Origin of the sequence: Roseicyclus sediminis (genome assembly GCF_025515305.1) — a bacterium.
GTDB lineage: Bacteria > Pseudomonadota > Alphaproteobacteria > Rhodobacterales > Rhodobacteraceae > Roseibacterium > Roseibacterium sediminis.
The window spans coordinates 55,754-144,480 of the sequence record NZ_JAOPHT010000010.1 but is presented as its reverse complement, the minus strand read 5'-3'; the positions used below and the strand labels follow the sequence as shown (position 1 = coordinate 144,480).

Below are 88,727 nucleotides of genomic sequence, written 5' to 3'. Positions count from 1 at the left end.
CAAGTCGCGCCCAACCTACGCCGCCAAGCAAGAAACCGGACGTTTTCGAGCGATTTCGACATGAGCGAGACCACTAGGACGCGCGAAGCGCCCTATTCAATATAAAGCATGCTCGGCTATCATGAGCGGATCACATCTGCAGCTCTCCGGGGATTTTCCGGGGCGCCCAGCACCGCCCGGAAGGCGGAAAGGACGGCATTTGGACCTTTGCGGCACCCCGGCAATCGCGACCCTGGCCGCGCGCCTTCCGTCCACGGAACGGAACGGCACGTTCGTGCGCGCGGGAGGACGCGGCGCTCCGATGGCGGCGGTTCGGCGACGCGGGCGACACGCCGGTCGGCAAGACGCGGTGTCGTCGCGCGGGGGTGCCTCAGGGCCGGCGGCCTCCTGACCGGGTGGACGGATTTGGAGACCGGGACAGAGCGATTGAGCGTGGGCGATCTTCGGGCGGGAGACATCCTGCTCCACCGCCCGACCAACCCCCGGTGGTACGAGAAGGGAATAGCCTGGTATACCGCAAGCCCCTACACCCACGCGTCGATCGTCCTGCGCGAGAACACGATCGCGGAGGCGCGGTTCCCCAGGATCAGGACCTGGAGCGTCGAGGCAACACTGGAGAGAGAGAGGGCGCTTTGCGTCCTTCGTCAGAAACCGGAATTGACGACGCAGCAGATAGGATCCCTCCACGACTTCGTCGAGAAAACGCTGACGCAGGGCGTTCGCTTCGATTTCGCGTTTCCCTATACCTTTATCAGGCAGAGCCTTGTTCCATTGCGCCTTGACGAGTTTCCGGCCGCGTCCGGAATGGACCGGAGCGTGGCCAACCAAACGGATCGGTATTTCTGCTCCTCTTTCGTCGTGGCCTGTCTTTGCGAGATGGGGGTAATTACCAGCGCCGAATATTGCAAATATCCCCTTGGCCGGCATTCGCCCGCCGACCTGTTGAAGGACGAGAAGTTCGGAAATGTCGTGGGACATATCCCGGGAACGGAACCGAACTGAGGCCGAATGGACGGGGCAAATGAATGGGGCATGACGGGGCGACGTCGATGATTTCACCACGGCGTTGGCTGTTGATCGTTGTCCGCGATCCCGGCGGGCGGGCCCGGCTCAGGACCTCGGCAGTTTGAGAAGCATCGCGGCTCCGGCCGTTTGCACGGCGATACACAGGAGAATGACGGGAAGATAACCGCCCGCATCGGCCAGAACGGCCGCCACGAATGGTGCCGCCGCGAACGCCAGGAAGGCCGGGCGCATGACAGCGCCCTGCGAGGCCCCGAAGTCACGGACGCCCAGCGTCTCGCGGATGATGACCGGCCTGAGGATGCTCGTCAGTCCGTAGCACATGCCATGCAGCACCGCGAAGGCGAAGACGAGGGACGGCAAGAACCCCGCCGACAGCAGGATCGCCGCCGCAACCGCCATTCCCGACACCCCCCAGATCGCGAGGCGGCGCCCCTCGACGCCGTCGCCCGCAACGGTCATCGCAAGCCTTCCGGCCACCTGCGACGGCCCCAGAAGCGATGCCGCCAGAACCGCCGTGCCGGACGCGACCCCCAGCGACGCGAGGAGCGGAAGGAGGTGACTGACGACGATGCCGATCCCCAGTGCGGACAAGCTGATGCCAAGCGCGAGGGGCCAGAAACCCGGACGGTCCCGGGGGGCCACGTCAAGCGCCGGCGGCGACGGCAGCCTTCTGCGATCTCGCTCGAGCCTTCGCGTGGCGAACCAGACGAGAGGCACGTTCACCACGAGGACGAGACCCGCCATGAGCAACATCGCCGAACGCCAACCCCAGGCTTCGGACACGGAGGCCGTGACGAGATAGGCGATGCTCGACGCGAACCCCGCGACAAGGGTCATGGCCGTGATGCTGCTCCGCGCCGTATCATCCCGGCTTCTGATGATGAGCGCGAAGACCGACTCGTACAGCGTGAGCCCCATGGCCAACCCCATGACGCACCAGATCGCATAAAACTGCCAGATTTCGGCGACTTGCGTGACAAGCGCCAGGCATGTGGCGCCCAGAACGGCGCCGAACGACATCGCCTGCGTCGCAAACCCCCGATCGATCAGGCGCCCGACGAATGCGGCCACGAGCCCCTGAACCACCAGCGAGAGCGAGAAGGCGCCCATGAGTTGTCCCGAGCTCCAGCCGAACTCGGCGTGCCATTCCAGCACCATGGCTGGAAACAGGTAGTAGAGCGCCGCCGAAACGAGAAGCTGGCCGATCGTCAGGGCGAGGATGGGCGGATCGGTGAGGGCCGCACGCATTCAGTGGGCCGACGCCGGCAACGACCCGGTAAAACGGCGCCGTCCCGACATGGGCGGCGGAGGGTCGGCTATGGCGCTCAAGGGGCGGCTTCCGAATTTGCGTCGTCGGTCGGGGCGAGGGTCACGACGGAAAACTCGCTCACCTTCCCCAACCGGATCGGCAGCCCGCCGAATCCGACACCAGCCGTGATGACGAGGTTTCGGCAGCCGTCGCGCTTCAGGCCGTAGTCCAGTCGCCGCCCGTATCGTGATGGGCCGGTTGCCCAGATCCCGAACGCTCCGACCTGTCCGCCATGGGTATGACCGCTGACCTGCAAGGCGACCCGGCGGCGTTCGTCGAGGAAGAAGTCCGGCTCGTGGGCCATCAGGATGGTGGACGCGCCCTCCGGAACCCCGTCGAACGCAGCGGCCGGATCGTGGCGCGCGTCCGGACGGCGGGTCGTTCCCGTGCCGATGGCGCTATCGAGGCCCACGAGATACGTGTCTTGCTTCAACTCCGTGTTGCGATTGTTCAGAACGGGAATGCCGACCCCTTCGAACGCGTCCTCAACGCTCGACCTCGTGTGTCCGTTCCGGCTGGCTTCGGGGCAATCGGACCAGTCGTGGTTTCCAAGACTGGCAAAGACACCCAGCGGCGCGGACAATTCCTGAAGGACCTCGGCAATGGCCCGGGCGGGAATCGGGCGTTTGCCGACCAGGTGACCCACCAGAAAGTCGCCCGGCATGACGATCAGATCGGGACACTCGGCGTTGGCCTGCTCCACCAGCCCGGCTATTTTCGACAGCGGCATCCACCGCGAACACACATGCAGATCCGACAGGACCGCAATTCGCATCGGAGGTTCGAACCAGAGGGGCGAAGTAATTTCATAGCGCGCAACATGAAATTTCGTTCCATATCTTGGTCGTGAAGTTATCTGCCTGTCCCCTCGGGAATCCAAATTGGTCCGTGGGACCGTATTGCAACGCCGCACGGGATTGAAGCCGCGATGTCGAAATTCGATCCGCATCGCGGAGTCGCGCGGGACATGCCCATGAATTCAGCAATCCCGCCGGCCGGAAACGGGATCGGCGTCGAAATACCAAGCGTTCCGCCCCCCGATCCGGGAACGCCCGGGATCGCGCGATGCACGGCGTCCGGCGGGCCCGCGTCATGAGAGACCCAAGGCCGAGGACAGCGCCACGGATATTCCCCTGAGACCGGTCCACCAACGCTCCGGTTCGGCGGAGGCTTTCGCTTGCGGCGGCCCCCTCGCCCGCCCCCGGCCAGTCCCCCATGGCCCCTTCCGCAACGGCACCCTGCCCTGGCGCAACCGGCCCGAATCCGGCCGCCGTTCATTCCGCGCGGATCGAGCACGGGACAGAACACGGTGCCGCTCGGGCGAAGATTCGCGGGCGACTCGCCCCGCGATGCCGCAGCGCAGCACCCTGTCCCTCTCGAAACCGCGTAAGAAACCGCACGGGCCCGCGGAAGGAGCGCACAAGAATGCGGCATCGGCGGAACACGCCGCCGCGACGGACGACATTCCATTTCCACGGGCGACAGGCTGGGGCACGGTGAAGATGTCAGAAGTTCCGGGGTCAGTCTCCTCCCTTCCTTCAACGACCCCGGGGCCTGACGCGAAAAACCTGCTGGCGACCCGCCTCCTCGTCTCTCTTCCAACCGGCCGGGTCGCCAGCTCTTTTTCGGAGTAGAAGCTGGCAAGGCTCCAACCGTTTCAACAGGTTGCGCCCGGGTCATTGCTCCAGAACCGGCCGGAACATCCGGCGGAACGGGAGCGGACATGAGCCAGGATACCGGCGATTACCTCTATGACGAACTGAACCGTGAGGCCCGCATCGGGGGCCTCGGCAGGACCGGCGCCCACGGCGTCGCGCTGATCGACCTGTCGGACTACGAGAGCGACAAGCCGGCCATCGCCGACGCGCTCTGGAACGCGGCGACCACGCTCGGCCTGTTCCAGCTCACGGGCCATGGTATCCCCATGGACCAGATCGAGGAGGCCTTCGCCCTTTCGGAAACCTTCTTCGCGCTGCCCGACGAGGCGAAGGCGCGGATGCCGCTCCGGCCCGGCACCAATGCCGGCTGGGAGTTCAAGGCGCAGGTCCGGCCCTCGACCGGCACGCCGGACCAGAAGGAAAGCTACCAGATCACGCGGCCGCGGATGGAGGGGCTGTGGCCCGACCCGGACGCGATCCCCGGTTTCCGCGAGAAGATGCTCGCCTTCGAGGCGGCGAACCTCGCCGTCGCGATGAAGGTCCTGTCGTGCTTCGCGCTGAAGCTCGGCTTCGAGGAGGATCTGTTCACCCGCGCCCACGATCCCGCCTCGCCCGAATACCAGTCGACGCTGCGCCTGATCCACTACCTGCCGATGGTGAACGGCAAGCCGGAGGATTTCGAGGGCTGGCGCGCGGGCGCGCATACCGACTTCGACTGCCTGACGCTGCTGCACCAGAAGACCGGACAGGGCGGCCTCCAGGTCTGTCCCGGCCATGTCGCCGAGGAAGGCGCCTGGACGGACGTGGAGCCCGTGACGGGCGTCATCACCTGCAACATCGGCGACATGCTGATGCGCTGGTCCGATGACAGGCTGCTGTCCAACCCCCACAGGGTGCGGATGCCGCGCGCGGACGAATACCTCGGCCCGCGCTATTCGATTCCCTTCTTCGCGCAGGCGAACAAGGATTTCGTGCTGCAGGGACCGGAACGGAAATACCCCGCCATCACCGCAGGCGATTACATCCTCGAACGGATCAAGGCGAATTACGACGCTTTGAAGGCGCGCGGCTAAGAGACTGCCAACAAAGGGAAAACGGGTGTTGCATCGCGGCCACGTCGCCGCGGATGACACAATTGCGCCATATTGTTTCCACTTTTCCGGTCGATTTTCCGCGCGACCTGGGGCCCACTGATCGCGTTTTCATGACGCACTGGAGCAATTCTATGCCCGTATCGCCCCAACCTGTCCCGCCCAAGGGCGCAAAGCCCGAAAAGCCGCGTCCACGCCCGGTGCGCTTCACCGACTGGGCCAGCATCTGATACTCTCGCGGGCCGGAGGTGCCCGCGCGTGACGGAACAGGACATTCCCGCCGAGCCATCGGAAGATCCGGTGACCGGCATCCGCAATATCGGGCCCGCCATGGCGCGGGCATTGGCCGAGGCGGGGATCACCACGGCCGAGGCGCTGAGGCGGGTCGGTGCCGACGATGCCTATGCACGCATGATCGCCACCGGCATGAAACCGCATTTCATCGGTTATTACGCCCTCGTGATGGGGCTTCAGCGGCGCCCGTGGAACGATTGCCGGGGCGAGGAGAAGACCGCGCTGCGCCGGCGTTTCGATGCTTTGTCTGCGGGCGCGGCAGGCAGCGCGCCGGGGATCGAGCGTTTACTGGACGAGATCGGCACAGGACGGCGACGCTGACCGATCCCGCCGCCCCCTTCCCGAGCCGCGGCGGCCCCGCTTCCCGACGGCCGGGACCGGGCCGCGTGTTGATCGAGGTCAAGCACATCGCGCCTTACAGATGCGACCCTTCGCATCGTTCCAGGTATCTGGACGGGCGGGCGCGCATTCACCCCGGAGTAGCCGACATGAGACACCTGATCCTGACAGCAACCACGGCCCTCGCCGTGGCCCTGGCCGGCCCTGTCCTCGCGGACGAGGACCTGAGGGCGCTTGCCAACGACATCTTCGATCCGATCCCGCTGTCGATACCGGAGCTTGACGGCAACATCGTCAGCCGCCCGCGCGTCGACCTTGGGGCGATGCTGTTCTTCGACCCACGGATGTCGCGCTCCGGTCTCTTCTCGTGCCAGTCCTGTCACAATGTCGGCCTCGGCGGCGTCGACGGGCTGGAAACCTCGATCGGCCATGGCTGGCAGCGGGGGCCGCGCAATGCGCCCACCGTCTACAACGCCGTCTTCAACATCGCCCAGTTCTGGGACGGCCGCGCCGAGGACCTCGCCGCGCAGGCCACCGGACCCGTGCAGGCCGGCGTCGAGATGAACAACACCCCCGACCGGGTGATCGAAACGCTGACCTCGATGCAGGCCTATGTCGACGCCTTCGCCGAGGCCTTCCCCGGCGAGGAGGATCCCGTCACCTTCGACAACTTCGCCCTGGCGATCGAGGCCTTCGAGGCGACGCTGACAACGCCCAATTCGCGCTTCGACCAGTTCCTGAACGGCGCCGACACGTTGGACGAAGAGGAGACGCGCGGCCTGCGGGCCTTCATCGACCAGGGCTGCGCCTCGTGCCACGCCGGGGTGAACATCGGCGGCGAGGGATACTATCCTTTCGGACTCGTGCTCAGGCCCGGCGCCGATGTGCTGCCCGAAGGCGATCGCGGCCGGTTCTCCGTCACGCAGACCGCCTCCGACGACTACGTGTTCCGCGCGGCCCCCTTGCGCAACATCGAGCTGACGGCCCCCTACTTCCACTCAGGCGTCGTCTGGTCGCTGGAGGAGGCGGTCGCCGTCATGGGTGTGTCGCAGCTGGGCGCCGAGCTTGCCGATGCCCAGATCGGCGATATCGCGGCCTTCCTGCGCACGCTCACGGGAGAGATCCCGGAGGTCGTGCACCCGGTCCTGCCGCCCTCGACCGACGCGACGCCGCGACCCGAGCCGATGTAGGCCGCAAGGGTCGGCAACCGCCTGTCCGATGGATCGCCCCCGGGGCGCAGGAGGCCCCGTCCTTCAGGCGGATTCCGGCCTATCGGAGAGTTGCCCTGAAAACCCCATGGATTCGCCGGTCTTTCCCGCTTGACCCTTCGCGCGGCCTGATCCAAAGCCGCGCCGTCACCGCGAACACATGCGGGACGTGGCAGACCAGACCATGCAAGGCAGGCAGATGACCTCGACACCGAACACCCCGCAGCTGGGTGCGCAGACCACGCCCTCTCAGGGCCAGCAACAGCAGCAGGGGCAGCAGACCCCTCCCGGCCAGATGCAGCAGGGCGGCGGCAAGGCCCCCGGCACCAGCTTCACCGACTGGGCCAGCATCTGAACGGACCCGGCAGGCGACGGGACGAATGAAAAGGGCCACCCCGGCGGGGCGGCCCTTTTTTTGCGTTCGCCGTGATCGGCCTCAGCCGACCAGTTCGAGCCCGGAGAAGAAATACGCGATTTCCTCGGCGGCCGTCTCGGGGGCGTCGGACCCGTGGACCGAGTTCTCGCCCTTCGACAGGGCGAAGTCCTTGCGGATCGTGCCGGGGGCGGCCTCTGCCGGATCGGTGGCGCCCATCACTTCGCGGTATTTCGCAATGGCGTTCTCGCCTTCCAGCACCTGAACGACGACCGGCTCGGAGGCCATGAATTCGCAGAGCTCGCCGTAGAAGGGACGCTCCTTGTGGACGGCGTAGAAGACGCCCGCCTGCGCGGGGGTCAGGTGGATGCGCTTCTGCGCGATGATGCGCAGGCCCGCGGCCTCGATCTTGGCGTTGATGGCGCCGGTGAGGTTGCGCTTGGTGGCGTCGGGCTTGATGATCGAAAAGGTGCGTTGAACGGCCATGGTCTGCTCCATCGGGAAGGATTTGGCGGGCGCTTAGCATGGGGGTATGCGGAAGAAAACCCGCCCCGTGGGTTCGTCGCGCGCCCGTGCCGAAAGCCGCGTTGACAGCGCCCGCGCCGCCCGTCACACCGCGCCCATGCTGAGGATCGAGGACATTTCCTACTCCGTCGCGGGAAAGCCGCTCCTTGAAGGGGCGAGCGCGACGATTCCCGCGGGCCACAAGGTGGGCATCGTGGGCCGGAACGGGGCCGGCAAGACGACGCTCTTCCGGCTGATCCGGGGCGAGCTGACGCTGGACGGCGGGCGGATCGAACTGCCCTCGCGCGCCCGCATCGGCGGCGTCGCGCAGGAGGCGCCGGGAACGGAGGTCTCGCTTCTGGACACGGTGCTTCAGGCCGATACCGAACGCGCCGCGCTTCTGGCCGAGCACAGCGACGACCCCGCCCGGATCGCCGAGATCCAGACGCGGCTTGCCGATATCGACGCCTGGTCGGCGGAGGCGCGGGCCTCGGCGATCCTGAAGGGCCTCGGCTTCACGTCCGAAGAACAGCAGATGCCCTGCTCCGCCTTCTCGGGCGGCTGGAGGATGCGCGTGGCGCTTGCGGGCGTCCTCTTCGCGCAGCCCGATCTGTTGCTGCTGGACGAACCCACGAACTACCTCGATCTCGAAGGCGCGCTCTGGCTCGAAAGCTACCTCGCCCGATACCCGCACACCGTCCTGATCATCAGCCACGACCGCGGCCTTCTGAACCGGGCGGTGGGCCATATCCTGCATCTCGAGGGCCGCAAGCTGACGCTTTATGCCGGGGGCTACGACGCCTTCGCCCGCGCCCGCGCCGAGGCGCGCGCCGTGCAGGCGGCAGCCGCCAAGAAACAGGAGGCGCAGCGCGCCCATCTGCAGGCCTTCGTCGACCGCTTCAAGGCCAAGGCTTCGAAGGCGAAACAGGCGCAGAGCCGGGTGAAGATGCTGGAGAAGATGGAAACCATCCGCATGCCCGAGGACGCGGCGCGGACCGTCTTCAACTTCCCCGAGCCCGAGGAACTGTCGCCGCCCATCGTCAACCTCGACGGGGCGGCGGTCGGCTATGGCGGAAAGCCGGTGCTGAGCCGGCTGTCGCTCCGGATCGACCAGGACGACCGCATCGCGCTCCTCGGTCGGAACGGCGAGGGAAAATCGACGCTCTCCAAGCTGTTGGCGGGCAAGCTTCAACCGCTGGAAGGGCGCGTCACGACCTCGGGCAAGCTGCGCGTCGGGTATTTCGCGCAGCACCAGGTCGATGAGCTGCACGTGGACGAGACGCCGCTTCAGCATGTCCGGCGCGAGCGGCCCGAGGAGGCACCGCCCAAGCTTCGCGCAAGGCTCGCGGGGTTCGGCCTCGGCGCGGACCAGGCGGAAACGGAAGTCGCGCGCCTGTCGGGCGGACAGAAGGCGCGGCTGTCGCTGTTGCTGGCCACCCTCGACGCGCCGCACATGCTGATCCTCGACGAGCCGACCAACCACCTCGACATCGAAAGCCGCGAGGCGCTGGTCGAGGCGCTGACCGCCTATTCCGGCGCCGTCGTCCTCGTCAGCCACGACATGCACCTCCTGAGCCTCGTGGCCGACCGGCTGTGGCTGGTGAAGGATGGGCGCGTGGCGCCCTACGAGGGCGACCTGGAAAGCTACCGGACGCTTCTGCTCAAGGGTGAGGAAAAGCCTGCAAAGGCAGAGAAAGCCGAGAAAAAGCGCGTCTCGCAGGACCGGCTGAAGGAACTCCGCTCCGAGGTCCGGCAGGCGGAGGCACGTGTCGCGAAGATCGAGGAGATGCGGGAGAAACTGGCGAAGAAGCTGGCCGACCCGGAACTCTACGAACCCGAGCGCGCGGGCGACCTCGGCGTCTGGCAGCGCAAGTATGCCGAAGTCATGGACGGCCTCGACCGGGCCGAGGCGCTGTGGGTCGCCGCCGCCGAACGACTGGAACAGGCCGAGGCGGGCTAGCCTTCAGGACAGCGCCGGCGGAATACAGGGCACCGGCAGCGGAAGGCGGGCATAGCCGTTCGCGTCGAAAGTTGCGGTCGCAGGCAGGCCATCCCCCGCGTTCTGCGGCGCGAAGATCGCACGGCTTCCGGCGATATCCCACGGGCGGGCCACGATCCGGTCGGCAGCTGTCGCGCCCTGTTCGGTGTCGAGGTCCAGCGTCACCACGGCCTGGTCGCCCCCCTCCAGCCCCGCGACCGCGATCTCCAGAGCGGTGGCCCCGTCCGGAACCTGCCCGAGCGCGATGGGGCCGAACAGCACGCCGACGGACATGGGATCTTGCGAACCCCGCCCGCCATATTCGGTATCGATGACGACACCGCCCGCCGAAGGGCCGAAATCGATGGCCAGAACGCCGGTCACGGGCCCACACTCTCCCACGAGGCGCAGGGCGATCCAGTCGATGCTGTCGGTGTCGTGAACCATGATCTCGAGTTCGGCCGTCTGCGCCGAGAGGGGCGCCGCGATGGGCGCCGCGCTCAACAACGACAGGACCAGCGCGCGGCCGGGTCGGGAAGGAAGGACCAATCGCATTCCGCGAAGATAGCGGCGCACGGCGCGCGGTCCATGGCACGCTGCCTCTGGCGCACTGCCCGTCTGTTCCGTATAGGCGCCGCCCATGGACCTCGCCCTCTACATCCCGGCCTTCGTCACGCTGTTCGTGATCATCGACCCCATCGGGCTCGCGCCGCTCTTCGTGGCCCTCACGCAGGGCATGACCGCGCCGCAGCGGCGCAAGGTGGCGGTCCGCGCCTGTCTCGTGGCGCTGGGGCTGCTGACCCTGTTCGGGCTGGCGGGCGAGGCGGTCCTGGGCTTCCTCGGCATCTCCATGCCCGCGTTCCGCATCGCCGGCGGCGTGCTCCTGTTCCTGACGGCGCTCGACATGCTGTTCGAGCGGCGGGCGCAGCGGCGGCAGGGTCAGGCCGATACCGCGCATCCCGAGGACCCTTCGGTCTTCCCGCTCGCCATCCCGCTCATCGCGGGACCGGGCGCCATCGCCACGATGATCCTTCTGACCGGGCAGGAAGACGGCGGCGCGCTTCACGTCCTCGCGGTGCACGGCGTGATGGGGCTGGTCCTGCTGGTGGTCCTGTCCCTTTTCCTGCTCGCCGCCCCGCTCGAGCGACTACTGGGCCCGACGGGGATCAACGTCGTGACCCGGCTTCTGGGCATGCTGCTGGCCGCGCTCTCGGTGCAGTTCGTCATCGACGGGATGCGCGATCTGCAGGTGATCTGAGAAATCGCCACCCTATATTGAGCGGCATGGATGCCTTGCCCACCCTCGATGGCGACCAGATCGCCAGCCTCGTCTACCTCGCGCTCCTTGTGACCGCGATCGGTGGATGGCTGGTGACATCGAACCGCCGCAGCCTGGGAAAGCTCGCGCAATACGCCGCCGTCTGGGGGTTTCTCTTCCTCGGCGCGATCGTCGCCGTGGGATTGTGGGGCGATATCCGCAACACCGTCACGCCGCGCCAGTCCGTGATGATGGAGGGCGCGCGCATCGAGGTGCCGCAGCACATCGACGGCCACTACTACGTGACGCTTGACGTGAACGGCGCGCCCGTCCGCTTCGTCGTGGACACCGGCGCCACCGACATGGTGCTGAGCCGGGCTGATGCGGTCAAAGCGGGGATCGACCTTGACCGGCTGGTCTTCTCGGGGCGGGCCAATACGGCGAACGGCATGGTCGAGACGGCACCCGTGACGCTGTCGAGCGTGCAACTGGGCCCGGTGGCCGAGCAGGACGTGCGCGCCGTGGTCAACGGCACCGACATGGAGGACAGCCTGCTGGGCATGTCGTACCTGCAACGCTTCGAGCGGCTGGAAATCTCGGGCGGGCGCCTGGTGCTGGAGCGCTGAGGCTCAGCCGCTCTGCCGCTCCATCGACCAGCGTCCCGACGCCTCAGACCAGTATTTCGCCGCAACGCCCGCGCCGGTCAGCGTCCGCCATTGCGCGCGTGCCGTCTCCATCGCGCCCGCGTCATGACCGTCGAAGAGGATCATCACGCGGGTCAGGCGCGTGGCCTCCTCCGTCGCGATCTCGGCCCCTTCGACGGACACGAGGCAATCGGGCGCGTTCGACGGGAGTCCGGTCGTCAGAAGGACCGGCTGCTCCGCGTCGTGGGCCCCGCCCGCGCGACCGTGCGGCAGGAACCCGTCGCCGAGCCAGAGCTGCCCATCGAGGCGGTCGAGGGTCGCGTCGGTCCTCCCCCGCACCGCGACGCGCCAGGGCTGGGCCAGCGATTTCTCCAGCAGGGCACGCAGCGTCGCCTCCAGCGTCGACTGCGTCAGGTGGTAGAAAAACGCCTCGCCCATCGGGGCATCACCCCTCGTAGCGGTCGCGGATCAGCCGATCGAGCGCGAGCACGCCCCACCCCGTCGCACCCTTGGGCGCAAGCGCGGTATCCGACTTCACGCTCGCCACGCCGGCGATGTCGAGGTGGATCCACGGCGTCCCGTCCTTCACGAACCGCCCGAGGAACTGCGCGGCGGTGATCGAGCCCGCATCGCGGCCGCCCACGTTCTTCATGTCGGCGATCCGGCTTTTCAGCTTCTCGTCATAGGCCTTGCCGAGCGGCATCCGCCAGGCGCCCTCGCCTTCCGCCTTCGCGGCCTTCAGGAAAGCCCCGCAGAAGTCGTCGTCGTTGGAGAAGACGCCCGCGTTTTCATGCCCGAGCGAAATGATGATGGCCCCCGTCAGAGTGGCGAGGTCGATCATGCCCGAAGGGCTGAAACGGTCCTGCGCGTACCACATCACGTCACACAGCACGAGGCGCCCCTCGGCGTCGGTGTTGATGACCTCGACCGTGTCGCCCTTCATCGAGCGCACCACGTCGCCCGGGCGCTGTGCGCGGCCGTCGGGCATGTTCTCGACCAGCCCCACGAGGGCCACGATATTGGCCTTCGCCTTGCGGCCCGCAATGGCCTTCATGACACCCGCGACGGTTCCCGCGCCGCCCATGTCCATCGTCATGTCCTCCATGCCGGCCGCGGGCTTGATGCTGATGCCGCCGGTGTCGAACACGACGCCCTTGCCGATCAGCGCGAGCGGCGCCTCGTCGCCGCCGCCCTTCCACTGCATGACGACAACCTTGGACGGGCTTTCGGAGCCCTGCCCCACGGCCAGGAGCGTCCGCATCCCGAGCTTCTCCAGCTCGTCCTCCTCCAGCACCTCGATGTCGACGCCGAGCTCGGCAAGCGCCTTGAGACGCTCGGCGAATTCGACTGTCGTCAGGACGTTGGAGGGTTCGTTGACGAGATCGCGGGTGAAGAACACGCCCTCCGCGAGCGGCTTCAGCCCGTCCCACTCGGCCTGGGCCTCGTCGGGTTTCGAAACCATGAAGGCCGCATCCTCGGCCGGGGTCTTGTCGCCGGTCTTGTGGGCGTCGAAATCGTAGGCGCGCAGCGCGAGGCCGAGGCCGATCTCGGCGACCCGCGCGGTGGCGCCGGCACATACCGTGAGGGCGCCCTTGCCCCGCTGTTTCGCCAGCGCCGCGCCGGCCTTGCGCGCCTCCTCGACCGAGGGGCGGCGGGCCAGCTTGAGGACCAGAACCGCCTCGGCGGCGAGGCCCGCGGGGAACGCCATCTGCAGCACGTCGCCATCCTTGGCCTTGGCGAAGCCTTCGGCCTCGACCAGCCGCGCAAGCGCCCCCTTTGTCAGGCGGTTCAGACGACGGCCCACCGGGTCGAGCTTGCCCTCCGGCGGCACGATGACCGCGATCTTGCCCGCAAGCGCGGCGAGCGCCTCGATATCGGTTTCGGTGAAGCTGAGGGAAATCGGCGTAGTCATCGGCGCGTCCTGTCGTCTGGTCCCGGGGGGTGCCTTGCGTGTCTTTCAGGCCGCGACATTAGGGCGGGCGGACGCGCTTGGCCAGATGGCCCTGTCCCCTGCCCCGGGATTGATCTAGAAACGACATACGGGCGTCCCTGCTGCCACGGGGCGCATCATCTGGGGTGGCGGGCCGCGCGCCCGGCCGTCCCTTTTCACGTTGGGGGAAGCCCCGCGTCCGACCGCCCGCAACAGGGCCGAACGGGCGCCACGGGAGACAGGCTTGGGACGGTTCGACAGGTATATCCTGACCCAGCTGATCGTTCTTTTCGGCTTCTTCAGCCTCGTCCTGATCTCGGTCTACTGGATCGAGGCGGCGGTGGACCTGTTCGACTCGCTGATCGCGGATGGTCAGAACCTCGGCGTCTTCCTCGAGTTCACGGCGCTGGCGCTGCCGCAGATCATGATGCTGGTGCTGCCGATCGCGGCCTTCGTGGCCACCCTCTACATATTCAACCGGATGATCGGCGAAAGCGAACTGGTCGTGCTTCAGACCGCGGGGCTTTCGGCCTGGCGGCTGCTGCGGCCGGTCCTTGTCTTCGGCCTCTTCCTCGCCGCCCTTGTCGGCATCCTCGCCAACATTCTCGCCCCCGCCGCGCGCAGCCAGTTCATCGACCGCTCGGCCGAGGTTCAGGAGGACCTGACCGGACGCTTCCTGCGCGCGGGCGAGTTCATCCACCCCACCGCCGGCCTGACGGTCTACATCCGCGAGATCACCGAACTGGGAGAGTTTCGCGACCTGTTCCTGCAGGACAGCTCGCAACCAGGCGTCGAGATCACCTATACCGCGACCACCGCGCTTCTGGTGCGCTCCGAGGCGGGGCCGCGACTTGTCATGTTCGACGGCATGGCCCAGTCGCTCGACCGGGAAACGGGGCGGCTTTCGACCGTGACCTTCGCCGATTTCACCTATGACGTCGCCGCGCTGATCGCCGAGGGGCGCGCGCGCAACTACGACGTGCGCGAATTGCCGACCGCGATGCTCGTGCGGGCCGATGCGCAGACGGCCGAAGAGTTCGGCCTTCCGCTCGCCCGGATGCTCTTCGAGGGGCATGACCGCATCGCGCGGGCGATCTTCTCGATCTTCCCGCCGCTGATCGGCGCGGCCTGCCTGATGCTCGGCCACTTCTCCCGGTTCGGCGTGTGGCGGCAGATCCTGCTGGCCGTGGTGCTCGTGGTGCCGCTGCAGGTGATCTGGAACGCCTCCGAGGCCGTGGCGCGGGCCGACGCCGAGCGTTGGTATCTCGCCTATGCGCAGCCCGTAGCCGCACTTCTCGTGACGCTCGTGCTCGTGGTCTTCGCGGGGTCGCGGCGCAAGATGTTCACCGGTTATCGCCGGCGCGCGCGCGCGGAACACGGGGGGCTGCCGGCATGATCCTGCACCTCTACCTCGCCCGGCGTTTCCTGCGGTCTCTCGGCATCGTGGTCGCGGTCTTCGTCGGCATCCTTCTGCCCATCGACATCGCCGAGCAGATGCGGCGGATCGGCGGGGATTACGGGCTCGGCGCGGTCGTGGAACTGTCGCTCCTGAACCTGCCGCGCGCGCTTTACCAGTGGCTTCCGCTCTTCGTGATGCTCGCCACGCTGGTTCTGTTTCTCGGGCTTGCGCGCACATCGGAACTGGTCGTCGTGCGCGCGGCGGGACGTTCGGCGATCCGCTCGGCCATCTCGCCGGTCCTGGTGGCCTTCGGGATCGGGGTTCTCGCCCTCCTGATCCTGAACCCGATCGTGGCCGCCACGTCGCGCGAGTACCAGATGACCGTCGCGCGCTATCAGGGCGCCGAGCAGCGGACCGTCTCGGTCTCGGCCGAAGGGCTCTGGCTGAGGCAGGGGACGTTGTCGGAGCAGACGGTGATCCATGCCGAGGGCACCAATTCGGACGGCACACATCTTTTCGACGCGAATTTCTTCACGTTCGACCGCGACGGTCTGCTGACCGGGAGGCTGAGCGCCGAGGAGGCGCTTCTGCAGAACGGCGCGTGGCAATTGCTTGGGGTGAAGTCCTGGCCGCTGGCCGGCGCGGCCAACCCCGAGGCCTCCGCCAGCCTCCACGAGACGCTGGTGCTGCCCTCGACGCTGACGGCCGAGCAGATCCGCGACAGTTTCGGACGGCCCTACACGGTGCCGATCTACGAGCTTCCCGGCTTCATCGCGCAGCTGAACGCCGCCGGGTTCGCGGCGCTCCAGCACCGGATCTGGCTGCAGATGCAGCTGTCGAATCCCCTGATGCTGTCGGCCATGGTCCTGATCGGCGCGGGCTTCACGATGCGCCATACGCGGTTCGGAAAGACCGGTATCATGGTCCTTGCGGCGATTTTGCTCGGATTCGGGGTGTATTTCGTCCGCGATTTCGCGGAAGTTCTAGGGGAAAGCGGGCAGTTGCCCGCGGCCCTCGTCGCGTGGGCGCCGCCGGTGGCGGCGATCCTGCTCGCCGTGGGCGTGTTGCTGCATACGGAAGATGGGTAGAGGCAACGGATCATCGGGACGCGCGCTGCGGCTATCGGCGGCGCTGATCGCGGGACTGGCATGGCTGGTCCCCGCGCCGGCAGGTTTTGCCCAGGGCGCACCCGCCACGCTCATCGCCGACGACATCCGCTTCGTGCAGGGCAGCGAGACGATCACCGCCACGGGCGGCGTCGAGATCTTCTACGAGGGCGCCCGGCTGAGGGCGCAGTCGATCACCTACACGGGCGCGGGCGACCGGGTGACGGTCGAAGGGCCCCTGACCCTGATCGACCCGTCGGGCAATGCCGTCATCGTCGCCGACTTCGCCGATCTTTCCGCCGACCTGCAGGACGGGGTGCTGCAATCGGCCCGCCTCGTGCTCGACCGCCAGCTCCAGATCGCCGCGACCCAGATCGACCGGGTGGAGGGGCGCTATAGCCAGGCCTACCAGGCGGTGGCCTCCTCCTGCGAGGTGTGCTTCGACAACCCCACGCCGCTGTGGGAAATCCGGGCGCGCCGGATCATCCATGACGAACAGGAACAGCAGCTCTATTTCGAGGGCGCGCAGTTCCGCGTCATGGGCGTGCCGGTGATCTGGCTGCCGCAGATGCGCCTGCCCGACCCCACGCTGGAGCGGGCGACGGGCTTCCTCGCGCCGTCGATCCGCGCCACCGACACGACCGGCACGCAGATCCGGGTGCCCTATTTCGTGACCCTGGGCGATCATGCCGACCTGACCGTGACGCCCTGGATCGGGCTCGGCGCCAGCCAGACGATCGAATTGCGCTACCGCCAGGCGTTCCGGAACGGCCGGATCGAGGCCAACGGCTCGCTGACCTGGGACGATCTGACGGATGACGACATTCGTGGCCACGTCTTCGCCGAGGGCGAGTTCGAGCTTCCGCAGGACATCGACCTGTCTTTCCAGATCGAGGCGGTGACGGATGACGGGTACCTCACCACCTACAGCTTCCCCGACCCCGACCTCCTCGAAAGCAACATCCGCATCGGCCGGACCGCGACCGACCTGCATTTCGACTTCGGCCTAACGAATTACGTCTCGCTCCGCGATGGCGACAACGATGCGGAACTGCCGACGCGGGTCGCGGACGGACGGCTGATCCACCGCTTCGAGCCCGGGCTTCTCGGCGGCATCGCGGAACTGCGCTTCGACGCGCTGGGGTATGTCCGGCCGAATTCCACGCCGGGCAACGACGCGGCGGGCAATCCGCTCGCTACCGATGCCGCGCGGCTTTCGGCCGAGATCGACTGGCGCCGGACCGAGGTGCTGCCGGGGGGCTTTCTGCTGACGTTCGAGACCGCGCTGGCCGCCGACCTTCACGCCGCGCGCCAGGACGTGAACGGCGCCTTTAACGACACCGAAACCCGCGTCACGCCCTATGCGGCCATCGAGCTGCGCTATCCGCTCCAGCGTACGGGACCGACGGGCGTGCAACACCTGCTCGAGCCCGTTGTGCAGGTGGCATGGTCCGAAACCTCCGGCGGCGCCGTGCCGGTGGAGGACAGCGCCATCGTCGAATTCGACGAGGCGAATCTCTTCGCGCTCGACCGCTTCCCCGGATCGGACCGGCGCGAACAGGGGCAGCGCGCGGCCTTCGGCATCGGCTATACGCGGGTCGATCCGCTGGGCTGGTCGGCCGGCATCGCCGCGGGCCTCGTTGTCCGGGCCGACGACCTGATGCAGTTCACCCCGGGCTCCGGCCTCGACGGCGAGACCTCGGACTGGCTCTTGGCGACGCATTTCTCGCTGGGCGACGAGTGGCGCGTCATCAACCGGGCGCTCTTCGACCAGCAGCTGGATTTCACGTCGAACGAATTGGCGCTGAACTGGCACGGCACCGACCACCACGTGGTCACGACCTATACCTGGCTGGAGGCCGATGCCGCGGAGGGACGTCCCGACGACCTTGCCGAATGGGCCTTCGACGCGGGCTACCGCTTTGACAGCGACTGGAACGCGGGCCTGAGCTGGCGCTACGACTTCGCCGAGGCCGAGCCGACGCGGGCGGGCCTGCGGATCGGCTACGAGAACGAGTGCATCGACATGGAGTTCTCCGTATCCCGCCGCTACACGACATCCACCACGCTGGAGCCGTCCACGGAATTCGGCCTGACCGTCGCGCTGAACGGGTTCGGCGCCGGCCGCGAGGGACGGTCGCGGGCGCGGACCTGCCGCTACTGAGGGCGCGCCTCCGCGACGCTTGCACCCCGACCGAGAGATGAGGATAAGGGCACCATGACGAACCGTGCCAATCGATTTCCGACCCTCACCCTGGCGCTTGTCGCCGGCCTTTTCTGTGCGCTCCTGGCGGGCACGGCCCCACCGGCCGCCGCACAGAGCCCCTTTGCCGTTGCCGTGCGGGTCAACGACGACATCGTGACCAATTACGAGATCCAGCAGCGCCGGCAGTTCCTGTCGCTGCTGAATGCCCCGCCCGAAGTCCTGCAGGGCGTGCGCGACACGCTGGTCAACGAGCGGCTTCAGAACCAGGCCGCCGAACGCTTCGGCGTTTCCGCCGAGCCCGAGGACATCGAGAACGGCGTCGCCGAGTTCGCGGCGCGGGTCAACATGGGCCCCGAGCAGTTCGTCAACGCGCTCGGCCGTGCCGGTGTCGCGCCCGAGACGCTGCGCGATTTCGTGCGCGCGGGCGTCAACTGGCGCAACGTCGTGCGCGCCCGGTTCGGACCCAGCGCGCAGGTCACCGACGCCGAAATCGACCGGGCCCTGTCGGCCGATGGCGGCGGGAGTGACGGCGTGACCGCCATCGATTTCGCCACGATCCCGATCACCGGCGGACGCGGCGACCCCAGGGCCCAGGCCCAGGCGCTGCGCGACCAGGTCGACACCTGCGACGACCTTTACGGCGTTCGTCCGGAGGGCCTGGAGCGGCAGACCTTGCCGCCCTCCGAGATCCCCGCCGACATTGCCGCGGCGCTCTCCCGGCTCGACGCCGACGAGATGTCCTTCGACGTCACACGGGGCGGCACGCTTCTGGTCACGATGCTCTGCGGGCGGTCGAGCGGGATCCCCGAAGGCGCCCGCGACCAGGTCCGCGAGCAGCTCTTCCAGCAGCGCATTGGGTCCTATGCCTCGGGCTTTCTCGAGGAACTGCGGGCCGACGCCATCATCACCTATCCCGGCGGCTGAGGCCGTGGCGGCGCCCGTCGCGCTGACGCTGGGGGAGCCGGCCGGGGTCGGCCCCGAACTGGCCGCGAAGGCCTGGGCGCGGCTCGAGGGGCGCGTGCCCTTCTTCGTGATCGGCGACCCCGGGCACCTCGCGGGGCATGGCGTGCCGATCCGCAAGATCGCGAAACCCTCCGAGACGGGCCATGCCCTTCATGCCGGACTGCCCGTCCTGTCCCATCCCTTCCCCGCCCCGGCCGTGCCCGGCCGCCCTGCGCCCGAGAACGCGCAAGCCGTGATCTCGGCCATCGCGCGGGCCGTCGACCTGACGATGCGGGGCGAGGCCGGCGCGATGACGACGGGGCCGATCCACAAGAAGGCTCTGATCGACGGCGCGGGCTTCGCCTATCCGGGCCATACCGAGTATCTCGCCCATCTCGCTGGCGTGGACCGCGTGGTCATGATGCTGGCGGGTCCCGGCCTGCGCGTGGTTCCGACCACGATCCACATCGCGCTGAAGGAGGTGCCGGGCACTCTGACCCGGTCGCTCCTGTCCGACACGATCCGGATCACCGACGCCGCGCTCCGCCGCGATTTCGGGATCGAAAGCCCGCGTATCGCCGTCTCGGGGCTGAACCCGCATGCCGGCGAAGGCGGTGCGATGGGGCGGGAAGAGATCGAGACCATCTCCCCGGTGATCGAGGCGCTGAGGGCCGAGGGCCTCGCGCTGACCGGTCCGCATTCGGCCGACACCATGTTCCACGCCGCCGCCCGCGCCCGCTACGACGCGGCAATCTGCATGTATCACGACCAGGCGTTGATCCCGATCAAGACGCTCGCCTTCGACGAGGGCGTGAACGTGACGCTCGGCCTGCCCTTCGTGCGGACCTCGCCCGATCACGGAACGGCCTTCGACATCGCGGGAACCGGCCGCGCCGATCCCTCGAGCCTGATCGCGGCGCTGGAACTGGCCGCCGAGATGGCCGCGATGCGGAACGTGGCCGCGCGCGGCTGATCAGCGTCGCGCCTCAGCGCATGCCGAGCGCTTCCTTGTACATCTCCAGCACCGCCTCTTCCTCGGCGATGTCGTCGGGCTCGCGCTTTCTCAGCGCGATGACCTTGCGCATCACCTTGGTGTCGTAGCCGCGCGACTTCGCCTCGGCCATCACCTCTTTCTGCTGGTCGGCGATGTCCTTCTTTTCCGCCTCCAGCCGTTCGTAGCGCTCGATGAACTGGCGCAACTCGTCGGCGGTGACGCGGTAGCTGTCGGGGCGGGCGTCGGTCTCGGTCAGATCGTCCATCGGGCGGCGTCCTTCGGCGGTTCGAATGGGAAGTCGAGGCCCCCGATTAGCGGGACGGGAAAAGGCCCGCAAGACGTGGCGGACGCCCATGGCGGGTCGCTCGGCGCTTGCCTGTGCGGCACCGATCCGCTAGCCCCTTGGCATCGCAAGGTGAATACGGGATGCGCGGCGGATGGCATGGCTGGTATGGACCGGAACGGGACTGGCCGTCACAGGGCTTCTGCTGCTGGCCTATTGCATCGTTGCGGCAATCTCGGCCAAGCGCGCGAACATGCCGGACGCGGAACTGCGCGCCCGGCTGGCGCGGATCGTGTCGATCAACATGGGCGCGCTGCTGCTTTCGGTGCTGGGACTGATGAGCGTCGTGGTCGGCGTCTTCATGTCCTGAGGGCCATGCCCTTTCGCATGCCCGCCCGGTCTAGACCGGCATGTCGTTGAACAGATCGTCGTCACCCTCGTCCTTGGGCAGCACCTTGGCACGCGGCCGGGGCTGAGGCTGTTCTGCCTCGTCGCCGGACCGTCCCGCCTTCACGGGACGCAGCTCGGTATGTGCGCGCCCCTCGACCTTGGCATCGGTTTCCTCGCCAGATGTCTGGCGGACTTTTCTCGTGTCGGTCATGGCAGCAGCATCCTTTCTGTCCGTGTCGGTGCCGGTCCGGCCCGTCTCAGTGCGCCCGCTCCTTGCGGCGTGGGCTCGGGGTCTCGCTTTCGAGCAGCATGCGCTCGGCCAAATCGTCGAGGCGGCGGGCCCGAAGCTCCGCGACGGAGGCGCGATGCGCCCAGGCCTGGGCCTCTCCGCAGAGATGCCGGGCGACGGCGCGTCCCGCGCATCGTGTCATCAGGAGCGCGGCGATTCGGCGTTGCATCTCGGTGTCGGTCGGGCGCCCGGCCATGGTCTTGATCCCCCGGTTCGTTGTCCCCTCACCTGTTCCCTCAGGTTGCGCAGGACCGGCAAAACGGCGTCCATGGCAACAGGTCCAGCCGCTCTTCCGAGATCTTGGTTCCGCACTTCGTGCAGTAGCCGTATTCGCCATCGTCCATCCGCGCCAGCGCGGCCTTGATGCGTGCGATCTCGGCCTGGCCCGAGACGCCGAGGCTCTCCAGCACCTCGTCGCTCTCGCGTTCGGTGGCCAGTTCCTCCCAGTCCTTGGACTGGTGGCTGTCGAGTTCCTCCTCGATCTCGTGCAGGCGTTCGTCGAGAACGGCTAGGCGAGCCTCGAGCTGCGCGCGTCTTTCGGCCAGGTCGGCCATGGTATCCTCCGTTTCCGCCGCGTGGTCGTTCCGCCCGAAGCATGGGGCTCATGGCAAGGGGCGAGCGGCTGTTTGAAGCGTGCGCCGGGTATCGGCCGGTCGCCTTGACCTCGATCAACACGCCAGCGCGGCAAGACGTCCCTGCCGCCCTTTCCCTTCGTCACGCGATCCGGCAATGTACGGATCAAGCGGGCTCAGACCGACACTCACCTCCGGCCGCCCGCACGACGACAAAGGACAGGCGTGCCATGCAAATCAGACCCATCGCCGAGGGGTATTCCGTCGCACCGCAGCTTGAACCCGCCGATATGGCAGCTCTGGCCGCCGAGGGGGTGACGACGGTCATCTGCAACCGTCCCGACATGGAGAACCCGCCCGCATTCCAGGCCGCCGCGATGCAGCAGGCCGCCGAAGCCGCGGGTCTCGCCTTCGTGTTCAACCCGGTCACGGGCGGGATGCTGACGGAGGCGAACGTCGAGGAACAGGCCGAGGCCATCGCCGGCTCGGATGGGCCGGTCGTGGCCTATTGCGCCTCGGGAAACCGCTCGACCATCGTCTGGGCACTGGGCGTTGCCGGCGAGATGCCGGTCGATGACATCCTCGCCCGCGCCGCCGCGGGCGGCTACGACCTCGCCTGGCTCCGGCCGCAGCTGGAAGCGATGGCCGCGAGGCAGGGCGCCTGAGACCGGGATACCGCCAGCCAGGGCATCGGGCTTGAACCGCCTCTCGCCAACGGCGCAGGGCATCGTGACGATGCTCTGTGCGATCTTCCTGTTCTCGGCCATGGATGCGCAGGCCAAGGCGCTGACGGCGCGGCACGACGTGCTGATGGTGCTCTGGGCGCGGTACGCGGGGATGATGGCGGTCGTGCTCATCTTGCTTGCGCCGCGGATCGGGCCGCTCCTGCGCACCCGTCACCTCGGCCTGCAGCTTCTGCGGTCGGCCTTCCTGTTCTCGGCCACCTGGTGCTTCTTCAACGCGCTCGGGCTCATGCCGATCGCGGCTGCGACCGCGGTGATGAACGTGCACCCGATGCTGCTGACGCTCGGGGCGGCACTCATCCTGCGCGAGGCGCTGGGACCGCGGCGGCTGATCGGGATCGGCGTGGCGCTGCTCGGCGCGCTCATCATCCTGCGGCCGGGCTCGGAGGTCTTCTCGCTGGCCGCGCTGCTGCCGCTCGGGGCCGGGACCTTCTATGCGGCCTATGCGCTGACAACGCGGTTTCTCGGCCGCGACGAGCCGATCCTGACCTCGTTTCTCTACACCGCGGTGATCGGCACGATCGCGGCGAGCCTGCTCGTCCTGCCCGTATGGCAGACGCCGTCGCCCGCCGACGCAGCGCTGTTCCTTCTCCTGGGCGCCACGGGGGCGGCGGGACAGTTCCTGCTGATCCGGGCACTCACGCTGGCCGAGGCCGGCGCCGTCGCGCCCTTCGGATACGCAGGGGTCCTCTTCGCCACGATGAACGGATTCCTGTTCTTCGGCGAGGTTCCGGCGGCCGCGACCGCGCTCGGTGCGCTTGTGATCGTCGGGGCCGGCGTCTATGTGTGGCACCGCGAAACCCGGGCCGGAGCGCCCAGCCCGGTGCCGCCCGCGCGCTGACGGCCGGATGTCTCCGCCGGCCCGGCGCCCGCCCAACCGCCAATGCAGCCCGACGTGGCGCCCGAACCGGAGCCCCGACCCATGCCGCGAAAGTCCCGGACAGATTGGCTGGACCGTCTGGCCGATACCGGTTTCCGGGTGCTGATCGGCGGGCTGAGGCGCCTGCCGTGGAAGACGCGCATCCGCACCATGGGCTGGATCTGCGTCCATCTTCTCGGCCCGGTCGCGGGCTTTCGCCGCCGCGCCGAGGAAAACCTCGCCTTCGTCTTCCCAGACATGGACCGCGCCACGCGCCGGGCCGTCGCGAGGGAGTGCCTCGACAACATGGGGCGCACGATCATCGAGAACTATTCGCCGCTGGAGCAGATCCGCGAAGTGGCGACGCTGCAGCCCTTCGGGCCCGGCTGGCCGGCGATCGAGGCCGCACGCAAGACGCGCCGCCCGATCATCTTCGTGTCGGCCCATTACGGGAACTGGCAGGCGGCGCGCGCCGCGCTGAACCAGCGGGGCTATGACATCGGCGGGCTCTACCGGCCGTTCAACAACCCCTATGCCAACGCCCACTACGTCGAATCGATCGAGGCGGTGGGCGGGCGCGCCTATGCCCGGTCGCGGCGCGGCCTCGCGGCCTTCCTGCGCACACTGAAGGACGGCGGACAGGCGGCGATGATGCTCGACCAGTACGTCGCCGACGGCGCAATCCTCGACTTCATGGGGCAGCCGGCGCCGACATCGCTGTCGGCCGCCGACATGGCGCTGAGGCACGACGCGCTTCTCGTGCCGATCTACGGACGGCGGCTGGAAGACGGGTTTTCGTTCGAGATGCTGATCGAGACGCCGATCCCGCACACCACGCCCGAGGAGATGACGCAGGCGCTCAACGACAGCCTTGCGCACCGCATCCGGGAAACGCCCGGTCAATGGTTCTGGATGCATCGCCGCTGGAAACCGGGGCGGCTTGCCCGGCGGATGGCCCGCGAGGCGCAGGAGGCCGGCACGGCCGATGGGCCCCGGGCGGGGGCGTGACGAAGCAGGCTTGCCTCAGTCCCGGACCGCAAGCCGTGCGGCGCCCAGAACCGTGCCGTGGCCCGCGCCCTGAACGATGACCGCTTGTGCGAGGTTGTCAGCGGGCGTGATCTGCGCCGAGAAGGGCTGCCGCCCGTCCCATTCCGCCAGCACCCGCCAGTCGCGCACGACGTTGTAGTAATCGGCCACCCGCCCCGCGTTCTCGCCGCGGGAGATGTCGACGCGTTCGTGGCCGGAATAGGCCACGAGCTGCACGATCATGGCCGGGGCCGCGGCGTCGCCGTTCCAGCGCGCTTCGACCGCGTAGGCACCGCCGCCCGGCGCCTCGCGCACCACGATGGAGACCGGATCTGGCGTGGCCCGGTGCGCGGCAATGAGGTCCGCAAGTTCCATCGCGCGCGCGCCCATCACGCGGTCCTGCCCGCCGACGATGATCTGCGGCGTGTAGACCACGGTGGACCCCGCCGCACGGCCATAGGCGTATTGCCGGTCCGTGAAGGCGGCCTGCGAGAACGTGTCCTCCCAGCCGAGGTAGTTCCAGTAATCCACGTGCAGCGACAGGGCGAGCACGTCGGCCCGCGCGGCCAGCTCGGCCATCATCTCGTCGGCCGGGGGACAGGCCGCACAGCCCTGGCTGGTGAAGAGTTCGATCACCACGGGGCCGGTCGCGGCCTCCTGCGCCGCCGCCGGCACGCCGAAGCCGAGGGCCATCCCGAGCGCGGCGATTGCGAGAAACCGGGTCATTGCCTGCATTCCATTGCCATCCATGACGCCCCATTTAGGGCGAAGGGTGCTCCCGCGCCAATCAAGCATTTGCGAGACGGAGTGACATCGCGCAGGCGTGACTTCCCGGCCACCGCCTAAAGCCAGCGCCGCGTGCGGGAAAGATAGGCGTGGGCCTCCGCCCCGAAGAGCCGCCGGAGCCCCTCCTCCTCGGGTTCGATGAAGCGCGCCGTGAGGACGCGGAAGAAGGCGAAGGGCAGGATCGCGGGCGAAAGCGAGCCGAGCCAGAGGACGTATCCCGCCAGGAGAGCCAGAAGCCCGAGATAGATGGGATTGCGGCTGAGCCTGTAGGGGCCTTCCACGATCAGGGCGCTCGGCGTGTGGTGGGGTTCGATCGTCGTCTTCTTGCGCCAGAACCACAGGGCGGACCATCCGATCAGGCCGAGCGCGGCCAGGATCAGGACCACGCCCAGGACCCGGAAAAGCGGGCCGAAGGCCTCCACCAGCGGCAGGCCCCGGTCGAGAAGCCAGGCCATCGCCAGGAAGCCCGCAAGCCAGACGGGCGGGAGATCGGGAAAGCCCTTGAGCGGGCCATCGAGAAGCCAGCGGATCATCACACGCCTCCGAGGCTGTAGCGCAGCGACATGCAGCTGAGCCCGCCATCGACCAGCGCGGCCTGCCTGGTGGCAAGCTCCACGACCGCGAAGCCCGCCTTGCGCAGCCGCTCCGCCGTCGCCGGGTGCCCGGCGCTCAGGAAGATCCGGCCGTTCACCGCGATGGCGTTCGCCGCCGCCTCTTCGCCCGGCACGGTCTCGATCACGCGCATGTCCCCGAAGCATCCCGTCGCGGCGAGACGGGGCGTCGCCAGAACGGTATCGGGCTCCAGAAGCCCGCACTCGGTCTTGAAATGCAGGATCTCGGGCGGGGTATCGACGATCTGCAGAGCGTAGCCGAAGCGCGCGACAAGGGGGGCCAGGGCCGCCACGCCCTCGCGGTCGGTGCGGGCCGAGAGGCCGACCATCACGCGGTCGTCGGTGCACAGGATGTCGCCGCCATCGACAAACCCCGCGCCGAGGTCGAGGACGCCCGCGCAATGACGTTCCAGCGCCGGGCGAAGGGCCGCCGCCTCCCCCGCCCGGCTGGGCGCGCCGGGGCGCAGCACGATCGCCACGCCGTCGAGGACCAGCGCGGGGTCCTCGACGAAGACGCTGTCGGGGAAGTCTTCCATCGGGTCGAGAACGGTGACGGAGACGCCCGCCGCTTCCAGCGCCGCGACATAGGCCGCATGCTCGCCACGGAAGGCATCCGCGTCGGGGGCGCCCCGGTCCTCGGCGCGCAGGCCGTCGACGACGGAGGACGCAGGCACCCGGCAAATGGCGTGCGTGAAGCTGACCGAGCGTCCCGCCCCGCCCGCGCTCACAGCCGGTATCCCCCGCTGACCGTCAGCACCTGCCCCGTCACGAAGGCGGCGTCGTCGGACAGAAGGAACGCGACGGCGCCCGCGATGTCCCCGGGCCGCCCGATCCGGCCGAGCGGGGTCTCCGCGATGACCATGTCGACGATCTCCTTCGGACGCGGCGCTTCGTCCTTCTCGATCAGCCCGGGCGCGACGGCGTTCACCCGGATGCCGAGCGGCCCGAGTTCCCGCGCGAAGGCCGAAGTCGCGCCGTCGAGCCCCGCTTTCGTGGCGGTGTACGCGGCCGCGCCCATCGGCGGGCGAATGGCGTTGAGCGAGGACACGTTCACGATGGCGCCCCCGTCCGGCATCGCGCGCCGCATCGCGTCCATCAGGACGATGGGCGCTGTCAGGTTCACTTCGACCATGGCGCGATGCGCCTCGGTCACCGCGCCGTCGGGGCCTACCTCGAGCCCGGCAGCGTTGTTGACCAGCGCGTCGATCCGGCCTTCGGTCGCGAGCACGTCCGCGACAAGCGCCTCGGCGGCCCCTGGCCGCGAGAGGTCGCATTCCATGGACCGGCCGCCGATTTCGCTGGCCAGGGCCGTGGCCTCCTCCAGCCTGCGATGCGCGGTCAGCACCACGCGCCAGCCGTCACGGGCAAGCCGCCGCGCGATGGCCGCGCCGATGCCGCCCGCCGCTCCCGTGACCAGTGCCGTACGCATTGTGCCCCCGATGCCGAATTCCTGCTCCACGCAACATGGAAAAGGGCCGGTCTGCAACCGGCCCTTTCCTGATGGTTCCGATGTGCCCTGGCCGCGCGGGCCCCGGCGGTGGCGGATCACTCCGCCGCGACAGGCGCCTTTGCGAGGTTGCGCAGCACGTAGTGAAGCACGCCGCCATGTTCGATGTACTCGATCTCGACGGCCGTATCGATCCGGCACTTCAGCGTGATCTCCTTGGTCGAGCCATCGCCGTAAGTGATCGTGCAGGGCACTTCCTGCAGCGGCTGGATCGTGTCGAGCCCATGGATCGAGACCGTCTCGTCCCCCTTGAGGCCCAGCGACTTGCGCGTGTCGCCGCCGGTGAACTCGAACGGGATCACACCCATGCCGACGAGGTTCGAGCGGTGGATACGCTCGAAGCTTTCCGCGATCACGGCCTTGACGCCCAGAAGCGCCGTCCCCTTCGCCGCCCAGTCGCGCGAGGAGCCCGCGCCGTACTGCTCGCCCGCGAAGATGACGAGCGGCGTGCCCGCCTCCTGGTAGGCCATCGCGGCGTCGTAGATCGAGGTCTGCTGCCCGTCGGGCCCGAGCGTGTAGCCGCCCTCGACGCCGTCCAGCATCTCGTTGCGGATGCGGATGTTGGCGAAGGTGCCGCGCATCATGACCTGGTGGTTGCCGCGGCGCGCACCGTAGGAGTTGAACTCGCGCTGGGGCACCTGCCGCTCGGTCAGGAAGCGGCCGGCGGGCGTGGTGTCCTTGAACGACCCCGCCGGGCTGATGTGGTCGGTCGTGATCATGTCGCCCAGAAGCGCCAGGACACGCGCGCCCTCGATGTTGGAGATCGTGCCGGGCTCCGCCCCCATGCCCTGGAAGTAGGGCGGGTTCTGGATGTAGGTCGAGGTCGCCGGCCAGTCGTAGGTCTCCTGTTTCGGAACCTCGACGCCCTGCCACTTCTCGTCGCCCTTGAAGACGTCGGCGTATTTCGCCTGGAACGCCTCGCGCGTGACGGTCTGCTCCACCAGTTCGGCCACTTCGCGCGAGGTCGGCCAGATGTCGCGGAGGTAGACATCCTTGCCGTCCGGCGTCTGCGCGAGCGGCTCGTTGGCGATGTCGATGTTCATGTCGCCCGCGATGGCATAGGCCACGACCAGCGGCGGCGAGGCGAGGTAGTTGGCGCGCACGTCGGGACTGATCCGGCCCTCGAAGTTGCGGTTGCCCGACAGGACGCTCGTCGCGATCAGGTCGTTCTCGTTGATCGCCTTCGAGATCTCCGGCTGCAGCGGCCCGGAATTCCCGATGCAGGTGGTGCAGCCGTAGCCCACGAGGTTGAAGCCGACGGCGTCGAGATCCTCCTGCAGGTTCGCGGCCTCGAGATAGGCCGAGACGACCTGGCTTCCCGGCGCGAGCGAGGTCTTGACCCAGGGCTTCCGGGTCAGGCCCAGCGCGCGGGCCTTCCGCGCCACGAGGCCCGCCCCGATCATCACGTAGGGGTTCGACGTGTTGGTGCAGGAGGTGATCGAGGCGATCACCACCGAGCCGTCGCGCAGCGTGTAGTCCTCACCCTCGACCGAGGCCGACTTGCGGGGATCGATCAGCGTGTCGGGCGCGGGGCCTTCGGCGGCCATGTCGGTGGCACGCGCCGATTCGTCCTCGCCGCGATACTCCGAGACGACCTCGAAGAAGGCCTTCGCGGCCTGGTCGAGGGGCGTGTAGTCCTGGGGACGCTTCGGACCCGAGATCGCGGGCACGATGGTGGACATGTCGAGCGACAGCGTGTCGGTGTAGACCGGCGCGTAGTCGGCGTCCCGCCAGAACCCGTTCTCCTTGGCATAGGCCTCGACCAGCGCCAGGACCTCCTCGGGGCGGCCGGAATTGCGCAGGTAGCGCAGGGTCTCGCCGTCGATCGGGAAGAAGCCGCAGGTCGCGCCGTATTCGGGCGCCATGTTGGCGATCGTCGCGCGGTCGGCCAGCGGCAGGTTGTCGAGGCCGGCGCCGTAGAATTCTACGAACTTGCCCACCACGCCCTTCTTGCGCAGCATCTCCACGACCTTGAGGACGAGGTCGGTCCCCGTGGTCCCCTCCATCATCTCGCCCGTCAGCTCGAAGCCCACGACCTCGGGGATCAGCATCGAGATCGGCTGGCCCAGCATCGCTGCCTCGGCCTCGATGCCGCCCACGCCCCAACCCAGGACGGCCGCGCCGTTGACCATCGTCGTGTGGCTGTCGGTGCCCACCAGAGTGTCCGGATAGGCCACCGTCTCGCCCGACTGGTCGGCGTCGAACCAGACCGTCTTGGCGAGGTATTCGAGGTTCACCTGGTGACAGATGCCGGTGCCGGGGGGCACCACGCGGAAATTGTCGAAGGCCGACTGGCCCCACTTGAGGAACGTGTAGCGCTCCATGTTCCGCTCGTATTCGCGGTCCACGTTCATCTGGAAGGCGCGCGGATTGCCGAACTCGTCGATCATCACCGAATGGTCGATCACGAGGTCGACGGGGTTCAGCGGGTTGATCATCTGCGGATCGCCGCCCAGCGCCTTGATCCCGTCGCGCATGGCGGCGAGGTCGACGACCGCCGGCACCCCGGTGAAGTCCTGCATCAGGACGCGCGCGGGCCGGTAGGCGATCTCGCGCGGGTTCCGGCCGCCCTGCTCGGCCCAGGTCGAGAAGGCCTTGATGTCGTCGACATGCACCGTCTTGCCGTCCTCGAAGCGGAGCATGTTCTCCAGCACGACCTTCAGGCTCGCGGGCAGTTTCGAGAAATCCCCCAGCCCCGCGGCTTCGGCGGCGGCGATGGAGTAATAGGCATAGGTCTTGTCACCGACCTTCAGCGTCTTGCGGGTCTTGGCGGTGTCGTGGCCGACGGTAATGGGCATGGAAGCCTCCCTTCATGCGATCGTCGCAGCTTCGTCTCGGGGCCGACGGGGGACCGGCCTGCACAGGGGGCGTGCGACCGGCCGGGACGTCTTGGACCGCCTTATGGTATGCAATGGCATACAAGTGCAAGATGCGACGCGCGGGATGCGCTAACTTGTCACCTACTCCCATGTGGCGGGCGATCGGCGCCGATGCGGGAGTCCTGCCATCTTCCCCTCGACCTGTCGATGGGCTACCGCTGGCCGGCGATGCTACTGAGCGTGACCGATCTCTCCTGCGCCCGCGGCTCGGCGCAAGTTCTCGCCGGGGTGGGGTTTTCCGTCGCGGAAGGCGAGGCCCTGATCCTGCGGGGGCCGAACGGCGCGGGCAAGACGACGCTCCTGCGGACGCTGGCGGGCCTGACCCCGCCGCTGGCGGGCCGGATCGACTGCGCCCCCGACGCCATCGCCTATGCCGGCCACGCCGACGGGCTGAAGGCGCAGCTGACGGTCGAGGAGAACCTCCGCTTCTGGGCCGGCGCCTTCGCCGCCCGCGACATCGCCCCCGCGCTCGACGCCTTCGACCTCCACCCCCTCGCCGACCGGCGCGCGGGGGAAATGTCCGCCGGCCAGAAGCGGCGCCTGTCGCTCGCCCGCCTTCTCGTCACCGGCCGCCCCGTCTGGTGCCTCGACGAGCCCACGGTCTCGCTCGACGTGGAGAACGTCGGCCGGTTCGCCCGTGCCGTGGAAGGCCACATCGCCGCGGGCGGCGCGGCCGTGATCGCCACCCATATCGACCTGGGCCTGCCGAACGCCCGCACCCTCGACGTGACACCGTTCATGGCCAAGCGCCTGCGCTCGGACGATCCCTTCGGCGGCGATCCCTTCGCGGAAAGGGTCGGCTGATGCTGGGCTTGCTCCGCCGCGACCTGACCCTCGCCTTCCGCGCCGGCGGAGGCTTCGGCCTCTCGCTCGCCTTCTTCCTGATCTTCGCGACCCTCGTGCCCTTTGGCGTCGGTCCCGAGACCATGGTGCTCGAGACCATCGCCCCCGGAATCCTCTGGCTCGGCGCACTGCTGGCCTGCCTGCTCTCGCTCGACCGGATCTTCCAGCTCGACTGGGAAGACGGGACGCTCGACCTCCTGGCGACGGCGCCCGTGCCGCTGGAGGGCGTCGCCGCGATGAAGGCGCTCGGCCACTGGATCACGACGGGCCTGCCGCTGGTGCTCGCCGCGCCGGTGCTCGGCCTGCTTCTCAACCTGCCGCTGCCCGCCTATCCCTGGCTCCTCGCCTCGCTCGCTGCCGGAACCCCCGCACTCAGCGCCATCGGCACCTTCGGCGCGGCGCTCACCGTCGGCATCAAGCGCGGCGGTCTCCTACTGTCGCTGCTCGTCCTTCCGCTCTACGTGCCGACGCTCATTTTCGGGGCGCTGGCCGTCATCCGCGGCGCCGAAGGCCAGGACGCGACGACGCCGCTGATCCTCTTGGCAGGCATCACGCTCGGCTCGCTCGCCACCCTGCCCTTCGCCGCGGCCGCCGCGCTGCGCGTCAACCTGCGTTGAGCCTCCTCCGGGCGCTTCGCCCTTCATCTTTCCCCAAATACGCAATCTCGGCGCCCGACACCCGCGCAGCCGCCGACCGCCCGGCACCTGTCCCGCGTCAATCTGCGCTAGGCCGCCGCATTGAGAGCGCAAACAACCACCCCTAATAAGACGGCATGGCATCGCTCTGGGAATACGCGAACCCGCGCAAGTTCATGACCGTCTCCGGCGCCCTCCTGCCTTGGGTCTGGGGCATCGCGGCCGTGTGCCTTGTCGGCGGACTGGTCTGGGGCTTCTTCTTCACGCCGAACGACTTCCGACAGGGCTCGACGGTGAAGATCATCTATGTCCACGTGCCGTCGGCCATCATGGCGGTGAACGCCTGGTTCATGATGCTCATCACCTCGCTGATCTGGCTCATCCGCCGCCACCACGTCTCGGCGCTGGCGGCGAAGGCCGCCGCCCCCGTGGGCATGGTCTTCACGCTGATCGCGCTCCTGACCGGCGCGATCTGGGGGCAGCCGATGTGGGGCACGTGGTGGGAATGGGACCCGCGGCTCACGTCCTTCCTGATCCTCTTCCTGTTCTACCTGGGGTACATGGCGCTCTGGGAGGCGGTCGATAACCCGGATGCCGCGGCCGACCTCACGGCCGTTCTCTGCCTCGTCGGCACCGTCTTCGCCGTCATCTCGCGCTATGCGCTGGTGTTCTGGAACCAGGGACTTCACCAGGGCGCGACGCTCAGCCTCGACGCCGAACAGAACATCGCGGACGTCTTCTGGTACCCGCTGATCACCGCGCTGGCGGGCTTCGGGTTCCTGTTTCTCGCGCTGGTGCTCTACCGCACGCGCACCGAAATCCGCGCGCGCCGCCTCAAGGCGCTGATCGCGCAGGAGAGGATGGCCTGATGCCAGATCTCGGCCAGTACGCCATCGAGGTCCTTTCGGCCTACGCGGCGTCGATCCTGCTTCTTCTCGTGATCGTGATCGCCTCGGTCTGGAAGGCGCGCCGCGTTCTGCGCAGGCTGTCCGACGTGGAAGAGCGGCGCGGTAAGACCCCATGAAGTTCAACTGGCTGATGGTTCTGCCCCTGATCCTGTTCCTCGGGATCGCGGGCATCTGGCTGTGGCAGCTGCAGAACAACCAGTTCGCGCAGCAGCAGGGCGTGGACACGACCGCGCTTCCCTCCGCGCAGCAGGGGCGCCCCGCGCCGCCGCTGAACCTCGATCCGCTGGCCGACAACACGCTGCTCACCCGCGACATGCTGGAAGGCAACGGCCTTGTCGCTGTCAACTTCTTCGCCTCCTGGTGCCCGCCCTGCCGGGCCGAGCATCCCGTCCTGACCGCGCTCGCGGAGGCCGGGCTGCCGCTTTATGGCGTGAACTACAACGACCGGGTGGACCAGGCGCTGGGGTTCCTCGACGAGCTTGGCAATCCCTACGACGCCATCGGGCGCGACGACCGGGCCGGCAACGGCATCGACTGGGGCGTCGTCGCCATGCCCGAGACCTTCTTCATCGACGACACCGGCACCGTCGTTCTGCACTTCCGCGGCCCCGTGACCCGGAGGTCGATCGAGAACCAGATCGCGCCCCGGCTCGCCGAGGCGGGCCACGCGCTTCCCGAGCTTCCGACCGCTTCGGAATGACCCTTTTCCGCGACATGCCGGCAGGCTAGGTCCGGACCAGGGAAAGGGACGACCGATGGACAATCTCAAGGGCATGGGCTGGATGACGCTGGCCATGCTGGCCTTCGCGCTCACCGACATGTTCATCAAGCTGACGGTCGACCGCCTGCCCGTGGGCGAGGTCCTGATGGTCTTCGGCATCGGCGGCGCGCTGGTCTTCGGCATCGCGGCCCGCGCGCAGGGCGCACGGCTCCTGTCGCCCATGCTCTGGAGCGGGCCGGTCATGGCCCGGAACGCCTCCGAGATCGTCGGCACGGTCTGCTTCACCCTCGCGCTCTCGCAGATCGAGTTGAGCCTTCTGTCCGCCGTGATCCAGGCCAATCCCCTGCTCGTGACGCTGGGCGCCGCGCTGTTCTTCGGCGAGAAGGTGGGCTGGCGGCGCTGGCTCGCCATCGGGATCGGTCTTCTGGGCGTCCTCGTCATCATCCGGCCCGGGGTCTCGGGGTTCGAACCCGCGACGCTCTGGGCGCTCGGAGCGGTGATCGGGCTTGCCGGGCGCGACCTCGCCACGCGGCCGATCCCGCGCGAGGTCTCGACGCTCCTGCTCGGCGCCTGGGGCTTCGGGGCCGTGACGCTCTCGGGGGCGGTCCTGCTCGCGATCTCGGGCGGCGCGGCGATGCCCGACCGGACCGAGGGGTTTCAGCTTCTCGGCGCGCTCCTCTGCGCGCTGGTGGCGTACTACTCGATCACGGCGGCCATGCGGGTGGGCGAGGTCGCGGCGGTCACGCCGTTCCGCTACACCCGCCTCGTCTTCGCCTTCACGATCGCCGCCCTCGTCTTCGGCGAGCGGCCCGATCACTGGACGCTGGTCGGTGCGGCCATCGTCATCGCCACGGGCCTCTATACCTTCTGGCGCGAGGCACAGGTGCGGCGGGCGGCGCGGTCCTGACCCCTTTTCACGGCGGGCACACCCCGTTAGGAACGGGCCGAAGCCGCAAGCCACAGGGACGGACCCCCATGAGCACCATCATCGACATCCACGCCCGCGAGATCCTCGACAGCCGTGGCAACCCGACCGTCGAGGTCGACGTCACGCTGGAGGACGGCACGATGGGCCGCGCCGCGGTGCCCTCGGGCGCGTCGACGGGCGTCCACGAGGCGGTCGAGAAGCGCGACGGGGACAAGTCCCGCTACATGGGCAAGGGCGTGCTGGAAGCCGTGGCCTCCGTGAACGGCGAACTGGCAGAGGAACTGGTCGGCTTCGAGGCGACCGAGCAGGAAGCCATCGACGCCCTGATGATCGAGATCGACGGCACCGAGAACAAGGGCCGGCTGGGCGCGAACGCGATCCTCGGGGTCAGCCTCGCCGTCGCCAAGGCCGCCGCCGAATTCACCGCGCAGCCGCTCTTCCGCTATGTCGGCGGGACCGCGGCGCATGTCCTGCCGGTGCCGATGATGAACATCATCAACGGCGGCGAGCACGCGGACAACCCGATCGACATCCAGGAATTCATGATCATGCCGGTCGGCGCGGAGAGCATCGCGGACGCGGTGCGCATCGGGTCGGAGGTGTTCCACACGCTGAAGAAGGAACTCTCCGCCGCCGGGCTTTCCACCGGCATCGGCGACGAGGGCGGCTTCGCGCCGAACCTCTCGTCCACCCGGGACGCGCTCGACTTCATCCTGAGGGCTGTCGAGAAGGCCGGCTACACGCCCGGCGACGACGTGATGCTCGCGCTGGATTGCGCCTCGACGGAATACTTCAAGGACGGCGCCTATGTGCTTGCCGGAGAGGGGAAAACCCTGACCCCGGATGAGAACGTGGCATATCTGGAAGCGCTGGTCTCCGACTATCCGATCCTGTCGATCGAGGATGGCTGCGCCGAGGATGACTGGGACGGATGGGCGACCCTGACCGAGGTGCTTGGCCACCGCGTGCAGCTTGTCGGCGACGACCTCTTTGTGACCAACCCCGCGCGGCTTGCGGAAGGGATCGAGAAGGGCTGCGGCAACTCGCTTCTCGTCAAGGTGAACCAGATCGGCACGCTGTCCGAGACGCTGGCGGCCGTGAACATGGCCCACCGCAACCGCATGACCTGCGTGATGTCGCACCGGTCGGGCGAGACCGAGGACGCGACCATCGCCGATCTCGCCGTGGCCACGAATTGCGGTCAGATCAAGACCGGCTCGCTCGCCCGCTCCGACCGGCTGGCGAAGTACAACCAGCTGATCCGCATCGAGGAAATGCTCGACGCGACGGCGGTCTACGCGGGCCGCTCGATCCTGCGGGGCTGAGCCGATCCGGCGTCTCCTGCGGCTCCTCGGGCTCTTTGCCGGGCTTGTCCTCCTCGCGGTCGCGGGCCTCTGGGTCTCGACCGCGGGCGAGTATGCGGTCCCTGCCACGGTGACGGACGACCCCGCCCTGCCCCGGCTGGAGGTCGGCGGCGTCACGCTCCACGCGCAGGTCTTCGGGGACGAGGCGGCGCCCGCCATCGTCGTCCTGCACGGCGGCCCGGGCGGCGATTTCCGCTCGCTTCTGCCGCTGGCGGAGCTTGCCGAAACCTACCGCGTCACGTTCTACGACCAGCGCGGCGCGGGTCTGTCGGAACGCGTGCCGCCCGAGGCCCTGACCCTTCGGGCCCATATCGAGGAGCTTGCGGGCGTGATCGACGCCGTCAGCCCCGAGGCCCCCGTTGTCCTGATCGGCCATTCCTGGGGTGCGATGCTGGCCAGCGCCTTTCTCGGCGCCCATCCCGAGCGCGTGGCGAAGGCCGTCCTGATCGAGCCCGGCTTCCTCTCCGCCGACGAGTTCGCCGCGTGGAATGCCCGCGCGCAGGACATCATCCGCCGGCCCTCGATGCTGTGGATGGGCCTGCGCACCGGGTTCGAGGCGGCGCGCATCGACGGCCCGGACGCGGCGGCGGCGGAGGATTACCTGATCGGGCGGATGATGCATGCCTTCGCCGCGGACCCGGCCACGGGCTACGCCTGCCCGGGCGCGGACTACGACAGCCCCGCATGGCGCGCGGGCGCCGCTGCAGGCCGCGAGGTGGCGGCGCGGGCCACGGCGGCGGAGTTCGACGCGCTGGGCGGTCAGGCGCACCGCTTCGCCGGCCCCGTCCTGATCCTCGCGGGCGCCTGCAGCACGTGGATCGGCGCCGGCCTTCAGGCGGACCACCTCGCGCTCTACGCCGATGCCCGGCTGGAGGTCATCCCGGATGCGGGCCATGATGCCGTGGACGACGCGCCCGTGGCGACGCTGGCGGCGATCCGGGCCTTCCTGTCGGAGCCCTGAGCCGCCCTTGCAGGTTCCGGCCGCGCGATGTCTGCTGCTCCGATGACGCCACGTCTCACCTTCATCGAACCTCGGACCGATGCCGAGATGGCCGCCTTCCGGGCGCTCAACTGGGACTACCGCGACTTCCTTCTCGCGCTGCCCCCGCCGGACGGAGCAATCGTCCGCGCGGCCTACCCGGAGGAGAGGTTCCGCGCAATCCTGGACGCGGCGGAGAGGGAAAACCGCCCGCCGAGGGGCACGATGCGGCTCGTACTGAAGAACGGCGTGCCCGTGGGCTGCGGCACCATCCAGACGCTCGCTCCCGGCGATTGCGAGATCAAGCGGGTCTGGATCGCCCCCGAGGTGCAGGGGCTCGGCGCGGGCCGCGCGCTGATGGAGCGGCTGATCGCGGATTGCCGGGAGTTGGGGTTCACCCGCATCCTGATGGACACCGGAAGGCCGCTCTCGCAGGCCACGAAGCTTTACGACAGCATGGGGTTCTCCCGGCGCGGGCCCTATCAGCCGATGCCGCCCGAGGCAGAGGGTATCATGATCTATTTCGAGTTACCGCTCCGCTGACTTGCCCAGATGGCGCGCGCGTGCCAGCATCCACGCATGATCCGGGCCCTGATCTTCGACGTCTTCGGTACCTGCGTGGATTGGCGGACCTCGGTCGCGCGCGAGGTGGAGAAGGTACTGCCGGGTGTGGACGCCCGGGCCTTCGCGACAGCGTGGCGCGCGGAATACGACCCCGCAATGGCGCGCATCCGTGACGGCGGGCGGGGCTATGTCCCCCTCGACGAGTTGCACCTCGAGAACCTGCACCGCGTGGCCGACGCCTTCGGCGTCACCGCCCCGGACAGCCTCAACACGGCGTGGGAAAAACTCGACCCCTGGGCCGACGTGGTGCCCGGCCTGACGGCGCTGAAGGCGCACCGCATCATCGCACCCTGCTCCAACGGGTCCATCGCGCTGATGGCGCGGCTTGCCCGATGGGGCGGTCTGCCCTGGGACTGCATCCTCGGCGCCGAGATCGCGCGGGACTACAAGCCGAAACCGGCCGTCTACCTCGCCTCCTGCGCCGCGCTCCGCCTCGCGCCCGCCGAGGTGATGATGGTCGCGGCCCACAACGACGACCTCGCGGCAGCGCGGGACGCGGGCCTTGCCACCGGCTTCGTCCCACGCCCGACGGAGCATGGGCCGGGCCAGACCACGGACCTTGCCCCGACCGCCGACTGGGACGTGGTGGCGGACGACTTCCGCGACCTCGCCCAGCGCCTCGACAGGTAACGCCGGGGCGGGTGTGACGGAGAGGGTTTGACGGGGCGCGGGGCCGCCTTGGAAAACCCCGTTTCGGGATGAACCGGCAAATGCCGCTCGAAGCGGTGCCGATCCTTCTCGCAGGCGGCATCGCGGGACCGGAGAACGCCCGGGGGCTCCGCGTATTGGCCGCCGCGCGCGCCCGCACGGTGACCTAGGGCGCGAAGCGGAGCGGGTCGTAAGGCGACACGAGCGCCGCGAAACGATCCCCGCCCGTCACCATGTCGGCCACCGCCTCGCCCGTGATCGCCGCGAGCGTCACGCCCGAGTGCATCACCGCAAGATGGAGGCCCTCCGGTCCCGCGCGCCCGATCACGGGCCGCCCGTCGCCCGGCATCGGACGGTTCGCGATGGCGATCCGCTGCCAGTCGAGAGAGAGGCCGGGAAACAGCGCCTCGACCGCGCCCTTCGCCCGGTCCGCCATCCGTTCGGGCGGCAGGTCGAGCGCCTCGGCCGCATCGCCCTGGTGCGAGACGGCGCCCGGGGCCAGGATGCGGCCCGTCGCGTCCTGACGGATTTCGCGCGACGGGGCGACGAGGATCGTGTCCGTAACCCGCGGGACGGGACGGCTCACCATCATCGCGCCGGGACGGGTCAGCATGGGCAAGGCGACGCCCAGCGGCTCGACCAGCGCGGGAGCGCCGCACCCCGCCGCGACGATCACCGCGTCGGCGGCGACGTCTCCCCATGTGGTGCGCACCCCGATGACGCGGCCCGCCCGCTCCGTCACCGCCTCGACCCGCGCCCCGATCATCAGCCGCGCGCCCGCGTCCTCCGCCCGTGAAAGCAGCGCCGCCGCGGCCTGCGAAGGCTCCACTGACCCCTCATCGGGGAAGGCCAGCGCCATCTCGGGCGCGACCGACAGCGCCGGTACCCGGTCACGGAGCGCATTGGCCCCCAGCCGTTCGACCCGGTAGCCATAGCCCTGAAGCTCCGCCGCCTGCGCCTCCAGCCCGCCCGCGTCGTGTTCCCAGCTGACCGCGCCCTGCCAGTCGAGCCCCGGAACATCCCCGAGCCTCCGCCACGCCTCCATCCCCTCGGCCCTGAGCCGGAAGTGGTCGGCGTCGAGAAAGAAGCTCGCGTTGATCCAGCCGAAGGAGCAGTCCGTCGCGCCCCCCGCGCCGCCAATGGCCAGCACATCCGCCCCCGCCCGGGCCAGGCGGAAGGCGATGGAGGCGCCGAGGATGCCGGTGCCGACGACGACGGTTTTCATGGGGACCTCCGGGCGTTACGATCCGAGCCTAACCGCTCCGCCATGATGGAACAGCTTGAAATGACCGCCGACGAGATCATCGCGACGCTGGACCTTTCGCCCCATCCCGAGGGCGGACACTACCGCCAGACCTGGATCGCGGAGAACGCCGGACGGCCCACGGGCACCTGCATCTACTTTCTTCTGAAAGCGGGCGAGGCGAGCCACTGGCACAAGGTCGACGCGACCGAGATCTGGCTCTACCACGCGGGCGCGCCCCTGATCCTGTCGATGGCCGAGACGGAGGCAGGGCCCGCCCGCGACCACCTCCTTACGCCGGATCTGCGCGAGGGGCGGCCGCAGATCGTCGTGCCGGAAAACCACTGGCAGGCGGCGCGGACGACGGGGGACTACACCCTCGTCTCCTGCACCGTCTCGCCCGGCTTCTCGTTCGAGGGATTCACCCTGGCGCCGCCCGGTTTCGACATCCCGCGCGATCACAGCGCGTGATCCCGGCCATTCCGTTTTTCGTCTCGCCCGTGCCCCCGCGTTCGGCTAGGCGAGCGGCATGGACGCCGAGACCGCACAGACCGGAGACACGCCCGCGGGCTTCGCCTTCGCCGTCTCCGCGTATCTTCTTTGGGGCGCGCTGCCGATCTATCTCAAGGCGCTGCAGCATATCCCGCCGGTCGAGGTCCTCGCGCATCGCGTCATCTGGTCGGTTCCGGTCGCCGGTCTCGTCCTGATCGTTCTCGGGAGGACGTCGGACATCGTGCGGGCATTGAAGACCCCACGCATGCTGGGGATGGCGACGCTGACCGCTGCGATGATCTCGCTCAACTGGGGGGTCTATGTCTGGTCGATCGCCAACGACCACGCACTGGACGCGGCGCTCGGCTACTACATCAACCCGCTCTTCTCGGTGCTGCTCGGCGCGGCCGTCCTGCGCGAAAGGCTGTCGCCCGCGCAATGGGCCGCGGTCGGCCTCGCCGTCGCTGCGGTGGCGGTTCTGACGGTGGCGACGGGAAAGCTGCCCTGGGTGGCGCTCGTCCTCATGACGTCCTTCGGCATCTACGGCTACCTGCGCAAGACGCTGCCCATCGGCCCGAACCAGGGGTTCCTGCTGGAGGTTCTGCTGCTTTCGCCCTTCGCGCTGGTCTACATGCTGTGGCTCGGGCCGGAGGGGCATTTCCTGACCACGGGCCTGCGCGACACCGCGCTTCTCATCGGGTGCGGCGTGGTGACGGCGGTGCCGCTCATGCTCTATGCCAACGGGGCGAAGCGGCTGAAGCTCTCGACCACCGGGATGCTGCAATACATTGCGCCGACGCTGATTTTCCTCGTGGCCGTCTTCGTCTTCGGCGAGCCCTTCGGCCCGGCCCGCGCCGTGGCCTTCCCGCTGATCTGGCTGGCGCTGGTGATCTACACGACCTCGATGATCCGCGATGCCCGCGCGGCAAGGCGCGCCTAGGGGACCGAGCGCCTTCCCCCGCCGACCGGGGCCGCGACACCGGTCGTGCCCGGCGCGCTCGTCGGCAGGCCATTCATCACGCGGGCGGCAAGAAACGCAAATGCCTGCGCCTCGAGGAAATCGCCGTCGAGGCCCACGTCCTCCACCGGCATCACCGGACATCTCAGCGCCGCCTTCAGCCCGGCCATCAGCGCCCCGTTCCGCCGTCCGCCGCCGGTGACGAGGACCTGCGCGGGCGGCTCGGGCAGATGCTGCATGCCACGCGCCACGGCGGCCACGGCCACGGCGGCGAGCGTGGCGGCGGCATCGGCGTCCGGGAGGTCGGCGACCACGTCCAGAAGGTCCGCGAAATCGTCCCGGTCGAGCGATTTCGGCGGCATCTTCGAGAAGTAGCGCGCGCCGAGCGCGGCCTTGACGATATCGCGCTCCACCCGGCCCTTGCGGGCCAGCGCACCACCCTCGTCGAAGTCGCCAAGTCCGCGCGCGCGCATCATGTCGTCGATCGGCGCGTTCGCAGGCCCCGTGTCGAAGGCGAGGCAGGCCCCCGGCATCTCGGGCGCCTCCGCGCCGGGATCGGTCCAGGTGAGGTTGCCGACGCCGCCGAGGTTGAGGAAGGCCAGCGGCCCGCCCGCGGCGATGAACCGGGCGCAGGCCCAATGGTAGAAGGGCGCGAGCGGCGCCCCCTGCCCGCCCATGCCGACATCGGCCGAGCGGAAATCCCAGATCACCTGTTGTCCGGTGGCGCGTGCCAGACGCTCCCCGTCACCGGCCTGATGCGTGCGCCCGGCCTCGGGGTCATGGGCCAGCGTCTGGCCGTGAAAGCCCAGCGCGTCGATCCCGTCGAGCCCATCGCAGACCTCGGCGTGGGCGGCCTCCACCACCCGCGCGGCCGCCTCGGCGCGGGGATCGCCCGGCCATGTCCCGAGGCCCGCGCGGAGCGTCGCCCGCTCCTCCACCGAATAGGGCCGGTAGCGCGTCTCTCCGAAACCGAGGATCGCGCGGCCGTCGGTGTCCACCACAGCGAGGTCGATCCCGTCGAGCGAGGTGCCCGACATCAGGCCCGCGATGCGGAAGGTCCGCGTCCTGTCCCCCTTCCCCTTCATCACCCCGCCCGCTATAGCCGCCTGCACCGGCAGAATGGACGCGACCGAGATGACCTACCAGCCCAAATCCGACTTCCTCCGCGTGATGATCGAGCGCGGCTTCATGGCCGACTGCACCGATCTGCAGGGCTTTGACGAAGCCCTCATCGCCGGTGTCGTGCCGGGCTATATCGGGTTCGACGCCACGGCGAAGTCGCTCCACGTCGGCAGCCTGATGCAGATCATGACGCTGCGCTGGCTCCAGAAGACGGGGCACAAGCCGATCACCCTGATGGGCGGGGGCACGACGAAGGTCGGCGATCCCTCGTTCAGGGCGGAGGAGCGCCCGCTTCTGACGGCCGCCGACATCGACGCCAACATCGCGGGCATCAAGACCGTCTTCGCCAAGTACCTCGACTACGGCGAGGCACCCACGGGCGCGCTGATGCTGAACAACGCCGAGTGGCTCGACGACCTGAACTACCTCGAGTTCCTGCGCGATATCGGGCGGCATTTCTCGGTCAACCGTATGCTGTCCTTCGAAAGCGTGAAGTCGCGGCTGGACCGGGAGCAGAGCCTCAGCTTCCTCGAATTCAATTACATGATCCTGCAGGCCTACGATTTCCTCGAGCTGAACCGCCGCTACGGCTGCCGGGTGCAGTTCGGCGGCTCGGACCAGTGGGGCAACATCGTCAACGGGATCGACCTGACCCGGCGCGTGATCGACGCCGAGGTCTTTGGGCTGACCACGCCGCTTCTGACGACGTCCGATGGCAAGAAGATGGGCAAGACGGCGAACGGCGCGGTCTGGCTCAATGCCGACATGCTGAGCCCCTACGAGTTCTGGCAGTTCTGGCGCAACACGACGGATGCCGATGTCGGCCGGTTCCTGAAGCTCTACACCGAGCTGCCGGTCGAGGAATGCGACCGGCTCGGCGCGCTCGGCGGGTCGGAGATCAACGCCGCGAAGATCGTGCTGGCGAACGAGGTCACGGCGCTCTGCCACGGGCGCGAGGCGGCGGAGGGCGCGGAGGCCACCGCGCGCGAGGTCTTCGAGAAGGGCGGCACCGGCGAGGACCTCCCGACGCTGACGCTGACGGCGGCGGAGGTCGCGGACGGGATCTCGGTCGCCCAGCTCATCACCCGCTCGGGACTGGCCAAGTCCGGCAAGGAAGCCAAGCGGCTGATCGCCGAGGGTGGCGCGCGGATGAACGACGAGGCGCTGACCGATGCCGGGCTCATGATCGGGGCTGCCGACCTCGGCCAGCCGATCAAGCTTTCCGCCGGCAAGAAGCGTCACGCGCTGGTCGTCCTGTCCGAGTGAACGCCGGCCCGGATTAACCGGGATTTCAGGGAAAGGCGCGAGGATCGGCGACATGTCCGATCTGAGCCCCATCGCCAGCACCCTGCCCCGTGCAGTGGCCGACCTGATGCAGGGTCTTGGGCCGCTTCAGCAATCGGCGCCCTGGGTCCGGGCGCTTCGCCTTCTGGGCACGGACATGCGCCCGCTCGCGCCCCTTGGCCTCAACGGTCATGCGATGGTGCGGACCCTGCCGCTCTTGGGACGAACGGCGATGATCTCCCGCGGGCCCGCATGCCTCTCGATCGAGCAGGCGGCGGGGCTGCGCCGCGCGCTCGGGGTGCGCCACCTCGTGGTCCATGCCGAGACGGAGGCGGACGCCCTGACCCTCGGGGCGGTGGCCTTCCGCAAGATCGTGGCCGCGCGCCATATCGCCGAACTGCGGATCGACCTTCCGCCCGACGCGCTGTTGTCGGCCATGTCGTGCAAATGGCGCAATCGCCTGCGTCATGCCTTGGGACAGGGGCTGAGCGTCACGCGCCGTCCGATGCCGGCCGATCCGCGCCACTGGCTCTTCGTGGCGGAGGCCGGGGCGGCACGGCGGCTGCGCTATGCGCCCCTCCCACCCGCCCTGATCGCCGCGATCTGCGCCGCCGATCCGGGGGCGGGACAACTCTTCACGGTGAGTCGCGGGCGCGAACAACTGGCCGCGATGCTGTTCCTGCGCCACGGAAACGCGGCCACCTACCAGATCGGCTGGTCCACGGCCGGTGGGCGGGCGCGTTCGGCGGGCAATCTCTGCCTGTGGCGGGCGATGCTGGAACTGGGAGCGCTGGGTGTCCGTCGGATCGACCTCGGGGCGGCCGAGACCGTCCTTGCCCCCGGACTGGCGCGGTTCAAGACCGGCGCCGGCGGTGTGATACGCCCCCTCGGGGGAAGCTGGCTCGACACCGGATGGCTGCCGGGCAGACGCACCGGCGCCGTGATCCCTCAGGTGCCATTGCCGGATGTGACCCTGGCCCTGCGCCAGACCATGGCGGTCGCGGTCAGCCCCGAACCTGCTCCTGCCCGGCACTCAACGCCCTGAGGAGGCGCGCGCGCGCCGGCGGGACGGCCCCGACCTCCAGTCCCGTGAAGACATGCAGCGTCCCGAGGTCGCGGTCGATCACCGCGTGATCCGACACCCACCCCCCCATCAGGAGGTAGGTGCGCAGAAGCGGCGGCATCTTCGCCATGGCGCGCTTGAGGTCCGGCTTGCGCCTCAGCAGGCTGCCGAAACGGAAGACCGCAGGCGCCTTGACGCGTGGCAGCCAGCGGGACGGCGCGAGGTGGCGCTGCCGAAGCAGCGCAAAGGCGTCGTCGTAGTCCCGTGCCTCGACGCCCTGGAAGGACGAGCACCCGAACAGCATACCGACCCCGGCCGCATCGACATGGGCCGTCATCGCCGCCCAGGCGACGCGCAGGATATCGGGGTCCCGCCAGCCGGGCCGGATGCAGAACCGTCCCATCTCGGTCATGGGCAGGGAATAGGCCTCGAGCGCGGAAAGCCCGTAGAACTGCGCCGAATAGCTCCGCCCGATCTCGGCCCCGGAGGGCAGATGCAGCAGCCGGAAGCAGCAAACAAGCGTGCCGCTGCGCAAATCCTCGACCAGCACGTGGCCGCAGAGCGGGTCGAAGTCGTCGGTGTCTTGCTTGCGCCCGTCCGCGTCACCGGGACGGAAGGTCAGCATGCGAAGCGCCTGCGCGGCCTGAAGGTCGGCGGCGGTTTCGGCCAGCCGCGCGCCGTAGCGGCCGAGGTTCAGAGGCGCAGCGCCCATCGGCACGGCCAGCGCTGCGCCCGCCCCGGGCGGTCGGCGATCGCCGGAGGTCTCCGGCTCAGTTCCCGAGAGCGCCGAGATCGACACGGCCGAGGTTGCGCATCAGCTGCCGGAAGAAGCCGAGGTCGCGCACCGAGCTTTCGGTGACGCGCCGCGACAGCTGGACGAGCTGCCCGTCCTCCAGCCCGAAGCGCTCGACGTTGGAGACGACCCCGTCCGCGTCGAAGGAAATGGCCACGACATCGCGCTCGATCACCTGGGGCGCCTGGTAGGTGTAGTTGCGCACCCGGTAGGCGGTGTAGATCCACGCCTCGTCCCGCAGGACACCGGAGGCCGCGGGCCGGCCGATCGTCTCCTCGATGGTGCCACGCGTGTCGACGCCCACGAGGATCTGCTCCAGTTCCTCGGGAGGCGGCACGAAGCCGTGGTTGTCATAGGTCGCCGCGCAGGCCGTCAGCACGGCGGCAAGAAGCAGCGGCGCGGCAAGGCGCGCCAGCGTGCGCGGCAGGGAAAGGGGGCTGTGACGTCGCGTGCTCATCTGGCCTCTGACCATCGCTTGGCCAGGGTTACGCAGTGACCGGGGCGGGCCCGGCTTGCGCACCCTCGCGCGGGTTTGTATCCGCTTAGCCCATGGGACCCGCCGGGGCAAGTTCGCCCCGCGCCGGTGCGGTTCACGAACGCAGGAGAGGACAGGCGGACATGACCACGCAGGGCCCCGAACAGACGGCGGGACGCATCGTCGACCTCGGGCGCAGGACGCGCGCCGCGACGCCGTTCCGGCTCGAACCCGATGCCGGGACATGCCGCGAGATGGCCGCGACACTGGGGATCGAGGGGCTCCGAAAGGTCCGCTTCGAGGGCGAGGTACGGCCCGACGGCCCCACCGACTGGCGGCTGGAGGCACGGCTCGGCGCTACCGTGGTGCAGCCCTGCGTGGTGACGCTCGCGCCCGTGACGACCCGGATCGACCGTGACGTGATCCGCCGCTACCTCGCCGATTTCGTGGAGCCCGAGGCCGACGAGGCCGAGATGCCGGAGGACGACACCGCCGAACCGCTTCCCGCCCGGCTCGATCTGGGGCAGGTGATGATCGAGGCACTGGCGCTGGCCCTGCCCGACTACCCGCGCGCCGATGGCGCAGAGCTTGGCGAGGCGGTCTATGCCGCGCCCGGCGTGGCGCCGATGCGCGACGAGGATGCCAAGCCGCTCGCCGGCCTCGCGGCTCTCCGCGACCGCCTGCGCAGCGAGGATGACGACGGCGACACGTAGGCCGCGAAGGTGCGGGAAGGTCGTGATTTAAGCCCCCGACCCGGTCTTTCGAGGGGGGAGGAATAGGGCTTGCATGGCGGGGGAATCGGAGTATGTTCCCGGCCTCATTCGCCCCCCGGACGTGGCCCTTTTTTCCTTGCGCCTCAGGCGGCGCGGGCGGGACGCTACCGGACGCATCGTCACCCTTCACGGGCGGCAGCGGCGGATCGAGGCGAAACGAGACACGGACGAGACACATCGGGACGGCGGTCGCAGGATGCGCGGTCGGACCCGGAAATTCGAGGTTGAGACATGGCTGTCCCCCAGAACCGAGTGACGCGGTCCCGCCGCAACATGCGCCGCGCCCACGATGCGCTCGAGGGTGCGAACCCCAACGAGTGCCCCTCCTGCGGCGAGCTGAAGCGCCCGCATCACGTCTGCCCGTCCTGCGGCTTCTACAACGACCGTGAGGTCGTGGCGCAGGCCGACGAGGTCGATCTCGACGAAGACGCGGCCTGACCGGTCGCGGCGAGAGCGACGGGGCGCGGGAATGACCGACGGAACGGCGCTCACGGGCGGCAGGATTCCGGGAACGGTCCTCTCGATTGACGCTATGGGCGGAGACCAGGGCCCCGCCGCGGTGATCGGCGGGATGGCGAAGGCCGTCGAAAAGAACCCCGATCTGCGCTTCATCGTGCATGGAAACCGCCCCGAGCTGGAGCGGCTTCTCGAAAAGCGCGGCGCGCTCGCCAAGCGGTGCGAGCTACGCCACACCGATGATGTCGTTCGCATGGACGACAAGCCCTCGAACGTGCTTCGCCACGGCAAGGGCACGTCGATGTGGTCCGCGATCGAGGCCGTCCGCGCCGGCGAGGCGCCGGTCGCAATTTCCTGCGGGAACACCGGCGCGCTCATGCTCATGTCGATGACGCGGCTGCGGAAGATCGAGGGCGTGAACCGTCCCGCGATCGCCTGCCTCTGGCCCTCGCGCAATCCCTCCGGCTTCAACGTGATGCTGGATGCGGGCGCCGATATCCGCGCCGACGCCGAGGACCTTCTGCAATACGCGCTGATGGGGGCGAGTTATGCGCGCAACGGTCTCGACCTCGAGCGTCCGCGTGTGGGCGTGCTGAACGTCGGCACCGAGGAATACAAGGGCCGGGCCGAGATCAAGGTCGCCGCCGACCTCATCGCTCGGGTCGCGCCGGCGGCGGATTTCGATTTCGTGGGCTTCGTCGAGGGCGTCGACCTGCCATCCGACAAGGTCGACGTGGTGGTGACCGACGGCTTCACCGGAAACGTCGCCCTGAAGACCGGCGAGGGCACCGCGCGGATGATCCGCGACCTGATGGGCGAGGCCTTCCGCTACTCGCCGCTCAGCCGGATCGCGGCACTTCTCGCCTATACCTCGCTCCGCCGGCTGTCCAAGCGCATCGACCCGCGCAACGTGAATGGCGGCGTGTTCCTCGGCCTCAACGGCACGGTGGTGAAATCGCACGGCTCCTCCGACGCGACCGGTTTCGCGGCGGCGATCAAGCTCGGCGCGCGGCTCGCGGCGTCCGGTTTCAACCAGCGTCTGGCCACCCGGATCGCGCAGGCCGAACATGCCGCAGCGCTCGCGATGCAGACCCGCGAGGAGCAGGCATGACGCTGCGTGCCGTTCCCCTTGGCGTCGGCCACTACCTTCCCGAACGCGTGGTGGAGAACAGCGAATTCGAGGCCTCGCTCGACACGACGGACGAATGGATCCGCAGCCGCTCGGGCATCGAACGGCGACATTTCGCGGCCGAGGGCGAGACGACGAGCGCGATGGCCATCGCCGCCGCAAGAGGCGCGCTGGAGATGGCGGGATTGACCGCTGCCGACATCGACGCCGTCGTCGTTGCCACCTCGACGCCGGACCTCACCTTCCCGTCGGTCGCCACGATGGTGCAGGCGGGCCTGGGGATGGAGAGGGGATTCGCATTCGACGTCCAGGCGGTCTGCGCCGGATTCGTCTACGCCCTTGCCAATGCCAACGCGCTGATCCTGTCGGGCCAGGCGCGGCGCGTCATCGTCATCGGCGCCGAGACCTTCAGTCGGATCATGGACTGGACCGACCGGTCGACCTGCGTCCTCTTCGGCGACGGGGCGGGTGCGATCGTGCTGGAGGCGCAGGAAGGCACCGGCGGTCCCGAGGATCGCGGCATCCTCGCCACCGACCTCCATTCCGACGGACGCTATCGCGAACTTCTCTACGTGGACGGCGGCGTGTCGAGCAACGGCGCGGCCGGCGTCCTGCGCATGGAGGGCCGCGAGGTTTTCCGCCATGCGGTTGAAAAACTTGCTGAAACGGCCGAGACGGCGATGGAGCGGGCGGGTGTGAACCCGGCCGATATCGACTGGATCGTACCGCACCAGGCCAACCTCCGGATCATCACGCGCACCGCGCAGAAGATGGGCGTGGACATGGAACGGGTCGTCGTGACCGTGCAGGATCACGGCAATACATCGGCCGCCTCGATCCCGCTGGCGCTGTCGGTGGCGGTCCAGGACGGCCGCATCCGCCGGGGCGATCTGCTGGTCGCCGAGGCGATTGGCGGCGGCCTTGCCTGGGGTTCCGTGGTGATCCGCTGGTAGCGATGATCCGCCACTCGAATACCGGCGTTCAAACCCCTGCATTGACTTGAGAAATCGCTTCCCGCATCCTGCGCAGCAGAAAAATGCGGGGGACGTGAGACGATGGCCGGAAAGACTCTGACGCGGATGGACCTCTCCGAAGCGGTATTCCGCGAGGTTGGCCTCAGCCGCAACGAGAGCGCGCAACTGGTGGAGCGCGTGCTGGAACTGATGTCGGACGCGCTCGTGGACGGCGAACAGGTCAAGGTGTCGTCGTTCGGTACCTTCTCGGTCCGCTCCAAGAGCGCGCGGGTCGGGCGCAACCCCAAGACCGGCGAGGAGGTTCCGATCAGCCCCCGCCGGGTTCTCACCTTCCGGCCCTCCCACCTCATGAAGGACAGGGTCGCGGCCGGTAACCGTAGCTGACATCGAGGCGCCGCGAACCGGAGGCGGCCAGAACGCGGGAGTGGCGATGAGCAAGTCTCCGGACGCATTCCGGACGATCCGCGAGGTGGCCGACTGGCTTGGTGTCGCCGCCCATGTGCTGCGTTTCTGGGAGTCGAAGTTTCCGCAGGTCCGCCCCGTGAAGCGCGCGGGAGGGCGGCGTTACTACCGTCCTTCGGACATGGAACTTCTGGGCGGCATCAAGGTTCTGCTGCACGACCGGGGCATGACGGTGCGCGGGGTCCAGCGGCTCCTGCGCGAGGAAGGCGCGGCCGCCGTCGCCGCGCTGTCACCCTCGCTCGACAGCCTGCGCGTTGCGCCCGAACTGGTCGAGGGCATCGGCGAGGACGAGGAGGCCTGGCGCGCGGATGCCGAGGCGGAGGCGGAGGCAACGCCCCCCGCCGTCGATGACACGATGACCGAGGCGCTGCCCTCGCTGCCGGGCTTCGAGGGGGCGGAGGACGTGCTTGGAGAGCTCGAGGCGGGCTCTGAGCCTGAGCCTGAGCCTGAGCCTGAGCCTGAGCCTGAGCCTGAGTCTGAACTTGAGACCGAGCCCGAGCCCGAAGCCGCAGTGGCCGAGACGGCGACGCCGGAACCGGTCGTCCCCGTCTCCGACGTATTGGAACCGGTCGGCGCGGCGGAGATGGACGCAGCGCCCGATCCCGTGCTTCTGGACGCCGGGATGCCGGAGGCCGCGACACCCGACGCCCCCGCCAACGGCGAACCCCCTGCCCCTTGGCCCAATGGCGGGCTCGACCGCCTTGCCCTGTTCGTCGCCCGTACCCGCGATGCGACCCCGGAGGGTCGCGCCCGGATACGGCCCGCGGTCTCGCGGCTGCGGCGCCTGAAGGAACGCATGGAAACCCCGGTCGACGGCACCGGAGGCTGACCCGGGCCGGTCCGGCACGGCGCTTTGTCGGCCCTCGGACCGATCCCTGCCCTCGCCCCCTTGCGCGTGGCGGCAAAATCGCTAGAACCGCCCCAAGTCGGGCTATGGCGCAGCCTGGTAGCGCGTCCGTCTGGGGGACGGAAGGTCGCAGGTTCAAGTCCTGCTAGCCCGACCAATACCGACCAAAGTGCCGCCGCGAGGCGGAAAACCGGCCTTGCCCTCGGGCGCAGGCCGGTCTTTTCTGTGCCCCGCCCCTGCTGCGGACCCGTTGCTCCAGAAAGACCGCCGACCATGACCGAGACCCAAGCCGGCGTCCTGCCCGACCACGCGATCCGTGACATGATCGCGCGCGGCGCCATCCATGCCGAGCCTGCCGTCGATCCCGCGCAGATCCAGCCCGCAAGCCTCGATCTCCGGCTCGGCCATGTCGCCTACCGGGTGCGCGCCTCGTTCCTGACCGGCAAGGGCCGGACGCTGGCCGAGCGGCTGCCAGAATTCGAGATGCACCGCATGGACCTGTCGCACGGCGCGGTGCTGGAAAAGGGCTGCGTCTACGTGGTGCCTCTGATGGAGGCGCTCGCGCTTCCCGTCGGGGTCTCGGCGGTGGCGAACGCAAAAAGCTCGACCGGGCGCGTCGATTGCCTGACGCGCGTGGTGACGGATGACGGAACCGAGTTCGACCGCATCGCACCGGGCTACACGGGCCCGCTCTACGCCGAGATCTGCCCAAGGTCCTTCTCGGTGCTGGTCAAGCCGGGTCTGAGGCTGAACCAGATCCGTTTCCGGATCGGCGAGGCGGTTCTGTCCGACGAGGAACTGGCCGCGCGCCATGCCGAAAGCCCCCTGGTGACGGGCGGCAACGGTGCACTGATCGATGATGGTCTGGGCTTTTCCGTCGACCTGACGCCGGGACCGGGCGGCATCGTCGGTTACCGCGCAAAACCCCATGCAGGCGTGATCGACCTCACGCAGGTCGGTGTCCACGCCGTCGCCGATTTCTGGGAGGAGCTCCGCCCCGAGGCCGGGCACCTGATCCTCGATCCCGGCGCCTTCTACATCCTCGTCAGTCAGGAGGCGGTGAGCATTCCGCCCGACTGCGCCGCCGAGATGGCCCCCTACATCGCCATGGTCGGCGAGTTCCGAGTGCACTACGCGGGCTTCTTCGACCCCGGCTTCGGTCATGGGGTGCCCGCACGCGGCGTGCTCGAGGTGCGCTGCCACGAGGCGCCCTTCGTCCTTGAACACGGGCAGGTGGTGGGGCGGCTCGTGTACGAACGGATGGCCAGCGCGCCCGAGCGCCTCTACGGCGCGGACCTTTCGTCCAACTACCAGGGCCAGGGCCTGAAGCTGTCAAAGCACTTCCGGGGCTGAATCCGCGGTCAGATGCCCGTTTTCAAGGCATTCACAAAGCCGTGCGCGGGCGGCGCGCGCGATCGTTTTGCCTTTCGCGCCACCCGTGCTAGCCTTTGTCCTGCACGAAGACGACGACCAACCGATCTATCCGACAGGAGACGCGACATGTCGATCAGGACCCTCTTGGCCGCCCTCGTCCTCACCGCGGCACCCGGCCTCGCCATGGCCGAGTGCAGCTGGGGCAGTGCCCACGAAGTCACCATGAGCTGCAGCGAAGGAACCGTCTGGGACGCGACGACCCAGGCTTGCGTGCCCTCCGTCAGCAGCTGAGCCTTCCACAGGCCTGAAAACAATCCGCGCGCCGGCCCGTCCGGGGCGCGGTTTTTGTTGACCGGAGAACGCGAAATGCCCCGGCCCCTTCCCCTTGTCGCTGCGTTCGCCTTCTGCCTCGCCGGACCGGCGCTCGCCATCGGCCCGGAGGACGACAGCCCGCCCGCCCCCACGCGGACGACGACCGAATGCCCGGCCGGGCAGGTCTGGGATGCCGAGACGGAGGCCTGCACCGCCATCGAGCAGAGCCGCCTGCCCGAGGACATCCTGCGGCGCACGGCCCGCGAGTTGGCCTATGCCGGGCGGAGCGACGATGCGCTGGAACTCCTCCAACGCTCCGGCGCACCCGAGGCATCCGAGGTCCTGACGCTGACCGCCTTCGCCCATGGCCGTGCCGGCCGGATCGACACCGCGCTGCCGATCTACGACCGCGCCCTTGCCGCCGATCCCGGCAACCTCCTGGCGCGCGCCTACATGGGCCTCGCCCTGATCGCGGCGGGCAGGTCTGAGGACGCCGGGATGCAGCTGGCCGAGATCCGCGCGCGCGGCGGGGCTGGAAGCTGGCCTGACCGCGCCCTGTCGCGCGGCCTCGCGGCAGGGGCGCCCGTCGGCTACTGAGCGATCCCGCCAATACCACTCGAATTCAAGGGTTTGCATTCCGGCGCGTCAAGCCGGTCTTAACCGCTGTCGCATGAGGATCGACCTCGGGTGCAAGGCCGTGCGCGAGGGCGCGAACGGCGCGAGATGACGGGTGGACCATGGGACTGATGCCGACGCTCGCCGCGGAGGATGCCGCGGCGCACATGGCGGATATCACGCCGAAACGGATGAACCGCCGCCAGAAGGCCGCCGTGATCGTGCGGCTTCTGTTGAGCCAGGGCGTATCGCCCGGTCTCGACCGGCTGACACCGGCCCAGCAGGGCGACCTCGCCCGGGCGATGTCGGGGCTGGGACAGATCGACCGCGCCACGCTGGCCGGCATCGTCCGGGAGTTCACGGGCGCGCTCGACAACCTCGCGCTCACCATGCCGCGGGGGATGCATGACGTGCTCGAAATCCTCGATCCGCACATCTCGTCGCTGGCGCGCGACGGGCTGAAGGCGGAGGCCGAGATCGGCGATGGCACCGATCCCTGGCTGCGCCTCGCCGCGATGGACCCCGCGCGCCTGCGCCCCATCCTGGCGGAGGAAAGCGCGGAGATCTGCGCGATACTCCTGTCCAAGCTCAGCGTCGCGAAGGCGGCGAGCCTCCTGTCCGAACTTGCGCCCGCCCGGGCGGAACTGATCGCCCATGCCGTCGCGCTGACCGACACGGTCCAGCCCGAGACCATCCTGCGCATCGGCGAGCAGCTTCACGCCCAGATCGTGGCCGAGCCGAAGCGTGCCTTCCCAACCGGTCCGGTGCAGCGCGTGGGCGCGATCCTGAACGCCGTGAACACGGCCGCACGGGAGGCGGTGCTCGAAGGTCTGGATGCCCGGGACGCCGCATTCGCCGGCGAGGTCCGGCGCGCGATCTTCACCTTCCACCATATCCCCAAGCGCGTGGAGGCCGCCGATGTGCCCCGGATCACGCGCGCGGTCGACGGCGAGACGCTGAAGACGGCCCTTGCCGCGGGCCTCGTGCAGGCGCCGCTTGCCGTGGAATTCCTGCTGGAGAACATGTCCAAGCGCATGGCCGAACAGCTCCGCGACGAGGCGGAGGCCGCCGGCGCCCCGCGCGAGGCGGCGGGCGAGGCCGCGATGCAGGCGGTCGTCGCGGCGATCCGCGGGCTGGAGGAAGCGGGCGAACTCCGGCTTCTGACGGAGGAGGAGGGCTGACGCACCGAGGACCGGTTTCGTCGCCCGGGCTTTCGCTGGCGGCCCCGCTGCACCTATATCTGGACCATGGTCCTGGAATTCACCGAAGCCGGCCTCTACTGCCCGGCGGCCGATGTCCACATCGACCCCTGGCGCCCGGTGCCCCGCGCGCTCATCACCCATGGCCATTCGGACCATGCCCGGCCGGGCCATGGCGCCTATCTCTCGACCGGGGAGGCCGCGCCTGTCATTCGCCACAGGCTCGGCGACATACGGCTCGACACCGTGCGCTATGGCGAGACGCTGCGGATCGGCGGCGCCACGTTCAGCTTCCACCCCGCCGGCCATGTGCCGGGCTCGGCGCAGATCCGGGTCGAGGTCGGCGGCGAGGTCTGGGTCGTCTCGGGCGACTACAAGACCGTGGATGACGGCCTGTCCGAACCGTTCGAGCCGGTGCGCTGCCATACCTTCATCACCGAATCGACCTTCGGCCTGCCGATCTACGCCTGGACCCCGCAAGAGGCGCTGGCGCGTGACCTCAACGCCTGGTGGGCCGAGACGGCGGCAGCGGGCAAGCGCGCGGTCCTCGGCGTCTACGCGCTCGGCAAGGCGCAGCGCATCCTGCGGCTGCTCGACCCGTCCATCGGCCCGATCCTCACGCATGGCGCGATCGAGGCGGTGACGGAGGTGCTGCGCGCGCAGGGCCTGTCCCTCCCCGACACCATTCAGATCACGGCCGGAACCGACCTCAAGGCCCATCCGGGCGCGATGGTGCTCGCGCCGCCCTCTGCGCTGGGATCGGCCTGGATGCGTCGCCTCGGGCCGGTCTCAACCGGGTTCGCCTCGGGCTGGATGCGGCTCAGGGGGGTGCGGCGGCGGCGTGCGGCGGACAGGGGCTTCGTCGTTTCCGACCATGCCGACTGGGACGGGCTGAACGCGGCCATCGCCGCCACGGGCGCAAGCCGCGTCTTCGTCACCCACGGCTACACCCAGAGCTTCGCGCGCTGGCTGTCCGAACAGGGCTACGAGGCCGGCGTGGTCGAGACGGAATTCGGAGGCGAAAGCCTCGACGAGGCCCCGGAAGGTGAGGGCGCGGCATGAGGGACCTGACGCTCAAGGATCGCCTGTGGTGCGGCGTGGCCCGATGGGTCGAACGCCCTGCCCTCGCGCTCGTGGCCCATCAGCCATTGCTGCGCTGGATGTTCCGGACGACCGCGCGCCTGACGACGGGCATGCCGCCGGGGACGCAGCGGCGGCTCGACGGGAACGGCCACCTTTGGATCACCGCGCCGGGCGTCGCCGGAGACGCGCCGCTGATCGTCTACATCCACGGCGGCGGCTTCACCATCGGCGGGCCGGAAACGCATGCGGGGCTTGCCGCGGGGCTTGGTGCGGCGGCGGGAATGCGGGTCGTCCTGCCACGCTACCGGCTCGCGCCGGAGCATCCCTTTCCAGCCGCGCGCCACGACGTGATCGCCGCCTGGGAGAACATCGCCGACGAGGCCGGAACGCCCGTGGGCCTGTGCGGCGACAGCGCGGGCGGCTGCCTGGCCCTGCTGCTCGCGATGGACCTGCGCGACCGGGGCCAGCCCCTGCCCCGCGCGCTCGGCCTGATCGCGCCCATCGCCGATCTGGCGAGCGACATCGCCCTGCGGATGAGGAACGCGCCGGGGGAAATCCTGATACCGCCGGCGTGGCCCCGGCGCATCATGGACGCCTACCTTGCGGGCACCGACCCCGCCGATCCCGCCATCTCGCCGCTTCTCGGCGATCTCCGCGGCTTGCCTCCGACCCTGATCCAGGCTGGCGCAGGCGAGGCGCTGGCCGAGGACGGGCGCCGCCTGGTCGAGGCGATGGACGATGCCAGCCTCGACCTCTGGCCGGGTCTGCAGCATGTCTGGCAACTCCATGCCGGGCGTGCGCCGGCCGCGGACGCGGCGCTGGCCGATCTCGGCCGGCATCTGGCGGAGCATGCGGGGTGAAACGCTTCGCAGCACTCTTTGCCGCGCTGGACCGGACGACCTCGACGCGCACCAAGACCCGGGCGCTGGCCGATTACTTCCGCGACGCGCCCGAGGCGGACCGGCTTTGGTGCATCGCACTTCTTTCGGGTCGGCGCCCCCGGCGCACGATCACCACGACGAAGTTGCGCGAATGGGCAGCGGAACGGGCGGGGATCCCGCTCTGGCTGTTCGAGACGTGCTATCCGGTGGTGGGCGACCTCTCGGAGACCATCGCGCTGATCCTGCCCGAGCCCTCGCGCGAGAGCGACCTGCCGCTTGCCGAGTGGATCGCCCGGCTCCGCGCGCTCGATACCGCCGACGAGGAGACGCGCAAGGCCGCCATCCTCGACGCCTGGGACAGCCTCGCGCCGGACGAACGCTTCGTCTTCAACAAGCTCCTGACCGGCGGCTGGCGCATGGGGGTCAGCCAGAAGCTCATGACCCGCGCGCTGTCGCAGGCGACCGATATCGACGAGGCGGAGCTGACCCATCGCCTGATGGGCGACTGGACGCCGGACACCGTAAGCTGGGCCGGCCTGATCGAAGCGCCCGACCCCACGGCGGACCTGTCGCGCCCCTATCCCTTCTACCTCGCCTACCAGGTCGACGGCGCGCCGGAGGAGCTTGGCCCGGCCTCCGACTGGCTGGCCGAGCGCAAATGGGACGGCATCCGCGGTCAGCTGATCCTGCGCGGCGGCGAGCACTGGCTCTGGTCGCGGGGCGAGGAACTGATCACGGAACGGTTTCCCGAACTGGCGCGACTGCGCGATTTCCTGCCGCCGGGAACGGTGATCGACGGCGAGGTGCTGGCCTGGGACCGGCAGGACGAGACGCCCCTCCCCTTCGCCCGCCTCCAGCCCCGGATCGGCCGCAAGACGGTGCCGAAGAAGCTGCTTTCCGAGGCCCCGGTGATCCTGATGGCCTATGACCTCCTGGAGTGGCAGGGCACCGATCTAAGGGGCGCGCCCCTCTCGCAGCGGCGCGAGACGCTGGCGGGGGCGCTGTCCAACCTGCCGGAGGAGCTTCCCGTCCGCCTGTCGCCACGCGTGGCGGCGACGGACTGGGCGGGACTGGCCGAGGCCCGCGCGCAAAGCCGCGATCTCGGCGCCGAGGGCCTGATGCTGAAGCGACTTTCGGCCCCCTACCTCGCCGGGCGCAAGAAGGGCGACTGGTGGAAGTGGAAGGTCGATCCGCTGACGATCGACGCGGTGATGATCTACGCGCAGGCCGGATCGGGGCGGCGCGCGACGCTTTACACCGACTTTACCTTCGCGGTCTGGGACGGAAACGCGCTTGTCCCCTTCACCAAGGCCTATTCCGGCCTGACCGACGCGGAATTCGGGGAGATCACGCGCTGGGTGCGCAAGAACACGACCGAGCGATTCGGCCCCGTCCGTGCCGTTCGGCCGGAACACGTCTTCGAGATCGCCTTCGAGGGCATCCAGCAAAGCCCCCGCCACAAGTCGGGCGTCGCGCTGCGATTCCCGCGCATGGCCCGCTGGCGCAAGGACAAACCCGTGTCCGAGGCCAACACGCTCCACGACCTCAAGGCCATGCTCGCGCAATATGGATGACCTGAGTCAAGGCGGGCGGAATTCTTTCGTGCGAAACGGTTCCCGGATGGTTCCGTTTTTGTGGGAGTGATTGCGATGGCGAAGGACGTGGATCAGTTGCTCAAGGCGACGGTGGAGGAACTGGACCGGCTCCTGAACCCCAGGAACGTTCTGGGCGAGCCGATCGAGAAGGACGGGGCGACCGTCGTGCCGATCGTGAGCTACGGGTTCGGCTTCGGCGCCGGAAGCGGCGACAGCGGCGCCAAGGGAAGCGGCGGCGGGGTCGGCGCGGGGGGCGGGATCAAGCCCCTCGGCGCGATCATCATCGACGCCAACGGCGCGCGGGTCGAGGCGGTGAAAGGGCCGATGTCCTCGGTCGCGCAGACCCTGGCCGAGGCCGCCGGCCGCGCCATGGGCGCCAGGGCCGGGGCGAAGGACGGGAACGGGGATACCTGATGCCGTGGCGGTGCTGGCCTGGCTCCTCTTCGTCCTTCTCGCGCTGTTGCTTCTGACGCTGCTCGCGCCGTGGCACCTGCGCTTCGACGGCAGGACATCGCCCCTTTCGGCGCGGGTGGAGTTGAGGCTTCTCGCGGGGCTCGCCCCGCCGATCCCCATTCCGCTCGGTCGGAACAAGGACGCTCCGCACCGCGCGAAAAGGGCAAAGCCGAAAAGGTCGGGGCGCCGGCGATCCGGGCGCCTTCCACGTGGCATCGGGGCGTTGATCCTCGACCTCTTCGACGTGGTGCGAATCCGCTCGCTCCATCTGTCGGGGCGCTTCGGTCTCGACGATCCGGCCGATACCGGGGTACTCTGGGGCCGAATGGCGCCGCTCGTTTTCACGCTGTCGGGCGCCGGGCGCAGGATAGACCTCGTGCCGGAATTCTCGGGCCCCTGCCTCGACCTCGAGGCCACGGGCGAGGTCGCGATCCGTCCCTTCCGCCTGCTGCGCGCCGGGGCGGCGCTGGCCTGGGCCAACCGCGGGAGACCGGCATGAAGACCGCGCGACACCTGTCGAAGGTGCGAGACGTCGGCCCCTGGCGCATTGCCGCGATCGAGGAGGTGCGCCTGTGGGCCCGCGCCTCGGGGCGCGACGGACACCGCATCGTCGGAGGGGGCGAAAAACGGCCGCTCGCCATCCTGATCGCAGGCCCCGGGGGCATCGCGGGCACCGGACCCGGAGGGGAACGCCTCTCTCCGGACGAGATCGAGGAAATTCTGCCGGGCGCCGCCGCTTCGATGGCGCCCAAGGCCGGCACCGGACCGGGGGACGACACCACATCGCAAGAGGAGGAAGACCGATGAAGATGGAAGACCTCGCGCAACACGCGCACGCGCTCTACCGCGCACACGGCGACAAGGCCGAGGCCGAGGCCGCCCAGAAGGCCAAGCAGGCGACCGCCGACGGCCAGACCGCCGAGGCGGAGAAATGGGAGAAGATCCGGCTGCACATCAAGGAGCTGCGCGGCGCGCGTCAGACCTGAGATACAACGGCCGAGGGATGGTGGCACGCGCCGCCATCTTTCCCCGCGCCCGCGCGTGGCGTAGGGTTCAGGGCATGCTCGCTCGGCGTGCCTCACAGATCCTCTTGTCACTCTGGGTCGCCCTGGCCTGGACGGGCGTGGTCTGTGCCCAGACCTTCCCCGACCCCGTCAGCACCACCATCAACGATTTCGCCGACCTCCTGCCGGACACGGTCGAGCGGCGGCTGTCCGACCGCCTCGCGCGGCTGGAGAGGGACACCGGTGTCGAGATGACGGTCGTCACGCTCGCCACGCGGCAAGTGTTCGCGCCCGACATGACGATCGAGGCCTTCGCGCGGGCCCTGTTCGACCGCTGGGGCATCGGCAAGGCGGAGACGAACGACGGCGTCCTCGTCCTCGTCCTGCGTGACGACCGCGAGATGCGCCTGGAACTCGGGGCGGCCTACGCGCGCGACTGGGACCGCGTGGCGCGCGGCATCGTCGAGCGCGACTTCGTCACCGCCTTCGCCGAGGGCGACTACCCGCGCGGCATCGAGACCGGCACCGAGGCGGTGATACGCGAGATCGTGATGCCGTTCCGTGGTGGCGAGGACGCCCCGTCGGGCGGAATGAGGCTCCCCGACTGGCTGGTCATGGCCGGGGTTCTGGCGGTCGCGGTCTTCGCCATGGCCCGGCGGCGGATCGGGGATCTTGCCGTACGGCTGCGGCGTTGCCCCAATTGCGGCAGATACGGGCTGAGCCAGACCCGCAGCACCCTGACCACGCCGACCAGGATGGCCACGGGCCTCGGTGAGCGCCTGCGTCGTTGCAGCCATTGCGACTACGAGGACCGGACGACCTTCACGGTGCCGCGCACGGGGAACTCGGGTTCAGGTGGGTCCTTCGGGGGCGGACGCTCGGGCGGAGGCGGCGCGTCGGGGCGCTGGTAGACCCGCGTCAGGCGACCTCTGCCACAGAGATCGGCCGCCGTCCCGCGGCCCAGGCGCGCGCGGCGTCGCCGAATGCCCGGAACAGCGGGCGCGAAACGGGATCCTGCGCCGCGCGATACTCCGGATGCCACTGCACCGACAGCGTGAAGCCCGGCGCACCCTCGATATAGGTGGCCTCCGGCGTGCCATCGGGCGCGTATCCGTCGATCACCACACGGTTGCCGGGACGCTTGATGCCCTGCCCGTGCAACGTGTTGGTCATCACCTCGGTCGCCCCGAAGAGCCGGTGAAACGGCCCGCCCTCGGTGAAGCGCACCGAATGACGCAGCGCGAATTTCTCCTCGATCGTGCCGTCCGGGGGCATCCGGTGGTTCATCCGCCCCGGCAGGTCGCGGATCTCGGGATGGAGCGAGCCGCCCATCGCCACGTTCACCTCCTGGAAGCCGCGGCAGACACCGAGAAAGGGCTGGCCGCGTTCCACGCAGGCGCGGACCAGCGGAAGGACCACCGCATCGCGCGCCCGGTCGAAGGCTCCATGCGCCTCGGTCGCGTCCTCGCCGTATTCCTCGGGATGCACATTCGGCCGCCCGCCCGTGAGGAGAAAGCCGTCGAAGCTCTCCAGAAGTTCGCAGGTCCGCACGAACCGCGGATCTGACGGGATCAGAAGCGGCATGCAGTCCGCCACCTCGGCCACCGCTTCCGAGTTCATGGTGCCGCCCGCATGGGTCGAATACTGATCGTTGATCAGGTGATGGTTGCCGATGATCCCGATCACGGGCCTTGCCATGCCTGTGCGCCTCCTGTCCGCGTCCACAACATATAGACCGAGCAGACCGCCGCCGCAAAGTGCCTCAGGGCACAATGCCCCCGCACAAGTGTGCGAAAGACCGGCAAGTGACGCGAATTTGGGCAGTCAGGCCTGTGGAAGACGCGCCGTGACCTCGATCTCGATCTTCATGCGCGGGTCATGGAGCGCCGCCACGATCATCGTCGCCGCAGGCCGCACCTCGCCCAGCCAAGCCCGTGTCACGGGCCAGCAGAAAGGCCAGTCGGTGGCATCGGGCAGGAGGTAGTGGACGCGCACCACGTCCGCCATGGAGGCCCCCGCCTGCCGCAACGCCGCATCGATGTTTCGAAAGGTCTGCTCGGCCTGGGCGGCGACGTCCTCCGCGATCTCCATGGTCGCGTAGTCGAACCCGGTGGTCCCGGAGACGAGCACCCAGCCATCCACGACCACCGCGCGTGAATAGCCGACCTCGGCCTCGAAGCTCGATCCCGACGAGATCAGCCGCCGGCTCATGCGCTGGCCTCGAAGCCCGCCGCCTCGATCCCGGCGACCGCCGCCGCCGCGTCGTTGTCCGACGTGTCGCCGGTGACGCCCACCGCACCCAGCACCACGCCGTCCTTCAGGACGAGGACGCCGCCCGGCACCGGCACGACCTTGCCGCCGAAGGCGCCGTTCACGGCCGCCATGAAATAGGCCTGCCCCTCGGCGCGCGCCATCTGGGCCGATCCCGGCATGCCCAGCATGACCGCGCCATAGGCCTTGCCCCGCGCGATCTCGAAGCGCCCGGGGCTTGCCCCGTCCTCGCGCTCGAAGACGAGCACATGCCCGCCCGCGTCGAGCACCGCCACCGACAGCGGCTTCAGCCCCATCTCGCGCCCCTTGGCCCGCGCAACCTCGACCATCTTCCGCGCCGCATCGAGTGTGATCATCCCAGCTCTCCCGCTCCCGACCTTCATCCTGGCAAAAAACTCCCGCCGGAGGCATCCGGGCCGGGGCAGGCTCGATGCCTGTCCCGGCCCGGGCGCGCCTCAGGCGGCCTTCCATTCCAGCCGCCGGGCATGGAGCACCGGCTCCGTGTACCCGCTCGGCAACGCCCGCCCCTTCATCACCAGGTCGAGTGCCGCGGCGAAGGCGATCCCGTTGAAGCCCGGCGCCATCGGCACGTAGGCCGGATCACCCGCGTTCTGCCGGTCCACGACCTCGGCCATGCGGCGGAAAGTGGCGACGACCTCCTCCTCGCTGACCACGCCGTGGTGCATCCAGTTGGCGATGTGCTGCGCGCTGATCCGGCAGGTCGCCCGGTCCTCCATCAGCGCCACGTCGTTGATGTCGGGCACCTTGGAGCAGCCGACGCCCTGGTCGATCCAGCGCACGACATAGCCGAGGATGCCTTGCGCGTTGTTCTCCACCTCGCGGCGGATCTGCGCCTCGGTCCAGCGCCGGTAGGCCGCGAGCGGGATGTCGAGGAGCGCAGTCACGTAGGCGCGCCGCCCACCCTTCTCCAGCTTTTCCTGAACCGCGGCCACGTCCACGCGGTGATAGTGGAGTGCGTGCAGCGTCGCCGCCGTCGGCGAGGGCACCCAGGCGCAGTTCGCGCCCGCGCGCGGATGCTCGATCTTCTGCTCCAGCATCGCGGCCATCGCGTCGGGCGCGGCCCACATGCCCTTGCCGATCTGCGCATGGCCCCGCAGGCCGCATTCGAGACCGATATCGACGTTCTGGTTCTCGTAGGCCGTGATCCAGGACTTCCGCTTGATGAAGTCCTTGCGGCTGAACGGTCCCGCCTCCATCGAGGTGTGGATCTCGTCGCCCGTCCGGTCGAGGAAGCCGGTGTTGATGAAGGCGACGCGGTGCTTCGCGGCGCGGATGCATTCCTTGAGGTTAACGGACGTGCGCCGCTCCTCGTCCATGATGCCGAGCTTCACCGTGTAGCGCGGCAGGCCCAGCACCTTCTCCACCTCCGTGAAGGTGTCGTCGGCGAAGGCCACTTCCTCGGGCCCGTGCATCTTGGGTTTCACCACGTAGACCGAGCCCGCGATGGAATTCCGCGCGCCGGTGTCCTTCTTCAGGTCGTGCATCGCGATGAGCGTGGTGATCATCGCGTCCACCAGCCCCTCGTAGGCCTCCGAACCATCCTGCAGGAGAATGGCGGGGTTCGTCATCAGGTGGCCCACGTTGCGCACCAGCATCAGCGCGCGCCCCTTCACCGTGAATTCCGACCCGTCCGGCGCGGTGTAGGTCTTGTCGCCGTGCAGGCGCCGGGTCATCTGCGCCCCGCCCTTCTCGAAGGTCTCCGTCAGGTCCCCCTGCATCAGGCCCAGCCAGTTGCCGTAGGCGAGCACCTTGTCCTCGGCATCGACGCAGGCGACCGAATCCTCGCAATCCATGATCGCCGAGACCGCCGCCTCCATCCGCACATCGGCCAGAAGCGCCTGGTCGCGCGCGCCGATCGGATGGGCGCGATCGAAGACGAGCTCCACGTGCAGCCCGTTGTTGCACAGCAGCACCGTGTCGGGCGCGCGGGGATGGCCGGTGTAGCCCGCGAATTTCCCGGCCTGCATCAGGGGCTTGTCGTCGGCCAGCAGCTGGCCCTTGTCGACGTGGTAGCGGTGGATGTCGGCATGGCTCGCGCCCGCGATCGGGAAAGCATCGTCGAGGAAGACGCGCGCCCGTGCCACGACACGCGCGCCCCGGCCCCGGTCATACCCGCCCGAGGGCGGAAGCGAACCCATCGCGTCGGTGCCGTAGTAGGCGTCATAAAGGCTGCCCCAGCGCGCGTTGGCGGCGTTCAGCGCGAAACGGGCATTGGTGATCGGCACCACGAGCTGCGGCCCCGCGACGGTGGCGATCTCTGGGTCGATCTTCGTGGTGTCGATGCGGAAATCCCCGCCCTCGGGCACGAGATAGCCGATCTCCTCGAGGAAGGCCTGGTAGGCGTCGGGGTCGTGGGGCTTGCCGCGACGGGCGACGTGCCAGGCATCGATCCGGCGCTGCAGGTCCTCGCGCTTGTCCAGAAGCGCGCGGTTGCGCGGCGCGCTCTCGTGCAGGAGCGCCGAAAAACCCTTCCAGAACTCCTCCGGGGAGACCCCCGTTCCGGGCAGGGCCCGTTCCTCGAGGAAGGCGGCAAGCTCCGCTGCCACCTGCAATCCGTTGCGCTCGACACGTTCGGTCATGATCCCCTCCGCCTCCGGTATCCCGTGGTATTCCGCCGCCCGATTAGGGAAAAAGTTTCCGATAGGCAACAGCTGCGGTCAGGACTTCTGACCAATCGAGGGGGTTTTCCGCGCGGTACCCCGACAACGGTCGGAGCAATAGCGCACCTCGTCCCAGACCTTCGCCCATTTGCGGCGCCACGCGAAGGGGCGCCCGCAGGTCGCGCAGGTCTTCTGCGGCAGGTCGGACTTGCGGCGCATCTTCGGCATGGGGCGCGAGGTAGCAGGCCAGCCCGCGCCGTCCAGCCCCCGAGATCAGAGATCGAGGCGCATCTGTCGGTCGTCGCCGCGCCGCGTCCGGCCCGCCCGGTCGTTCACGAAATGCCGGCCGGCGCCGCGATCCTTGCGGCTGGCATGCTTCTCCACGATCCGCGCGGCCTCGGCGCGGAAACCCTCGCCCGCGCGCACCGACCACACCGCCTCGCGGGCGGCCCGCCCGGCCACGGCCACATCGACGACCGGCGCGGGATAGCGCCGCCCAAGAAGGCCCCCCGCCCCCTCCCAGCCCCATGGCGCCTGCAGGTGCCGGTCGGGCACTGCGGCCAGCTCGGGCAGCCAGGTGCGGATGAAGACGCCGTCGGGATCCTGGTCCTGGCCCTGCTTCACCGGGTTGTAGATGCGGACCGTGTTCATGCCCGTCGTGCCCGACTGCATCTGGACCTGGGGCCAGTGGATGCCGGGCTCGTAGTCCGTGAACATCCGCGCCAGATGCGGACCGGTCGAGCGCCAGTCGAGCCAGAGGTGATAGGACGCGAAGGAGACGAGCATCGCCCGCATCCGGAAGTTCAGCCATCCGCCATGGGCGAGATAGCGCATGCAGGCATCGACGAAGGGGATGCCGGTCTCGCCCTTCTCCCACGCCGCGAGGCGGGCGGCGTCGGGCGCGCGCGGGCGCAAGCCTTCGTAGGCGGGATGCAGGCACCGCGTCTCGATGGCGGGTTGATCCTCGAGCTTCTGCATGAAGTGGTCGCGCCAGGCGAGCCGCGCCTCGAAGCTGCGCATCGCCCCCATCCAGCCCTCCCGCGTGCCCTTGGCCTCGGCCTTTCGGGCGGCGGCCGCCCGGGCCGCCTCGCGCGGGGAGAGGGTGCCCCAGGCCAGATGCGGCGACAGACGCGAACACGCGGCCTCGCCGGCGAGAGGCGAGGACATGGCGCGGCGGTAATCCTGCCCGCGCACCTCGAGGAATGAGGCGAGAAGCGCCTCGGCCTCCGCCCGCCCGCCGCGCTGACGGCCGGGACAGGGGTCGAATCCGAGGCCGAGATCGCGCGCCTCCGGCAAGCCGCCCGGATCGAGCGCGAAGCCACGGAGCGCGCGCGGTTCGGCCACCGGCGCCCGCCGCATGACCCTCTCCCGCCCCGCGGCCCAGCCGTCGCGCCCCTTCAGGCGGCGCACCACGCCCATCTGCGGCACCTCGGTCCAGCGGATGCCCGCGTCCCGCGCCCAGGCGGCGACGGCCCGGTCGCGCGCATAGCTCCAGAGATTGCCGGTCTCCTCCTGGCTGACGATCTCGGCGATGCCGGTTTCCGCGCACAGGGTCGACAGGACCTCCTGCGCAGGCCCGGTCCGGACTACGAGCGGCGCGCCGAGGCGCGCGAGGTCGGCGCCAAGACCCGCGAGGGATTCCGCCACGAACCGGTATTGCCGCGCCGAGGCGTCGGGCTGCGCCCAAGCCTCCGGCTCCACGAGGAAAAGCGGCAGGACACGCCCGCCCCGCGCGGCGGCAAGCGCCAGCGCCGGGTTGTCCTGCACCCGCAGGTCACGCTTGAACCAAAGGAGAACATCGCCGCTCATGACGGGCGAGATAAGGGTAAAGGCCGCGCGGTCAAAGTCCTTCGGTTTTCCCGCCCCCGGAAATCGCGGCAGACCGGGTCAAGACCGGCGCAAAAGCACCTGCGGCCCGTGGCTGCCGGCGCGCGCGCCGTCTTCCCCTGCCTTGCGGCCCGGACGGGCGAGGCCTAGCTTCCACATGTCCGTCGCCCCGAGGAGTTCCGATGAAAGACCCCGCGCCGCAGCCGATCCGCCTTGGCGACCATCGCCCGCCCAACCACCTGATCGAGGAGGTGCGGCTGACCTTCCGGCTGAAGCCGCGCGCCACGCGGGTCGTCTCGCGCATCCGCTTCCGTCCCAACCCCGAAGGTCTGCCCGAGGGCGACCTGCGCCTCGATGGCGAGGGACTGCGGCTGATCCGCTGCGCAATAGACGGCAAGCCCTTGTCGGCACTGGATTACCTCCTGACGCCCGAGGGCCTGACCGTGCCCGGCAGGCGCCTGCCCGACCGGCCCTTCACCTGGGATGCGGAGGTGGAGATCGACCCCGAGGCCAATACCGCGCTCGAGGGCCTGTACCTGTCGCGGGGCATGTTCTGCACCCAGTGCGAGGCGGAAGGCTTCCGCAAGATCACCTTCTATCCCGACCGGCCGGACGTCATGGCGCCGTTCCATGTGCGCATCGAGAGCGATCTGCCAGTCCTGCTGTCGAACGGCAATCCAACGTCCAGCGGCGAGGGTTGGGCCGAGTGGAGCGATCCCTGGCCGAAGCCCGCCTATCTCTTCGCGCTGGTCGCGGGCGACCTCGTGGCGCATCGCGACCGCTTCACCACCGCCTCGGGGCGGGAGGTGGACCTCGCCATCTGGGTGCGTCCCGGCGACGAGGGGAAATGCGCCTACGCGATGGACGCCCTGAAGCGCTCGATGCGTTGGGACGAGGAGGTCTATGGCCGCGAATACGATCTAGACGTGTTCAACATCGTGGCGGTCGACGACTTCAACATGGGCGCGATGGAGAACAAGGGGCTGAACATCTTCAACTCGAAGTATGTCCTCGCCTCGCCCGAGACCGCGACCGACCGCGATTACGACTTCATCGAGGGCATCGTCGCGCACGAGTATTTCCACAACTGGACCGGCAACCGCATCACCTGCCGCGACTGGTTCCAGCTGTGCCTGAAGGAGGGGCTGACGGTCTTCCGCGATCAGCAGTTCTCGGCCGACATGCGCTCGGCCCCGGTGAAGCGGATCGAGGATGTGCTGCAACTGCGCGCGCGCCAGTTCCGCGAGGATGCGGGGCCGCTCGCCCATAATGTCCGGCCGGAAAGCTATATAGAGATCAACAACTTCTACACCGCGACCGTCTACGAGAAAGGGGCGGAGCTGATCCGCATGCTGCGACAGCTCGTGGGGCCGGATGCCTACCGCGCCGCGCTCGACCTGTACTTCGAGCGACACGATGGGCAGGCCTGCACGATCGAGGATTGGCTCCGGGTCTTCGAGGACGTGACGCAGAGCGATCTCAGCCAGTTCAAGCGCTGGTATACCCAGGCCGGAACGCCGAAGGTCTCCGCCAGCTGGGGGGTTTCCGATGGACGGCTGCACCTGAGGCTGTCGCAGACCGTGCCGCCGACGCCCGGCCAGCCGCTCAAGGAACCCGTGGTGATCCCGGTGCTCGTGGCCGCCTGCGACCCCCAGGGGGCCGAGATCCTGCCCGAGACGCTGGCCGTTCTCGACGGCCCCGAAATGACGCTCGAATGGGACCTCGCCGCGCTCGCCGCCGAGGCCGGGCTCGATGTGCCCGACCGCGTGATCCCCTCGCTTCTGCGCGGCTTCTCGGCGCCGGTGATCCTCGACGCGGCCCTGCCGGCCGAGGATCGGCTGGTGCTGCTCGCCCATGACAGCGATCCGTTCAACCGCTGGGAGGCCGGCCGCAGCCTGATCCGCGAAACGCTGCTGTCGATGCTCTCGGGCGGCAACGGGCCGGATCCCGCGCTGTTCGAGGCGCTCGGGAAGGTGGCGGCAGACGAAAGCCTCGATCCCGCGTTCCGCGCGCTGGCCCTCGCCCTGCCCTCCGAGGACGACATGGCCCAGGCGGCCACCGACGCGGGCCTCGTCCCCGACCCCGCCGCGATATATGCCGTCCGGCTGAACTTCTCCCGGCAGATGGCCGCGGCGCTGCAGCCGCTTCTGGCGCGGCTCCACGATACGCTCGATCCCGGGCCCGACTACAGCCCCGATGCCGATCAGGCCGCCGCGCGCAGCCTGCGCAACACCTGCCTGCGGCTTCTTGGCCTGGTCGAGGGGCCGGACCGCGCCCGCGCCCGGTACGACGCGGCCACGAACATGACCGACGAGATCGCGGCCTTCACGGCGCTTCTCGAACTCGGCGACCGCGAGATCGCCGACCGCTTTTTCGAGCGGTGGAAGGACGACCGGCTGGTCATGGACAAATGGTTCATGGCCCAGATCGCCCATGCCGACCCCGAAGAGGCCGTGGCCATCGCCGAGCGGCTGACCCAGCACCCGCTTTTCGACTGGAAGAACCCCAACCGGTTCCGGGCGGTGATGGCGGGGCTGACCACGGGCAATCCGGCGGGGTTCCACGATCCGTCCGGCGCGGGATACCGGTTCGCCGCGGACTGGATCATCAGGATGGATGCGAAGAACCCGCAGACCGCCGCGCGCATGTCGACGGCTTTCGAGACGCGCAAACGCTACGACGCCGACCGGGTCGCCCTGATGGATGCGGAGCTTGCCCGTATCGCCGCCACGCCGGGCCTCAGCCGCGACCTCGCCGAGATGGTGGGCCTCATGCGCGCCTGAGGACGGGGCCTGAGGACGGGGCGCGCCGAGATCTAGCCAAGAACCTGCGTCGCGCCCCAGACAAGCGCGATCAGGACCGGCTGGTGCAGGAGATAGACGATCAGCGAATGCTTGCCGGGCCAGGCCAGCCGCTCGGCCAGCCGCGGGCCGCGCCACTGCGCCAGCCGCGTCCAGAGGCCCGTCGCCGTGCCGAGGCGCCCGGCCGCCAGCCCAAGCAGGAACGGCCCCAGCCAGGGCGCGAGCGGAACATAGTCGACCGAGCGCACCGGAACGGTCTGAAGCCCCGTCCACCACAGCCAGGCCGGGTCGAAGAACTCCGCCCTGAGCCCATGCGGCGCCCAGAACGCCAGGGCGGCCAGCGCGACCAGCGCCAGCGCGGGCAGCCGCAACAGCAGCATTCCCACAAGGCTCGCCGCGGCGATGGAATGGAGGATGCCGAAGAAGATGAACGCATCGGGCATCGCCACCCAAGTCCCCGCGGTGATCAGCAGCGCCGCCGCCGCGATCCTGGCGAAGCGCCGCCAGAAGGCCGGCCAGCGCCGCCCGCCGCCCTGCGCCAGCCAGAGGCTGACCCCCGCCAGGAACAGGAAACTGCCCGCCGTGAGGAACGCAAGCCACCGCCAGCCGCCGGAGACGGCCGTGCCCTGGGCGACCCAGCCGAACAGCTCGAGGTCGTAGACGAAATGGAACACGGCCATGGCGAGGAGCGCCCCGCTCCTGGCGAGATCGAGCGCGAGGATGCGCCCCGGCCGCACCGCGGCGCGTTGGTCCTGCAAGGCTTCGCTGACTTCGGAAACGCTCATGCGGCCGACCCTAGCAACTCGTCCGGTCGTTTCCCACATCCTTGAATGTCATGCCGCCGTTACCGATCCGTGATTGGAGGCCGCCATGGACATGCAGGCCCGCATCGACCCGCTGATCGCCGAGCGCGCGCCCTGGCTCGTCAGGGCGCATCCGGCCGCACAAGCCGCCCGCGCGGTGCTCGACCGGATGCTGGGTCAGCGCCGCACCGTGGCGCTTGGGGAAGCGCTCGCGCAGCGGCCGGCACACGAGATCATGGACGTCGCCGCGCGCCTGCTTGCCCGGCGCATCACCGTCACGGGGCTTGCCAACGTCCCGGCCTCGGGCGCGGGCCTGATCGTGGCCAATCACCCCACCGGCATAGCCGACGGGCTCGTGATGTGGCGCATTCTGGCACGCCGACGGCCCGATGCCTTCCTTTTTGCCAATGCCGACGTGCTGCGCATCCTGCCGCAGCTGTCCTCGCTGATCGCGCCCGTCGAATGGCGCGCGGAGAAGAAGACCCATGCCGCAGCGCGCGAGACACTTGCCTATGCAAGGCGCGCGCTGGAAGAGGAGGAACGTCTCGGCATCATCTTTCCCTCCGGACGCCTCGCCAAACGCCGGGGGCTGCGGCTGCACGAACGGCCCTGGATGACCTCGGCAGCGAGCCTTGCACGGAAGTTCTCGCTCCCGGTGGTTCCTGTGCGCATCCACGCCCGCAACTCGGCGCTGTTCTACCTGTTCGATGCCATCCACCCGACGCTGCGGGACATAACGCTGTTCCACGAGACGCTGAACAAGGCGCACGCGCCTTTCCGGGTGGCGATCGGACCCGCGATCGGGCCCTCCGACCTGCCGCCCGACCGCGCCGCCGCGACCGCCGTCCTGCGCCGCGCCGTCATGGCGCTCGGCGAGCCCGCGGAAAGTCCCGGGCTGCCGCTTCTGCCGCGCGAGGTCCATGGCGACCGCGGTCTCCTTCCCGGGACATGGCGCGCCTGAGTGTGCCCTCCGAAATACCCGGACAACGCCGCCGCCGGGTCCCGGTTTCGCCCGAATCCGGGGGTCAAATGCACGGCATGGACCACAGCTACAGATATCACTCCCGCCCCGGCAGCCTCTGGCTCAGCCTCCTCGCGCTTGTCGGCCTGATCCTTCTGGCCGCCCAATTGTGGGAGATCATGCCGGGTTTCGTGATGCTGGTCTTCATCCCGGCGCTTCTGGTCAGCATCGCACAGCTCGTGATGACCCCGGTCTACGGCCTGTTCATGTCCGACCGGTCCTGGCGGATCGAGGCGGGCAAGGAGGCACGCGAGCTCGAAGTCGACAAGATCGCCTATCTCCGCCTGCAGGAGCGCGGCCCGCGTCCACGCACCTTCGTCGTGCTGTCCGACGGCTCGGAGGTCGAGATGCCCCAGGTCGCGCTGCCCGATCCGCTGGTCCTGATCCGCGAGGCGACGAACCGGGGCGTTCCCGTCCGCCACGCCTGAGGCCGCCGACGCCTCAGAGCCGCTGATCGGGTCGCGCCAAGGCCCGCATCGGCCGAGCGGCCGCGGCCATTCTGACCGGCCGCATCAGCGGGCGCATCGCCTCCGCCGGCGGCATCTGGCAGTAATCCTGCGCGCGAAGCCACGTCCGCATCTCCTCGCGCTTGCGCGACGAATGGAACGGACCCCAGTCGGCGGCCACGCCCCGCATGCCCTGCGACACGACCCCGTCGCGCGGCACCGTGATCCCCATGATCCGCACGCCGCAGCGCAGGTTCGACGGCCCGTCGAGCAAGGCCTCGGCGGTCGTCGCGGAGCAGCCGCGCCAGCGCGCGGTGCCTGGCGCGATCTGAACGAGCCCGAACCACTGCCCGCCGCCGCCGACGGCCGTGGGGCTGTGCGTGCTTTCATGCCAGGCCAGGACCGAGATGAGGCCGGCCCAGAACGCGCGGCGCTGACCCTGGTCCGCGGCCTCGTAGCCCGGGCACCACTCGGCGATGTCGCGGGGCACGGTCTCGGCCAGCCGCGCGCCGGGGCCCCGCAGCGCGGCCATGGCGGCAAGCGTCCAGTCCATGTCGCGGGGATGGCCGTCCCAGCGCAGATCGGGCGCGGCCCAGGGGTCGCGCAGGACGGGCCTCAGGCTCCGCTCCGGCGCGAGGGGGCCGAGGCTCCCGGGTCGTGGCACAGGCAGGATGGCGGGACGGGCGAGAAGACGAACGGAGGCGGTGCGCGGCGGCAGGGTGGCCAGGGCGCTGTCGGACCGGGTCGGGAGGACCGGGGCGGCATCGGCGAGGCCGACCTCGGCGGGCGGGACGATCGTGGACGCGGGGGCCGAGGCGATCGAAGACGCGGTCACGTCCTGCGCCGCCGACACGCCGAGCGTGACGGCAAGCCAGAGCGCCGTGGCTGAAAACAGCCCGGCCACGCGGCTCCGCGTAGACATGCAACGATCCCCCAGGTTCGCATGCGACCCAAGCGGAATAGCGATCCCTGGCCGGTCCGGGCAAGCCTTTCCTGCGAAAGGCCCCTCCATGCGCCGGCTTCCGCCGATCGCGCCGCCCCCTTGCCCGCCCCCGCCCCCTGCCCTAAACGGCTCAACGAGCCGCCAAGGAGACGCCCCGATGCTGGACATCACCTACGAGACGCCGAAGCCCAAGGTCATCGCGGGCGCGCGCCAGGACTGGGAACTGGTGATCGGCATGGAGGTCCATGCCCAGGTCGCCTCGAAGGCCAAGCTCTTCTCGGGCGCCTCCACCGCCTTCGGGGCCGAACCCAATTCGAACGTCGCCTTCGTGGACGCCGGAATGCCCGGCATGCTGCCCGTCATCAACGAGTTCTGCGTGGCCCAGGCGGTGCGCACGGGCCTCGGCCTCAAGGCGGACATCCACCTCAATTCCGCGTTCGACCGCAAGAACTACTTCTATCCGGACCTGCCGCAGGGCTACCAGATTTCCCAGCTCTACCACCCCATCGTGGGCGAGGGCGAGGTGCTGGTCGAAATGGGCGACGGCACCGCGCGGATGGTCCGGATCGAACGCATCCACCTCGAACAGGACGCGGGCAAATCGATCCACGACATGGACCCCGCCATGTCCTTCGTCGACCTCAACCGCACGGGCGTCGCGCTGATGGAGATCGTCTCCCGCCCCGACATCAGGGGCCCGGAGGAGGCCGCGGCCTATGTCTCGAAGCTCCGCCTCATCATGCTCTACCTCGGCACCTGCGACGGCAACATGCAGAACGGAAACCTGCGCGCCGACGTGAACGTGTCGATCTGCCAGCCCGGCGCCTACGAGAAATACCGCGAGACGGGCGATTTCAGCCATCTCGGCACCCGGTGCGAGATCAAGAACATGAACTCGCTGCGCTTCATCCAGCAGGCCATCGAGTACGAGGCGCGCCGCCAGATCGCGATCGTCGAGGGCGGCGGCACGGTGGTGCAGGAAACCCGCCTCTACGATCCCGACAAGGGCGAGACGCGCTCGATGCGCTCGAAGGAAGAGGCACACGATTACCGCTACTTCCCCGACCCCGACCTCCTGCCGCTCGAGATCGAGCAGGCCTGGGTCGACGACATCGCCGCCAGCCTGCCGGAACTGCCCGACGCCAAGAAAGCGCGGTTCATGGGCGATTACGGCCTCAGTGACTACGACGCGAGCGTCCTGACGACCGATCTCGACGCCGCGCACTACTTCGAGGCCGTGGTGGCCGAGGCCGGTCCCGAAAAGGACAGTGGCAAGCTCGCCGCGAACTGGGTCATCAACGAGCTCTTCGGACGGCTGAAGAAGGAAGAGCACGACATCGCCGAAAGCCCCGTCTCGCCCGCGCAGCTGGGCGGGATCATCCGGCTGATCAAGTCGGGCGACATCTCGGGCAAGATCGCCAAGGACGTGTTCGAGATCGTCTATACCGAGGGCGGGGATCCTGCGGAAATCGTCGAGGCGCGCGGCCTGAAACAGGTCACCGACACCGGCGCCATCGAGGCCGCGGTGGACGAGATCATCGCCCAGAACCCCGCGCAGGTGGAGAAGGCGAAGCAGAACCCCAAGCTCGCGGGCTGGTTCGTGGGCCAGGTGATGAAGGCCACCGGCGGCAAGGCCAACCCCGCCGCGGTCAACCAGATCGTGACGGCGAAGCTGGGGTTGTGACGCGGGCGGGGGAAGGTCCCCCGTCTTTCCCCCTGTTGACCGACCCCCGATTTCCCCATTTCATACCAAGGGTATGATCGGGGTGGTGGTGCATGAGTACAGTTGAAAAGGTCGGGACCCAAGTCGGCAACACCTGCGTTGGCGCCTTTGCGCTCATCCTCGGGGATGCGTCCGGCGGGGCATTGGTCGCACAAGGTCTGGTCGGGCTTGCCGCCATCGGCGCCGCCGTTCGCGGGGACTCCGCGCGGCGCGCCTGCACGAGCGCGCGGGAAAAGACCATTGCAGCGCTGAAGGCAGATCCCGAGTTCCGCCACGTCAACCCCGACAGATTGGTCGTGCTGCTCTCGTCCGAGACTACGGTGTTCAACCGCGCCGATCTCGTCGCCGCGAGCGAGGCAGCCGCAGATCTCGATCTCGACGCGGCACTGGCGAGGGCGATCCACGCCACCCTTCCCTTCGATGGCGACGACGCCGCGACCGTCCGGCTCCTGCTGCTCGCGCTCGAGGCGGGTATGCGCGCCTGCAATCAGGACAAGGCGTTCAAGCAGGAGGTTCAAGCCGTCCAGATCCTGCACATTCTGCAGGAGATGTCCGCGACACGCACCACCGGCGAGGACACGAACGCCCGCGTCCGGGATCTCGAACGCAAGGTGGAGAGCCTGCTTGCGGCGCTGGAGGCGGACCGGCCGCGCCTGTCTCCCTTCGCACAGACGCTCCTGGAGAACGAAAGCTTCATCGTCGCCCTCGCGTTCCGTTATGCCGAGGGCAGCACGGGCGACTTCGACGCCGCGCTGCGCGGTCTCGAGCGCGCGGTGGAGGTCGCGGCGGAGGCGCGGGCGCGCGGGCAGCTTCCGGCCAACACCGACGACGCGGTGAACGACGTGATCGCGCGGGTCGACGCGCTCAACGACGAGGGCCGGATCGACAGCGCGGCCGAGCTGCTGGCGGAGGAGGAGGCGCGCGTCGAGGCCGGGCTCCTGCGCCTCTACGACAAGGGGATCGCGCAGGCGATCCTGACGCGCGACGCGGACGCGGCCTGCGCCTACGAGCTGAAGAAACTCCCCCTCGAGGTGCCCGACCCGGCGGCGCAGTTCGAGGCGCTGCGGGCGGTGTGGGGAACCTGGTACGAACGCGGCCGCGACAGGGGGCTGAACTTCGACCTCGAGGTTTCCGTCGCGATCGCCCGGGCCTGCCTCTCCCGGGCCGCCGACGCCGATCAGCGCGGATACGCGGGGAACTACCTTGGTATCTCGCTCCAGACCCTCGGGGAACGCGAGGCCGGCACCGAACGGCTGGAACAGGCCGTCGCCGCCTACGAGGCCGCGCTGGAGGAACGGACCCGCGACCGCGTGCCGCTCGACTGGGCCACGACCCAGATGAACCTCGGCACCGCGCTCCAGACCCTCGGGCAACGCGAGACCGGCACCGAGCGGCTGGAACAGGCCGTCGCCGCCTGCGAGGCCGCGCTGGAGGAATGGACCCGCGACCGCGTGCCGCTCGACTGGGCCATGACCCAGATGAACCTCGGCAACGCGCTCGCGACCCTCGGGCAACGCGAGACCGGCACCGGACGGCTGGAACAGGCCGTCGCCGCCTACGAGGCCGCGCTGGAGGAATGGACCCGCGACCGCGTGCCGCTCGACTGGGCCATGACCCAGATGAACCTCGGCAACGCGCTCCAGACCCTCGGACAACGCGAGACCGGCACCGAACGGCTGGAACAGGCCGTCGCCGCCTACAAGGCCGCGCTTGAGGAACGGACGCGCGACCGTCTGCCGCTCGACTGGGCCACGACCCAGAACAACCTCGGCAACGCGCTCGCGACCCTCGGGGAACGCGAGACCGGCACCGAACGGCTGGAACAGGCCGTCGCCGCCTACGAGGCCGCGCTGGAGGAATACACACGTGACCGCGTGCCGCTCGACTGGGCCAACACGAGGGGCAACGAGGCACTGGCCCTGCTCGTGCTCGCGGCGCGGCGGGAGGACGTGGCGCTGGCGGTCCGCGCGCGCGACCAGCTGGCCGAGGCGGAGGCCGTGTTGCGGGACGGCGGCCATGTCGCCTGGGCCGACACCTTCGCGAGGCAGCTCCCCGCCGCCGACGCCATCATCGCCCGCCTCGGCGGCGGGTGAGCCCCTCCCCCCTTGCCCTCCGCCCCCCGCACCCGCTATGGAACCCCGATCCAGCCGGAGGCCCGTGTCCCATGCCGTTCTACGAGTACAAGGTCGTTCCCGCGCCCGAGCGCGCGCCGAAGGTGAAGGGGCTGAAGGGCGCGCCGAAGTTCGCCCATGCGCTCGAGACCACGATGAACGAACTGGCGCAGGACGGCTGGGAATACCTCCGCGCCGAGAGCCTGCCCGACGAGGAGAAGAAGGGCCTGATGGGCGGCAAGGAGATCGTGACGCGCAACGTCCTGATCTTCCGCCGCGAGCTCTACTTCGAGGAACCCGCCGCCGAGGAGACGCCCAAGGCCGCGCCGATGACCCTCAGCCGCTCGGCCCGCGCCGAGGAGGCAGCCGAGGCCGATGCCGAGGCCGACATCGAGAGCATCTATGCCGGCGCCGAGGAGCCCGAGGCCACGCGGCCCGAGCGTCCGCCGCTAGTCGCGGACCGCAAGGGCCAGGGCGTGGATCTCTGACACCAGCTCCTTGCCCAGCGCCTCGTGCACGGCCCGGTGGCGCGCGATGCGGGAAAGCCCCGCGAACTTCCCGCTTTCGATCGTGACACGGAAATGGCTTTCGCCGCCCTCCTGGTAGCCGGCGTGCCCCCGGTGGCTTTCGCTCTCGTCCACCACGTCGAGCACGCGCGGCTCGAAGGCCTGCTCCAGCCGCTCCCTGATTTTTTCTGTCCGCGTCACGAATTGTGCTCCTCGCCCCTTCACCTTGGTCGCCAAAACCCTAAACTGCCTCTTCCGAGTCGAGAAGGGCAGCCACCATGACCGACAAAGACCCGTTCAACTTCGATCTCCGCGTCTCCACCGACAAGAAGAAGCGTCGTTCGGGTCGGCGCGGCATGTCGGGTGCATTCGAGACATCGCAGCGGGTCTGCGAGCATCCCGGCTGCGAGGAGCCGGGCCAGTATCGTGCGCCCAAGAGCCCCGACAATCTCGAGGATTTTCTCTGGTTCTGCCGCGATCACGTGCGGGAATACAATCTGAAGTGGAACTTCTTCGACGGCACGACCGAGGCCGAGATGGAGGCGCAGCTCGACCGCGACCGGGTCTGGGACCGGCCGACCAAGCCGTTCCGCAAGTCGGTGGAGGAAAAGGCGTGGGCGCGCCTCGGTATCGAGGACCCCCACCAGGTGCTGGGCGCGAACGCCACGCGCAACCCCGGACGCGCCGGCAACGGCTTGGGCCGCAAGCTGCCCCCGACCGAGCGCCGCGCGATCGAGATCCTCGACGCCAAGGACAACTGGACGAAGGCCGAAATCCGCAAGGCCTACAAGGCCTTGATCAAGGTTCTTCATCCGGACATGAACGGCGGAGACCGCTCGGACGAGGATCGTCTTCAGGAAGTCGTCTGGGCCTGGGACCAGATCAAGGTCAGCCGCAACTTCACCGATTGAGGCACCTTCACGCGCGCCAGAAGGCCGCCGTGAAGAGCACGAGCACCGCGATCAGTTCGAGCCGCCCGACCAGCATAGCGAAGGCGAGGATCCACTTCGCGGTATCGTTCAGCGTCGCGAAATTGCCCGAAGGTCCGATCGTGTCGCCAAGCCCCGGCCCGATGTTGCCCAGCGCCGTCGCCGCGCCCGAGACTGATGTCACGACGTCGAGGCCGGTCAGGCCGAGCAGGACCGAAAAGACGCCGAGCAACACGAAGAACAGGACGAAGAAGGCCATCACCGAGGACAGCACCTCCTCCGCGACGGGGCGGCCGTCGTAGCGCGGCTCGAAGACGCCGTGCGGCGCGTAGAGGCGGCGGACCTGCGTCGAGACCGACGCGAACAGAAGCTGGTAGCGGAACACCTTGATCGAGCAGGAAGTCGAGCCGGCACAGCCGCCGATCAGGCCGATGAAGAAGAACAGCACGATCGGCACCGGCCCCCAGAGCTGATAATCGACCGAGGCATATCCGGTGCCCGAGATGATCGAGGTGACATTGAAGATGCCCTCGCGAAACCCGTGCTCCCAGTGGTCGCCGTTCACGCCGACGCGGTAGAGCGTGAGGACGACCGTCAAGACCACGATCGTCACGAGATAGGCCCGCACCTGGCTGTCCACGAGGATCGGCCGCGCGGTTCCGGCGACAAGCTGGATGTAGCGGACGAAGGGCAGGCTCGCGAGGATCATGAAGATGGCGGCGACGTATTCCATGGGCCCCTGGAACGCACCGAAGGAGACGTCCCGGCTGGAAAAGCCCCCCGTCGACATGGTCGTGAGCGCATGCATCAGCGCATCGAAACCGGGCATGCCGAGCGCGGCATAGGTCAGGCCGCACATGACGGTGAGCCCGAGATAGATGACCGAGATCCGCGCCGCGATCTCGGTCGCGCGGGGCAGGATCTTGCCCATCGTGTCGAAGGCCTCCGAGCGGAAGATCTGCATGCCGCCCACGCGGAGTTCTGGCAGGAACACCATGGCCACGACGATGATGCCGATGCCGCCGAACCACTGCAGCAGCCCGCGCCAGAGGTTGATGCCGACCGGCATTCCGTCGAGGCCCGTGAACACGGTCGAGCCGGTGGTCGTCAGGCCCGACATCGCCTCGAAGAAGGCGTCTACGAAGCGAGCGCCGCTGCCGTCGGGATCGACCGACCCGAAGACGAAGGGAAGCGCGCCGAAGACGGGAAGCACCAGCCAGACGCCGGACGTCAGGAGAAAGGTCTGCTGGATCGACAGGCCCGCCGAAACCCCGTTGGCGCAGGCCAGCGTCAGGAGAAGGCCGAAGACCGAGGTGACGGCGGCCGCCTCGGCAAAGGCGCCCCAGTGGCCGTTGCCCGCGATGAGGTCGGCCCCCAGCGGCAACAGCATCGTGAGCCCCAGCACCAAGACCAGGAGCCCCAGCACATAGCCCACGGGACGCATGTCGAACATGGGGCGGAGGGTTGGCCGCAGGCTTCGCCGGTGTCAAGCGGGACGGACCGGCGAAGCCGCTGTCGGGACGCGTCTTTCGCGCCTCAGCCCGCGTGGATCAGCGAGCGGAAGAGGTGCGGATCGAGGCTTGCGGCCGCGAAGGTCGCGCCTTCGGTCAGGACGCTGACCGCATCGTGGCTATGCAGGCTTTCCTGGTGGCTCGCGACGACGCGGAAGTCGCCCACGCGGGCGTCGGCCTCCAGCTGCTCGGCGAAGAGGCGTGCGGCATCCTCGACGAAGATCGGGTTGGCGGCGTTGAGCTCCGCGAAGGCCTGCTCGTCCTCGCGCTTGACCATGACCTGCGTCTCGGTCGGCACGGCGGCGCGGGCCATGTCGATGAGATCCTCGAACCACAGGCACCCCTGCCCCTCGGCCACCTCAACCGAGATCCGCGCCACGGACCGCTGCGAATGCGGCGTGGCAAGCTGGTTGCGGGTGGCCCGCGCATGTTCGCTCAGTTCCAGCGAGCAGGGGCAGGTCGAGGAATAGACGTAGTCGAGGTGCACGATCTTCTGGCGCACGCCGTCACGCTCGACCAGTTCAAGCGCGATGTCGTAGTACTGGTAGCCCGACAGGCCCGAGCGCAGGCTTTCGATGCGCACCGGGAAGGACAGGCGCATCTGGATCCGCGCGTCGAAGCTTTCGAGGTCGGCCTTGTAATCGTCGAGCGCGGCCTCGATCACCTCGAAGCTGAAGGTCTTCTCGGCATGGGCATAGAAGGACCGCATGATGCGGCTCATGTTGATGCCCTTCTTCTCCGCTTCGAGGCTGACGGTGCCGGTGACGGAGGTCTCGAGCGTCAGGTCTCCGTTGTCGCGCGTGTGGTAGCGGATCGGCAGGCGGAAGTTCGAGATGCCGACATGCTGGATCTGCCGGTTCGCACCCCGGATCAGCGAGGCGGGACCGTTCTGAAGGTCCGGCAGCGTGTCCTTGTAGACGGCGTCCGCGCGGAAGCCGTGGGGGTAGCTGCGCGAGAACTCGGGATAAGCGGTCTTGCCCAGAAGGCGCGACACGGCGGGGTCGAGTTCGGCCAGGTCCTCGGGCTGCGCGCTGTCCGCCCAGTCGCGCAAAAGGCGCAGCGCCTCGGCGGCGTCCTCGCGCGTGGGGGATGCCGCGCCGGTCTCGGGCGCAGTCGTCACTCGGATATTCATGGTCTCACCCCTTCCGTCTGCCCGCCTGTCGGTGGGCCCCTGTCGTTCCGGCCGCGCAGCGCGGTCGCGAGGCACGCATATGGCGCGTCCCGGCCGAAACCCAAGTCTTGTCTTCCATGAGGTTTACGCTAACCGCGCCCGACCGGATCAACTTTCCGCGACCGCGAAGGGATTTATCCGACACGTTCAGCGGGCGTATCGCGCGACGAAGCCAGCAAGGATGCGCTCGGGCACCGTGATCTCCTCGGCGAGGCACGCCTCGGTCAGGGCCTCGGCATCGGTGGGATCGAAATAGCCCCGGTCGCTGTAGATGCGGATGCGGTTGGCGAAGTTCTCGCCCTTGGCCTCGGGGTGGAATTGCGTCGCGTAGACGTTGCGGCCGGTGCGCACCATCTGCACCGGGCAGGGCCCCGAGGTGACAAGGGGCACCACGCGTTCGGGCAATGCCTCGACCGCCTCCTTGTGGCCGACGAGCGCGCGAAACTCGCGCGGCAGCCCGGACAGGAGCGGGTCCTTCGCCCCCGCCTCCGTCACGGCGCAGTCGACGCCGCCGATGGGCTCGCCGTAAAGGCCCTTGCCGACAGTGCCGCCCATGTGGTGGGCAAGGATGCCCAGCCCGTAGCAGCACCCGAGATAGGGCATGTCGCGCGCGACGATCTCGGGCATGAGCGACAGGATATCGGCCTCGATCCGGGCCTCGATCGGCAACTTCTTCTCCGGCGGGTCCGACACGCAGCCCGGCCCGCCGCCGACGATGACGCCCGCGAAATCCTCCAGTGCCAGTGCCGGGATGCGCGCCTGGTCGAGGCGCAGGCGGTGGACCTGCCCCTCGCCCAGCCCGCCGCGTTCGAGGAAGGCCGCGAATTCCTCGTCCGCCGCCTCGTCCTCGGGGCGGAGTTGCAGGACGAGGAAGGGCTTCACGCCGCCGCCTCCCGTTCGGAGAGCACCTTTTCCATCGCCGCGTTCGGCAGTCGGATGCCGTTGCGGCGCACCTTCTGGCGCTCGACGACACGCCAGCCGCGCGCCGCGAAGAACGGCTCGGCCACGCGGCTTGCCTCGGTGGTGAGACGGGACAGGCCGTTCGCCCGCGCCCGGCCCTCCAGCACGGCATAGAGCGCCGCCGCCACGCCCTTGCCCCGCACCGTCGGATCGACATAGGCGAAGTCGAGGAACCCGTCCGAGAGATCGAGGGCGAGAAAGCCCACGGGCACGCCGCCGAGTTCGGCGACGACGGTGTCGATCTCCGAGAGCCGCGCGTGCCAGGCCGCGCCGGGCTGAACGCGGGGGGACCATGCCAGGCGCTGGGGCAGCGAGTAGTGGGGCGCGGTGCCCCGCCGGACCGCCCTGTGAAACACACCCGCCAGCGCGTCGGCATCCTCGGGGCGATAGGGACGGATGACGAGGTCCCTCATGCCGCCTCCAGAGCCTGCGCAAGGTCGGCGATCAGGTCGTCGGCATCCTCCAGACCCACGGACAGGCGCACGAGGCCGCGCGTGATGCCCAGCGAAAGCCGGGCCTCCTCGCTCAGCCGCTGATGCGTCGTGGTGGCGGGATGGGTGATGATCGACTTCGCGTCGCCGAGGTTGTTGGAGATCGTCACCAGCTGCAGCGCATTGAGGAACCGGAAGGCCGCCGCCTGGCCGCCCTCGATCTCCAGCGCGATGACGGTGCCGGGCCGCTCCATCTGCCGCGCCGCCAGACCGTGCTGGGGATGGGACGCAAGGCCCGGATAGATCACGCGGGCGATGCCGGGGCGCCCCTCCATCGCCTCGGCGACCTTCTGTGCGCTGTCCGCCTGCGCGCGGCAGCGCAGGTCCATGTGTTCGAGGGATTTCAGCATGACCCAGGCGTTGAACGGGCTCATCGCGCCGCCGGTGTGCTTGAGGTAGGGCTCCACCGTCTTTCGCACGAACTCGCGCGTTCCGAGGATGACGCCGCCGAGGCACCGTCCCTGCCCGTCGATGTGCTTGGTCGCGGAATAGATCACCACGTCCGCCCCCTGCCCGATCGCGTCCGAGAAGACCGGCGTGGCGAAGACGTTGTCGACGACCACGGTCGCGCCCGCCGCATGGGCGATCTCGGCGACGGCGGCGATGTCGATGACCTCGAGCGTCGGGTTGGACATCGATTCGAAGAAGACGGCCTTGGTCCCTGGCGTCACGGCGGCGCGCCACTGCCCAAGGTCGGTGCCGTCGACGAACACGACCTCGACACCGAAGCGCGGCAGGATCTCCTCGAGGATGTAGAGGCACGAGCCGAAAAGCGCTCGCGCCGCCACCACGCGGTCCCCCGCGCGCAGCATCGAGACGAGCGCGCCGTTCACGGCGGCCATGCCCGACGCCGTGGCGAAGGCGTCCTCGGCGCCCTCCAGCGCCGCGATCCGCTCCTCGAACATCGCGACGGTGGGGTTGCCGTAGCGGGCGTAGATGTATTCGTCCGGCCCCGCCTGCACGAACCGCGCCTCGGCGGCCTCGGCGGTCTCGTAGACGAAGCCCTGCGTGAGGAAGAGCGCCTCGCTCACCTCGCCGTACTGGCTGCGACGGGTGCCGGAATGCACGGCGCGGGTTCGGGATTTCCAGGTTTTCCGGGGTTTGTGGGGAGCGTCCTTCATGCCCCTGTCCTCCTTGCCGGGTTCCGGGGATGTGGCCCGCGGACCCTTGGTCATGGCCGGGGGCGGGCGTCGCGACGCTCTCCTCGACCTCTTTAGCGGTTTCTTTAACGTGGCCCGCAATCCGGTTCACAAATCGCCACGATGGGCGGATGCGTTAGACAAGCGCCCGCGCCGGGTCAAGGGCCATGATGGGGGCGTCGGCCCGTGTCGCCGGGACCACGTCACCGAAGTGTCGCCCCCGCGTTACCGAGATGTTGCGGAGGCGCCCTATCCCGCCACCAGATCGTGACGAAGCGGGCGGGCAGATGGCGTTTCTCAGTGTGAACGCGGCCGGCAACGGCAGGGGCCACGAGGTGGCGGGGCAAGGCACGCTCGAGGCCGCGCTCGCGGCCCTCCCCGAAGGCCGGCCGGTCACGGTCCTGATCCATGGCTACCGCTTCTCGCCGCATGATCCGGCGAGCGACCCGCACAGGCATATCCTGTCGCTTGCGCCGCGCCGCGACTGCTGGAAGGCGATCAGCTGGCCCCGGCACCTGCACCTCGACCGGCCGGGCGCCGACCTCGGGATCGGGTTCGGCTGGGCCGCGACGGGCGGCCTGCCCGCCGTCGCGGCCCGGGCCCACGAGGCGGGCGCGGACCTGGCCGCGATGATGCGGGTGATCCGGTCGATCCGCCCCGACCTGCCGCTTCAGCTCATGGCTCATTCGCTGGGCGCGCGCGTGGCGCTTTCGGCGCTGCGGTCCGCGCCCGAGGGGGCCGTGCGGCGCATCATCCTGATCGCGGGAGCCGAATACCGCGATGCGGCGGCCGACGCGCTGGCCGCGCCCGGCGCGGCGCGGACCGACGTTCTGAACGTCACAAGTGGCGAGAACGCGCCCTTCGACCTGGTGTTCCGCCTCGCCGTGCGGCCCGCGCGCCTGAGCGACCGGCCGCTGTCGGCCGGGCTTGCGGACGTCGCGCGCTGGACCGACCTGCCGATCGACCGCCCCGAGACGCGCACCGCCCTCCGGGCGCTCGGCCATCGCATCCGCGCTCCGCAGACGCGCGTCTGCCATTGGTCGGGCTACCTGCGCCCCGGCCTCTTCGCCGTCTACCGTCGCCTGCTGGACCCGGCCGAAACGCACTTCGGGAGCCAGCTCAGGCATGCGCTGGCCGAAGCGCGGATCCCCGACGAAAGGGCCGGACCGGAGGCCGCGCACCACGTCGCGCGCGCTTGACGCGATATCGCGAAGGGGAGCCGAAAGCCGCTTTTCCCCGCGCCGCCGCTTGCAACGCGCGCGCCCCGCCGCCACCTCGGAAGAGGGCGGCGGGAATCCGGCCCTGCCCGCGCCGATGTCTGGTTTTTGCGGCGGAACCTGCCTATCGTGCCGGAAAAGGTAATGTGTGATCGGTCGGAGATGACATGAACTCCAGTTTCCTTCAGGGCGTCGCCTTTTTCGCGCTCAGTGTCATCATCCTGATGGCCGCATTCGGTGGATTCGGAGTCCTCTGACCATGTCGAAACGCTATGGCGGCGAGCACAGCCCGACAGGCCAGCGCGACACCGGCGCGCCGCGTCAGACCGTGACGGCCGAGCGGCTGGAAGTGCCCAGCTTCCGCGGCCGCAAGCCGATGCGCCACGGCGCCAAGATCAACATGCTGTTCGTCCTGCCGCTGATCGCGTTGGCGTCCGCGCTGATCAACGGTCAGGTCTCGGCGCTGGCCGCCGATCTCTCCGGCGTCGCCGCGCTCTTTCTCGGCGCCTGGCTGACGCGCGACGGGGTCAGGGCCGAGGATGCCTTCGACGAGCGCAAGGTCGCGCGCCGCCCGGCGATCCCGCGCAAGCTGTTCGGGTCGGTCGCCACGGGGCTCGGCACCGGGCTTCTCGTCTTCGGCGGCAACTGGAACCCCGCTACGGCCATCGTGATCGGCGTGATCGCCGCGGGCCTGCACCTCGTCTCCTTCGGGCTCGACCCCATGAAGGACAAGGGGCTGGAGGGTGTCGACCGGCACCAGACGGACCGCATCGCCCGCAAGATCGAGGAGGCCGAGCGCGTTCTGTCGGAGATGTCGGACGCCATCCGCCGCGCCCGCGACCGCCAGCTCGAAGGGCGGGTCGACCGTTTCGAGGATACGGTCCGCCAGATGTTCCGCCAGGTGGAGGCCGATCCCCGCGACCTCAGTTCCGCGCGCCGCTATCTCGGCGTCTACCTGCAGGGTGCGCGCGACGCGACGGTGCAGTTCGCCGATCTCTACGCCCGCAACCGCGAGCCGCAGATCCGCGCCGACTACATCGCCTTTCTCGACGACCTGGAAGACAACTTCGCCAAGCGCACCCGTGCGATGCTTACCGACGACAGGTCCAACCTCGACATCGAGATCGAGGTCCTGAGGGAGCGGCTTAACCGGGAAAACCTGCATATAGAGGAATGAGGACACGTTCATGAGCACGCAAATCCGCGAAGAGGCCGAGGAGGTCGCCAAGCTGGTCGACGAGTTGAACGCCGTCGTTCTGCCCGAGCCCTCGGCCGACCTGGTGCCGCTGCCCGAGGCCGATGCGCCGACGGCCGAGCAGATCAACCGCCGCATGGCCGAGATCGACATGCACGACACGAACTCGATCGTGACCTTCGGTTCCGCCGCGCAGGCCGAGCTGCAGCAGATCTCGCAGGCCATGCTCGAGGGCGTGAAGAACAAGGACGTGGGCCCGGCGGGCAACTCGCTGCGCGAGATCGTCGGCACCATCCGCGGCTTCTCGGTCGACGAGCTCGACCCCAACCGCAAGCGCAGCTGGTGGGAACGCCTGTTCGGGCGGGCCAGGCCGCTTCATGACTTCATCGCCAAATACGAGGAAGTGCAGGACCAGATCGACAGGATCACGGACAACCTGCTCAAGCACGAACACACGCTGATGAAGGACATCAAGTCCCTCGACAAGCTCTACGAGAAGACGCTCGACTTCTACGACGAACTGGCGCTCTACATTGCCGCCGGCGAGGCCAAGCTCGAGGAACTCGACACGCAGACCATCCCGGCCAAGGAGGCCGAGGTAAACGCGGCGCCCGAGAACGACCAGGTCATCAAGGCGCAGGAATTGCGCGACCTGCGCGCCGCGCGCGACGACCTCGAACGCAGGGTCCATGACCTGAAGCTGACGCGCCAGGTCACGATGCAGTCGCTTCCGTCGATCCGGCTGGTGCAGGAGAACGACAAGTCGCTGGTCACCAAGATCAACTCGACGCTCGTGAACACCGTGCCCCTGTGGGAGACGCAGCTGGCGCAGGCGGTGACGATCCAGCGCTCGACCGAGGCCGCGAAGGCGGTGCGCGAAGCGACCGACCTGACGAACGAGCTTCTGACCCAGAACGCCGAGAACCTGCGCGAATCGAACCGCATGGTCCGCGAGGAAATGGAGCGCGGCGTCTTCGACATCGAGGCCGTGAAGAAGGCCAACGCCGAACTGATCGCCACGATCGAGGAAAGCCTGCAGATCGCCGACGAGGGCAAGCGGCGCCGCGCCGATGCCGAGGTCGAAATGCAGAAGATGGAAGCCGAGTTGCGCGACACGCTCGCCTCGGCCTCCGCGCGGGCCTCCTCGGACGACGCCGCAGGCGGACCTCCGCCCGCACCCGGCAATCCGTGACACCGAATGGGCCCGGAATGACCTCTTCGCCGGAAGGCCAACGAAATGCCCTGCCCCGTCTCGGGGCGGGGCTCGTCGCCCTGATGCTTCTCGCGGGCTGCGTGACGACACCGACACCGTCGCCGACGGCGCAGGCGCCCGAGGAGATGCCCGAAATCCTCGCGCCCTCGGCCGAAGCCCAGAGTTTCGCGCGCTACTACCGTTCCGTGGAGGCTCGGCTGAGATCGGACGGGCTTCTCCGGACCGATTTCACACCGGCGGACGCGCCTTTCGGGGCACGCCAGCTGACCGAGAACTTCGAGCGTATCGCGCTCTATGACGAATACACGCTTTCGGGCGGACGCTTCGTCGCGCAGGAAACGCCGTCGCGGTTGCGGCGCTGGGCCCAGCCGGTCCGGCTCCAGGCGCATTTCGGTCCGCTCGTCGGCGAGGCCCAGCAGGCCATCGACCGGGCCGAGCTCAGCGCCTATGCCGCCCGCCTCTCCCGCGTCAGCGGACACCCGATCCGCACCGTCGCTTCGGACGGCAACTTCCACGTCCTCTACGTCGGCCGGGACGCACAGCAGGAGGTCGGAGGCCTCGTGCGCGACCTGGTGCCCGGGATCAGCCCGGAAACGGTGGCCGAGATCGAGCGCCTGCCGCGGTTCACCTTCTGCTCGGTCTACGCCTTCTCGCAGGGCGGCGGCGGGTCGAACTATGTCGCCGCCATCGCCATCATCCGCGACGAGCACCCCCCGCTCCTGCGCCGGTCCTGTGTCCACGAGGAGATCGCGCAGGGCCTCGGCCTGCCCAACGACAGCCCCGCCGCGCGGCCCTCGATCTTCAACGACGACGAGGAATTCGCGCTGCTGACGCGGCACGACGAACTTCTCCTGCGCATTCTCTACGACCGAAGGCTTGCCCCCGGCATGCGCCCCGACGAGGCACGGCCGATCGTCCGGCAGATTGCGCAGGAGCTGCTTGGCGGAGGATCCTGACATGGCGGTGTCCGTGCCGCTCGTCCCGATGCTCGCAGCGACGGCGCCCGCGGCGACAGGGCTCCCGCGTGTTTCGGCGGCCTCGCCGGCCGGCGACGCGCCCGCCCTTGCCGCGCTTCGCCGTGTCCCGCTCTAGCGCGGGTCCGACAAAACCCCTATCCTTTCGATCAGGTCACGATTTCCCGAAGAGGCACGCCCATGGTCTTCAACTTCCTGTCCGGCCAGTTCATCGACGTCATCGAGTGGACCGACGACACCCGCGACACGATGGTCTGGCGCTTCGAGCGGCATGGTCACGAGATCAAGTACGGCGCCAAGCTCACGGTCCGCGAGGGGCAGACGGCGGTCTTCATCCACGAGGGCCAGCTCGCCGATATCTTCACCCCCGGTCTCTACATGCTCGAGACCAACAACATGCCGATCCTGACGACGCTCCAGCACTGGGACCACGGCTTCAAGTCGCCCTTCAAGTCGGAGATCTACTTCGTCAACACCAACCGCTTCACCAACCTGAAGTGGGGCACGAAGAACCCCGTCATGCTGCGCGATCCCGAGTTCGGGCCGACGCGCATCCGCGCCTTCGGCACCTACACCGTCAAGGTGTCCGACGCCGGCCGCTTCATGACCGAGATCGTGGGCACCGACGGCGAGTTCACGACCGACGAGATCACCTTCCAGATCCGCAACATCATCGTGCAGGAGTTCTCCCGCGTGGTCGCTGGCTCCGGCATTCCGGTGCTCGACATGGCGGCGAATACCGGCGACTTCGGCCAGCTCGTCGCCACCCGCATTTCCGAAACGATCGCGCAGTACGGCCTGACCCTGCCCGAGCTCTACATCGAGAACATCTCGCTGCCCCCGGCGGTCGAGGAGGCGCTCGACCGGCGCACCTCGATGGGGGTCGTGGGGGATCTCGGCAAGTATCAGCAGTTCCAGACCGCCGAGGCGATGCGCGCGGCCGCCGAGAACCCCGGCGGCGACGGTGGCATGGGCGCGGGCCTTGGCATGGGCATGGGCATGGCGATGGCCAACCAGATGGCGCAGACCGGGCCATGGGGCGCCCCCGCGGCCGCCGCGCCCCAGCGTGCCGCCGCCCCGCCGCCCCCGCCGGTCGAACATGTCTGGCATATCGCCGAGAACGGGACCACGAAGGGCCCCTTCTCAAAGGCCGCCATGGGGCGCATGGCGAGCGAAGGCAGCCTCACCCGCGAGACCTATGTCTGGACCGCCGGTCAGGACGGCTGGATACGGGCCGAGGACGTGATGGAACTGGCGCAGCTCTTCACCGTCATGCCCCCGCCGCCCCCTCCGCCGCCGCCGGCAGGCTGAGGACAGGACACCGCAATGGCCCGGATCACAGCGTCACCGAGCGCGGGGCGGCGCCGCATCGCGCGAAAAGGGCGCGGGGTCGCGGCGGCGCTGGCCTTCCCCGCCCTGCTGGCGGGCTGCTGGGGCGAGCGCGCGGACTTCATGGCGGCCTGCCAGGAAGACGGCACCAGCCGCGCCTATTGCGCCTGCCAGTACGGCGTCGCGCGCGATGTGCTGTCTGACGCGGAATTCACGGAGCTTGTCGCCCTGCTGACCCTGCCCGAGGATCAGGCCCAGCGCCGCCTGCTGGAGGGCGGCCTGCTCGGCGGTGTCTCCCTCGGCCTCGCGCTGGCGCAGCTGGAGCAGGAGACCCGGCGGCAGTGCCGCGGAGCGTGAGCCCTGTCGGGATCGCCGGCGCTTGTGTTCAACTTCGCGTTCCTCCCGCTTGCCGGGCGCAGACCCGTGGCTAGGATCTTTTCCCGTGCCCACGATCGCATCGACACCGCCCCAGCCGCCCAAAGCGCGCGCTCATGCCGCGCGGCGCCTGCCGCACCCGCGCACACGCCTCAAATGGCTGCATTGGGGCCTCTTGCCCTTCTTCGTCTGGTTTCTCTTCGCCGACCCCGACGCGATCCGCGCCATGGGGCCGGGCTGGTTCCTGCTGCACTCGGTCAACGGCCTCATCTTCGTGACGCTGGCGCTGATCTGGACGGCATGGCACCTGCACGCGGGGCTGATGGGGCGCCCCGGGCCGAAGCTTCCGCGCTGGGGCCGTGTCCTGCATGGCATACTCCACCGCACGCTGATCTGGGGCCTGTTCCTCGTCGCCGTCGGCGGCTTCCTCCTGGGACTGACGAGCCAGGTCCTGCTGAAGGCCGGTGGCTTCCTGCCGATCGCGCCGCCCCTCGACCTGCCCGACGCACATGCCCTGGCAAGCTGGTTCCACGTCTACCAGTTCTATGCCCTCGGCGGTGTCGTGGCGCTTCACGCCGGGTTTCACCTCTGGCGTCATGTCGTCCTCGGCGACAACGCGCTCAGGATCATGGTGCCCCGCGCGTTGCACCGATGGCTCTGAGCGCCGCCAAGGCCGCGCGCGGACTTGATCACCGACCGGGGACGCGGG

The 88,727-nt window shown here is 69.0% G+C and carries 96 protein-coding genes, 1 tRNA gene and 1 riboswitch; of the genes, 64 read left to right on the top strand and 33 right to left on the bottom strand.

Annotated elements, in window-relative coordinates:
- Positions 1 to 426: 426 nt before the first annotated feature.
- On the top strand, positions 427 to 1,002 hold the full coding sequence (locus tag N8I71_RS13795; protein WP_262878583.1) for a C40 family peptidase: 576 nt from the start codon (positions 427 to 429) through the stop codon (positions 1,000 to 1,002).
- Positions 1,003 to 1,110: 108 nt separating this feature from the next.
- Here N8I71_RS13795 and N8I71_RS13790 read toward each other — a convergent pair whose 3' ends face one another.
- Positions 1,111 to 2,274 (bottom strand): MFS transporter, encoded by a 1,164-nt coding sequence (locus tag N8I71_RS13790; protein ID WP_262878582.1) that lies wholly within the window; start codon positions 2,272 to 2,274, stop codon positions 1,111 to 1,113.
- A 77-nt stretch (positions 2,275 to 2,351) separates the two neighbouring features.
- Positions 2,352 to 3,284 carry a metallophosphoesterase gene (locus tag N8I71_RS13785; protein ID WP_262878581.1) on the bottom strand — a complete coding sequence of 311 codons (933 nt, stop codon included), beginning with the start codon at positions 3,282 to 3,284 and terminating at the stop codon, positions 2,352 to 2,354.
- A gap of 774 nt (positions 3,285 to 4,058) precedes the next feature.
- On the opposite strand from N8I71_RS13785, the gene N8I71_RS13780 reads away from it, so the two are divergent.
- The 4 genes from N8I71_RS13780 (at position 4,059) to N8I71_RS13765 (ending at position 7,280) form a co-directional block, all read left to right on the top strand.
- Positions 4,059 to 5,066: an isopenicillin N synthase family dioxygenase gene (locus N8I71_RS13780; RefSeq protein ID WP_262878580.1), complete on the top strand. Its 1,008-nt coding sequence runs from the start codon at positions 4,059 to 4,061 to the stop codon at positions 5,064 to 5,066.
- A 276-nt stretch (positions 5,067 to 5,342) separates the two neighbouring features.
- Positions 5,343 to 5,699, top strand: a complete 357-nt coding sequence (locus N8I71_RS13775; RefSeq protein WP_262878579.1) for a TfoX/Sxy family protein — start codon at positions 5,343 to 5,345, stop codon at positions 5,697 to 5,699.
- 167 nt (positions 5,700 to 5,866) lie between these two features.
- Positions 5,867 to 6,907, top strand: a complete 1,041-nt coding sequence (locus N8I71_RS13770) for a cytochrome-c peroxidase (RefSeq protein ID WP_262878578.1) — start codon at positions 5,867 to 5,869, stop codon at positions 6,905 to 6,907.
- Positions 6,908 to 7,094: 187 nt separating this feature from the next.
- Positions 7,095 to 7,280 (top strand): hypothetical protein, encoded by a 186-nt coding sequence (locus N8I71_RS13765; protein WP_262878577.1) that lies wholly within the window; start codon positions 7,095 to 7,097, stop codon positions 7,278 to 7,280.
- 81 nt (positions 7,281 to 7,361) lie between these two features.
- On the opposite strand, the gene ndk is transcribed toward N8I71_RS13765, so the two are convergent.
- Entirely contained in the window at positions 7,362 to 7,784 is a 423-nt protein-coding gene (gene ndk, locus N8I71_RS13760) for a nucleoside-diphosphate kinase (RefSeq protein WP_262878576.1), read from the bottom strand.
- Between the two features lie 136 nt (positions 7,785 to 7,920).
- Between ndk and N8I71_RS13755 the strand changes: the two genes are divergently transcribed.
- The gene (locus N8I71_RS13755) at positions 7,921 to 9,762 is read left to right on the top strand and encodes an ABC-F family ATP-binding cassette domain-containing protein (RefSeq protein ID WP_262878575.1); all 1,842 of its coding nucleotides are present in this window, start codon (positions 7,921 to 7,923) and stop codon (positions 9,760 to 9,762) included.
- Between the two features lie 3 nt (positions 9,763 to 9,765).
- On the opposite strand, the gene N8I71_RS13750 is transcribed toward N8I71_RS13755, so the two are convergent.
- Positions 9,766 to 10,335: a hypothetical protein gene (locus tag N8I71_RS13750; protein WP_262878574.1), complete on the bottom strand. Its 570-nt coding sequence runs from the start codon at positions 10,333 to 10,335 to the stop codon at positions 9,766 to 9,768.
- An 85-nt stretch (positions 10,336 to 10,420) separates the two neighbouring features.
- On the opposite strand from N8I71_RS13750, the gene N8I71_RS13745 reads away from it, so the two are divergent.
- Together N8I71_RS13745 and N8I71_RS13740 are read left to right on the top strand one after the other, a co-directional pair.
- Complete coding sequence (locus tag N8I71_RS13745; protein ID WP_262878573.1) at positions 10,421 to 11,038, top strand: MarC family protein; 618 nt, start codon at positions 10,421 to 10,423, stop codon at positions 11,036 to 11,038.
- Positions 11,039 to 11,073: 35 nt separating this feature from the next.
- Positions 11,074 to 11,664, top strand: a complete 591-nt coding sequence (locus N8I71_RS13740) for a retropepsin-like aspartic protease family protein (protein ID WP_262878572.1) — start codon at positions 11,074 to 11,076, stop codon at positions 11,662 to 11,664.
- Between the two features lie 3 nt (positions 11,665 to 11,667).
- Here N8I71_RS13740 and N8I71_RS13735 read toward each other — a convergent pair whose 3' ends face one another.
- Both N8I71_RS13735 and N8I71_RS13730 read right to left on the bottom strand, forming a co-directional pair.
- Positions 11,668 to 12,120 (bottom strand): DNA polymerase III subunit chi, encoded by a 453-nt coding sequence (locus N8I71_RS13735; protein WP_262878571.1) that lies wholly within the window; start codon positions 12,118 to 12,120, stop codon positions 11,668 to 11,670.
- Between the two features lie 7 nt (positions 12,121 to 12,127).
- On the bottom strand, positions 12,128 to 13,594 hold the full coding sequence (locus N8I71_RS13730) for a leucyl aminopeptidase (protein WP_262878570.1): 1,467 nt from the start codon (positions 13,592 to 13,594) through the stop codon (positions 12,128 to 12,130).
- A 262-nt stretch (positions 13,595 to 13,856) separates the two neighbouring features.
- On the opposite strand from N8I71_RS13730, the gene lptF reads away from it, so the two are divergent.
- From lptF to pdxA, 5 genes are read left to right on the top strand one after another with little or no spacing between them, the layout of a single operon-like run.
- Entirely contained in the window at positions 13,857 to 15,008 is a 1,152-nt protein-coding gene (lptF, locus tag N8I71_RS13725; protein WP_262878569.1) for an LPS export ABC transporter permease LptF, read from the top strand.
- On the top strand, positions 15,005 to 16,099 hold the full coding sequence (lptG, locus tag N8I71_RS13720; RefSeq protein WP_262878568.1) for an LPS export ABC transporter permease LptG: 1,095 nt from the start codon (positions 15,005 to 15,007) through the stop codon (positions 16,097 to 16,099). The genes lptF and lptG overlap by 4 nt, the downstream gene beginning before the upstream one ends.
- Entirely contained in the window at positions 16,092 to 18,281 is a 2,190-nt protein-coding gene (locus tag N8I71_RS13715; RefSeq protein WP_262878567.1) for an LPS-assembly protein LptD, read from the top strand. The genes lptG and N8I71_RS13715 overlap by 8 nt, the downstream gene beginning before the upstream one ends.
- A gap of 54 nt (positions 18,282 to 18,335) precedes the next feature.
- A complete protein-coding gene (locus N8I71_RS13710; protein ID WP_262878566.1) occupies positions 18,336 to 19,247 on the top strand; it encodes a SurA N-terminal domain-containing protein in 912 nt (303 codons plus the stop codon).
- A gap of 4 nt (positions 19,248 to 19,251) precedes the next feature.
- Entirely contained in the window at positions 19,252 to 20,238 is a 987-nt protein-coding gene (gene pdxA, locus N8I71_RS13705) for a 4-hydroxythreonine-4-phosphate dehydrogenase PdxA (RefSeq protein ID WP_262878565.1), read from the top strand.
- 13 nt (positions 20,239 to 20,251) lie between these two features.
- Here the strand turns inward: pdxA and N8I71_RS13700 are convergent, their stop codons facing one another.
- A complete protein-coding gene (locus N8I71_RS13700; RefSeq protein ID WP_262878564.1) occupies positions 20,252 to 20,524 on the bottom strand; it encodes a DUF2312 domain-containing protein in 273 nt (90 codons plus the stop codon).
- A gap of 172 nt (positions 20,525 to 20,696) precedes the next feature.
- Here N8I71_RS13700 and N8I71_RS13695 point away from each other — a divergent pair, with 172 nt between their 5' ends.
- A complete protein-coding gene (locus tag N8I71_RS13695; RefSeq protein WP_262878563.1) occupies positions 20,697 to 20,912 on the top strand; it encodes a hypothetical protein in 216 nt (71 codons plus the stop codon).
- Between the two features lie 30 nt (positions 20,913 to 20,942).
- Here N8I71_RS13695 and N8I71_RS13690 read toward each other — a convergent pair whose 3' ends face one another.
- The 3 genes from N8I71_RS13690 to N8I71_RS13680 are packed head-to-tail and all read right to left on the bottom strand — an operon-like array spanning position 20,943 to position 21,775.
- Positions 20,943 to 21,143, bottom strand: a complete 201-nt coding sequence (locus tag N8I71_RS13690; RefSeq protein ID WP_262878562.1) for a hypothetical protein — start codon at positions 21,141 to 21,143, stop codon at positions 20,943 to 20,945.
- 46 nt (positions 21,144 to 21,189) lie between these two features.
- Positions 21,190 to 21,417 (bottom strand): hypothetical protein, encoded by a 228-nt coding sequence (locus N8I71_RS13685; RefSeq protein WP_262878561.1) that lies wholly within the window; start codon positions 21,415 to 21,417, stop codon positions 21,190 to 21,192.
- Between the two features lie 40 nt (positions 21,418 to 21,457).
- Complete coding sequence (locus N8I71_RS13680) at positions 21,458 to 21,775, bottom strand: TraR/DksA family transcriptional regulator (RefSeq protein ID WP_262878560.1); 318 nt, start codon at positions 21,773 to 21,775, stop codon at positions 21,458 to 21,460.
- A gap of 248 nt (positions 21,776 to 22,023) precedes the next feature.
- On the opposite strand from N8I71_RS13680, the gene N8I71_RS13675 reads away from it, so the two are divergent.
- The 3 genes from N8I71_RS13675 to N8I71_RS13665 all read left to right on the top strand — a co-directional run bounded on the left by N8I71_RS13675 (position 22,024) and on the right by N8I71_RS13665 (position 24,403).
- Positions 22,024 to 22,458 (top strand): TIGR01244 family sulfur transferase, encoded by a 435-nt coding sequence (locus tag N8I71_RS13675; RefSeq protein ID WP_262878559.1) that lies wholly within the window; start codon positions 22,024 to 22,026, stop codon positions 22,456 to 22,458.
- 31 nt (positions 22,459 to 22,489) lie between these two features.
- Positions 22,490 to 23,377 (top strand): DMT family transporter, encoded by an 888-nt coding sequence (locus N8I71_RS13670; protein ID WP_262878558.1) that lies wholly within the window; start codon positions 22,490 to 22,492, stop codon positions 23,375 to 23,377.
- Between the two features lie 81 nt (positions 23,378 to 23,458).
- Positions 23,459 to 24,403 carry a lysophospholipid acyltransferase family protein gene (locus tag N8I71_RS13665; protein ID WP_262878557.1) on the top strand — a complete coding sequence of 315 codons (945 nt, stop codon included), beginning with the start codon at positions 23,459 to 23,461 and terminating at the stop codon, positions 24,401 to 24,403.
- A 15-nt stretch (positions 24,404 to 24,418) separates the two neighbouring features.
- Here N8I71_RS13665 and N8I71_RS13660 read toward each other — a convergent pair whose 3' ends face one another.
- The 5 genes from N8I71_RS13660 to acnA form a co-directional block, all read right to left on the bottom strand.
- The gene (locus N8I71_RS13660) at positions 24,419 to 25,156 is read right to left on the bottom strand and encodes a DUF1223 domain-containing protein (RefSeq protein ID WP_262878556.1); all 738 of its coding nucleotides are present in this window, start codon (positions 25,154 to 25,156) and stop codon (positions 24,419 to 24,421) included.
- Between the two features lie 107 nt (positions 25,157 to 25,263).
- Entirely contained in the window at positions 25,264 to 25,740 is a 477-nt protein-coding gene (locus N8I71_RS13655; protein ID WP_262878555.1) for a methyltransferase family protein, read from the bottom strand.
- Positions 25,740 to 26,546, bottom strand: a complete 807-nt coding sequence (locus tag N8I71_RS13650) for a dimethylarginine dimethylaminohydrolase family protein (RefSeq protein WP_262878554.1) — start codon at positions 26,544 to 26,546, stop codon at positions 25,740 to 25,742. The genes N8I71_RS13655 and N8I71_RS13650 overlap by 1 nt, the downstream gene beginning before the upstream one ends.
- Positions 26,543 to 27,247 carry an SDR family NAD(P)-dependent oxidoreductase gene (locus N8I71_RS13645; protein WP_262878553.1) on the bottom strand — a complete coding sequence of 235 codons (705 nt, stop codon included), beginning with the start codon at positions 27,245 to 27,247 and terminating at the stop codon, positions 26,543 to 26,545. Before N8I71_RS13645 ends, N8I71_RS13650 begins: the two co-directional genes overlap by 4 nt.
- Positions 27,248 to 27,363: 116 nt before the next feature.
- Positions 27,364 to 30,123 carry an aconitate hydratase AcnA gene (gene acnA, locus N8I71_RS13640; RefSeq protein WP_262878552.1) on the bottom strand — a complete coding sequence of 920 codons (2,760 nt, stop codon included), beginning with the start codon at positions 30,121 to 30,123 and terminating at the stop codon, positions 27,364 to 27,366.
- A gap of 249 nt (positions 30,124 to 30,372) precedes the next feature.
- Here acnA and ccmA point away from each other — a divergent pair, with 249 nt between their 5' ends.
- From ccmA to N8I71_RS13590, 10 genes are all read left to right on the top strand, one after another.
- The gene (gene ccmA / locus N8I71_RS13635) at positions 30,373 to 31,008 is read left to right on the top strand and encodes a heme ABC exporter ATP-binding protein CcmA (protein ID WP_262878588.1); all 636 of its coding nucleotides are present in this window, start codon (positions 30,373 to 30,375) and stop codon (positions 31,006 to 31,008) included.
- Positions 31,008 to 31,664, top strand: a complete 657-nt coding sequence (ccmB, locus tag N8I71_RS13630; RefSeq protein ID WP_262878551.1) for a heme exporter protein CcmB — start codon at positions 31,008 to 31,010, stop codon at positions 31,662 to 31,664. Before ccmA ends, ccmB begins: the two co-directional genes overlap by 1 nt.
- Positions 31,665 to 31,819: 155 nt before the next feature.
- Positions 31,820 to 32,551 carry a heme ABC transporter permease gene (locus tag N8I71_RS13625; protein WP_262878550.1) on the top strand — a complete coding sequence of 244 codons (732 nt, stop codon included), beginning with the start codon at positions 31,820 to 31,822 and terminating at the stop codon, positions 32,549 to 32,551.
- On the top strand, positions 32,551 to 32,706 hold the full coding sequence (gene ccmD / locus N8I71_RS13620; protein ID WP_406676099.1) for a heme exporter protein CcmD: 156 nt from the start codon (positions 32,551 to 32,553) through the stop codon (positions 32,704 to 32,706). The genes N8I71_RS13625 and ccmD overlap by 1 nt, the downstream gene beginning before the upstream one ends.
- Positions 32,703 to 33,290 (top strand): DsbE family thiol:disulfide interchange protein, encoded by a 588-nt coding sequence (locus tag N8I71_RS13615; protein ID WP_262878549.1) that lies wholly within the window; start codon positions 32,703 to 32,705, stop codon positions 33,288 to 33,290. The genes ccmD and N8I71_RS13615 overlap by 4 nt, the downstream gene beginning before the upstream one ends.
- Before the next feature lie 55 nt (positions 33,291 to 33,345).
- Entirely contained in the window at positions 33,346 to 34,218 is an 873-nt protein-coding gene (locus N8I71_RS13610; RefSeq protein WP_262878548.1) for a DMT family transporter, read from the top strand.
- Positions 34,219 to 34,286: 68 nt separating this feature from the next.
- Entirely contained in the window at positions 34,287 to 35,564 is a 1,278-nt protein-coding gene (eno, locus tag N8I71_RS13605) for a phosphopyruvate hydratase (RefSeq protein WP_262878547.1), read from the top strand.
- A 109-nt stretch (positions 35,565 to 35,673) separates the two neighbouring features.
- Positions 35,674 to 36,564: an alpha/beta fold hydrolase gene (locus tag N8I71_RS13600; RefSeq protein WP_262878546.1), complete on the top strand. Its 891-nt coding sequence runs from the start codon at positions 35,674 to 35,676 to the stop codon at positions 36,562 to 36,564.
- Positions 36,565 to 36,606: 42 nt separating this feature from the next.
- The gene (locus N8I71_RS13595; RefSeq protein WP_262878545.1) at positions 36,607 to 37,125 is read left to right on the top strand and encodes a GNAT family N-acetyltransferase; all 519 of its coding nucleotides are present in this window, start codon (positions 36,607 to 36,609) and stop codon (positions 37,123 to 37,125) included.
- A 36-nt stretch (positions 37,126 to 37,161) separates the two neighbouring features.
- Positions 37,162 to 37,836: a haloacid dehalogenase type II gene (locus tag N8I71_RS13590; RefSeq protein WP_262878544.1), complete on the top strand. Its 675-nt coding sequence runs from the start codon at positions 37,162 to 37,164 to the stop codon at positions 37,834 to 37,836.
- Positions 37,837 to 38,020: 184 nt separating this feature from the next.
- Here the strand turns inward: N8I71_RS13590 and N8I71_RS13585 are convergent, their stop codons facing one another.
- On the bottom strand, positions 38,021 to 39,079 hold the full coding sequence (locus N8I71_RS13585; protein WP_262878543.1) for an NAD(P)/FAD-dependent oxidoreductase: 1,059 nt from the start codon (positions 39,077 to 39,079) through the stop codon (positions 38,021 to 38,023).
- A gap of 60 nt (positions 39,080 to 39,139) precedes the next feature.
- Between N8I71_RS13585 and N8I71_RS13580 the strand changes: the two genes are divergently transcribed.
- Both N8I71_RS13580 and rarD read left to right on the top strand, forming a co-directional pair.
- Positions 39,140 to 39,568: a cupin domain-containing protein gene (locus N8I71_RS13580; RefSeq protein WP_262878586.1), complete on the top strand. Its 429-nt coding sequence runs from the start codon at positions 39,140 to 39,142 to the stop codon at positions 39,566 to 39,568.
- 58 nt (positions 39,569 to 39,626) lie between these two features.
- Positions 39,627 to 40,529 carry an EamA family transporter RarD gene (gene rarD / locus N8I71_RS13575; RefSeq protein ID WP_262878542.1) on the top strand — a complete coding sequence of 301 codons (903 nt, stop codon included), beginning with the start codon at positions 39,627 to 39,629 and terminating at the stop codon, positions 40,527 to 40,529.
- Here rarD and N8I71_RS13570 read toward each other — a convergent pair.
- Positions 40,526 to 41,632: an anhydro-N-acetylmuramic acid kinase gene (locus tag N8I71_RS13570; RefSeq protein ID WP_262878541.1), complete on the bottom strand. Its 1,107-nt coding sequence runs from the start codon at positions 41,630 to 41,632 to the stop codon at positions 40,526 to 40,528. The two genes, rarD and N8I71_RS13570, sit on opposite strands and share 4 nt — an antisense overlap.
- A 49-nt stretch (positions 41,633 to 41,681) precedes the next feature.
- On the opposite strand from N8I71_RS13570, the gene tyrS reads away from it, so the two are divergent.
- Entirely contained in the window at positions 41,682 to 42,935 is a 1,254-nt protein-coding gene (gene tyrS, locus N8I71_RS13565; protein ID WP_262878585.1) for a tyrosine--tRNA ligase, read from the top strand.
- Positions 42,936 to 42,987: 52 nt separating this feature from the next.
- Positions 42,988 to 43,998: a GNAT family N-acetyltransferase gene (locus tag N8I71_RS13560; protein ID WP_262878540.1), complete on the top strand. Its 1,011-nt coding sequence runs from the start codon at positions 42,988 to 42,990 to the stop codon at positions 43,996 to 43,998.
- Here N8I71_RS13560 and N8I71_RS13555 read toward each other — a convergent pair.
- Together N8I71_RS13555 and N8I71_RS13550 are read right to left on the bottom strand one after the other, a co-directional pair.
- Positions 43,958 to 44,728 (bottom strand): GNAT family N-acetyltransferase, encoded by a 771-nt coding sequence (locus tag N8I71_RS13555; RefSeq protein WP_262878584.1) that lies wholly within the window; start codon positions 44,726 to 44,728, stop codon positions 43,958 to 43,960. The genes N8I71_RS13560 and N8I71_RS13555 overlap by 41 nt on opposite strands.
- Positions 44,729 to 44,786: 58 nt before the next feature.
- A complete protein-coding gene (locus N8I71_RS13550; RefSeq protein ID WP_262878539.1) occupies positions 44,787 to 45,266 on the bottom strand; it encodes an outer membrane protein assembly factor BamE in 480 nt (159 codons plus the stop codon).
- Positions 45,267 to 45,427: 161 nt separating this feature from the next.
- On the opposite strand from N8I71_RS13550, the gene N8I71_RS13545 reads away from it, so the two are divergent.
- From N8I71_RS13545 to N8I71_RS13455, 19 genes are all read left to right on the top strand, one after another.
- Positions 45,428 to 45,997, top strand: a complete 570-nt coding sequence (locus tag N8I71_RS13545) for a YceD family protein (RefSeq protein WP_262878538.1) — start codon at positions 45,428 to 45,430, stop codon at positions 45,995 to 45,997.
- 291 nt (positions 45,998 to 46,288) lie between these two features.
- Positions 46,289 to 46,495 (top strand): 50S ribosomal protein L32, encoded by a 207-nt coding sequence (gene rpmF, locus N8I71_RS13540; RefSeq protein WP_262878537.1) that lies wholly within the window; start codon positions 46,289 to 46,291, stop codon positions 46,493 to 46,495.
- 31 nt (positions 46,496 to 46,526) lie between these two features.
- On the top strand, positions 46,527 to 47,624 hold the full coding sequence (plsX, locus tag N8I71_RS13535) for a phosphate acyltransferase PlsX (protein WP_262878536.1): 1,098 nt from the start codon (positions 46,527 to 46,529) through the stop codon (positions 47,622 to 47,624).
- A complete protein-coding gene (locus tag N8I71_RS13530; RefSeq protein WP_262878535.1) occupies positions 47,621 to 48,595 on the top strand; it encodes a beta-ketoacyl-ACP synthase III in 975 nt (324 codons plus the stop codon). Before plsX ends, N8I71_RS13530 begins: the two co-directional genes overlap by 4 nt.
- 102 nt (positions 48,596 to 48,697) lie before the next feature.
- Positions 48,698 to 49,000, top strand: a complete 303-nt coding sequence (ihfA, locus tag N8I71_RS13525; protein ID WP_262878534.1) for an integration host factor subunit alpha — start codon at positions 48,698 to 48,700, stop codon at positions 48,998 to 49,000.
- Positions 49,001 to 49,046: 46 nt separating this feature from the next.
- The gene (locus tag N8I71_RS13520) at positions 49,047 to 49,907 is read left to right on the top strand and encodes a MerR family transcriptional regulator (RefSeq protein ID WP_262878533.1); all 861 of its coding nucleotides are present in this window, start codon (positions 49,047 to 49,049) and stop codon (positions 49,905 to 49,907) included.
- Positions 49,908 to 50,005: 98 nt separating this feature from the next.
- Positions 50,006 to 50,082, top strand: a tRNA-Pro gene (locus N8I71_RS13515).
- Between the two features lie 116 nt (positions 50,083 to 50,198).
- The gene (locus N8I71_RS13510; RefSeq protein ID WP_262878532.1) at positions 50,199 to 51,278 is read left to right on the top strand and encodes a 2'-deoxycytidine 5'-triphosphate deaminase; all 1,080 of its coding nucleotides are present in this window, start codon (positions 50,199 to 50,201) and stop codon (positions 51,276 to 51,278) included.
- Positions 51,279 to 51,425: 147 nt separating this feature from the next.
- Positions 51,426 to 51,590, top strand: coding sequence for a chitin binding peritrophin-A domain-containing protein (locus tag N8I71_RS13505; RefSeq protein ID WP_262878531.1), 165 nt, complete (start codon positions 51,426 to 51,428; stop codon positions 51,588 to 51,590).
- 75 nt (positions 51,591 to 51,665) lie between these two features.
- The gene (locus tag N8I71_RS13500; protein WP_262878530.1) at positions 51,666 to 52,208 is read left to right on the top strand and encodes a tetratricopeptide repeat protein; all 543 of its coding nucleotides are present in this window, start codon (positions 51,666 to 51,668) and stop codon (positions 52,206 to 52,208) included.
- A gap of 140 nt (positions 52,209 to 52,348) precedes the next feature.
- Positions 52,349 to 53,407, top strand: coding sequence for a FliG C-terminal domain-containing protein (locus N8I71_RS13495; protein WP_262878529.1), 1,059 nt, complete (start codon positions 52,349 to 52,351; stop codon positions 53,405 to 53,407).
- A 66-nt stretch (positions 53,408 to 53,473) separates the two neighbouring features.
- Entirely contained in the window at positions 53,474 to 54,487 is a 1,014-nt protein-coding gene (locus N8I71_RS13490; protein ID WP_262878528.1) for a ligase-associated DNA damage response exonuclease, read from the top strand.
- Positions 54,484 to 55,368: an alpha/beta hydrolase gene (locus tag N8I71_RS13485; RefSeq protein WP_262878527.1), complete on the top strand. Its 885-nt coding sequence runs from the start codon at positions 54,484 to 54,486 to the stop codon at positions 55,366 to 55,368. The genes N8I71_RS13490 and N8I71_RS13485 overlap by 4 nt, the downstream gene beginning before the upstream one ends.
- Positions 55,365 to 56,963, top strand: a complete 1,599-nt coding sequence (locus tag N8I71_RS13480) for an ATP-dependent DNA ligase (RefSeq protein WP_262878526.1) — start codon at positions 55,365 to 55,367, stop codon at positions 56,961 to 56,963. The genes N8I71_RS13485 and N8I71_RS13480 overlap by 4 nt, the downstream gene beginning before the upstream one ends.
- A gap of 75 nt (positions 56,964 to 57,038) precedes the next feature.
- Entirely contained in the window at positions 57,039 to 57,398 is a 360-nt protein-coding gene (locus N8I71_RS13475; RefSeq protein ID WP_262878525.1) for a GerW family sporulation protein, read from the top strand.
- Between the two features lie 4 nt (positions 57,399 to 57,402).
- Positions 57,403 to 57,936 (top strand): hypothetical protein, encoded by a 534-nt coding sequence (locus N8I71_RS13470; protein ID WP_262878524.1) that lies wholly within the window; start codon positions 57,403 to 57,405, stop codon positions 57,934 to 57,936.
- Positions 57,933 to 58,244, top strand: a complete 312-nt coding sequence (locus N8I71_RS13465) for a hypothetical protein (RefSeq protein WP_262878523.1) — start codon at positions 57,933 to 57,935, stop codon at positions 58,242 to 58,244. The genes N8I71_RS13470 and N8I71_RS13465 overlap by 4 nt, the downstream gene beginning before the upstream one ends.
- Positions 58,241 to 58,423 (top strand): hypothetical protein, encoded by a 183-nt coding sequence (locus tag N8I71_RS13460; RefSeq protein WP_262878522.1) that lies wholly within the window; start codon positions 58,241 to 58,243, stop codon positions 58,421 to 58,423. The genes N8I71_RS13465 and N8I71_RS13460 overlap by 4 nt, the downstream gene beginning before the upstream one ends.
- A 74-nt stretch (positions 58,424 to 58,497) precedes the next feature.
- A complete protein-coding gene (locus tag N8I71_RS13455; protein WP_262878521.1) occupies positions 58,498 to 59,352 on the top strand; it encodes a TPM domain-containing protein in 855 nt (284 codons plus the stop codon).
- Between the two features lie 7 nt (positions 59,353 to 59,359).
- Here the strand turns inward: N8I71_RS13455 and N8I71_RS13450 are convergent, their stop codons facing one another.
- From N8I71_RS13450 to N8I71_RS13425, 6 genes are all read right to left on the bottom strand, one after another.
- Positions 59,360 to 60,139, bottom strand: a complete 780-nt coding sequence (locus N8I71_RS13450) for a gamma-glutamyl-gamma-aminobutyrate hydrolase family protein (RefSeq protein ID WP_262878520.1) — start codon at positions 60,137 to 60,139, stop codon at positions 59,360 to 59,362.
- A gap of 126 nt (positions 60,140 to 60,265) precedes the next feature.
- On the bottom strand, positions 60,266 to 60,652 hold the full coding sequence (locus N8I71_RS13445; RefSeq protein ID WP_262878519.1) for a RidA family protein: 387 nt from the start codon (positions 60,650 to 60,652) through the stop codon (positions 60,266 to 60,268).
- Positions 60,649 to 61,068, bottom strand: coding sequence for a GlcG/HbpS family heme-binding protein (locus N8I71_RS13440; protein WP_262878518.1), 420 nt, complete (start codon positions 61,066 to 61,068; stop codon positions 60,649 to 60,651). Before N8I71_RS13440 ends, N8I71_RS13445 begins: the two co-directional genes overlap by 4 nt.
- Before the next feature lie 99 nt (positions 61,069 to 61,167).
- Positions 61,168 to 63,312, bottom strand: coding sequence for a malate synthase G (locus N8I71_RS13435; protein WP_262878517.1), 2,145 nt, complete (start codon positions 63,310 to 63,312; stop codon positions 61,168 to 61,170).
- 78 nt (positions 63,313 to 63,390) lie between these two features.
- A complete protein-coding gene (locus tag N8I71_RS13430; protein ID WP_262878516.1) occupies positions 63,391 to 63,561 on the bottom strand; it encodes a DUF2256 domain-containing protein in 171 nt (56 codons plus the stop codon).
- Positions 63,562 to 63,606: 45 nt separating this feature from the next.
- The gene (locus tag N8I71_RS13425) at positions 63,607 to 65,142 is read right to left on the bottom strand and encodes an FAD-binding domain-containing protein (protein ID WP_262878515.1); all 1,536 of its coding nucleotides are present in this window, start codon (positions 65,140 to 65,142) and stop codon (positions 63,607 to 63,609) included.
- A gap of 200 nt (positions 65,143 to 65,342) precedes the next feature.
- On the opposite strand from N8I71_RS13425, the gene pepN reads away from it, so the two are divergent.
- Positions 65,343 to 67,943 carry an aminopeptidase N gene (gene pepN / locus N8I71_RS13420; RefSeq protein ID WP_262878514.1) on the top strand — a complete coding sequence of 867 codons (2,601 nt, stop codon included), beginning with the start codon at positions 65,343 to 65,345 and terminating at the stop codon, positions 67,941 to 67,943.
- Between the two features lie 32 nt (positions 67,944 to 67,975).
- On the opposite strand, the gene N8I71_RS13415 is transcribed toward pepN, so the two are convergent.
- Positions 67,976 to 68,746: a DUF1624 domain-containing protein gene (locus N8I71_RS13415; protein WP_262878513.1), complete on the bottom strand. Its 771-nt coding sequence runs from the start codon at positions 68,744 to 68,746 to the stop codon at positions 67,976 to 67,978.
- A gap of 85 nt (positions 68,747 to 68,831) precedes the next feature.
- Between N8I71_RS13415 and N8I71_RS13410 the strand changes: the two genes are divergently transcribed.
- Both N8I71_RS13410 and N8I71_RS13405 read left to right on the top strand, forming a co-directional pair.
- Complete coding sequence (locus N8I71_RS13410; RefSeq protein ID WP_262878512.1) at positions 68,832 to 69,725, top strand: 1-acyl-sn-glycerol-3-phosphate acyltransferase; 894 nt, start codon at positions 68,832 to 68,834, stop codon at positions 69,723 to 69,725.
- Between the two features lie 77 nt (positions 69,726 to 69,802).
- Entirely contained in the window at positions 69,803 to 70,213 is a 411-nt protein-coding gene (locus N8I71_RS13405; protein WP_262878511.1) for a hypothetical protein, read from the top strand.
- 13 nt (positions 70,214 to 70,226) lie between these two features.
- Here N8I71_RS13405 and N8I71_RS13400 read toward each other — a convergent pair whose 3' ends face one another.
- Entirely contained in the window at positions 70,227 to 71,153 is a 927-nt protein-coding gene (locus tag N8I71_RS13400; RefSeq protein WP_262878510.1) for a transglycosylase SLT domain-containing protein, read from the bottom strand.
- Between the two features lie 178 nt (positions 71,154 to 71,331).
- Here N8I71_RS13400 and gatB point away from each other — a divergent pair, with 178 nt between their 5' ends.
- The 3 genes from gatB to N8I71_RS13385 all read left to right on the top strand — a co-directional run bounded on the left by gatB (position 71,332) and on the right by N8I71_RS13385 (position 75,496).
- On the top strand, positions 71,332 to 72,858 hold the full coding sequence (gene gatB / locus N8I71_RS13395; RefSeq protein ID WP_262878509.1) for an Asp-tRNA(Asn)/Glu-tRNA(Gln) amidotransferase subunit GatB: 1,527 nt from the start codon (positions 71,332 to 71,334) through the stop codon (positions 72,856 to 72,858).
- Between the two features lie 92 nt (positions 72,859 to 72,950).
- Positions 72,951 to 74,990 carry a tetratricopeptide repeat protein gene (locus N8I71_RS13390; protein ID WP_262878508.1) on the top strand — a complete coding sequence of 680 codons (2,040 nt, stop codon included), beginning with the start codon at positions 72,951 to 72,953 and terminating at the stop codon, positions 74,988 to 74,990.
- Between the two features lie 71 nt (positions 74,991 to 75,061).
- Complete coding sequence (locus N8I71_RS13385; RefSeq protein ID WP_262878507.1) at positions 75,062 to 75,496, top strand: DUF4177 domain-containing protein; 435 nt, start codon at positions 75,062 to 75,064, stop codon at positions 75,494 to 75,496.
- Here the strand turns inward: N8I71_RS13385 and N8I71_RS13380 are convergent.
- The gene (locus tag N8I71_RS13380) at positions 75,458 to 75,715 is read right to left on the bottom strand and encodes a BolA family protein (RefSeq protein WP_262878506.1); all 258 of its coding nucleotides are present in this window, start codon (positions 75,713 to 75,715) and stop codon (positions 75,458 to 75,460) included. The two genes, N8I71_RS13385 and N8I71_RS13380, sit on opposite strands and share 39 nt — an antisense overlap.
- 77 nt (positions 75,716 to 75,792) lie before the next feature.
- Between N8I71_RS13380 and N8I71_RS13375 the strand changes: the two genes are divergently transcribed.
- Positions 75,793 to 76,425: a J domain-containing protein gene (locus N8I71_RS13375; RefSeq protein ID WP_262878505.1), complete on the top strand. Its 633-nt coding sequence runs from the start codon at positions 75,793 to 75,795 to the stop codon at positions 76,423 to 76,425.
- A gap of 7 nt (positions 76,426 to 76,432) precedes the next feature.
- Here the strand turns inward: N8I71_RS13375 and N8I71_RS13370 are convergent, their stop codons facing one another.
- From N8I71_RS13370 to metZ, 5 genes are all read right to left on the bottom strand, one after another.
- The gene (locus N8I71_RS13370) at positions 76,433 to 77,896 is read right to left on the bottom strand and encodes a TrkH family potassium uptake protein (protein ID WP_262878504.1); all 1,464 of its coding nucleotides are present in this window, start codon (positions 77,894 to 77,896) and stop codon (positions 76,433 to 76,435) included.
- Positions 77,897 to 77,979: 83 nt separating this feature from the next.
- Positions 77,980 to 79,086 (bottom strand): GTP cyclohydrolase FolE2, encoded by a 1,107-nt coding sequence (folE2, locus tag N8I71_RS13365; protein WP_262878503.1) that lies wholly within the window; start codon positions 79,084 to 79,086, stop codon positions 77,980 to 77,982.
- 186 nt (positions 79,087 to 79,272) lie between these two features.
- The gene (locus tag N8I71_RS13360; RefSeq protein ID WP_262878502.1) at positions 79,273 to 80,007 is read right to left on the bottom strand and encodes a glutamine amidotransferase; all 735 of its coding nucleotides are present in this window, start codon (positions 80,005 to 80,007) and stop codon (positions 79,273 to 79,275) included.
- Entirely contained in the window at positions 80,004 to 80,498 is a 495-nt protein-coding gene (locus N8I71_RS13355) for a GNAT family N-acetyltransferase (RefSeq protein WP_262878501.1), read from the bottom strand. The genes N8I71_RS13360 and N8I71_RS13355 overlap by 4 nt, the downstream gene beginning before the upstream one ends.
- Complete coding sequence (gene metZ / locus N8I71_RS13350) at positions 80,495 to 81,697, bottom strand: O-succinylhomoserine sulfhydrylase (protein WP_262878500.1); 1,203 nt, start codon at positions 81,695 to 81,697, stop codon at positions 80,495 to 80,497. Before metZ ends, N8I71_RS13355 begins: the two co-directional genes overlap by 4 nt.
- 71 nt (positions 81,698 to 81,768) lie before the next feature.
- Positions 81,769 to 81,847: riboswitch (SAM riboswitch) on the bottom strand.
- A gap of 155 nt (positions 81,848 to 82,002) precedes the next feature.
- Between metZ and N8I71_RS13345 the strand changes: the two genes are divergently transcribed.
- The 7 genes from N8I71_RS13345 (at position 82,003) to N8I71_RS13315 (ending at position 88,679) form a co-directional block, all read left to right on the top strand.
- Positions 82,003 to 82,914, top strand: coding sequence for a lysophospholipase (locus N8I71_RS13345; RefSeq protein ID WP_262878499.1), 912 nt, complete (start codon positions 82,003 to 82,005; stop codon positions 82,912 to 82,914).
- Positions 82,915 to 83,191: 277 nt separating this feature from the next.
- Positions 83,192 to 84,109 (top strand): 5-bromo-4-chloroindolyl phosphate hydrolysis family protein, encoded by a 918-nt coding sequence (locus N8I71_RS13340; protein WP_262878498.1) that lies wholly within the window; start codon positions 83,192 to 83,194, stop codon positions 84,107 to 84,109.
- A 10-nt stretch (positions 84,110 to 84,119) separates the two neighbouring features.
- Entirely contained in the window at positions 84,120 to 85,319 is a 1,200-nt protein-coding gene (locus N8I71_RS13335) for a toxic anion resistance protein (RefSeq protein ID WP_262878497.1), read from the top strand.
- Between the two features lie 17 nt (positions 85,320 to 85,336).
- Positions 85,337 to 86,296, top strand: a complete 960-nt coding sequence (locus N8I71_RS13330) for a DUF2927 domain-containing protein (RefSeq protein ID WP_262878496.1) — start codon at positions 85,337 to 85,339, stop codon at positions 86,294 to 86,296.
- Positions 86,297 to 86,494: 198 nt separating this feature from the next.
- On the top strand, positions 86,495 to 87,625 hold the full coding sequence (locus N8I71_RS13325; protein ID WP_262878495.1) for an SPFH domain-containing protein: 1,131 nt from the start codon (positions 86,495 to 86,497) through the stop codon (positions 87,623 to 87,625).
- 15 nt (positions 87,626 to 87,640) lie between these two features.
- Positions 87,641 to 88,000 (top strand): hypothetical protein, encoded by a 360-nt coding sequence (locus N8I71_RS13320; protein WP_262878494.1) that lies wholly within the window; start codon positions 87,641 to 87,643, stop codon positions 87,998 to 88,000.
- 85 nt (positions 88,001 to 88,085) lie between these two features.
- The gene (locus N8I71_RS13315) at positions 88,086 to 88,679 is read left to right on the top strand and encodes a cytochrome B (RefSeq protein WP_262878493.1); all 594 of its coding nucleotides are present in this window, start codon (positions 88,086 to 88,088) and stop codon (positions 88,677 to 88,679) included.
- Positions 88,680 to 88,727 lie beyond the last annotated feature (48 nt).

What these genes read in the sequence shown, in the direction of transcription:
- N8I71_RS13790 (WP_262878582.1), bottom strand. Translation starts at nt 2,274, where the DNA reads ATGCGTGCGGCCCTCACCGATCCGCCCATCCTCGCCCTGACGATCGGC.
- N8I71_RS13785 (WP_262878581.1), bottom strand. Translation starts at nt 3,284, where the DNA reads ATGCGGATCGAATTTCGACATCGCGGCTTCAATCCCGTGCGGCGTTGC.
- N8I71_RS13780 (WP_262878580.1), top strand. Translation starts at nt 4,059, where the DNA reads ATGAGCCAGGATACCGGCGATTACCTCTATGACGAACTGAACCGTGAG.
- N8I71_RS13770 (WP_262878578.1), top strand. Translation starts at nt 5,867, where the DNA reads ATGAGACACCTGATCCTGACAGCAACCACGGCCCTCGCCGTGGCCCTG.
- ndk (WP_262878576.1), bottom strand. Translation starts at nt 7,784, where the DNA reads ATGGCCGTTCAACGCACCTTTTCGATCATCAAGCCCGACGCCACCAAG.
- N8I71_RS13755 (WP_262878575.1), top strand. Translation starts at nt 7,921, where the DNA reads ATGCTGAGGATCGAGGACATTTCCTACTCCGTCGCGGGAAAGCCGCTC.
- N8I71_RS13750 (WP_262878574.1), bottom strand. Translation starts at nt 10,335, where the DNA reads ATGCGATTGGTCCTTCCTTCCCGACCCGGCCGCGCGCTGGTCCTGTCG.
- N8I71_RS13745 (WP_262878573.1), top strand. Translation starts at nt 10,421, where the DNA reads ATGGACCTCGCCCTCTACATCCCGGCCTTCGTCACGCTGTTCGTGATC.
- N8I71_RS13735 (WP_262878571.1), bottom strand. Translation starts at nt 12,120, where the DNA reads ATGGGCGAGGCGTTTTTCTACCACCTGACGCAGTCGACGCTGGAGGCG.
- N8I71_RS13730 (WP_262878570.1), bottom strand. Translation starts at nt 13,594, where the DNA reads ATGACTACGCCGATTTCCCTCAGCTTCACCGAAACCGATATCGAGGCG.
- lptG (WP_262878568.1), top strand. Translation starts at nt 15,005, where the DNA reads ATGATCCTGCACCTCTACCTCGCCCGGCGTTTCCTGCGGTCTCTCGGC.
- N8I71_RS13715 (WP_262878567.1), top strand. Translation starts at nt 16,092, where the DNA reads ATGGGTAGAGGCAACGGATCATCGGGACGCGCGCTGCGGCTATCGGCG.
- N8I71_RS13710 (WP_262878566.1), top strand. Translation starts at nt 18,336, where the DNA reads ATGACGAACCGTGCCAATCGATTTCCGACCCTCACCCTGGCGCTTGTC.
- N8I71_RS13700 (WP_262878564.1), bottom strand. Translation starts at nt 20,524, where the DNA reads ATGGACGATCTGACCGAGACCGACGCCCGCCCCGACAGCTACCGCGTC.
- N8I71_RS13695 (WP_262878563.1), top strand. Translation starts at nt 20,697, where the DNA reads ATGGCATGGCTGGTATGGACCGGAACGGGACTGGCCGTCACAGGGCTT.
- N8I71_RS13690 (WP_262878562.1), bottom strand. Translation starts at nt 21,143, where the DNA reads ATGACCGACACGAGAAAAGTCCGCCAGACATCTGGCGAGGAAACCGAT.
- N8I71_RS13685 (WP_262878561.1), bottom strand. Translation starts at nt 21,417, where the DNA reads ATGGCCGGGCGCCCGACCGACACCGAGATGCAACGCCGAATCGCCGCG.
- N8I71_RS13680 (WP_262878560.1), bottom strand. Translation starts at nt 21,775, where the DNA reads ATGGCCGACCTGGCCGAAAGACGCGCGCAGCTCGAGGCTCGCCTAGCC.
- N8I71_RS13675 (WP_262878559.1), top strand. Translation starts at nt 22,024, where the DNA reads ATGCAAATCAGACCCATCGCCGAGGGGTATTCCGTCGCACCGCAGCTT.
- N8I71_RS13665 (WP_262878557.1), top strand. Translation starts at nt 23,459, where the DNA reads ATGCCGCGAAAGTCCCGGACAGATTGGCTGGACCGTCTGGCCGATACC.
- N8I71_RS13660 (WP_262878556.1), bottom strand. Translation starts at nt 25,156, where the DNA reads ATGCAGGCAATGACCCGGTTTCTCGCAATCGCCGCGCTCGGGATGGCC.
- N8I71_RS13655 (WP_262878555.1), bottom strand. Translation starts at nt 25,740, where the DNA reads ATGATCCGCTGGCTTCTCGATGGCCCGCTCAAGGGCTTTCCCGATCTC.
- N8I71_RS13645 (WP_262878553.1), bottom strand. Translation starts at nt 27,247, where the DNA reads ATGCGTACGGCACTGGTCACGGGAGCGGCGGGCGGCATCGGCGCGGCC.
- acnA (WP_262878552.1), bottom strand. Translation starts at nt 30,123, where the DNA reads ATGCCCATTACCGTCGGCCACGACACCGCCAAGACCCGCAAGACGCTG.
- ccmA (WP_262878588.1), top strand. Translation starts at nt 30,373, where the DNA reads ATGCTACTGAGCGTGACCGATCTCTCCTGCGCCCGCGGCTCGGCGCAA.
- ccmB (WP_262878551.1), top strand. Translation starts at nt 31,008, where the DNA reads ATGCTGGGCTTGCTCCGCCGCGACCTGACCCTCGCCTTCCGCGCCGGC.
- N8I71_RS13625 (WP_262878550.1), top strand. Translation starts at nt 31,820, where the DNA reads ATGGCATCGCTCTGGGAATACGCGAACCCGCGCAAGTTCATGACCGTC.
- ccmD (WP_406676099.1), top strand. Translation starts at nt 32,551, where the DNA reads ATGCCAGATCTCGGCCAGTACGCCATCGAGGTCCTTTCGGCCTACGCG.
- N8I71_RS13615 (WP_262878549.1), top strand. Translation starts at nt 32,703, where the DNA reads ATGAAGTTCAACTGGCTGATGGTTCTGCCCCTGATCCTGTTCCTCGGG.
- N8I71_RS13610 (WP_262878548.1), top strand. Translation starts at nt 33,346, where the DNA reads ATGGACAATCTCAAGGGCATGGGCTGGATGACGCTGGCCATGCTGGCC.
- eno (WP_262878547.1), top strand. Translation starts at nt 34,287, where the DNA reads ATGAGCACCATCATCGACATCCACGCCCGCGAGATCCTCGACAGCCGT.
- N8I71_RS13595 (WP_262878545.1), top strand. Translation starts at nt 36,607, where the DNA reads ATGACGCCACGTCTCACCTTCATCGAACCTCGGACCGATGCCGAGATG.
- N8I71_RS13590 (WP_262878544.1), top strand. Translation starts at nt 37,162, where the DNA reads ATGATCCGGGCCCTGATCTTCGACGTCTTCGGTACCTGCGTGGATTGG.
- N8I71_RS13585 (WP_262878543.1), bottom strand. Translation starts at nt 39,079, where the DNA reads ATGAAAACCGTCGTCGTCGGCACCGGCATCCTCGGCGCCTCCATCGCC.
- N8I71_RS13580 (WP_262878586.1), top strand. Translation starts at nt 39,140, where the DNA reads ATGACCGCCGACGAGATCATCGCGACGCTGGACCTTTCGCCCCATCCC.
- rarD (WP_262878542.1), top strand. Translation starts at nt 39,627, where the DNA reads ATGGACGCCGAGACCGCACAGACCGGAGACACGCCCGCGGGCTTCGCC.
- N8I71_RS13570 (WP_262878541.1), bottom strand. Translation starts at nt 41,632, where the DNA reads ATGAAGGGGAAGGGGGACAGGACGCGGACCTTCCGCATCGCGGGCCTG.
- tyrS (WP_262878585.1), top strand. Translation starts at nt 41,682, where the DNA reads ATGACCTACCAGCCCAAATCCGACTTCCTCCGCGTGATGATCGAGCGC.
- N8I71_RS13560 (WP_262878540.1), top strand. Translation starts at nt 42,988, where the DNA reads ATGTCCGATCTGAGCCCCATCGCCAGCACCCTGCCCCGTGCAGTGGCC.
- N8I71_RS13555 (WP_262878584.1), bottom strand. Translation starts at nt 44,728, where the DNA reads ATGGGCGCTGCGCCTCTGAACCTCGGCCGCTACGGCGCGCGGCTGGCC.
- N8I71_RS13550 (WP_262878539.1), bottom strand. Translation starts at nt 45,266, where the DNA reads ATGAGCACGCGACGTCACAGCCCCCTTTCCCTGCCGCGCACGCTGGCG.
- N8I71_RS13545 (WP_262878538.1), top strand. Translation starts at nt 45,428, where the DNA reads ATGACCACGCAGGGCCCCGAACAGACGGCGGGACGCATCGTCGACCTC.
- rpmF (WP_262878537.1), top strand. Translation starts at nt 46,289, where the DNA reads ATGGCTGTCCCCCAGAACCGAGTGACGCGGTCCCGCCGCAACATGCGC.
- plsX (WP_262878536.1), top strand. Translation starts at nt 46,527, where the DNA reads ATGACCGACGGAACGGCGCTCACGGGCGGCAGGATTCCGGGAACGGTC.
- N8I71_RS13530 (WP_262878535.1), top strand. Translation starts at nt 47,621, where the DNA reads ATGACGCTGCGTGCCGTTCCCCTTGGCGTCGGCCACTACCTTCCCGAA.
- ihfA (WP_262878534.1), top strand. Translation starts at nt 48,698, where the DNA reads ATGGCCGGAAAGACTCTGACGCGGATGGACCTCTCCGAAGCGGTATTC.
- N8I71_RS13520 (WP_262878533.1), top strand. Translation starts at nt 49,047, where the DNA reads ATGAGCAAGTCTCCGGACGCATTCCGGACGATCCGCGAGGTGGCCGAC.
- N8I71_RS13510 (WP_262878532.1), top strand. Translation starts at nt 50,199, where the DNA reads ATGACCGAGACCCAAGCCGGCGTCCTGCCCGACCACGCGATCCGTGAC.
- N8I71_RS13505 (WP_262878531.1), top strand. Translation starts at nt 51,426, where the DNA reads ATGTCGATCAGGACCCTCTTGGCCGCCCTCGTCCTCACCGCGGCACCC.
- N8I71_RS13500 (WP_262878530.1), top strand. Translation starts at nt 51,666, where the DNA reads ATGCCCCGGCCCCTTCCCCTTGTCGCTGCGTTCGCCTTCTGCCTCGCC.
- N8I71_RS13495 (WP_262878529.1), top strand. Translation starts at nt 52,349, where the DNA reads ATGGGACTGATGCCGACGCTCGCCGCGGAGGATGCCGCGGCGCACATG.
- N8I71_RS13490 (WP_262878528.1), top strand. Translation starts at nt 53,474, where the DNA reads ATGGTCCTGGAATTCACCGAAGCCGGCCTCTACTGCCCGGCGGCCGAT.
- N8I71_RS13485 (WP_262878527.1), top strand. Translation starts at nt 54,484, where the DNA reads ATGAGGGACCTGACGCTCAAGGATCGCCTGTGGTGCGGCGTGGCCCGA.
- N8I71_RS13475 (WP_262878525.1), top strand. Translation starts at nt 57,039, where the DNA reads ATGGCGAAGGACGTGGATCAGTTGCTCAAGGCGACGGTGGAGGAACTG.
- N8I71_RS13465 (WP_262878523.1), top strand. Translation starts at nt 57,933, where the DNA reads ATGAAGACCGCGCGACACCTGTCGAAGGTGCGAGACGTCGGCCCCTGG.
- N8I71_RS13460 (WP_262878522.1), top strand. Translation starts at nt 58,241, where the DNA reads ATGAAGATGGAAGACCTCGCGCAACACGCGCACGCGCTCTACCGCGCA.
- N8I71_RS13455 (WP_262878521.1), top strand. Translation starts at nt 58,498, where the DNA reads ATGCTCGCTCGGCGTGCCTCACAGATCCTCTTGTCACTCTGGGTCGCC.
- N8I71_RS13450 (WP_262878520.1), bottom strand. Translation starts at nt 60,139, where the DNA reads ATGGCAAGGCCCGTGATCGGGATCATCGGCAACCATCACCTGATCAAC.
- N8I71_RS13445 (WP_262878519.1), bottom strand. Translation starts at nt 60,652, where the DNA reads ATGAGCCGGCGGCTGATCTCGTCGGGATCGAGCTTCGAGGCCGAGGTC.
- N8I71_RS13440 (WP_262878518.1), bottom strand. Translation starts at nt 61,068, where the DNA reads ATGATCACACTCGATGCGGCGCGGAAGATGGTCGAGGTTGCGCGGGCC.
- N8I71_RS13435 (WP_262878517.1), bottom strand. Translation starts at nt 63,312, where the DNA reads ATGACCGAACGTGTCGAGCGCAACGGATTGCAGGTGGCAGCGGAGCTT.
- N8I71_RS13430 (WP_262878516.1), bottom strand. Translation starts at nt 63,561, where the DNA reads ATGCCGAAGATGCGCCGCAAGTCCGACCTGCCGCAGAAGACCTGCGCG.
- N8I71_RS13425 (WP_262878515.1), bottom strand. Translation starts at nt 65,142, where the DNA reads ATGAGCGGCGATGTTCTCCTTTGGTTCAAGCGTGACCTGCGGGTGCAG.
- pepN (WP_262878514.1), top strand. Translation starts at nt 65,343, where the DNA reads ATGAAAGACCCCGCGCCGCAGCCGATCCGCCTTGGCGACCATCGCCCG.
- N8I71_RS13415 (WP_262878513.1), bottom strand. Translation starts at nt 68,746, where the DNA reads ATGAGCGTTTCCGAAGTCAGCGAAGCCTTGCAGGACCAACGCGCCGCG.
- N8I71_RS13410 (WP_262878512.1), top strand. Translation starts at nt 68,832, where the DNA reads ATGGACATGCAGGCCCGCATCGACCCGCTGATCGCCGAGCGCGCGCCC.
- N8I71_RS13405 (WP_262878511.1), top strand. Translation starts at nt 69,803, where the DNA reads ATGGACCACAGCTACAGATATCACTCCCGCCCCGGCAGCCTCTGGCTC.
- N8I71_RS13400 (WP_262878510.1), bottom strand. Translation starts at nt 71,153, where the DNA reads ATGTCTACGCGGAGCCGCGTGGCCGGGCTGTTTTCAGCCACGGCGCTC.
- gatB (WP_262878509.1), top strand. Translation starts at nt 71,332, where the DNA reads ATGCTGGACATCACCTACGAGACGCCGAAGCCCAAGGTCATCGCGGGC.
- N8I71_RS13390 (WP_262878508.1), top strand. Translation starts at nt 72,951, where the DNA reads ATGAGTACAGTTGAAAAGGTCGGGACCCAAGTCGGCAACACCTGCGTT.
- N8I71_RS13385 (WP_262878507.1), top strand. Translation starts at nt 75,062, where the DNA reads ATGCCGTTCTACGAGTACAAGGTCGTTCCCGCGCCCGAGCGCGCGCCG.
- N8I71_RS13375 (WP_262878505.1), top strand. Translation starts at nt 75,793, where the DNA reads ATGACCGACAAAGACCCGTTCAACTTCGATCTCCGCGTCTCCACCGAC.
- N8I71_RS13370 (WP_262878504.1), bottom strand. Translation starts at nt 77,896, where the DNA reads ATGTTCGACATGCGTCCCGTGGGCTATGTGCTGGGGCTCCTGGTCTTG.
- folE2 (WP_262878503.1), bottom strand. Translation starts at nt 79,086, where the DNA reads ATGAATATCCGAGTGACGACTGCGCCCGAGACCGGCGCGGCATCCCCC.
- N8I71_RS13355 (WP_262878501.1), bottom strand. Translation starts at nt 80,498, where the DNA reads ATGAGGGACCTCGTCATCCGTCCCTATCGCCCCGAGGATGCCGACGCG.
- metZ (WP_262878500.1), bottom strand. Translation starts at nt 81,697, where the DNA reads ATGAAGGACGCTCCCCACAAACCCCGGAAAACCTGGAAATCCCGAACC.
- N8I71_RS13345 (WP_262878499.1), top strand. Translation starts at nt 82,003, where the DNA reads ATGGCGTTTCTCAGTGTGAACGCGGCCGGCAACGGCAGGGGCCACGAG.
- N8I71_RS13340 (WP_262878498.1), top strand. Translation starts at nt 83,192, where the DNA reads ATGTCGAAACGCTATGGCGGCGAGCACAGCCCGACAGGCCAGCGCGAC.
- N8I71_RS13335 (WP_262878497.1), top strand. Translation starts at nt 84,120, where the DNA reads ATGAGCACGCAAATCCGCGAAGAGGCCGAGGAGGTCGCCAAGCTGGTC.
- N8I71_RS13330 (WP_262878496.1), top strand. Translation starts at nt 85,337, where the DNA reads ATGACCTCTTCGCCGGAAGGCCAACGAAATGCCCTGCCCCGTCTCGGG.
- N8I71_RS13325 (WP_262878495.1), top strand. Translation starts at nt 86,495, where the DNA reads ATGGTCTTCAACTTCCTGTCCGGCCAGTTCATCGACGTCATCGAGTGG.
- N8I71_RS13320 (WP_262878494.1), top strand. Translation starts at nt 87,641, where the DNA reads ATGGCCCGGATCACAGCGTCACCGAGCGCGGGGCGGCGCCGCATCGCG.